Source organism: Streptomyces neyagawaensis (genome assembly GCF_023516595.1).
Classification (GTDB): domain Bacteria; phylum Actinomycetota; class Actinomycetes; order Streptomycetales; family Streptomycetaceae; genus Streptomyces; species Streptomyces neyagawaensis.
In genome coordinates, this window is record NZ_JAMGBG010000067.1 from 57,672 (window position 1) to 152,138 (window position 94,467).

General features: G+C 71.9%; 85 protein-coding genes and 4 pseudogenes (1 of these 89 cut by a window edge). 48 read left to right on the forward strand and 41 right to left on the reverse strand.

Going from position 1 to position 94,467, the window contains the following annotated elements:
* On the forward strand, window positions 1-13 hold the 3' end of the coding sequence (locus M8J73_RS26520; RefSeq protein WP_055538962.1) for a response regulator. Its footprint begins 653 nt before the window's first position; 13 of the gene's 666 nt are visible here — the last part of the coding sequence; its start codon lies beyond the left edge, outside the window; it ends in the stop codon at window positions 11-13.
* Window positions 14-452: 439 nt separating this feature from the next.
* Here the strand turns inward: M8J73_RS26520 and M8J73_RS26530 are convergent.
* The 5 genes and pseudogenes from M8J73_RS26530 to M8J73_RS26550 all read right to left on the reverse strand — a co-directional run.
* Window positions 453-667 (reverse strand): annotated as a pseudogene (locus M8J73_RS26530) (ATP-binding protein); the annotation flags it as partial.
* Window positions 668-705: 38 nt separating this feature from the next.
* A complete protein-coding gene (locus M8J73_RS26535) occupies window positions 706-1,077 on the reverse strand; it encodes a hypothetical protein (protein WP_079054857.1) in 372 nt (123 codons plus the stop codon).
* Between the two features lie 1,047 nt (window positions 1,078-2,124).
* Window positions 2,125-2,274 (reverse strand): DUF5994 family protein, encoded by a 150-nt coding sequence (locus M8J73_RS45780; RefSeq protein ID WP_435026407.1) that lies wholly within the window; start codon window positions 2,272-2,274, stop codon window positions 2,125-2,127.
* 120 nt (window positions 2,275-2,394) lie between these two features.
* Complete coding sequence (locus tag M8J73_RS26545) at window positions 2,395-2,799, reverse strand: DUF5994 family protein (protein WP_055538961.1); 405 nt, start codon at window positions 2,797-2,799, stop codon at window positions 2,395-2,397.
* 44 nt (window positions 2,800-2,843) lie between these two features.
* Window positions 2,844-3,851 carry an acyl-CoA desaturase gene (locus M8J73_RS26550; RefSeq protein WP_055538960.1) on the reverse strand — a complete coding sequence of 336 codons (1,008 nt, stop codon included), beginning with the start codon at window positions 3,849-3,851 and terminating at the stop codon, window positions 2,844-2,846.
* A 366-nt stretch (window positions 3,852-4,217) separates the two neighbouring features.
* On the opposite strand from M8J73_RS26550, the gene M8J73_RS26555 reads away from it, so the two are divergent.
* Entirely contained in the window at window positions 4,218-4,562 is a 345-nt protein-coding gene (locus M8J73_RS26555) for a hypothetical protein (protein ID WP_055538959.1), read from the forward strand.
* A 116-nt stretch (window positions 4,563-4,678) separates the two neighbouring features.
* Here the strand turns inward: M8J73_RS26555 and M8J73_RS26560 are convergent, their stop codons facing one another.
* From M8J73_RS26560 to M8J73_RS26570, 3 genes are all read right to left on the reverse strand, one after another.
* Window positions 4,679-4,822, reverse strand: coding sequence for a hypothetical protein (locus M8J73_RS26560; RefSeq protein ID WP_157873142.1), 144 nt, complete (start codon window positions 4,820-4,822; stop codon window positions 4,679-4,681).
* Entirely contained in the window at window positions 4,819-5,379 is a 561-nt protein-coding gene (locus tag M8J73_RS26565; RefSeq protein ID WP_055538958.1) for a DUF5994 family protein, read from the reverse strand. The genes M8J73_RS26560 and M8J73_RS26565 overlap by 4 nt, the downstream gene beginning before the upstream one ends.
* 275 nt (window positions 5,380-5,654) lie before the next feature.
* Complete coding sequence (locus M8J73_RS26570) at window positions 5,655-6,248, reverse strand: DUF5994 family protein (RefSeq protein WP_240501299.1); 594 nt, start codon at window positions 6,246-6,248, stop codon at window positions 5,655-5,657.
* Between the two features lie 178 nt (window positions 6,249-6,426).
* On the opposite strand from M8J73_RS26570, the gene M8J73_RS26575 reads away from it, so the two are divergent.
* The 4 genes from M8J73_RS26575 to M8J73_RS26590 all read left to right on the forward strand — a co-directional run bounded on the left by M8J73_RS26575 (window position 6,427) and on the right by M8J73_RS26590 (window position 10,081).
* On the forward strand, window positions 6,427-6,696 hold the full coding sequence (locus tag M8J73_RS26575) for a hypothetical protein (RefSeq protein ID WP_055538957.1): 270 nt from the start codon (window positions 6,427-6,429) through the stop codon (window positions 6,694-6,696).
* Between the two features lie 261 nt (window positions 6,697-6,957).
* Window positions 6,958-7,230 carry a hypothetical protein gene (locus M8J73_RS26580; RefSeq protein ID WP_055538968.1) on the forward strand — a complete coding sequence of 91 codons (273 nt, stop codon included), beginning with the start codon at window positions 6,958-6,960 and terminating at the stop codon, window positions 7,228-7,230.
* Window positions 7,231-7,312: 82 nt separating this feature from the next.
* Window positions 7,313-7,645 carry a PRC-barrel domain-containing protein gene (locus M8J73_RS26585; RefSeq protein WP_079054859.1) on the forward strand — a complete coding sequence of 111 codons (333 nt, stop codon included), beginning with the start codon at window positions 7,313-7,315 and terminating at the stop codon, window positions 7,643-7,645.
* 513 nt (window positions 7,646-8,158) lie between these two features.
* Window positions 8,159-10,081, forward strand: a complete 1,923-nt coding sequence (locus tag M8J73_RS26590; RefSeq protein ID WP_249829149.1) for an RICIN domain-containing protein — start codon at window positions 8,159-8,161, stop codon at window positions 10,079-10,081.
* Between the two features lie 512 nt (window positions 10,082-10,593).
* Here M8J73_RS26590 and M8J73_RS26595 read toward each other — a convergent pair.
* Window positions 10,594-11,745 carry a PQQ-dependent sugar dehydrogenase gene (locus M8J73_RS26595; protein ID WP_206188012.1) on the reverse strand — a complete coding sequence of 384 codons (1,152 nt, stop codon included), beginning with the start codon at window positions 11,743-11,745 and terminating at the stop codon, window positions 10,594-10,596.
* A gap of 775 nt (window positions 11,746-12,520) precedes the next feature.
* On the opposite strand from M8J73_RS26595, the gene M8J73_RS26600 reads away from it, so the two are divergent.
* On the forward strand, window positions 12,521-14,041 hold the full coding sequence (locus M8J73_RS26600; RefSeq protein WP_249829150.1) for an NCS1 family nucleobase:cation symporter-1: 1,521 nt from the start codon (window positions 12,521-12,523) through the stop codon (window positions 14,039-14,041).
* Between the two features lie 435 nt (window positions 14,042-14,476).
* On the opposite strand, the gene M8J73_RS26605 is transcribed toward M8J73_RS26600, so the two are convergent.
* Complete coding sequence (locus tag M8J73_RS26605; RefSeq protein WP_240501614.1) at window positions 14,477-14,779, reverse strand: NUDIX domain-containing protein; 303 nt, start codon at window positions 14,777-14,779, stop codon at window positions 14,477-14,479.
* A gap of 270 nt (window positions 14,780-15,049) precedes the next feature.
* Here M8J73_RS26605 and M8J73_RS26610 point away from each other — a divergent pair, with 270 nt between their 5' ends.
* Window positions 15,050-15,457 (forward strand): DUF6083 domain-containing protein, encoded by a 408-nt coding sequence (locus tag M8J73_RS26610; RefSeq protein ID WP_240501613.1) that lies wholly within the window; start codon window positions 15,050-15,052, stop codon window positions 15,455-15,457.
* A gap of 121 nt (window positions 15,458-15,578) precedes the next feature.
* Window positions 15,579-15,761: pseudogene (locus M8J73_RS26615) on the forward strand (helix-turn-helix domain-containing protein); the annotation flags it as partial.
* A 53-nt stretch (window positions 15,762-15,814) separates the two neighbouring features.
* Here the strand turns inward: M8J73_RS26615 and M8J73_RS26620 are convergent.
* Both M8J73_RS26620 and M8J73_RS26625 read right to left on the reverse strand, forming a co-directional pair.
* On the reverse strand, window positions 15,815-17,338 hold the full coding sequence (locus tag M8J73_RS26620; protein ID WP_249829151.1) for an SPFH domain-containing protein: 1,524 nt from the start codon (window positions 17,336-17,338) through the stop codon (window positions 15,815-15,817).
* 86 nt (window positions 17,339-17,424) lie between these two features.
* The gene (locus tag M8J73_RS26625) at window positions 17,425-17,946 is read right to left on the reverse strand and encodes an NfeD C-terminal domain-containing protein (RefSeq protein WP_055538545.1); all 522 of its coding nucleotides are present in this window, start codon (window positions 17,944-17,946) and stop codon (window positions 17,425-17,427) included.
* 283 nt (window positions 17,947-18,229) lie between these two features.
* Between M8J73_RS26625 and M8J73_RS26630 the strand changes: the two genes are divergently transcribed.
* A complete protein-coding gene (locus M8J73_RS26630; protein ID WP_055538544.1) occupies window positions 18,230-18,856 on the forward strand; it encodes a DUF998 domain-containing protein in 627 nt (208 codons plus the stop codon).
* Window positions 18,857-19,535: 679 nt separating this feature from the next.
* Here the strand turns inward: M8J73_RS26630 and M8J73_RS26635 are convergent.
* The gene (locus M8J73_RS26635) at window positions 19,536-22,217 is read right to left on the reverse strand and encodes a SpoIIE family protein phosphatase (RefSeq protein ID WP_240501219.1); all 2,682 of its coding nucleotides are present in this window, start codon (window positions 22,215-22,217) and stop codon (window positions 19,536-19,538) included.
* A gap of 249 nt (window positions 22,218-22,466) precedes the next feature.
* On the opposite strand from M8J73_RS26635, the gene M8J73_RS26640 reads away from it, so the two are divergent.
* Both M8J73_RS26640 and M8J73_RS26645 read left to right on the forward strand, forming a co-directional pair.
* The gene (locus M8J73_RS26640) at window positions 22,467-23,633 is read left to right on the forward strand and encodes a 4-hydroxybenzoate 3-monooxygenase (protein ID WP_055538541.1); all 1,167 of its coding nucleotides are present in this window, start codon (window positions 22,467-22,469) and stop codon (window positions 23,631-23,633) included.
* 157 nt (window positions 23,634-23,790) lie between these two features.
* A complete protein-coding gene (locus tag M8J73_RS26645) occupies window positions 23,791-25,488 on the forward strand; it encodes a methyltransferase (protein WP_055538540.1) in 1,698 nt (565 codons plus the stop codon).
* 36 nt (window positions 25,489-25,524) lie between these two features.
* Here the strand turns inward: M8J73_RS26645 and M8J73_RS26650 are convergent, their stop codons facing one another.
* Together M8J73_RS26650 and M8J73_RS26655 are read right to left on the reverse strand one after the other, a co-directional pair.
* Window positions 25,525-26,463, reverse strand: a complete 939-nt coding sequence (locus M8J73_RS26650) for a hypothetical protein (protein ID WP_055538539.1) — start codon at window positions 26,461-26,463, stop codon at window positions 25,525-25,527.
* A 135-nt stretch (window positions 26,464-26,598) separates the two neighbouring features.
* The gene (locus M8J73_RS26655; protein ID WP_055538538.1) at window positions 26,599-27,021 is read right to left on the reverse strand and encodes a DUF1707 SHOCT-like domain-containing protein; all 423 of its coding nucleotides are present in this window, start codon (window positions 27,019-27,021) and stop codon (window positions 26,599-26,601) included.
* Between the two features lie 84 nt (window positions 27,022-27,105).
* Between M8J73_RS26655 and M8J73_RS26660 the strand changes: the two genes are divergently transcribed.
* Both M8J73_RS26660 and M8J73_RS26665 read left to right on the forward strand, forming a co-directional pair.
* On the forward strand, window positions 27,106-27,717 hold the full coding sequence (locus tag M8J73_RS26660; RefSeq protein WP_249829152.1) for a TetR/AcrR family transcriptional regulator: 612 nt from the start codon (window positions 27,106-27,108) through the stop codon (window positions 27,715-27,717).
* Window positions 27,718-27,846: 129 nt separating this feature from the next.
* Window positions 27,847-30,501, forward strand: a complete 2,655-nt coding sequence (locus tag M8J73_RS26665) for an RICIN domain-containing protein (RefSeq protein ID WP_055539814.1) — start codon at window positions 27,847-27,849, stop codon at window positions 30,499-30,501.
* Between the two features lie 85 nt (window positions 30,502-30,586).
* Here M8J73_RS26665 and M8J73_RS26670 read toward each other — a convergent pair whose 3' ends face one another.
* On the reverse strand, window positions 30,587-31,870 hold the full coding sequence (locus M8J73_RS26670; protein ID WP_055539815.1) for a DUF418 domain-containing protein: 1,284 nt from the start codon (window positions 31,868-31,870) through the stop codon (window positions 30,587-30,589).
* Window positions 31,871-32,004: 134 nt separating this feature from the next.
* Window positions 32,005-32,382 (reverse strand): ArsR/SmtB family transcription factor, encoded by a 378-nt coding sequence (locus tag M8J73_RS26675; protein ID WP_249829153.1) that lies wholly within the window; start codon window positions 32,380-32,382, stop codon window positions 32,005-32,007.
* Between the two features lie 168 nt (window positions 32,383-32,550).
* Here M8J73_RS26675 and M8J73_RS45295 point away from each other — a divergent pair, with 168 nt between their 5' ends.
* Window positions 32,551-35,664: an FG-GAP-like repeat-containing protein gene (locus M8J73_RS45295; protein WP_055542654.1), complete on the forward strand. Its 3,114-nt coding sequence runs from the start codon at window positions 32,551-32,553 to the stop codon at window positions 35,662-35,664.
* A gap of 321 nt (window positions 35,665-35,985) precedes the next feature.
* On the opposite strand, the gene M8J73_RS26685 is transcribed toward M8J73_RS45295, so the two are convergent.
* Complete coding sequence (locus M8J73_RS26685; RefSeq protein ID WP_055542653.1) at window positions 35,986-36,420, reverse strand: MarR family winged helix-turn-helix transcriptional regulator; 435 nt, start codon at window positions 36,418-36,420, stop codon at window positions 35,986-35,988.
* Window positions 36,421-36,623: 203 nt separating this feature from the next.
* Between M8J73_RS26685 and M8J73_RS26690 the strand changes: the two genes are divergently transcribed.
* From M8J73_RS26690 to M8J73_RS26700, 3 genes are all read left to right on the forward strand, one after another.
* On the forward strand, window positions 36,624-37,793 hold the full coding sequence (locus M8J73_RS26690; protein ID WP_055542652.1) for a PP2C family protein-serine/threonine phosphatase: 1,170 nt from the start codon (window positions 36,624-36,626) through the stop codon (window positions 37,791-37,793).
* Between the two features lie 164 nt (window positions 37,794-37,957).
* Window positions 37,958-38,101 (forward strand): hypothetical protein, encoded by a 144-nt coding sequence (locus M8J73_RS26695; RefSeq protein WP_157873365.1) that lies wholly within the window; start codon window positions 37,958-37,960, stop codon window positions 38,099-38,101.
* A gap of 70 nt (window positions 38,102-38,171) precedes the next feature.
* Complete coding sequence (locus tag M8J73_RS26700; protein WP_055542651.1) at window positions 38,172-38,615, forward strand: anti-sigma regulatory factor; 444 nt, start codon at window positions 38,172-38,174, stop codon at window positions 38,613-38,615.
* A 571-nt stretch (window positions 38,616-39,186) separates the two neighbouring features.
* Here M8J73_RS26700 and M8J73_RS26705 read toward each other — a convergent pair.
* The 6 genes and pseudogenes from M8J73_RS26705 to M8J73_RS26730 all read right to left on the reverse strand — a co-directional run.
* A pseudogene (locus M8J73_RS26705) lies at window positions 39,187-39,666 on the reverse strand (MarR family winged helix-turn-helix transcriptional regulator); the annotation flags it as partial.
* 326 nt (window positions 39,667-39,992) lie between these two features.
* Window positions 39,993-41,048, reverse strand: coding sequence for a hypothetical protein (locus M8J73_RS26710; protein WP_249829154.1), 1,056 nt, complete (start codon window positions 41,046-41,048; stop codon window positions 39,993-39,995).
* A gap of 197 nt (window positions 41,049-41,245) precedes the next feature.
* Window positions 41,246-41,920, reverse strand: a complete 675-nt coding sequence (locus tag M8J73_RS26715) for a lytic polysaccharide monooxygenase auxiliary activity family 9 protein (protein WP_055537955.1) — start codon at window positions 41,918-41,920, stop codon at window positions 41,246-41,248.
* 289 nt (window positions 41,921-42,209) lie between these two features.
* Complete coding sequence (locus tag M8J73_RS26720) at window positions 42,210-43,322, reverse strand: CU044_5270 family protein (protein WP_055537956.1); 1,113 nt, start codon at window positions 43,320-43,322, stop codon at window positions 42,210-42,212.
* On the reverse strand, window positions 43,319-44,023 hold the full coding sequence (locus M8J73_RS26725) for an RNA polymerase sigma factor (RefSeq protein ID WP_055537957.1): 705 nt from the start codon (window positions 44,021-44,023) through the stop codon (window positions 43,319-43,321). Before M8J73_RS26725 ends, M8J73_RS26720 begins: the two co-directional genes overlap by 4 nt.
* Before the next feature lie 229 nt (window positions 44,024-44,252).
* A complete protein-coding gene (locus M8J73_RS26730; RefSeq protein WP_055537958.1) occupies window positions 44,253-44,969 on the reverse strand; it encodes a polysaccharide deacetylase family protein in 717 nt (238 codons plus the stop codon).
* A 244-nt stretch (window positions 44,970-45,213) separates the two neighbouring features.
* Here M8J73_RS26730 and M8J73_RS26735 point away from each other — a divergent pair, with 244 nt between their 5' ends.
* From M8J73_RS26735 to M8J73_RS26765, 7 genes are all read left to right on the forward strand, one after another.
* Complete coding sequence (locus M8J73_RS26735; RefSeq protein ID WP_249829155.1) at window positions 45,214-45,912, forward strand: DUF4232 domain-containing protein; 699 nt, start codon at window positions 45,214-45,216, stop codon at window positions 45,910-45,912.
* 848 nt (window positions 45,913-46,760) lie between these two features.
* On the forward strand, window positions 46,761-47,114 hold the full coding sequence (locus M8J73_RS45300; protein ID WP_308408364.1) for a hypothetical protein: 354 nt from the start codon (window positions 46,761-46,763) through the stop codon (window positions 47,112-47,114).
* Between the two features lie 1,030 nt (window positions 47,115-48,144).
* Window positions 48,145-48,483 carry a MerR family transcriptional regulator gene (locus M8J73_RS26745; protein ID WP_055543232.1) on the forward strand — a complete coding sequence of 113 codons (339 nt, stop codon included), beginning with the start codon at window positions 48,145-48,147 and terminating at the stop codon, window positions 48,481-48,483.
* 231 nt (window positions 48,484-48,714) lie between these two features.
* Window positions 48,715-48,918: a cold-shock protein gene (locus M8J73_RS26750; RefSeq protein WP_007383480.1), complete on the forward strand. Its 204-nt coding sequence runs from the start codon at window positions 48,715-48,717 to the stop codon at window positions 48,916-48,918.
* Window positions 48,919-49,063: 145 nt separating this feature from the next.
* Entirely contained in the window at window positions 49,064-50,803 is a 1,740-nt protein-coding gene (locus M8J73_RS26755) for a DEAD/DEAH box helicase (protein ID WP_055543231.1), read from the forward strand.
* 42 nt (window positions 50,804-50,845) lie between these two features.
* Window positions 50,846-51,142: an SCO5918 family protein gene (locus M8J73_RS26760; protein ID WP_249829156.1), complete on the forward strand. Its 297-nt coding sequence runs from the start codon at window positions 50,846-50,848 to the stop codon at window positions 51,140-51,142.
* A 125-nt stretch (window positions 51,143-51,267) separates the two neighbouring features.
* The gene (locus M8J73_RS26765; RefSeq protein WP_249829157.1) at window positions 51,268-52,314 is read left to right on the forward strand and encodes a hypothetical protein; all 1,047 of its coding nucleotides are present in this window, start codon (window positions 51,268-51,270) and stop codon (window positions 52,312-52,314) included.
* A gap of 163 nt (window positions 52,315-52,477) precedes the next feature.
* On the opposite strand, the gene M8J73_RS26770 is transcribed toward M8J73_RS26765, so the two are convergent.
* Together M8J73_RS26770 and M8J73_RS26775 are read right to left on the reverse strand one after the other, a co-directional pair.
* The gene (locus M8J73_RS26770) at window positions 52,478-53,707 is read right to left on the reverse strand and encodes an NAD(P)/FAD-dependent oxidoreductase (RefSeq protein ID WP_055540705.1); all 1,230 of its coding nucleotides are present in this window, start codon (window positions 53,705-53,707) and stop codon (window positions 52,478-52,480) included.
* A 150-nt stretch (window positions 53,708-53,857) separates the two neighbouring features.
* Window positions 53,858-54,802, reverse strand: a complete 945-nt coding sequence (locus M8J73_RS26775) for an RNA polymerase sigma-70 factor (RefSeq protein WP_055540706.1) — start codon at window positions 54,800-54,802, stop codon at window positions 53,858-53,860.
* Between the two features lie 110 nt (window positions 54,803-54,912).
* Here M8J73_RS26775 and M8J73_RS26780 point away from each other — a divergent pair, with 110 nt between their 5' ends.
* Window positions 54,913-55,860 carry an amidohydrolase family protein gene (locus M8J73_RS26780; protein WP_249829158.1) on the forward strand — a complete coding sequence of 316 codons (948 nt, stop codon included), beginning with the start codon at window positions 54,913-54,915 and terminating at the stop codon, window positions 55,858-55,860.
* 58 nt (window positions 55,861-55,918) lie between these two features.
* On the opposite strand, the gene M8J73_RS26785 is transcribed toward M8J73_RS26780, so the two are convergent.
* From M8J73_RS26785 to M8J73_RS26795, 3 genes are all read right to left on the reverse strand, one after another.
* On the reverse strand, window positions 55,919-56,566 hold the full coding sequence (locus tag M8J73_RS26785; RefSeq protein ID WP_249829159.1) for a hypothetical protein: 648 nt from the start codon (window positions 56,564-56,566) through the stop codon (window positions 55,919-55,921).
* A gap of 153 nt (window positions 56,567-56,719) precedes the next feature.
* Window positions 56,720-58,522 (reverse strand): ABC transporter permease subunit, encoded by a 1,803-nt coding sequence (locus tag M8J73_RS26790; RefSeq protein ID WP_249829160.1) that lies wholly within the window; start codon window positions 58,520-58,522, stop codon window positions 56,720-56,722.
* A 6-nt stretch (window positions 58,523-58,528) separates the two neighbouring features.
* Window positions 58,529-60,049: an ABC transporter substrate-binding protein gene (locus tag M8J73_RS26795; protein ID WP_249829161.1), complete on the reverse strand. Its 1,521-nt coding sequence runs from the start codon at window positions 60,047-60,049 to the stop codon at window positions 58,529-58,531.
* A gap of 165 nt (window positions 60,050-60,214) precedes the next feature.
* Between M8J73_RS26795 and M8J73_RS26800 the strand changes: the two are divergent.
* From M8J73_RS26800 to M8J73_RS26840, 9 genes and pseudogenes are all read left to right on the forward strand, one after another.
* Window positions 60,215-60,343, forward strand: a pseudogene (locus M8J73_RS26800) (MarR family winged helix-turn-helix transcriptional regulator); the annotation flags it as partial.
* 163 nt (window positions 60,344-60,506) lie between these two features.
* Window positions 60,507-62,318 (forward strand): hypothetical protein, encoded by a 1,812-nt coding sequence (locus tag M8J73_RS26805; RefSeq protein ID WP_055542942.1) that lies wholly within the window; start codon window positions 60,507-60,509, stop codon window positions 62,316-62,318.
* A gap of 4 nt (window positions 62,319-62,322) precedes the next feature.
* Window positions 62,323-63,450 carry a serine/threonine-protein kinase gene (locus tag M8J73_RS26810; RefSeq protein ID WP_055542943.1) on the forward strand — a complete coding sequence of 376 codons (1,128 nt, stop codon included), beginning with the start codon at window positions 62,323-62,325 and terminating at the stop codon, window positions 63,448-63,450.
* Window positions 63,451-63,736: 286 nt separating this feature from the next.
* A complete protein-coding gene (locus M8J73_RS26815) occupies window positions 63,737-64,240 on the forward strand; it encodes an RNA polymerase sigma factor (RefSeq protein WP_206187840.1) in 504 nt (167 codons plus the stop codon).
* Window positions 64,237-65,064 (forward strand): zf-HC2 domain-containing protein, encoded by an 828-nt coding sequence (locus M8J73_RS26820; RefSeq protein WP_055538881.1) that lies wholly within the window; start codon window positions 64,237-64,239, stop codon window positions 65,062-65,064. Before M8J73_RS26815 ends, M8J73_RS26820 begins: the two co-directional genes overlap by 4 nt.
* Window positions 65,061-65,891: an ABC transporter ATP-binding protein gene (locus M8J73_RS26825; protein WP_055538882.1), complete on the forward strand. Its 831-nt coding sequence runs from the start codon at window positions 65,061-65,063 to the stop codon at window positions 65,889-65,891. Before M8J73_RS26820 ends, M8J73_RS26825 begins: the two co-directional genes overlap by 4 nt.
* Complete coding sequence (locus M8J73_RS26830) at window positions 65,888-67,267, forward strand: hypothetical protein (protein WP_055538883.1); 1,380 nt, start codon at window positions 65,888-65,890, stop codon at window positions 67,265-67,267. The genes M8J73_RS26825 and M8J73_RS26830 overlap by 4 nt, the downstream gene beginning before the upstream one ends.
* Window positions 67,264-67,836 (forward strand): hypothetical protein, encoded by a 573-nt coding sequence (locus M8J73_RS26835; RefSeq protein WP_055538884.1) that lies wholly within the window; start codon window positions 67,264-67,266, stop codon window positions 67,834-67,836. The genes M8J73_RS26830 and M8J73_RS26835 overlap by 4 nt, the downstream gene beginning before the upstream one ends.
* 111 nt (window positions 67,837-67,947) lie before the next feature.
* On the forward strand, window positions 67,948-68,562 hold the full coding sequence (locus M8J73_RS26840; protein WP_055538885.1) for a tellurite resistance TerB family protein: 615 nt from the start codon (window positions 67,948-67,950) through the stop codon (window positions 68,560-68,562).
* Window positions 68,563-68,645: 83 nt separating this feature from the next.
* Here the strand turns inward: M8J73_RS26840 and M8J73_RS26845 are convergent, their stop codons facing one another.
* The 7 genes from M8J73_RS26845 to M8J73_RS26875 all read right to left on the reverse strand — a co-directional run bounded on the left by M8J73_RS26845 (window position 68,646) and on the right by M8J73_RS26875 (window position 75,414).
* On the reverse strand, window positions 68,646-70,013 hold the full coding sequence (locus tag M8J73_RS26845) for a tryptophanase (protein WP_055538886.1): 1,368 nt from the start codon (window positions 70,011-70,013) through the stop codon (window positions 68,646-68,648).
* A gap of 30 nt (window positions 70,014-70,043) precedes the next feature.
* Window positions 70,044-71,216, reverse strand: coding sequence for a tryptophan dimethylallyltransferase family protein (locus M8J73_RS26850; RefSeq protein ID WP_063799213.1), 1,173 nt, complete (start codon window positions 71,214-71,216; stop codon window positions 70,044-70,046).
* Between the two features lie 289 nt (window positions 71,217-71,505).
* Window positions 71,506-72,849 carry a cytochrome P450 gene (locus tag M8J73_RS26855; protein WP_249829162.1) on the reverse strand — a complete coding sequence of 448 codons (1,344 nt, stop codon included), beginning with the start codon at window positions 72,847-72,849 and terminating at the stop codon, window positions 71,506-71,508.
* A gap of 16 nt (window positions 72,850-72,865) precedes the next feature.
* A complete protein-coding gene (locus M8J73_RS26860) occupies window positions 72,866-73,459 on the reverse strand; it encodes a GTP-binding protein (RefSeq protein WP_249829163.1) in 594 nt (197 codons plus the stop codon).
* Window positions 73,434-73,811 carry a DUF742 domain-containing protein gene (locus M8J73_RS26865; protein WP_055540071.1) on the reverse strand — a complete coding sequence of 126 codons (378 nt, stop codon included), beginning with the start codon at window positions 73,809-73,811 and terminating at the stop codon, window positions 73,434-73,436. Before M8J73_RS26865 ends, M8J73_RS26860 begins: the two co-directional genes overlap by 26 nt.
* Window positions 73,808-74,209 carry a roadblock/LC7 domain-containing protein gene (locus M8J73_RS26870; protein ID WP_055540070.1) on the reverse strand — a complete coding sequence of 134 codons (402 nt, stop codon included), beginning with the start codon at window positions 74,207-74,209 and terminating at the stop codon, window positions 73,808-73,810. The genes M8J73_RS26865 and M8J73_RS26870 overlap by 4 nt, the downstream gene beginning before the upstream one ends.
* Window positions 74,206-75,414, reverse strand: coding sequence for a sensor histidine kinase (locus M8J73_RS26875; RefSeq protein ID WP_055540069.1), 1,209 nt, complete (start codon window positions 75,412-75,414; stop codon window positions 74,206-74,208). Before M8J73_RS26875 ends, M8J73_RS26870 begins: the two co-directional genes overlap by 4 nt.
* 474 nt (window positions 75,415-75,888) lie before the next feature.
* On the opposite strand from M8J73_RS26875, the gene M8J73_RS26880 reads away from it, so the two are divergent.
* Window positions 75,889-76,545: a maleylpyruvate isomerase N-terminal domain-containing protein gene (locus M8J73_RS26880; protein ID WP_055540068.1), complete on the forward strand. Its 657-nt coding sequence runs from the start codon at window positions 75,889-75,891 to the stop codon at window positions 76,543-76,545.
* A 16-nt stretch (window positions 76,546-76,561) separates the two neighbouring features.
* Here the strand turns inward: M8J73_RS26880 and M8J73_RS26885 are convergent, their stop codons facing one another.
* Both M8J73_RS26885 and M8J73_RS26890 read right to left on the reverse strand, forming a co-directional pair.
* A complete protein-coding gene (locus tag M8J73_RS26885) occupies window positions 76,562-77,077 on the reverse strand; it encodes a hypothetical protein (protein ID WP_055540067.1) in 516 nt (171 codons plus the stop codon).
* Between the two features lie 188 nt (window positions 77,078-77,265).
* Window positions 77,266-79,311 (reverse strand): RICIN domain-containing protein, encoded by a 2,046-nt coding sequence (locus tag M8J73_RS26890; protein ID WP_055540066.1) that lies wholly within the window; start codon window positions 79,309-79,311, stop codon window positions 77,266-77,268.
* A gap of 362 nt (window positions 79,312-79,673) precedes the next feature.
* Here M8J73_RS26890 and M8J73_RS26895 point away from each other — a divergent pair, with 362 nt between their 5' ends.
* Both M8J73_RS26895 and M8J73_RS26900 read left to right on the forward strand, forming a co-directional pair.
* Window positions 79,674-80,663 carry a LacI family DNA-binding transcriptional regulator gene (locus tag M8J73_RS26895; RefSeq protein ID WP_055540065.1) on the forward strand — a complete coding sequence of 330 codons (990 nt, stop codon included), beginning with the start codon at window positions 79,674-79,676 and terminating at the stop codon, window positions 80,661-80,663.
* Window positions 80,664-81,103: 440 nt separating this feature from the next.
* Window positions 81,104-81,475, forward strand: a complete 372-nt coding sequence (locus tag M8J73_RS26900; protein WP_249829164.1) for a DUF2637 domain-containing protein — start codon at window positions 81,104-81,106, stop codon at window positions 81,473-81,475.
* Between the two features lie 92 nt (window positions 81,476-81,567).
* On the opposite strand, the gene M8J73_RS26905 is transcribed toward M8J73_RS26900, so the two are convergent.
* Together M8J73_RS26905 and M8J73_RS26910 are read right to left on the reverse strand one after the other, a co-directional pair.
* Window positions 81,568-83,961, reverse strand: a complete 2,394-nt coding sequence (locus M8J73_RS26905) for an ATP-binding cassette domain-containing protein (RefSeq protein WP_055540063.1) — start codon at window positions 83,959-83,961, stop codon at window positions 81,568-81,570.
* A gap of 177 nt (window positions 83,962-84,138) precedes the next feature.
* Window positions 84,139-84,549, reverse strand: a complete 411-nt coding sequence (locus tag M8J73_RS26910; protein ID WP_055540062.1) for a VOC family protein — start codon at window positions 84,547-84,549, stop codon at window positions 84,139-84,141.
* 195 nt (window positions 84,550-84,744) lie between these two features.
* On the opposite strand from M8J73_RS26910, the gene M8J73_RS26915 reads away from it, so the two are divergent.
* Entirely contained in the window at window positions 84,745-85,161 is a 417-nt protein-coding gene (locus tag M8J73_RS26915; RefSeq protein WP_055540061.1) for a VOC family protein, read from the forward strand.
* Between the two features lie 60 nt (window positions 85,162-85,221).
* Here the strand turns inward: M8J73_RS26915 and M8J73_RS26920 are convergent, their stop codons facing one another.
* Window positions 85,222-85,695: a carboxymuconolactone decarboxylase family protein gene (locus M8J73_RS26920; protein ID WP_055540072.1), complete on the reverse strand. Its 474-nt coding sequence runs from the start codon at window positions 85,693-85,695 to the stop codon at window positions 85,222-85,224.
* A gap of 195 nt (window positions 85,696-85,890) precedes the next feature.
* Between M8J73_RS26920 and M8J73_RS26925 the strand changes: the two genes are divergently transcribed.
* From M8J73_RS26925 to M8J73_RS26965, 9 genes are all read left to right on the forward strand, one after another.
* Complete coding sequence (locus tag M8J73_RS26925; protein WP_249829165.1) at window positions 85,891-87,177, forward strand: sensor histidine kinase; 1,287 nt, start codon at window positions 85,891-85,893, stop codon at window positions 87,175-87,177.
* Window positions 87,174-88,019 (forward strand): response regulator, encoded by an 846-nt coding sequence (locus tag M8J73_RS26930; RefSeq protein WP_249829166.1) that lies wholly within the window; start codon window positions 87,174-87,176, stop codon window positions 88,017-88,019. Before M8J73_RS26925 ends, M8J73_RS26930 begins: the two co-directional genes overlap by 4 nt.
* A gap of 132 nt (window positions 88,020-88,151) precedes the next feature.
* Window positions 88,152-89,408: a serine hydrolase domain-containing protein gene (locus tag M8J73_RS26935; protein ID WP_249829167.1), complete on the forward strand. Its 1,257-nt coding sequence runs from the start codon at window positions 88,152-88,154 to the stop codon at window positions 89,406-89,408.
* A 132-nt stretch (window positions 89,409-89,540) separates the two neighbouring features.
* Window positions 89,541-90,083, forward strand: a complete 543-nt coding sequence (locus M8J73_RS26940) for an MOSC domain-containing protein (protein WP_206188041.1) — start codon at window positions 89,541-89,543, stop codon at window positions 90,081-90,083.
* Between the two features lie 113 nt (window positions 90,084-90,196).
* Window positions 90,197-91,300, forward strand: a complete 1,104-nt coding sequence (locus tag M8J73_RS26945; protein WP_240501724.1) for a Rieske 2Fe-2S domain-containing protein — start codon at window positions 90,197-90,199, stop codon at window positions 91,298-91,300.
* A gap of 32 nt (window positions 91,301-91,332) precedes the next feature.
* Window positions 91,333-92,055 carry a VOC family protein gene (locus tag M8J73_RS26950; RefSeq protein WP_055542509.1) on the forward strand — a complete coding sequence of 241 codons (723 nt, stop codon included), beginning with the start codon at window positions 91,333-91,335 and terminating at the stop codon, window positions 92,053-92,055.
* 195 nt (window positions 92,056-92,250) lie between these two features.
* Complete coding sequence (locus M8J73_RS26955; protein WP_055542508.1) at window positions 92,251-92,655, forward strand: hypothetical protein; 405 nt, start codon at window positions 92,251-92,253, stop codon at window positions 92,653-92,655.
* 58 nt (window positions 92,656-92,713) lie between these two features.
* Entirely contained in the window at window positions 92,714-93,583 is an 870-nt protein-coding gene (locus tag M8J73_RS26960; protein ID WP_079055228.1) for an endonuclease/exonuclease/phosphatase family protein, read from the forward strand.
* Window positions 93,584-93,781: 198 nt separating this feature from the next.
* Window positions 93,782-94,467, forward strand: a 686-nt coding sequence (locus M8J73_RS26965; protein ID WP_249829168.1) for an alpha/beta fold hydrolase, incomplete at its 3' end; no start/stop codon positions are given.

Genomic DNA, 94,467 nt, shown 5'->3' on the forward strand with positions numbered 1-94,467 from the left:
CGGCCTGTTGTGATCGCGCGCAAGGCGTCGAGGACATGTGCCTGCTCGTCGGCCGGGTGCCGGTTGACGACCGTGCCTATGACCGCGCCTGGCAGGTACAGGAGGTCCGCGAACAAACCGAGAGCGAGTGCCGGCCGTTCCGAGGAAGCCGCGACCATCGGCCTTGCGGCGCGAAGCAGGCTTCACCCACGTTCTGTGCGCCCGCGACGCCGTTCCCGACTGGAATCCCACCGAGCCCGGCCGAGCACAGGGCCCGTTCGTGCACGCGCTCTGCGACCTCGCCGAGGAGAGGGCATCCGCCCCCCGTCGCTTCCCAAGCTGTGAGCGCGAGTTCGATTCTCGTCACCCGCTCCAACACGAACCCCCAGGTCATCGACCCGGGGGTTGCTTGTTGTCCGGGCCGGTGGGCGGGGCGCGATCACGACCGCACCATAAGGGCGTGGCCTGCTGCCCGCGGGCCAGGCATCGGCCATCACGAAGGACACGAAAGTCCCACCGCGCCGACTGGGCCCGGAGTGCCAGGACTCGGCGATGGAGTCGACGAGGAGCAGCCCGCGCCGTGCGCGTCGGCGGCATCGGGGTGCCGCAGCCTGACGTTCACCGGACATCCGGGGTTGTGCACTCCAACCCGGAGCGTTGCCCCCTCACGGCACCACTCCACCCGGACTGGCAGCCATTCTCAACCTGTCTCCACCTGGATCAGAGTCATCCGGTGCCGGTATCCGCCTTGTGCAGTATCTGGGCCAACAGCAGGGCGCCTCCGGTCGCCGCCCCTACCGCTCCCGCGGCCAGGAAACCGCGAGAGGAACGCCAGGACAGCACCGACCACCGCGACTGCGCGGAAAGCAACGATCCTGTACTCAGCCACGACCCGGCCGAGATCAGCGACAGGGAGGAACCGATCGAGCCGACCGACAGGGCGCTACCGATCGAGCCCACTGACAAGGCCGAACCGACGGATCCCACAGACAGCACCGATCCCACTGAGCCGATCGACAGCACAGAGTCCTGCGACCACAAGGACAGCACTGAACCAGATGAGGCACGTCGGACTGACCGTGCGGACAGTTTTGTCATGAGGCCATCCTGCCCGCTGGTCGCTCTGTCCTGGGAGGTTGTGGACGGATGACGCGGGTCTCGGGTGAGGGCCTTCCGTCATCCGGCTCGCTGCGTGGCGGGGCAGATCCCCTTGGGCCCCCGGACCGGCCCGGATCTACGACCACGCCAGACTTCCATGAGCGCCTACTGCGGCAAAGCTGGGCCTCCCTGGGCCGTCCGAGGCTGCTCGGCAGTGGCCAGGAACGACCAACGACGCCCACCAGGCGCACGAGCCCACCGCTCCTGACCAGCAAGAACCCAGCTCATCGAGACCCCCGACAAGACACAGGGCAAGAAGAAGTGGCCGATGCCCTCAACTGTCAGTAGCGGTCGCACCAAGCCTATGTGTCGAACAGTGTTGGGCAGCTTCGTCAGCGAAAGCGCAGAGCTGATCGATTACTCTCGGTAGCTGTTGGGGGTATCGCGGTCCTTGCTGGGTGGCCCGTCGATCCACTGCTGCCGGAGCCCGTTCGAGGCAAGGAATTGGGCTGCGTGGTCAGCACCGAGCTCGGCGTCGAGCAGCAAGAGCGTGGGGGAGCGCCCTCCGCGTGATCTATGGGGGCTACTGCCCGTCAGCTACGACGACCCAGTGCTCGTTGATCTTTCCGTCGACCACGCGGAAGAGGTCCGCGACGACGTAGTCGGAGCTGAAGACCCACACCAGGTCCCCGTCGGCGAGGGTGTTGCCGAACCGGGTCCCGCCGCCTCCGGTGCTGCTGGGCGAGGGAGGTCCTGCGTGTTCTGCTGGAAGAACCGCTTCAGCGGGGCCGTTCCTTTCGGGGCGATCGGTCGACGACGCCTTCGCCGCGTCTCGGACCGGTCGTACGCCCGCGCCCGTCGCCTGCGTCTGGCGGAATCCGCCACGCGGATCAGGTCGAGCGGCTTCGAGTCTGTGCGGCCCGGGTGACCCTGTCCGCGCGTACCGATTCGGCCATCGCGGCGCGTGCCGCCTCGGGCGTCGCGTGCGGCGGGACCCCGAGGAGGGAGAAGTGGTCCGCCCCGTCCCGGGTGACGAGGACGGTGTCGTCACCGACCGGGAGGAGTCGGGCCGGATGACGCGGTCGCAGCCGACCGCGTCGGTGGTTCCTCCCAGGCGCTCGCGTCCAGGCCGAGCCGTGTGACCGGGCCCAGCAGCTCGGTCAGCGCGGTGATCAGGGCGGGAAGCTCGGCCGGGATGTCACGGGAGGGCGGTTGTCGTCTCCAGCCGTACGACGGCCGTACCGGGCTTCACGGCCCGGTGGACGGTGTCCGGCCGGAGCCGGGTCACCCGCGGGGAGTCGTGGCCGGTACTCATGGTCAGCCTCCCGCAGGGGTGCCCGCCGCGGCCGCCATGAGCGGTTCCGCTGCCTCCTCGGTCGTGTCCGGGGGCACGACCAGCAGGTCCCAGCGCCCCCGGCCGGGGGCGAGCAGGACGACGGTGGGCGGGGCGGACGCGGCCAGGGTCCTGCACAGTCGTACGACCTGGTTGGACACGAACATCCGCCCGGCCGTCACGGGCCAGGCCGCCCCGTTGACGGTGACACTGGTGACGTGACCCCACTCCCGTGGCAACCCGGCGAGCAGAAGCGGGAGTTCGACCAGGAGGTCGTAGGAACGCGGCCACCACGCTCCGTCGACGGCCCGGGGGACGCCTCCGTGGGGTGCCAGGCGCAGGCGCAGGACGGGTTGAGGGGGAAGCGGGGGTTGCAGTGCGGTGGTCATGGGCGGGGCTCCTGTCGACTGCCGTGCGCGGATGGGTGGTGACGTCAGGCGCGACGGGCCGCGACACGCTCCGGCGTGGGCCAGCGCACGTCGTACACCCAGCCAAGGCGTTCGAGGAGGCGGATGACGGCGGCCGACGGGTCGATCTGACCGCGGTCGACGCCGTGCCGGGCGCTGGTGGGGTCGGCGTGGTGGAGGTTGTGCCAGCTCTCGCCGAAGGAGAGCAGGGCGAGCGGCCACAGGTTGGTGGCCCGGTCGTGGCGCCGGGTGCGGAAGGGACGCTCACCGATCACGTGGCAGAGGGAGTTGACGCTCCAGGTGACGTGGTGGAGCAGCGCGATACGGGCAAGTCCCGCCCACAGCAGGGCTGTCACGCCGTACGTCCAGGTGCCACCGATCGCCCAGCCCGCCGCGAAGGGCAGGGCCAGGGTGAGGACGCACAGGAGCGGGAAGGCGCGGGCGACGGCACGGATGTCGCGGTCGGCGAGGAGGTCGGGGGCGTAACGCTCGGCGGGGGTGCGGTCGTTGCGGAACAGCCAGCCGATATGGGCGTGCAGCAGTCCGCGCAACTGGCCGCGCAGGTGTGTGCCGTAGCGGTACGGCGAGTGCGGGTCGCCGGGACGGTCGGTGAAGGCGTGGTGGCGGCGGTGGGTGGCGACCCAGCCGATGACGTCGCCCTGGAAGCTCAGCGAACCGGCCACGGCGAGCGCGATGCGCACGGGACGGACGGCCCGGTAGCCGCCGTGGGTGAGTCCGCGGTGGAAGCCGACCGTGACGCCGAGGCCCGTGACCGTGTAGAGGACGGCGGCGAGCACGACGTCGGCGGGGTGGATCAGGCGGCCCCACAGCAGCCAGCAGGCCAGGCCGAGGGCCACGAACGGCAGGATGACGATCACCGCGGTCACGGCCACGTACAGGCGCTCCCCGCCGTCGCGCGCGGGCATCGGGCCATCCGGCGGGAAGGGGGAGGTGCCGTCGTAGGTCCGCTGCGGCGTGACGGTGTCCGGCGGGGGTGCCGGGACAGATGGGACATGAGTGGGAGTCGGTGACATGGGACGGGGCTCCTGCCCTCGGTGAGGCCGCTCTGGCGGAGGTACCGCCGGGATCACGGGCTGCCCCTGGGATGAGTGGCGTGTTGGAGACGCCCTGTCGGATCGGCACGACCCACCCTCGTGCTCCCCACCGTACTCCTCGGGCGGGACGACGCCCGGACACCGCTGGTCAGCTCCCTCCGGCGAGCACGTTCGGGCCGGCGACGCGTTGACACCCACCATCCCCGGACGTTGACTGGCAGCACGGCACAGGGCCGGGAAGGGCAGGGGCGACCGGGTCTCCGGAAGCCCGCGGCAGGCCGTCCAGGAGGCGAACGGCGCCTTCGGGCGGTGACCTCACCCCCCATGGAAGCGGTACACACGACGATGTACGACCAGACACGCGCCCAGCAACCCGCGGACCGGCCCTCGGGCCTCGCCGGACGCCCTGCCACGGGCCCGGAGCCGCTGCTCTCGCCGGACGGACGGGAAGAGATCACGCGCCGCCTCGGACATGCCGTCAACACCTTCCCGGACAGCCCGCGCGAGGCGCTGGAGGAGGCGGAGGCGGCGTTCGACGAAGCCACCGCCCAGTTGATGAACGCCCTCGCGGAGCGGCGGCGTGCCCTGCGTGCGGGCTGGGCGGACCTGGACCACGAGACGCAGTCCACCGAACTGCGGTTCGCGCTGCGGGAGTACCGGGAGATCACCGGACGGCTGCTGCGCGCATAGGCGACCCACGGGGGCGGCGGCGGGGGCTCCCCGCGCGAACCGTCCCCTTCTTGGGCGTGCGATTCGGTGCCCTGGTCCGCGACACCGCGGGACGGTGAATCCACAATCCACGGTTCTCACCTTCCCATCGGCTGGTGCGGCATCGCCGCGGTCATGGCGGCGTCATCACGGTCATGGCGGCCGTGACGACCCGTCACGGCGCGCGTGACGACCGCCATGGCGCCTGTCACCACGGTCATGGCGCCTGTCACGACGGTCATGGTCGGGTCCGCGGCTGTACGGCCCGATCGCCGAGCTCATGTCCCCCTTCGGACTCCCAGACCGCCTCCCCGGCCCGGTCGGTCTCCGCCACCGCCCGCAGGCGTGCCTCCACCTCCATCAACCGGCTCGCGGTCGACGTGCCCAGGGGGTCACTCGCGGCGGCCATCAGCCGGGCGGCCGATGCGGAGGGCGTCTGCGGGGGGATCACCAGGAGGTTCCAGCGGCCCACGTGGTAGGAGAGCAACAGCAGTTCGTGCGGGTCCTGCTCGGACCGGAACCAGCCCACTTTCACCACGTGCCCCGCCACGCGCACCTTGCGTGGTACGACCGGCCAGTGGACAGGGTTCACCGTCACCCGGGTGATCCGCCCCCACACAGGGTCCAGTACGGCCGTCAGAGAGAGCAGTTCCGCCCCGAGATCGCGGGAACGGGGCCACCACGCCCCGTCCAGCAAGGCCGGTGCGGGACCGACGGGAGCCAACGACAGACGGAGCGAGGCCGAGGAGAAACGGTCAGCGGCTTCGGCTTTCGGCGGGTGGGACATGGTCACGGTCATGACGCGAACCCTGCCCCGGGCCGGCCACGACCGGCCCGGTGTATTCGATCGCCGAAAACGACACGAGCCTGAAAGCCGGTGTGCGAAATATCCTCGGTGCCTCCGAGCGTACTCCTCGCACAGGCCGCACGGACCACCGCTCGGACGGAGGCCCGGCCCCGTACGGGAGACCCGGTCCTGGAGGCCACTTCCCGAATTCCCGAACCCCCGAATGACTGTCCCTGGGGCCACGAACCCCCGAATGACTGTCGCTGGGGCCACGAACCCGGTGAAGATCACCCTGCGGGCGACTGGTGGGGCCCGCCCGGCTCTTCATCGCCGGGTCGTTCATCCGGGGACTGTTCACCGGGGCCCTTCACCGCGCCCCCGTGGGCTTGTGCGGTGCTCGGGTCCGCTCGTCCGGTACCCGTGTCGATGAGGATCTGCTCGGCCCGCCTCCCGCTGCCGGGGCGGACGGCCTCGGCCATGGCAGCGCGCGCGGCGTCGGGCGTCGCGTGCGGCGGGACCACGAGGAGGGAGAAGAGATCCTGCTCGCCCCGGGTGATGAGAACCGTGTCGTCGCCGACCGGGAAGGAGTCGATGCGGACGACGCGGTCGTCGACGGTCATCCGCGTCGGCAGTTCGTCCCACGCCCCGGTGTCGAGACCGACGCGTGTGATGGGACCGAGGTGCTCGGTCAGTGCGCCGATCAGGCTGGGGAGTTCGGCGGCGATGTCGCGGGAACGAGGCCACCACACCCCGTCGAGCACGCCCTGCCGGTCATGTGTCGTCTCCAGCCGCACGAGGGCCGTCCCGGGCCGCACGGCCCGGTGCACGGCGTCCGGCAGGAGTCTCGTCATCCGGGGGGAGTCGGAGCCGGAGTCGACCATGGCACTCGCCTGCCTACCTGGACCGAGGAGACCGGGTGGCTTCCTCGTTCTCACGGTACTCCGTGCCCCGACAGCGGGCCGGGAGGTCGCCGATCGCCCACGGGAGCTGCGGCGACTGCCGGAGTAAGGTGGTGAACCCGGCCCGTCGCGTACGGGCACGTCGAACTGCGAGGTCGCCATGCGGTCCATGGAAACCCCCTCGACCAGTCACGCCGAGGTCCGTGTCGTCGCCCCCTCGCCCGAAGTCGCCCGTCGGGTCGCGGAGGTCCTCCGTCGTTGCTTCGACTCCACCGAGCAGCGCAGCTACCCCGCGGGCCCCGACGGAGGAACCCGCCTCGACCTCACCGTGGACACCGCCCACGCGGCGGAACCCGCCCGATCATGGCTGGAGACCAGCCGGTCCACGGGGCACAGCGGGTCCACGGGACACAGCCACCGGGGGCAGTAGGGGGAGCCCCTCTGCGGGTCCCGCCGAGTCGGACGGCGCCTGGTGGCCCCCGTTCAGCGACCTGCCGAGCGCACCCGCCACCCTGGCCGATCATCCGTCCGGAACCGTCGTCAACAGCCGCGCTCAGCCGCACATGCGTTGCCGGATCCGCCCGTCGCGCTGCCCTGCAAAACCGCTGGCCGCGGGCCGGTACCGGCGTACGGCCCGGAGTAGAGTGAACACGGAGAGCCGGTTCGGGAGCCCAAACGAGTGGCGGCGACCATGGCAACACTGCAGCAGCGGAAAACCCACCGCGAAGCGATCATGAAGACCCTCTACGAAGACCTGGAAGGAAGTGGCCTTCCAGACGTCTCCGGGGCCAGGCTGCGTGACGAGTTGGAGATCCCGGAGCACGATCTGGCCGCGGCCTGCACCTATCTGGTGGGTGAGGGACTGGTCACGGTCCGCTGGGCCCACGGAGAGGTGCCCGCGACGGTCGTGCTGACGCATCAGGGGATACGGCTCATGGAGGCCGACGAGGAGAAGCGCGGCTGACCCCGCGAGGGCGCCTTGGGACACGGAGGCCGGGGGTATGCGCGTACACCACCCGGCGGAGCGTGCGGACAGGGAGCAGGCCGTGATCCGTCCAGCCGACATCCGCGAGTGGCGCAACCAGGACGTGGTCGACGAGAAGCAGCGCAGGATCGGCATGCTCGAGGCGGTCTATGTCGACACCGCCACCGACGAACCTGCCATGGCCACCGTCCGGACCGGACTGCCCACCCGCCACCGGCTGGTCTTCGTCCCGCTCGACGGCGCGGTCCTCGGACCGGGCTACGTCCGGGTCTCCTACACCAAGGGGCGGGTACGGAGAGAGCGGAGAACCACGGTCGACAGCGTTACGATCCGGGCTGTCGCCATCCGCCCCCGGACCGCGAACGAGCAGGTCAGACCCCCTGCCTCCCCCTGAGCCTCATGGCTTCCGAAGCTGAGAGCGCGAGTTCGATCCTCGTCACCCGCTCCATGATCAAGGCCCAGGTCAGAGACCCGGGCCTTTCGCTGTGTGGGGTGATCAGCGGTCGCGTCACTGCCAGAGTGGGTCATCCCCAGGGGTGTGGAAGGGCGGCGCGGGAATGCCGTGGGCGTCTTAGGGGCCGGCGTCGAGGTAACGCAGACCACCGGTGCCGCACGGACAGTGGGTACTAACGGACAGTGGGTACTACCGGTGGCTGCAGTGGTACTACCGGTGGCTGCCGCAAGGTCGGCGAGGCGCTCGGAGCGCCTTGCCGGGTCGGATCGCGGCCTTGCCGGGTCGGATCGTGCTGCTGTTCCCACCTTCCCCGACCAGCCATCAGGCGTTCGCCACCGCCCGTGTTGGGCCTGCCGTGCTCCGCAGCGAACGGGGGGCGGGGGCGGGGCGGGCAAGGCGAAAAAATCTGCCGATCTTCGCGGCAACCTTTTCGGCCTCTCGGACCACTAAGCGTTGTCCGGCCAAGCGGTCCGGTCAGATGCAACGGCTGAAAGCGAGAGCACAGGCATGTCCCTGGAACGAGAGCACAGACATGTCCCAGGCCAACCCACGTCACCGGTGGCGTCCCGCGTCGGCGGCCACCGTGCCGACGGCCGCGCGCGCGGTGATCGCCCGAAGCATCGTGGCCGTCGGTTGCTCGCGCGCCGGGGGCTCTGGGCGGGTCTCGCCACGGTGGTCGTGGCCGGCTCGGCCGTTGTGGTCAACCAGGCTTCGGCGGAGCAGAAAACCCTGAATCTGAAGAAGTGGTACGTGCTGGTCAACCGCAACAGCGGCAAAGTGCTGGACAACCACGCCTCCGCCACGAAGGACGGCGCGAAGGTGGAGCAGTGGAGCCGTAAAGGCGGGGCCAACCAGCAGTGGCGGTTCATCGCATCGGGTGACGGGTACTACCGGCTGCAGAACCGCGACTCCGGCAAGGTGCTGGACGACTTCGGCTGGTCGAAGGCCGCCGGCTCCGCCATCGTGCAGTGGAAGGACCTGAACGGCACCAACCAGCAGTTCAAACTGGCCAAGTCGTCGGACGGCTACGTGCGTCTGGTCAATCGCTTCAGTGGCATGGTGGTGGGTGTCGAGAACGCCACCAAGGCCAACGGGGGCGACATCGTCCAGAAGCGCGACCGGGGCCGCGCCAACCAGCAGTGGAAGCTCGTCGCGGCCGGTAGCGTCAGTGGCACCGAGAACCCGGGGAACTCCGGCAGCACGCCCACGCCCGGCGGCACCGCTCCGGCGAGCCCGGCTCCGAGCGGCAGCGCTCCGGCGTCGCCGCCGGCTTCTCCGACCGCCACCAAGGGCAGCTCGACGACACGTTTCATGGGCAGCGACAAGGTGTTCATCGGCGGCTCGATGACTGACGCCTCAGCGAACGCCGCGCCGTTCGACGTGCGCTACGCCTACATACACAGCCAGCCCGCGCCTTCGTCGGCCGCCTATACGGCGTCGCGTTGCAAGGATGAGTGGTCGGGCTGGTGGGGCTGCTGGGGCGGCAGCAGCACGGCGCCCGGAAACCAGGTGACCTGGCAGGACAGCGTGGCGGCCAAGGCGACCTACCAGGGCAAGTCGCGACCGCAGAAGTACCTGTGGACCTGGTACTCGTTGCGCGACCTCGGGGACATGGCAGGCGAGGGTGACGGCCCGGGCGAGGTCAAGGCCATCGACAGGCTTGACCTGCTCACCAAGTACCTGAACGACTACCGGTTCTTCCTCCAGAAGATCGGCAAGTCCCACGACATGATCGACCTGGAGCCCGACTTCTGGGGCTTCGCCCGGTCGCTCGGCAATCTGCACGACGTTCCCGCCAAGGTCTCGGCCGCGAATCCGAAGGATTGCGGATCGCAGGAGAACAGCGCCTCCGGACTCGCCCAGTGCCTGATTCACATGGCGCACAAGTACGCGCCGAACGCCGCCGTGGGGCTGCACCTTTCCTGCTTCGACTGGGAGAGCAACATCCAGAAGTGCGTCAAGGACTACGCGGACCTCGGGGCACGGAAGGCCGACTTCCTGGTCACCGACGTGTCGGACCGCGACGCGGGCTGGTACGCACAGCCGGCCCACGGCAGCCGTGACACCTTCTGGACCGACAAGAAGGCCGCCGCCTCTCTGAAGTTCTGGAAGACGATGGCCGAGTCCGTGGGCAAGCCGGTGGTCCTGTGGCAGATCCCCGTGGGCAACATGGCGGGGAACAACACTCCCGGCCACTTCAAGGACGACAAGGTGGACTGGCTCTTCGGCCACATGGACCAGGTGGCGAACGCCCACATCGCCGGCCTGCTGTTCGGTGCGGGGTGGACTGAGCAGACGACGCCCGAGACCGACGGCGGAAACCTGATCCGCAAGACGATCGCGTATCACAACTCGGGGCGTACAGCACTCAAGTAGGCGAAGCTGACGAATGCGCCCCCTCTCTTCGATGGGGGCGCATTTCGTCGTCTTCGTCGGCCGCGTCCACGTCGGCACCAACGGCCGCGGCCTCCAGCACGGCACCCCGCCCTGACACAGGCGCCCCAGCGGGGCCGCAGCCACCACAGCCTGCGGCCCCCCTGACTGAGAGCCCTCGCGAAGGCGTGGACCGCGTCACCTCAGCGGCCCGTCTGTTCAGGACGCCCGGGTCGGCGCTGTCCACCTTCGTCAGCAACTGACGCTGCACGTGGGTAAGTTCGCGGGCGGGGCACGGTTCCCCAGGGGGCTGGGGGCTGCACTCCGGCCGTCCGTAGCCAAGCAGGGCAGGCCGCCCGCGGTACTGCGGGCGGCCTGCTCTGCTCTGCTTGAGTGGGGTCTACTGACTGATCTTCAGGTCTCCTCGTGACGGGAGTGCTGCTCGACGCGCCGGTCTCGGCGATCCCGGAGGTGACCCAGCCGACCTGGGCGATTCTGGCTACTCGGCGGCCTCTTCATCCGACCTGTCGTTCCGCCGGGTCGATGCGGGAGACGCTGCCACGCAGGTCGAGTACGTACAGCTCGCCATTGCCTCCCTGCACGAACGAGACGACCCGGCCGCCGTCGACTCCGAGGTTGCTCACGCCGGTCACCTCGCCGTTCTCCATCCGCAGAGCACGGACGGTGCCGTCGCAGTAGTCGCTGAACACGTACTGACCCTTGAGGTCCGGGATCGCCTCGCCTCGGTAGACGTATCCGCCGGTCACCGAGCAGCCAGGCCCGCTGCGGTCGTACTCGTAGATCGGCGGTACGTGGTTCGCGGGCTCCGTGCCGCCCCGGAAGGGATGGTTGCCCTCCATCTGGGACCAGCCGTAGTTCTCGCCACCCTTGCTGGTCGCCGGGGCCCAGTCGATCTCCTCCCAGGCACTCTGGCCGACGTCCCCGATCAGCAGATCGCCCGTGCCCGCGTCGAAGGAGAACCGCCACGGATTGCGCAACCCGTACGCCCAGATCTCGTCCTTCGCGTTCGGGTCGTCCACGAACGGGTTGCCCGGCGGGATCGCGTAGGGCTTGCCGCCGCTCGGGTCGATCCGCAGCAGCTTGCCCAGCAGCGTGCCGAGGTTCTGCCCGTTGCCGTGCGGGTCGCCGGCCGAGCCGCCGTCGCCGAGCGCGATGTAGAGATAGCCGTCGGGGCCGAACGCGATGTCGCCGCCGTTGTGGTTCGCGTAGGGCTGTGTCTGGGTGAGGACGGTGCGCCGGGTGTTCGGCTGGATCTTGCCGTCCCGCACCGCGAACTCGTCCACTGTGCTGGTGCCTTGGAGGTTCGTGAACGAGATGTAGAAGTGCGCGAACTCCTTGTCGAACGTGATGCCCAGCAGGCCGCGTTCGCCGTTGGTGGTGGTCTCGCCGGATATGTCGATGACGGGGTCGCCGAGCCCTTCATCGTCCAAGACCCTTACCTTGCCCGCGCGTTCGGCTATCCAGACCGTGCCACCGGGGCCGGCGTTGCCGGCGGATGGATTCCGGGCCGTTGCCACTTGCTTGAGCACGACCTTCGCTGCCTGACGTGGGGCACTGAGCTCGTCGGCAGACGCCGTGGTCAAAGCGAGGGAAGCGACGAGGCAGAGGGCGCCGATGATCGCCGAGCTTCTGGTGCGAACTTTCACCGTGATCCTCCTAGAGGCGGCGAACGGGGGAGAGCACCCGGCTGCCAGGTGCTGCCAGGGGCAGAAACAGGCGGGTGTCGTCCACGCCGGCACGCACACCTGGGGGGTGGGGGGATGGTGCGCTACTGGCCACAGCTGAGGCTACCGGGACAGGAGTTGTTGAAATAGACCACACTCCGCCACCCATTTACGTCCTCCGCTCCGCTTCCCGTCGCGGCCTGAGCCCCCCGTTCCCCGGCGCACAGACACTCAACGGCTACGGCTACGGCTACGGCTACGGCTACGGCTACGGCTACGGCTACGGCTACGGCTACGGCGCCAAGGCTGGGCAGGCAGTTCCGAGGGAGGCGCGACAGTCGACACACTCGTTTGCCGCCGCTGAGCACCAGAACGGGGAACACCGGCACTCCCTGGCTCATCCTTGCCGACCCTTTCGGATGCCCTCGATGCCGCGCAGCCGGTGGCTCGGCCCGAACCGGCGAGCCGCCTGTGCCTCCTATGCCGCCTGCGCCACCTGTGCCGCCTGGTCGAGGACGGGCAGCCCGTCATTCCGGGGCGTCGCGTCCGGCAGAAGGATGTGCCCGTACGCGGTGTCCCACCGCACCCGCCGCATCGGGATCAACCGGCGACTCGATCCTGGAAATGGAAGAGATTTTCCGTTGACGGGTCTGGTACGCGCCGGACACGCGGGTGCAACAACCGGGCCGTTAGCTGCCGCATCAACCGTCCGGCGCAGCGCCAGTAGGGGACGGGGCACAGCACGAAGGAGCAGGACATGACGGCCACGGACAGCGCGGACGCGGACAGAACCGCCGCCCCGCCCGGGTACTCCCCCCGTCTCTACAACGCGGACCTCGCCCCCGCCACCGAACGCAAGTGGGGCGCCTTCAGCATCTTCAACGTCTGGACCTCGGACGTGCACAGTCTGTACGGCTACTTCCTGGCCGCCAGCCTGTTCCTCGTCGCGGGCAACACCTTCAAGTTCCTCATCGGCATCGGTGTGGGCTCGCTGATCATCTACTGGCTGATGACCCTCATCGGCAAGGCGGGCGTCAAGACCGGTGTCCCCTATCCGGTCCTCGCCCGCGCCTCGTTCGGCACCTTCGGCGCCAATGTCCCGGCTCTCGTACGGGCCGTGGTCGCCACCTTCTGGTACGGCGCCCAGACCAGCGCCGCCGCCGGCGCCATCGTGGCCTTCCTCGTCCGCTACGACGGACCCAAGCATCTGCACGAGACCAGTCGGCTCTTCGACCACAGCGGCCTTGAAGTGCTGTGCTACCTCGGTGTGTGGGCCGCCCAGCTGCTCATCATCAGCAAGGGGATGGAAACGGTCCGCCGTTTCCAGGACTTCGCCGGCCCGGCGGTCTGGGTGATGATGCTGATCCTCGCGATCGCGCTGTCCGTGAAGGCCGGGACGCTGTCCTTCTCCGTCGACATGCCGAGCGGCGACCTTGCCGCGCTCGCCAAGAGCGCCACCGGGCTCGACGTCAGCCCCGGCTCATTCGCCGCGATCGCGGCGATAGCCGCCACCTGGGTCACCTACTTCGCCGCCCTGTTCCTCAACTTCGGTGACTTCGCCCGCTTCACCCCGGACACGAAGGCCCTCAAGAAGGGCAACATCTGGGGCCTGCCCGTCAACCTGATCCTCTTCTCCCTCGTCGCCGCGATCACCACGGCCGCCGCCAGCAAGGTATACGGCGAGGTCATCCTCGAACCGGCCGAGATCTCCGCCAAGTTCGACAGCGCGTTCCTCGTCCTGCTCGCCGCCTTGACCTTCGCCGTGGCGACCCTCGGCATCAACGTCGTCGCCAACTTCGTCAGTCCCGCCTTCGACTTCGCCAATGTGGCCCCGAAGCACGTGACCTTCCGCAGGGGCGGCCTCATCGCCGCCGTCATCGCGCTCCTGCTCTACCCGCTCCACCCCTGGGACAACGCCCCCAGCTTCGTCAACGCCATCGGCTCGACGATGGGCCCCATCTTCGGTGTGATCGTCGTCGACTACTACCTCATCCGGAAGACACAGCTGAACGTGCCCGCTCTGTACGAGGAGGACGGGGAGTTCCGCTTCCAGGGGGGCTGGAACGTACGGGCGTTCGCCGCCGGTGTGGTGGGCGCCGTCTTCTCCAGCATCCTCCCCGTCTACGGACCGTCCGGATACGGGGCGGCGCTGGGTCCGTACTCCTGGTTCATCGGAGTCGTCGTGGCCGGGGTTCTCTACTTCGCGTTCAGCAGGGGCAAGAGCCCCCACACCGCGAGGACGGCGGCAACGGAAGCGCCGGAGACGACAGAGGTATAGGAGTCACCTTCTTCCAGCAACCCGAGTAGGGCGCCCGACCTGGACTGATGCCGGTCAGGCGCCTTTCTCGTCGTGCAGCGGGCGGCGCTGTCGGCATGCCGACATGGACGTCCACCTTCAAGGAGGCCATCGACCGAGGGGGCTGACGTGAGCCGAGGGCTCGGCCAGAGCGTCGCCATGCTCGTAGGACCGCTCCCCGCCCCGGCACGAACTCGCGAGAATGCTGAATGAGTGTGCAGCCACTCCATGCAGTTACCTGTGGTTCGCGGGCGACTGAAGCTCACATCGCGCCGGCTTCGGGACGAAGCAGTCATCGGGTCTCGGCGTGCTCCCGTAGATAGTCGGCGAGTTCGGGCGGATGGAGTTCGAGCGCTCTCACGGCTGACGCGTCCAAAGCGACTCGCACAGGTGAGAAGTCACCCAGATCGGGATCGTCTAGCTCAGGGCCGCTACGGCGGTTGAGATCCATGTCCAGCACTTCAGCGCGAAAGAAGTGCTGTAGACGGTGACCTTGTCGCCCGGCTCGGTCAAGGTCAGGACCTCGCTCGCCGGGCCGATCGTGGCACCGATCTCTTCCATCACCTCACGGCGTAGAGCCGCTTCAAGGTCAGCGTCCTCAGCTTCGACGCCCCCACCGACGGTCGTGTAGTAGGTAGTGCCGCCCGGCCATCCCCGGCGCAGGAACACCAACTGACCGCCGTCGACCAGAACCGCACGTACGTTGTGACGGACCTTCATATGTCTGACGGTAGTGCGCCCACTCCCGCGAGAAGGCCGGAAGTGACGTCGCTCCGTTCTGTGGTTCTTCCTCGCGGTCCGCGCGACGTCTGGGGTCGCTGAACGAGCCCGTCGCCGTGCCCGGACGGCCACTCGTGCGCCTGATCGCCAAATGAGGCCAAATCGCGACCTACTAGGACCCGGTCGGATTCGCTCACACTCAAACACATGGGGGCGATACGGGATGGTGACCAGTCCATATGCCTTCGCTGTGAGGAGGCCGACGGCACCGTGCGCGAGCGCGGGCGGATCGACCTCATGGCGAGGTACTGCGAGAGGTGCTGGAACATCCTCGCCAACGAGATGGCCGAGTCCGACGGAGCCACAGCCGCCCCGCGGCCCGAGCCGGACCCCGATGACGTGGCATGGATCGAGCCACCGGTTTGCAGGGAATGCGGCGCTTCGCTCCGTGTGTACCCCACCACCTACGACCGATGGGTCAGCCTCGCCATGGTGGAGATGCCCGCCAAGGACGTCCCGGCGGCCTTCAGGTGGCGTTTGATGAGGCTTCCGCCCCTCTCCTCCCCCATCCCCGTCGACATCGTGGCCGTACGGGTCCGTGGCATCGATCCGCTGCCGAGCGAACCCGTGGTGCCGGCGCACAGGATGATGTGCGTCCCCGAGTGGGGTGAGCCGTAGATACACGGCGGCGGGGAGGGGTGGGGCGGGGCCGTGTTCGGTGCGGGCGGTTCATTGGGGGCCGCAGGTGCGCGGGGTCCGAACGCCTTCGGGGCGCAGCCGATCAGGGTGGTGGGTGCCCGCCGGCTGCACCGCGGCCGAGGCGGCCCGACGGCTGGCGCTCAGCGTGCGGGCCCTGACCTACCGGCTGGAGCGCATCCACCAGCTGACCGGCGCCAACCCGGCCGACCCGATGCACCGGTACACGCTCCAGACCGCGGTCATCGGGGCACAACTGCTGCACTGGCCCGCCCGGGAGACCTGAGCGGGCCCAGCGGGATACGGCGTCATCTCAACCGGTGGCCTCAACCGGTGGCCTCAACCGGTGATCTCGACCTTCCCGTTGACTCGCGCCGGCTCCTCCCCGTTCGCCGACGCCCGCTGCGTGACGCCCTTCAGCAGCTCGGCGAGGTCAACGCCCGTGGTGGCGCCGAGGAGTTCCATGCCCTGGGCGACGTTGTCCGCGACCGCGCGCGGGATGCGGCCGGCGCCGTCGGTGGAGATGACGGTCATCTTCTCGATGGCGCCGATCGGCTCGGACGCCTTGGCCACGACCTGCGGCAGCACCTCGACGAGCATCTGCAGGATGGCCGCGTCACCGTACTGTCCGAACGCGTCCGCCTTCTTCCGCATCGCCTCCGCCTCGGCGGCACCCTTCGCGCCGATCGCCGAAGCGTCGGCCTCGCCCTCCAGCCGTACCGCCTCCGCGATCGCCGCACGCCGGGACCGCTCCGCCTCACCCTGCTTCAGACCCTCGAAGGCCTCCGCCTCGGCCAGCGCGCTACGGCGCTGCTTCTCGCCCTCACCGGTCAGCCGGGCCCGCTCGGCCTCCGCCTGCGCGGCCGCGATGCCCGCCGCCTTCTCCGCCTCGGCCTGCTTGACCCGCGCCACCCGCCTGGCCTCGGCCTCCTGCTCCGCGGCGTAGCGCTGGGCGTCGGCGGGCTTGCGGACCTGGGTGTCGAGCTGACGGTCGGTCAGCGCGGCCTGCCGCTCGGCGACCTTCTCCTGCTCGGTGAGGATCTCCTGCTGCCGGGCCGCCTCGGCCAGCGGCCCGGCCGCCGCCGCTCGGGCCGCGGCCTCGTCGGTCTCGGCCTTGATCTCGGCCTGCTTCAGCGCGAACGTCCGCTGCGCGACCGCGATCTCCTCCTCGGCCTTCAGCCGCGCCTGCTCGGCGGCCCGCCGGGCGACGGCCTCCGCGATGTCGGCCTCCTGCCTCGCCCGCGCCGCCTCCGGCCGGCCGAGGTCCTCCAGGTAGGAACCCTCGGTGGTGATGTCCTGGATCTGGAAGGCGTCCAGCACCAGACCCTGCCCGGACAGACTGGCCTCCGCCTCCTCCGCCACCTGGCCCGCGAAGGCGGCCCGGTCACGGATGACGTCCTCCACGGACATCCGCCCGACGATCGCCCGCAGCGCACCCGACAGCACTTCCTGGGTGAAGCCGACGATGCCGTCCTGCTGCATCAGGAACCGCTGGGCCGCGGCCCGGATGGAGTCCTCGCTGCCGCCGACCTTGACGATGGCGACACCGTCGAGGTTCGCCTTCACACCGCGCAGGGTGACCGCGCCGCGCACCGCCACCGGGATGTGCCGGGAAGACAGATCGAGGGTGAACTTCTGCTGCACGAACGGCACAACGAACACACCGCCGCCGACCACGACCTTCTGCCCGCTGTTGTCGGTGAACACCCGCCCGGTCTCCGGATCGGTGGCCTTCTTCCCCCGCCGCCCGGTGACGATGAACGCCTCGCTCGGCCCGGCCACCTTGTAGCGGGTGACCACCACGAGTGCCAGGAGGACGAGGAGGACCAGGACCCCCACCACGGCTACGACGACAGAACTCATCACAGTGCCCCCGAATCACGTACGAGAAGGAGAAGAGGAGAAAGAGGGAGGAAAGCGGAGGAAACGAAAGGGAAGGGGAGGAGAGCTCAGTGGCCGACCGGGCGGACCACTACCGACGTGGCGGAGGGCGCCCCCTCCACCCGGACCTCGGCGCCCTGGGCCACCGGTACCGCGCTGCGCGCGGCGAACTTCACCGGCTGTCCGGCGAGCCGCACCAGTACCTCGCCGTAGCCGTCCGCGGGGATGGCCGTGACCACGTGGCCCGAGGCTCCCACCATGTCGTCCCCCGTCGGGGCGAGAGCCGTCCGGTCGCGGATCAGGACACGGCTGAAGCGATACGTCAGCCAGCCCGTGCCCGCTCCGGCCACGGCACCCGCGGTCGTGGCGGCCATGGGACCGGCGCCCGCCGCACCCATGGCGATGGCCCCCGCGAAGCCGGTCATCGCCAGGAAACCGGCCACGACCGGCAACGACAGCCCCCCGTCGAGAACGCCGTCCACCGCGCCGTCGAAAACGCCGTCGAGAACGCCTTCGAGAACGCCGTCGAAGACCAGCGACAGGGTGAGCAGCACGACCCCCGTGATGCCGAGTCCGAGAAACCAGGCCATGCGTGCCGTCCCCCCGCTCACCCGTCGCCGATCTCCGGCTTGACGGGATCCTGACATGCGGGGCACGCGGTTTCATTGCCGTGTTCCGGCAGTCTTTACGCGTCTTCGATGCCGAGTCGCAGCATCTGAAGCCGAGCAGCCAGGACGGCGGCGGGGGCGGGAGCGGCGGAGGGCGGCGTCCGGTCGGCGGACTGACCGCCGTCTTCGCCGGTCCGTGTTGTGGAGCCGCCCCGGTGGGCGCGGCGGCGCCGCGTGGGGTGCCGGAGCGGCCTACGGTGAGCCGGTGCGACTTGTGCCCCGGTGGACCCTGCTCCCGTCGGTGAGCGCACCCGTCCTGCTGATCGGCGGCTGGACGATCGCGGCACTCCTGGAGGGGCCCGCATACGACCCTGCCCGGCAGACGATCAGCGTTCTGGCCGCCTACGGGGCACCGGGATTCTGGGTGATGACCGGGGCGCTGCTCGCCCTGGGGCTGTGCCATCTGCTGACCGCCTGGGGGCTGCGGGCGGCCGCGCTCGCCGGACGGGTGGCGTTGGGCGGCGGTGGAGTGGCGGCGTTCGTGGTGGCTCTGCTCCCGGCGCCCAGCAGTGGGGGCTCCCTGCGTCACGGTTCGGCCGCCGTGGTCGGCTTCGCGCTCCTGGCGGTCTGGCCCGTTCTGGCCGCCGATCGCAGCGGAGCGGCACCGTGGGGGCTGCGTCCCCTGCCCTCGCTCGCGGCGACCGCCGTGATAGGCGCCGGAGCGGTCTGGTTCGTGATCGAGACGAACGATCAGGGGGCCGCCGGTGTCGCCGAACGTTTCGTGACGTCCTTTCAGTCGCTGTGGCCGTTCATGGTCGTGGTCTCCTGCCTTTGTCATCCCGGCTCGCGACCGGACCGGGACGACCCTGGGGCGCCCGGGTCACGCCGGTGACGGCCGCCCTGGTCGGGCGTCCCGTCAGCGGTCCGGGAGCGGCCCCCTTGGGAGGCCCAGGTCATGAGGGTGCGGGCGTCGTACCTGGTCGTCTGCCGTAAGGCCTGGGTGTACGCGTCCCTTGCCAGAGCGTGGACGAGTCGGGTCTCGCCGCTGTCGCGGAGGGAGGCCATCTCCGGGGTTCCGCGCTGCGGGTGGCCGACGCGCTCCCAGAAGAGGAGCGCCGCGCCGAAGGCATGGGCTGCCGCCCGGGCGTCCCCCGTCTCGGACAGCGCGATGGCGAGGAGGTCCAGGGCTGGCAGCCACGTCTCTGTACGGCGGACGCCGGACTGCGGACGGCGGACGGCGGACGGCGGACGGCGGACGGCGGACTGCGGACGGCGGACGGCGGACGGCGGACGGCGGACGGCGGACTGCGGACGGCGGACGGCGGACGGCGGACGGCGGACGGCGGACGGCGGACCACGGGACGCCGCGACGCGGCGGGGTCGAGGCGATCGCCGCCCTACAGGATTGCGGCAGCGGGCGCCGGGTGCCGAGGAGCACGCCGTGCTCGGCCTGCGGGCCGATGCGCACGGCAGCCACCGCTGGGCCCCGGCGCCGCTAGCCGGGCGCCGGCCGTACCTCGTGCAAGGCCTGCGAGCCAATGCACGCGGCAGCCGGGGCGGGGCACAGTCTCTCAGTGGTCCGGCAGGGTTTGTTCTGCCCAGATCACCTTGCCCTGTGGGGTGTATCTCGTTCCCCAGCGTTCTGTCAGTTGCGACACCAGGAACAGGCCGCGGCCGCCCTCGTCGGTCGTCGCCGCGTACCGCAGGTGGGGCGAGGTGCTGCTGCCGTCGGCGACCTCGCAGATCAGGGTGCGGTCGTGGATCAGTCGCAGACGGATCGGCTCGCAGCCGTAGCGGACCGCGTTGGTGACGAGTTCGCTCAGCACCAGTTCCGTGCTGAAGCCGAGTTCCTCCAGCCCCCATTCCTCGAGCTGGGCCGTCGCCGCGGCGCGCACCCCGGCGACGGCGGCCGGGTCCGGTGGTACGTCCCACTCGGCGATCCGGTCCGCCGGCAGCGCGTGCGTGCGGGCGATGAGCAGCGCCACGTCGTCGGCGGGGCGCTCGGGCAGCAGGGAGTCCAGCACCGCCCGGCAGCTGTCCTCCGGCACCCGGTCGGGGTGGCCCGCCAGGGCCTTGCGCAGCAGCTCCATGCCCTCGTCGAGGTCGCGGCTGCGGTCTTCGACGAGGCCGTCGGTGTAGAGGACGAGCTGGGAGCCCTCGGCGATCTCCAGCTCCGCGGTCTGGAAGGGCATGCCGCCCAGGCCCAGCGGCGGACCCGCCGGCAGGTCGGGGAAGGTGACGTCGCCGTCGGGGTGGACCAGCGCGGGGGCCAGGTGCCCGGCGCGGGCCAGGGTGCAGCGGCGCGTCGTCGGGTCGTAGATCGCGTAGAGACAGGTCGCGCCCACGACGGCGGCGGGGCTCTCCGTGCACGCCTCGTCCTGGTCGATGCGCCCGACCAGGTCGTCGAGGTGGCTCAGCAGTTCGTCGGGCGGCAGGTCGAGCGTGGAGAAGTTGTGGACGGCGGTCCGCAGCCGCCCCATGGTCGCGGCGGCGTGCAGGCCGTGGCCGACGACGTCACCGACGACCATCGCCACGCGGCTGCCCGGCAGCGGGATCACGTCGAACCAGTCGCCGCTCACACCCGACTGGGCCGGGAGGTACCGGTAACCGACGTCGACGGCGCTCTGCTCGGGCAGGCCCCGCGGCAGCAGGCTGCGCTGGAGGGTGACCGCCAGGGCGTGCTCGCGCGTGTAGCGGCGGGCGTTGTCGATGCTGACGGCGGCGCGGGCCACCAGCTCCTCCGCGAGGGAGAGCTCCTCCTGGTCGAAGGGGTCGTGCTCCTTGGAGCGCCAGAAGTTGACCATGCCGAGAACGACACCACGGGCCTGGATGGGGGCCGCGATGAGCGAGTGGATGCCGTAGTCCACGATCTGCTCGGTGCGCTCGGGGTCCTGCAGATGCCAGCCCGTCGCGGTCGACAGGTCGGCGACGAGTTCGGAGCGGCCGGAGTCGTAGCCGCGTGCCTGGGGGGTGGAGGGCAGGAAGTCGATCAGCCGTCCCTTCTCGTAGAGGGGCTGGTCGTCGCGGATGCCGTGCACGGCGACGCGGCGCATGCCCTTCGCGGTGGCCGCCGGTTCCTCGCCGTGCAGGACGGCGTCGGCCAGGTCCACGGTGACGAAGTCGGCGAAGCGGGGCACGGCGATCCGGGCGAGTTCGTCGGCGGTCTGGATCACGTCCAGGGAGGTGCCGATGCCCAGCCCGGCGTCGTAGAGCAGCTTCAGCCGCTCGCCGGTGATCTCCGCCCGGCCGGAGACGGCGCGCAGCTCGGTGGAGTCGCGCAGCGTCACCACGGTGCCGCGGTGGCCTCCGCCGCGGTCGGTGGGCCGCTGGTTGACCACCAGCAGCCGCGGTCCGGCGAGGTGCACCTCGTCGGTGGCCTCGCGGCCGGAGCCGAGCAGCGACGCCATCTCGGGTTCGAGGGTCGGCAGGTCGGCGACCTGCCTGCCCTCCGCGTCCGGGGGCAGCTCCAGCAGCCGCCTGGCCTCGTCGTTGACGAGCAGCAGCCGGCCCTCGTCGCTGACGATGAGCACCCCTTCGCGTACGGAGTGCAGCACCGTGTCGTGGTGCTCGTACATGCGGGACATCTCGTTGGGCGCCAGGCTGTGGGTCTGCCGGCGCAGCCGCCTGCCGACGAGGGCGGTGGCGGCCGTGGCGACTCCGAGGGCGCCGGCCCCGGCGGTCAGGATGATCGGTATCTGCCGGTCCACCAGGCTGGTCACGTTCTTGACCTTCAGCCCGGCGGAGGCGAGGGCCACCACCTTGCCGCGTTCGTCCTTGATGGGCACGGTCGCCTGGACCTCGTCACCGAGGGGGCCGTGCACGCTCTCGGTATAGACCTTGCCCGCCAGTGACGGTGCGATCTCTCCCACGAACCGTTTCCCGATGCGGTCCGGCATGGGGTGGGTGTAGCGGATGCCCTTGGTGTCCATCACGACGACGAAGTCGACGCCCGCGGACTTGCGGCCCGCCTCGGTGAGCGGCTGAAGGATCTTCGCGGGGTCGGGGGCCTGGAGCGCGGTCAGCACGCCCGGGGAGTGCGCGAACGTCTGCGCCACGGCTATGGATCTGCGTTTGGCCTCGGCGTTGGTGTGCCGCTGTGACTGCATGACGAGCGCGAAGACGGCGAATGCCACGAGGAGCACCACCAACGCCACCTGGAGGAGGAAGATCTGCCCCGCGACACTCCGCGTGTTTCTCCGCACCAGAGACCAAGGTGACGATATATGGCCGACTCGGACAAAACGGTCTTTCATCCGGCCTTTGTAACATCCCTCACCCATATAGTCACGGGCCTGCCCACGGAGCGGACTGTACCGAGCGGCGATCGATCACCCCTCAAGCCACTTCGATCACTTCAGTCACTTTCGCCACAGGCCAGCAGTCTTCCCTCAGATGTCACTGCCGAAGCCCTCCTCCTTCAGGTGATTTTCGTTCAGTAGGGCACTTCATGACATCTACTATCCCGTCTCGTGACAGACAGGAAGATCCGGAGAACGACCGATGTGCTCATCCTCGGCGCCGGACCGGCCGGGCTCGTGCTCGGCAATCTCCTCCAGGACAGCGGCATCGACTGTGTCGTCCTGGAACGAGCCGAGCCCGCGCACCTCCGGACACGGGCACGCGCCGGGTTCCTGGCCGCCGGCACCGTACAGATCCTGGAGCGGCACGGGCTGGCCGAAGGGCTGCACCGGCAGGGGCAGGTCCACAGCACCTGCGAGTTCCGCACCATGGACGGCCGGTTCCGGTTGGACTACAGCCGGCTCGGGCGGGGCGAGCGGCACACCGTCTATCCCCAACAGCTGCTGGTCACCGACCTGTTGGAGCGGTTCACGGCCTCCGGCGGGCGCGTCGAGTTCGCCACCGAGGCCATGACCGTCCTCGACGCCGACACCGGCCGCCCCTCGGTGACCGTGCGCGAGGCGGACGGGCGGCCCGCGACCTGGCGGGCACGGTACGTGGCCGGGTGCGACGGACGGCACGGCGCCGCACGGCGGTCGCTGCCGGCAGGCTCGGTACGCCGCCACCACCACGACCACGGCGTGACCTGGCTCGGCCTGCTCGCCGAGGCGCCGCCCAGCCTGGACGCCGTCGGCTACGCGGTGCACGAGCGGGGCTTCGCCGGGCACATGGCCCGCACGAGCGAGATCACCCGCTACTACCTGCAGTGCGAGCGCGGCACCCCGGCCGACGCCTGGTCCGAGGACCGGATCTGGGAGGAGCTGGAGCTGCGGATGCGGGCGACGGATTACGGGCCGCTGCACCGGGGCCGCGTCGCGCAGCGGGCCGTCGTCGACCTGGAGTCCGATGTGCTCGAACCGCTGCGTCACGGGTCGCTGTTCCTGGTGGGCGACGCCGCCGGACTCATCAGTCCGTCCGCGGCGAAGGGCGCCAACCTCGCCGTCCTGGAGGCGTCGCTCCTCGCCCGCGCCCTCGCCGACGACCTCCTCCACGGCGATGCCGAGGGGCTCGACGCGTACTCCGCGCGGTGCCTGCCGTACATCTGGCGGGCGCAGGAGTTCTCCCACTGGATGATCGGGCTGCTGCACGGCCCGTCCGGCTCGGACGGCGCCTCCCTGTTCCACAACTCCCTGCGGCGCTCCCGCCTCACCTCGCTGCGCACCTCGCGCAGCCACCAGGACTGGTTCGCCGAGCACTACGTCGGCGTGTGAGGACGACACCTCCCACCGCCTCTTCCGGTCCGTCCGACGGTCCCGTCCGACGACCCGGTCCGACGGCTCGGCCCTCCGCTTTCGCTTCCGCCTCCCCTTCCGTTGCCGTTTCCGCTTCCGCCTCCCCATCCGCGCATCTGAATGAGGATTCCCGTACATGATCACGACGTTGTCGGGCGACACGTCCCGCCTGCTCGCGACGGTCGACTTCGTCAAGGAGCAGGACACCGCCACCCTGCTGCCGCTCCTGCTGCCCGGGCTCGACGGCCCGGAGCTGCGGGCTCTGGTGGAGCACTGCCGCTTCTCCCATGCCGCGCTGCTCGTCTTCCCGTCGGACGAGGCGGAGTTGGAGGCCATGCTCACCGACTGCGGACTCGTCGGGGTCGCGCCGCGGCAACCGAGCGTGGTCGTCCGTGAGCGGCTGGCCGTGCGGCACCGGCGGCGGGCGGCCGAGCTGGACGTCGGCATCGTGCGCCGGGCCGTGGTCGGCGCGGACGGCGCGCACCGCATGGTCGAGGTGTTCGCGCTGACCGTGCCGCCCGGCTCGGACCTGGACGCCGTCGCCGCGCACGAGCGGGAGCGGCAGCACGAGACCCACGTCGGCTTCGACATCGTGGCCCCCGACCCACTGGTGCTGCGCGGCCTGTGCGCGACCTTCGCGCGCTACGGGGCCACCCCGGACGGCGGCGGCTACAACCCGCACGAGGACGGCACCGTCTTCTACTTCGGCGCGCCCGCCGAGGCGAAGGGCGGCTACGGGCGCGTGGAGCTGTATGTGCCCGGCGACCACCGCGACCTGCTCGCCGCGCACCTCGACGAGCATCGCGCCCGGCAGCCCGCTGAAACGCTCCTGCGCCTGCTGACCGGGGCCTGGACGACCCAGGCACTGAGTACGTTCGCCCAGCTCCGGGTGCCCGACGCCATGGACGTCGACCGCGCGGTAGGGGTGGAGGAACTGGCGCGGGAGGTCGGCGCCCGGCCGGGGAACCTGACCACGCTGCTGCGCTATCTCGCGATGCTGGGCGCGGTGGCGGAGGACCGCGACGGCTTCCGGCTCACCGAGACGGGCGCGCTGCTGCGCGACGGTGCCACGGGATCGATGCGGGCGCTGGCGCTGATGTACGGCGGCCCCTTCTACGACTCCTTCGCCGGACTCGGGCACACCGTGCGCACGGGGCGGGTCGCCTTCGAGCGCGTCTTCGGCGAGAACCACTTCGACCATTTCGCCCGCGACCCCCGGCTCGCGGAACTCTTCGACCAGTCGATGGCCGCCGGGGCCGCCATGTTCGACCCGGTCCCCGCGCATCCGGTGCTCACCGCCGCGGCCGAGGCGTCCGGCGGGGCCACGGTGGTCGATGTCGCGGGCGGCAACGGGGAGTTGCTCGGCCGGATCCTCACCGCGCACCCCCGGCTCCAGGGGGTGCTGCTGGAGCGTCCGCACGCCGTCGAGGCCGCCCGCGCCCGGCTCGACGAGGCGGGTCTCGGCGCGCGGTGCGCCTTCCTGGCCGGCGACTTCGCGGACCTGCCCGCGGGCGGTGACGTGTATGTGCTGTCCCGCGTCCTGCACGACTGGGACGACGAGCGCTGCCGCGAGATCCTGCGCCACTGCGCCCGTGCGATGCCCGACCACGCCGATCTGCTCGTCGTCGAACGGGTCCTGCCCTCCGACGGCTCGGTGTCGCTGGCCACGGCCTGGGACCTCCACATGATGTGCAACGTCGGCGGACGGGAACGGCGCGCCGAGCACTACGCCAGGCTGTTCGCCGACGCGGGCCTCACCCTCGTGAACCGCTCCCCACTGCCCCTGGACGGCCATGTGCTGCACGTCCGGAAGGCCGACCCGACCACGGAGTGACCCGCCCTCACCCGGTGGGGTGGTGTCGTCCCGCCCTCACCCGATGAAGTCGTTCCAGTGGCGCCTGAGGTGATCGGCGGCCCTGCTCTCCAGGCGCCGCTCGACGCCCGCGGTGAACGCGGCGGCGAAGCCGGGGGTGTGCGCGGCGAAGTGGCTGTACGCCGCCGTTCCGAAGACGGCGCAGGCGGCCGCGGCCTCGTCGGGGGCGTACGCCTGCGACGCGGGCCGCTTCGCCGGGTCCAGGTGCGCGTGGCGGGCCCGCGCCTGGCGGACCACCTGTTCACCGCGTTCCGTGAGCACCGGCAGCCGGAGTGCCTGGGGTCTCTCGCTGTCCGGCAGGGCGAGTCCCCAGGCCACGACGATCATCGCGATCGACGTCCACCCCGCCACCAGTGCGTACCGCCAGTCCAGGAACGCGTACGTCTCCAGCGCGGCGAGCGGCAGGGTGAGCGCGGCGACCGTCCGGGCCCAGAAGACGCAGGGCAGTTGGAAGTCGATGTACACCCCCCGGCCCCTCAAGTACCCCTCGGTCATGAGGCGGTCGGCGGTGGGATGCAGAAGGCCGTGCGGGTCCGCGCCGGCGGGGTTCTGGCGGGAGGAGGCGAGACTCCGGAGCGCCGCCTCCTCCTCGGACGCGCCGGGCCGGCACTCATCACTGTTCCCGAGCGCCAGGGTCGGGGTGCCGTCGTACTCCGTGTCCGGCTTCAGGACTCCGCGCGCCACCATGCCGATGATCACCGTGGAGAACGCGCGATGGATGCTGCCGTCCCCCTCGGCGAGGACGGCGACGGCGGCGACCCCCAGCCGGAGGTCCTCATCCGGTACGGCGTCGGCGGGCTCCGGCCGCGTGGCCCGGTGGCGGGCCAGGGCCTCCGTGACCGCGCGGGTGTAGATGCGCTGGTCGAGCGACAAGGCCCCCAGCGCGAGGAGCGCGTACCCGGCGGCGGAACCGGCCCATGCCAACCAGACGATCATCACGACAGTGTCGAGGACATGACGAGGCGGGGACAAGGGATCCGCAGGGTCTCGTCGGAGTCGCGCAAAGAGTCAACCCCGTTGCTCCGCCGCCGGGTTGAGGTTCCCGTGCCCCGCGTCGGCGCGGGCGCCGTCTCAGTCGTCCGCGTCCTCCGCCTCGCGCGGCAGGACGGCGACAGCGACCAGTACGGCCGCCCACACCCCGAGCGGCGCGACCGGCCAGTAGTACGTCAGCTGTCCCTCCTGCGCACACCGCGCGCCCCAGATCGCGGACATGATCAACGCGCCGCCGAGCCAGTAGCGCCATTCCGCCAGCCAGTCCTTGAGGTCCTTGCGGTCCCGCTCCGCGCGACTGGGGGCCGGTTCGGGCAGGTCGGCCACCAGCGGGGCGAGTTCGTCGGCCGTGCGCGCCCGCAGGGCCTGCTCCGCGCGGGACGCGTGCTCGTACGGGGCGAGCCGCCCCTCCGCCAACGCCGCCGCCAGCACGGCGAGCACCTCGTCGCGGTCCCGGTCCGAGACCCGCACGGCCGGCACGGCACCCTCACGTCGGTCGTCCACGCCTGTCCCCCTTCGACATCGCTCCGCGTTCCCTCGGATGACGCTTTAGAATACGACTGTATCTCAAAGAGGGGAGCACGGCCGATGCCCAGGACGGTCGACAGGGAGGAACAGCGCCGGCACATCGGTACGGCTCTGCTCCGGCTGGTCTCCGAGCGCGGTCTCGACGAGGTCAGCGTGCGCACCGTGGCCGCCGCCGCGGGCCGCTCGGCCGGTGCCGTGCAGAAGTACTTCCGCACCAAGGAGGAGATGCTCGCCTTCGCCGCCGAACTGGCCGGGGAGCGCGTCGAGCGACGGATGGCCGGAGTCGACGCCTCGCTGCCCCCGCGCCAGGCGCTGCGCGCGCTGATCCTGACCACGCTGCCCGTGGACGCCGAGCGGCGCGCCGAGGCCGCCGCGCAGCTCGCCTTCGCCGTCCACGCCGCCCACCACCCCCGGCTGGCCGCGATCCGGCGGCAGGTCGACGCGGACATCCGTCAGGCGCTGACCGCGTGGCTGGAATCGGCGGGGCACGGGGCCCACGCGAGCGCCGTCGCCGACGCCGTGATCGCGCTGTCCGACGGCCTCGCCCTGCGCATGCTGTACGCCCCGCAGGAGCACGAGCACCTGCTCACCGTCCTGGACCACGCCCTGGACGCCCTGCTCCCGGACCCACCGGCCCCGGCCCCGGCCCCGGCCCCACCGACCATGGGATGAACTCGAAAAAAGTTTGTGGATCATGGCAACCCTTTGCGAGGGCTGTGACCACAAGGGAGCGGATCCGGTCAGTTCCGGTGCCCGGATCCGCCTTCTCTCGTGAACGGCTCGCAAGGAGAACGCCTCCCCATGAAGAACCCCACGCACGGCGGGCGCCGCGGGCGCCACCGCCGTCGCTGGACCGCCACCGCCGTACTGCTCGGCGCGCCCCTCGCCGTCGTGCCGTACCTCCTGTTCACCCAGGAGGACTCGCAGGCGGCGACGATCGACGGCGACGCCTTCTACAAGCTCGTGTCCGTGCGCAGCGGCAAGGTGCTCGACGTCAACGGCTTCTCCACCGCCGACGGCACCCGTATCCAGCAGTGGACCGACCAGAACACCGCCAACCAGCAGTGGCGGCTGAAGCCCGCCGACGGCGGCTACTACGAACTGGTGAACCGCAACAGCGGCAAGGTGCTGGGTGTCGCCGGCAACTCGACCGCGCAGGCCGCCGCCACCGAGCAGCAGACCGACAGCTCCGCGACGTCCCAGGAGTGGCGGATCGACGACGTGAGCGGGTCGTCCGACACCGTCACCCTCACCTCCCGCAGGAGCGGCCAGGTCCTGGATGTCTCCGGGGGTTCCACGGCCCAGGGCGCGGCCGTCATCCAGTATCCGAGCCGGGGCAGCACCAACCAGCAGTGGAAGCTGGTGAAGGTGGGCGGGACCGGGGCGTCCGCGACCGACGCCACGCAGACCACGGCCAAGACCGGACCGTACGTGTGGAAGAACGCCCAGGTGGTGGGCGGCGGTTACGTCACCGGACTGGTGTTCAACCAGAAGGAGAAGGGCCTGCTGTACGCGCGCACCGACATGGGTGGCGCCTACCGCTGGGACACCGGGGCCGAGCAGTGGATCCCGCTGACCGACTGGATCGGTGAGAAGGACTGGAACCTGCTGGGCATCGACTCGCTGGCCACCGACCCCGTCGACCCCGAGCGGCTCTACCTCGCGGCGGGCACCTACACCAACGAGTGGGCCGGCAACGGCGAGATGCTGCGCTCCACCGACCGGGGCCGGACCTTCAAGCGCACCGCCCTGCCCTTCAAGCTGGGCGCCAACGAGCCCGGCCGCGGCGCGGGCGAACGGCTCGTGATCAACCCCTCGGACAACGGCACCCTGCTGCTGGGCACCCGCAAGAACGGCCTGTGGCGCAGCACCGACCACGGCGCGACCTGGAACCAGGTCTCCTCGTTCCCGGTCAAGGACGGGGCGGGCAGCGGCGCCGGCATCTCCTTCGTGACGTACGGCCCGGCCGGCAGCAACACGGTCTATGTCGGCGTCAACGACAAGTCCACGTCCTTGTACCGTTCGACCGACGGCGGCAGCAGCTGGCAGGCCGTTTCCGGGCAGCCCACCGGACAGATGCCGCAGCACGGTGTGGTCTCCGGTGACGGATCGCTGTACCTGTCCTACAGCAACAGCATCGGCCCCATGGACGCGACGGCGGGCTCGGTGTGGAAGTACACGCCGTCCGGCGGCACGTGGAAGAACATCTCCCCCTCCCAGGGCGGTTACGGGTTCTCCGGTCTGGCCGTCGACCCGCAGAAGCCCTCCACGGTGATGGTCACCACCCTGGACCGCTGGTGGCCCGAGGACGAGATCTACCGCACCACCGACGGCGGCACGACCTGGAAGGCCCTGGCCGACAAGTCGCAGCGGGACGCCTCCGGCGCTCCTTACGTCGGCACCCACACCGGGCACTGGATGACCGCGCTGGCCATCGATCCCTTCAACTCCGGGCACGTGCTGTACGGCACCGGCAACGGCATCTGGCGCAGCAAGGACGCGAACGCCTCCGACAGCGGAGGCACCAGCCACTGGGTCTCCGGGGCCCGGGGGCTGGAGGAGACCTCGCTGCTGGACGCGATCGCCCCGCCCGGCGGCGCCACCGTCATCACCTCCATGGGCGACCAGGGCGGCTTCCGCCACGACTCCCTGACCGAGGTGCCCTCCGGGCGGCTGAAGAGCCCGCTGATGAACAACAGCACCGACATCGACTTCGCCCAGTCCAAGCCCTCGGTGATGGTCCGCGTCGGCACGGGCGACACGGGCGACGGTGGCTACTCCACCGACGGCGGCAGCACCTGGACCGCTTTCAAGGCAGAACCGGTCGCCGGCGCGAGCAGCGGCCGCATCGCGCTCGCCGCGGACGGCTCCACCATCGTGTGGACCGAGGCCGGCCAGGCCCCCTACCGCTCGACCGACATGGGAGCGAGCTGGTCGAAGGTCAGCGGGCTGGGCACCGACGCCGTGGTCGTCGCCGACCGCTCCTCGGCCGACACCTTCTACTCCCTGTCCGGCGGCAAGCTCTTCGCCAGCACCGACGGCGGCGCGACCTTCACCGCCCGCGCCACGGGCCTGCCCTCCGGCAAGCTCGCCGCCGTCCCCGGCATCAGCGGGGACCTGTGGATCTCCGGCGGCGACAGGGGGCTGCTGCACTCCACCGACGGCGGCCGCACCTTCACCACGCTCAGCACGGTGAAGTCCGCCTCCGCCCTCGGCTTCGGCAAGGCCGCCCCGGGCACCAGCTACCAGGCCCTCTACCTGCTCGGCACCGTCAACGACGTCACCGGAGTCTTCCGCTCCACCGACAAGGGCGCCACCTGGCTCCGCGTCAACGACGACGCCCACCAGTGGGGCGGCATCGGCAGCCTCGGCGTCATCACCGGCGACCCCGACACCTACGGCCGTGTCTACATCGGCACCAACGGACGCGGTCTGCAGTACGGCGACCCGTCCTGATCCCACCCCGTCCCCCACGCCCGAGCGGGGCCGCGGCCACCACGGTCCGCGGCCCCGCCCCGGGCCCGGGGGACGCGCCCGCGGGTCAACGGACCCGGTTCGCCAGCCGGGTGGCGTTGTTGAGCAGGTGCTCCAGCGGGCCGCGGCGGAAGAAGCGGGACCAGGTCGCCGCGAACAGGGTGGCACCGAGGACGAACGCGAGCAGCAGTCCGGCCGAGGCGGACTGCGGAGGGGTGGCCGACTCGCCGGGCAGGGCGAGGATCACCAGGATGTGGCCCACGTAGAGGGTCAGGGACATGGTGCCGACGGCGATGACCGGCGCCGCCGGTCGGCGCAGCACCGGCATCCGGTCCAGTGCCACCGTCAGGCACAGCAGCACCGTGATCGCGATGCCCAGGCTGCCGATGAGGTCGAACGTGGACCCGGTGTGCGGCTCGGCCGCCAGCAGCCCCCAGGCGTCGGGGCCCCACAGCCCGCTGCCGACCGGCATGTCGAAGGAGACCGCCGCTCCGCCGGAGTCCTTCATGGCCGCGAACTCCTCCGGGGAGGGCATCCCGGACGTGATCTTCCGATCGCCGCCGGTCACCCGGAGCACCAGCCAGGAGACGCCGTAGCCGAACGCGATCAGCGCGGGACCGACCACGGCCAGCCGCCGCCGCACCGTGCCGGAGGACAGGTCCAGCCGGCCCAGCGCCATACCGGTGACGACGAACGTCATCCAGGTGATCGCCGGGTAGAGGCCGGTGAGGAAGAAGTCGAGCACGCCCACCCCGGAGAGCCGGGCGATCGGGTCGTACCCGTCGACGGTGGTCACCATCGACTCGGTGAGCAGCGCGCGCAGGGCGTACGCGAGCTGTGGTGTGACGAACGCGAGGGCGACCGCGATGAGCGCGAGGGTCCTGGCCCGCAGCCGCAGCAGGGGCAGGGCCAGCAGGAAGTACACGGCGTAGAAGTTGAGGATGCCGGCGCCGCCGAAGTTGGTCATCGCCAGCGCGGTGCCCACCACCAGCAGGATCACCGCCCGTATGACGATGCGGGCCCTCGCCTGGCGGCCCGCCAGGCCGGTCTTGGGCTCCAGACGGCCCGCGATCAACGTCAGCGAGAACCCGGCGAGGGTGGCGAACAGGGCCGACGCCCGGCCGCTCGCCAGCCCCAGGAACCAGTCGCCGACCCCGCCGTCCGGGTCGGGGAAGGGGCCGACGTGCACGGCGAACATGCCGAACACGGCGAGGGCGCGGGCGAGGTCCACCCCGACCAGTCGCGCCGGCGGCGCGGCACCTGCCGGGGCCGCGGCGGGCTCCGACGCGGTGGCGCCGGCTTCGGGTAAGTGTCGTAGGGGCGCCTTCGCGGCGTTGTCGATCTCGGTCACCGGAACAACGTTGCCGAGGCGCGGGAGACGCCAACCATCCGATGGCTCACGGGAGTTGCCCCGCCGACCGGCCCCGGCCACCCCGCCGGTCGGCGGGGTCCCGGCCCGCTGGACCGGGCGCGGGGGACGCGGCCTCAGACCGTCGGCGCGGCCTTGGTCAGCAGGCGTCCCATCGCGGCGAGCACCGACGGCTCGACCCGGTAGTACACCCAGGTGCCGCGCCGCTCGGAGGTGAGCAGGCCGGCCTCCTTGAGCTTCTTCAGGTGGTGGGAGACGGTCGGCTGGGAGACGCCCACGTCGGAGATGTCGCACACGCACGCCTCGCCGCCCTCGTGGGAGGCCACCGCGGAGAACAGCCGCAGGCGCACCGGGTCGCCGAGGGCCTTGAACATCCGCGCGGCCGTCTCGGCCTCCTCCGCGGTGAACGGGCGCTCGGTGAGCGGCGGGCAGCACGGCACTACAGCCTCGCCGGGAGCGGGTTCCAGCAACGGCAGCACCTTGGTGTTCGACATGCATCCGGGCCGACGACGGCGGAGGCTGCTGCCAGGCCCCCGCCACCCTCCGGATCGGCGCCGCCCCGAGCACCGCGTCCGGCGGCCGCTGAACGCCCCGGCCGCCCGCCGGGATAGGATCCGGCCATTTGTGCGAGGGCATGGGCCCTCGCGGGGGAGGGAACCTACGTGGGCAGACACGCCCCGGGACGGGGCGGACCGGCCGCCGCCGTCACCTCGTTGGCGGTCCTCGTGGCCGCGTCCGCCGTCGCCCTGACGACGGGTGGCGGCTCCGCGCAAGCGACCGACGGTGACACCACCGCGATCACGCTGGTCGACCCGAGCACCACCACACCGCGCACCGACCGCCCGTACGTGGCCGGGGACAGCGGCTTCCTGCACCGGCAGACCGGCAGGGCGGGGATGCTGTGGACGGACTACGCGACGGGCCGGACCGTCACCGTCGAGAGGGGCGACGGCAGCGTCTACGTGCCCGTCTCGACCTGCTCCGTGACCGCCGAGTGCCGGCCCGCGTGGTTCGGGTCGGACAGCGACGTGGTCGCGCTCGGGCCGGCCTCGATGACGTCCGCGTCGACCGTCACCCTCTGGGACCCGGCCACCCGCACCACCCGGAGCCTGAGCTGGAACGGCTCCACCACCGACGGCTACTACCGGGGCATGGCCGGGGACACGGTCGTCACCGGCCGCGCCCTGATCGACGTCGTCGACGGCACCAAGCGGGTCCGCAAGGTGACCGGCGAGCCGACGAACCTCCAGGACAAGGAGGTCGTCGCCGCCGACTCCGAGGGCGTGCTGTGGACGCGCGGCGGCGCCGTCGACTACATCGACGTCGAGTCGGCCGTGAACGCCCACGCGTTCACCGACACGACCGCCGCCGATTTCCACGTCATGAGCGAGGACCACGTCGGCTGGTACGACAAGGACACCGCCGTACTGCATCTGAAGTCCCGCGCCGACCTCTCCGCCGCCGAGCGGGTCGTCACGCTGCCCTCCCACCCGGGCGCGCTCGACGGCGCTCCGGTCCTGGTCGGCCACTGGCTGCTGCTGCCGCTGGCCTCCGACGCGCTCGGCTCCCGGCTGGTCGCCGTCGACGTGGACGACCCCTCGGTGCAGCGGACCGTGCTGGCGAGCGCCGGCGCGTACACGCTGGCGGCCGGTGACAGGAGCGCGCTCGTCAGCGGCGGCACCGACGCCAACGACTGGTGGGTGCAGCGGGTGAGCCTGACCGAGGACGGCTCGCCGAAGGTGACGAAGGTCCGGCAGGCCCCGGCGCTGGAGAACACCAAGACGGGCATCGCGCTCAGCCGCGGCAGCCTGCGCGTCGTCGAGGACGACCCGGCCGCCGTCGCGGACACCACGTCCGTGCGCACCCTCACCACCGACAACTCCGCCACGCTGACGGCGTCCGAGGCCACCGCGAGCGGTTCCGTCCGCTCCGCCCTCTGCCCGTACGAGGGCGTCACCTGCTCGGCGCTGTGGGGGAACCTCGACGCCCGCGACGTGTTCCTCGACGCGGGCGGCGGCACCGACGAGGGCGAGTCCATCGGCGACGACCGGCTGGTGGAGATCGGCGGCCACTACCTGGACTTCGGCGGGCAGGGCGGCCGGATCGTCGACGTCTCCGACGACTACGCCGTGTTCGACTCCGGCGGCGCCGCCCCGCAGCAGTACGTCGGCGAGTTCGGCCAGGGCGAGAAGCTGAAGCGGTCCGTGCGCGCCGCGGCCCTGAACGGCTCCACCCTCTGGAGCGCCACCACCACCGCCGGGAAGCTCACCTCGTACAGCATCCCGCTGGAGAAGACGCTCACCACGGTGACCGTGCCGGGCCTGGCCTGCGTGCCGAGCGAACTCCAGGCGGCGGGCCGCTGGGTGTACTGGGCCTGCGGGACGGAATCCGCGGGCGTGTACGACACCGGCGCCGGGACGTCGAAGGCGGTCACCCCCGGTGACGTGCTCCTCGGTGACGGCTTCACCGTCCGCCACGACCACGGCGCCGGGACGCTGGTCCTCACCGAGGCGGCCACCGGCACCACCCGCACGATCGCCGCCGACCTGCCCGACCTGGGCCTGAGCGCGGACCGCCGCTACCGATGGACGGTCGACGAGTACACCGGGCTGGTCGCCTGGTTCGACGACTACGAGCGCACCCACGTCACCACCACGGGCATCGCCCCGTCCCAGGTGACGGCCTTCGAGACGTCGGCCGGCAGCTATGTCGGCCCCGGTATGCCCTTCGAGGGCCAGTGGGTGCTGTCCCGTCCGGTCACCTCCTGGTCGCTCACCTTCACCTCGGTGCAGAGCGGCGCGAACGGCAAGGCCACCCGCACCCTCACCGGCGGCGCGACCCCGGGCCGGGTGACGGCCACCTGGGACGGCAGGACCGCGAACGGGGCCCATTTCCCCAACGGCCACTTCACCTGGACCCTGCGGGCGACCGGCGTCGGCACGGCCGCGGCGGTCACGGTGAACGCCGGCGAGGGCTTCCTCCAGCGCGGGGCCGCCGTGCGCCGCGACTTCGTCAGCCCCGAGGGCCCCGACGGGCGCGGCGACCTGCTCACCCTCAACTCCTCGGGCGGGCTGACCTTCCACAGCGGCACCGGCACGGGCGGGCTCGGCGACAAGTACACGGGCACCGGCTGGCCGACGACCGTCAAGGCCGTCCCCTTCGGCGACCTGAGCGGCGACCGCTGCAACGACGTCCTCGTGCGCTACAGCAGCGGCGCGCTGCGGCTGTACAAGCCGGGCTGCGGGGCGGCCGTCAAGCCGTCGACGTCGTACACGACCCTCGCGACCAGCGGCTGGACGCAGTACGACGTCCTGACGTCGCCCGGCGACGCGAGCGGCGACGGCCGCCCGGACCTGATCGCGAGGAACTCCTCCACCGGCGCCGTCTACCTCATGAAGGGCACCGGCGACGGCAAGCTCGCCTCCCGCGTGAAGCTCTACGACAACTGGAAGGGCTACAAGAAGATCGTCGGCGTCGGCGACCTCACCGGCGACGGCCGGGCGGACCTCCTGGCCCAGGACGCCTCGAACGACCTGTACCGCTACGACGGCAAGGGCGACGGCACGTTCGCGGCCCGCGTCAAGGTGCTGTCGAACTGGGGCGGCTCGTACGACGCGATCGTCGGTGTCGGCGACCTCACGGACGACGGCCGCCCGGATCTGGTCGCCCGCGACACCAGCGGCAACCTGTGGCGCAACAGCGGCGACGGCAAGGGCTCCTTCGGGCCCCGGACCCGGATCGCGACCGGCTGGAGCGGATACAAGTCCCTCTCCTAGGCGGAGCGGGCGGACGAACGGCCGGGGCCGGCGGTGACGGAGCGTTCTCCGTCCACCGCCGGCCCCGGCCGTTCGTCCCCCTTTCGGGAGACATGACCCACAGGCACTGAAGAACACGTCCTTCACGGGGTATCCGTACGCGTGCAGGCGATGACGGGGACCAACTGTTGTCGTTTGACAATAATAGCCGTGAGACAACAAAGTAACCGTGTCGGATGGGCACGGGGAAGGACATGGGATGCTCCGGTGGACGGAGACCTCTCCGTGCGCGGGTCGCCGTCGCGGTCGCACGGCGGTGCCGCCGACGCCGCCCGGGACCGCTCAGGCGGTCCGGCTGCTGGAGTCCGGGGCCTCGTCGTGGATCTGCGTGGCCGCGGTGGCGCAGAAGGACTCCAGCCCCTCCAACAGGGCGGTCCGCTTGGCCGCGGGCATGTCCGCCAGCACCTTCCGCAGCTCCCGCTCCCTGCGGGTGCGCAGGTCGGCGAGGAAGGCACGGCCCCGGCCGCTGAGGTGCAGCCGCACCTCGCGCCTGTCCTCCGCGCTCACCACCCGCTCGATGAACCCCGCCGCGTGCAGCCGGTCGCACAGCCGGCTCGTGGACGGCGGCGTCGACGCCAGCGTCTCCGCCAGGGTGCGCAGGTTGATGCCGTCCTGGTGCTCGAGTATGTGCAGGACACGCAGTTGGGACGCTGAGGTGGGCGCGGTGGAGGCACGGCCCCACACGACTTCCAGCAGCTCGACGGCCGTCGTGGTCACACGCGCGACCTCGTCAGGCTCTGGGCGGCGGCGGAAGGCAGTCACGGTCACACTCTCGCAGGCGCTGGGCTGACTGTCAGCGTACTAGGGACCTCGGCGCGCAGACGGCGTGGATGCCCCGAGCGCCCGGCGCGACCCGTCCGGACCCGGCCTCACAGCGCAGGCACGCATCCCCGCGGAGAAAGATTGGTGTATAGCCCGTCATGAAGAGATTCCTGGCCGCCGAGCGCGCGCTGCGCACCGCGGCTCCCCACGCGTTGCTCGACGCCACGCGTTCCGTACTGGTCGAGCAGTACGGGGCGGAGGAGATCGAGCTGTTCATGGCCGACTACAGCCTCACCGTGCTCCAGCCCGTGTCGGTCCTGCCGCACACCCTGGAGCCGGTGTCGGTGCACAACACCACGGTCGGCCGGGCCTTCGGTTCGCAGAAGCCGTACCACGAGGAGCGGCCCGGCGGGCGGACGCGCCTCCACCTGCCGGTCAGCGTGCGCGGCGACCGGCTCGGCGTCCTGTCCGTCACCCTGCCCGACGCCGCCGCGCGGGAATGGGAGTCAGAACTCGCCGACATCGCCGACGTCCTCGGACACGAGGTGCTCGTCGCCGAACGGGACACCGACCTCTATCTCCAGACACGCCGCAAGGACCGGCTCACCCTGGCCGCCGAGATGCAGTGGCAGCTGCTGCCCGGCCGCTCCTGCTCCCGCCCCGAGTACGACCTGGGCGCCCAGCTGGAGCCCGCCTACGCCATCTTCGGCGACAACTTCGACTGGTCCGCCACCGCCGACCGGCTGACGCTGTACGTCACCAACGGCATGGGCGAGGGCATAGAGGCCTCGCTGCTGACGAACCTGGCCATCAACGCCCTGCGCAACGCCCGCCGGGCCGGCATCTCCATCGCCGACCAGGCCGCCCTGGCCGACCAGGCCGTCTACGCCCACTACCGGGGCCGCTGCTATCTCTCCGTCCTGATGTTCGACTTCGACCTGGTCACGGGCCACGCCAGCGTCGTGGACGCGGGCTCGCCCCAGCTGCTGCGGCTGCGCAACGGCACGGTGGAGCACGTCACGTTCGACGCCCAGCTTCCCCTCGGCATGTTCGAGGAGACCGACTACGTGGCCCAGGACTTCCACGTCGAGCCCGGCGACCGGCTCGTCTTCGTCAGCGACGGCGTCCACGGGGTGGCCTCGCCGAAGGGGGAGACGTACGGGGACGCGGCCCTCGCGCGGGCCATCCACTCCACGCGGCTGCTGCCCGCGGCCGAGGTGCCGCGCGCGATCCTGCGGGAGCTGACCGGGCACCGCGGCGAGGCCCTGGCGGACGACGACGCGCTCGTCGTCTGCCTGGACTGGCGTGGGAGGCCTCCGGCCGCATGACCGACGGGCGGGGCGGGGAAGAACAGGGCCGAGGGAACAACCTCCCCGTGGGACACGTGCGTTGTCCGGCCGTCGACCCCCGCGCTACTGTTGCTATGCGGCAATAATTGCCTGATGGCTTGCCTTCCGGTCGGCCGCGGGGCTCGCGGCAGGGAGAAACGCACGTGACGGAAAGCGAAACGACCGCCGCGGTGACGCGGGAGCCGAACGGTTTCCGGGCACCGGTCACGCTGCCGCGTCGGCGGCTGCCGGTGATCGCGCACGCGCTCGCCGCCTCCCGCGCCGTCGCCGGAGCGAGCCCGCGATGACCGGCTCCCCCGCCGGATCCACCGCCGTCCCGTCGGCGGTCCCGCCCGTCCGCCGGGAAGGGGGTGCGTGATGCGTGCCCCGAACGAGTCGACCACGCGTCTTCCCATCGCCTCGGACGCCGATCTGGCCTGGGTGCGTCAGCAGGTGCGCCACTCCGCCGCCGACGTCGGGTTCGGGCTGGTCCAGCAGACGAAGCTGGTGACGGCGGCCAGCGAACTCGCCCGCAACACGCTCGTCCACGGGGGCGGGGGGCACGCGGAGATCACCACGCTGGACGACCGCGGCCGACGCGGGCTGCGGCTCTCCTTCGTCGACACCGGCCAGGGCATCCGCGACATCGACCTGGCCATGAGCGACGGGTACACCACCGGCTGCGGACTGGGCATGGGCCTCGGCGGCGCCAGACGCCTCGTCGAGGACTTCACGGTGGACAGCCACCCCGACACCGGCACGACGGTCACGGTGACCGAGTGGCTCCCTGACGTACCCGCGCCGCGGTCGGGGTCGGCGTAGGGCCGGGGAAGGGATTCGGCTCGGCTGTGGGGACGGGTACGGCTGGTGAGCCGGACGCGGCCGGGAGGCGGGGAACGCCTGGGGAGCCGGGGGCAGCCGAAGGCCAGGAAACCGGAGGCGGTTGGGTAGCCGGGGCAGCCGGACGACCAGGAAGCCGGGGGCGGCCGGAAGCCGGAGGCAGCCGGACGGTTGCTGGTGGACCCGTAAGCCGGGATGCCGGACAACCGGGGACACCTGTGGCTCCGAGTCGGGGTGCTGGAAGAGCCGGAGTGGCCCGAAGGGTCAGAGCGGTCGGCCCGCCAGCGCGACGCCGTCAGCTCCAGGGGTCATCGGCGTCCCGGCCGACGCCGTGCGAGCCGCTGCCGTGGTCGTCGACCCCACGCGAACCCACGTCGCCAGGTCCACCCGTACCTGGGCCCGTGCCGTCCGGGCCAACCCCGCCCGGTCCGCCCCCGCCTGGGGCAGCCCCCTCCGAGTCCGCACCCTCGGCTCCACCCTCGCCTGGGCCCACACCGTCCGGGCCGCGCCCCTCCCGAACCGCGCCGCCCGAGTCGGCCCCGCTCGAACCCCCGCCGCCCGCGGCGTCCTCCCGGGCCGTGAGGAACGCTCGCATTCCTCGGCCCAGGGCTTCCCGTTCCCGGGGGTGCATGGCCGCCAGGACCGTGGCGAGGGCTTGGGAGCGGTTCGACGCCACCTCTTCCAGGACCTGGCGGCCGTGTCCCGTGAGATTCAGCCGCACCTCGCGCCGCCTGTGCGGATGCAGCCCGCGCTCCACGAGGCCCGCCGCCTCCAGGCGGTCGCAGAGACGGCTGGCGGTCGGCAGCCCTATCTCCATCCGCTCGGCGAGAGCGGTGAGGTTGAGCCCCGGTCCTGACTCCAGGATCCGCAGCGCCCGCAACTGATGGGGCGACAGACGCAGACTCGCCCCCTGACCTGCGGCGGCCCACAGATGCGCCAGGCTGTCCACGGCATCGGCAATCCGCAGCGCGAGGGGCAGAGCATCGCCCGCTCCCCTCGCCCCGTCGTCCCCGAAGCCGCTGAGACGAGTCACGAACCCATCGCTTTCAGCAATCGCCTGACCATACGGATACCACCCTCATGAGAACGCGGTACCCGAACAGCCGCCGGGCAAGCCAGCGGATCCGGGGCGGAGCGACAGCCACACGGCGCGAGGAGGGCGAGCCAGGGCCTGTCGTTTGGATCACGCCTGGGCCGCAGGGCTTGGCATGCACATCTGCCGCGTTGTCGTCGGTTGCCAACTCCCCCATCGCGTCGACGCCCTCCTCCGCCTTGCAGCTGCACGCGCCAAGCCCCGCTCACCGGCAGCGTCAAGGCGCCGCATCCCGAAGCCGGCATGATCCAAACGACAGGCCCCAGCTAGTCGCCACCCCCACCACCACCGCCGTCGCCGCCGCCGTCCCCTCCGCCCCCGCCGCCGTCTCCGCCGTCCGAGCCCCAGCCGTCTCCGCCGCCGGACTCGTTGTCGTCGCCGCCCGTACCGAGGTTGCTGAACCAGGGGCGGTCCCAGTCCACGTCCAGGGCGAGGGGCTCACGGTCGTCCGCCGGGCGCCGGGTCGGGCGGAACCGGGCGAGGCCCGTCGTGTCACCGAGGCCGAAGGCGACGGCGAACGCCTGCGCCATCACGGCGTCCAGCGGGTCCCGGCTCTCGTAGCGCACCGGGGACAGCGGCAGCAGCACCGTGTCCGGCGCCGGCACCGGTCGGCGCGGAGGGCGCGACAGCAGGGCGACGCGCCGCCCGTCGCACAGCAGCCACGAGCTCATCGCGTTCTCGCGCCGCAGCTCCCACCGCCGCCCGGCCAGCCGCACCGCCACCGAACTCCTCGACTTGCGCAGCCTCTTCTCCAGCGCGGGCGCGGCCGTGACCTCACCGACCGTCAGCCGCAGGCCCTTTGACGCGTCGGCCCCGTCGGGCCGGTAGCCGTACGGGGCGCGGATCCGTACGACGGGAGCGTGCGGCCCCCAGACGTCCACGCGCACGAGGCGCCGGTCCACGGCGACGACGACGGGACCGGCGGGCCCCGGCGCGACCCGCCGCGCGATCCACAGCGGTACGCCCTCGGCCCGAGCCCGCTCCCCCAGGGCGGCCACCTGACCGGGCCCACCGCACTGACGCAGCGCCACCTCCCCCAGCGACCGGGCGAACTCGGCGGCCTGCCGCACCCGGACGGGCGCGGTGGTGCCGGTGACGCGGGTCACCGGGACGACGCCCGGCCCCTCCGCGAGCCGCGCCAGTGGGCGTTCGCTGCCGCCGCCCCCGAGCCAGTACCCACGGTGGTACGCCTCCGCCATGGCACCGAGGTTCAGCTCGGTCAGCGGTGTGGTCCTGCCTCCCCTCCGCAGCAGGTCCTCGGTCAACTCCACGGTCCGCGCCAGCGGATTCCACGACCGCTCGCTGTACAGAACCTCGCTCACGCATCCCCCGTACTGATTCGTTCGGCCCGGCACGGCCAGCCTCACACATCGGGGCGAGCGCCCCGTCACAGTCCGGTCCGGACGACGTCACGAGAGCCCGCCCCGCCCCGGGGGACCGCCGGACGACACCCCCGCCGGACCCGGTGGCCCCGGTGAGTACGGCGGGGGCGGGTCCGGCGGGCGGTGGTTCGCCGAGGTCAGCGGAAGTTCACGTCACTGCACAGGAAGTACGTCTGGTCCATGTGCGAGGCCTGCCAGATCGTGTAGACGATGTGGCGGCCCGTGTACCCGGAGGTGCTGACCGGGATCGAGTAGTTCTGGCTCTGTCCGTACCGGCCGGTGCGGGCGACCAGCTGGAGGTCGCTCCACTTCAGGGGCTGGGTGGTGGGGTTGTAGCCCTGCCGGGTGACGTAGACCAGGAAGTAGTCCGCGCCGTGGCTGGCCTGGTCGTACAGCTTCACCGTGAAGTTGGCGGAGATGTCCGTCGTCTTCCACGCGCCCACGGCGTCCAGGGCGTTGTACCGGCCGCCCTCGGTGCGACCGCCGCTGCACAGCTGGCCGTCGGGGACATGGGCCTGGAAGTTTCCGGCGGAACCGTTGCGGTAGAGGCCGTTCCAGTTCCACATGGCTTGGGGCTCGGCCCGCCAGGCCTGCCAGCACATGGGGTCCTGCTGGGCCATGGCCGGGTTCAGATGGTCGTTGCCCCAGCGCTGCCAGCAGCCGTAGTTGCGGGACGCCGGGTCGATGACCGAGCCGTGGGCGGAAGCGGTGCCGCTGCCGGGGACCAGGCAGAGCAGTAGGGCGGCGAGCACGCTCAGGAGGAGCGCCGGGCGCGAGCGCACCTTCTTTTTAGCATGATCATGACAAGTCATAGTCATGGGTTTCCTCTTCCGGATGTGGGGGTGCCTTCGGGTGGTGCTGTTTCGAGTGACGCTGTGGGGATGGGGGCTCCGACGGAGCGTGGGAGCGCTCCCAGTGCACAGGCTGCGCCTCCGACCCCGGCGCGACAACCGGTGGATTGCGCCACTTCTCGCACACGTGGCGCGATCGCTGCGGCAGGGGAGGGCCGAAGGGGCCCGCCGGGACACCCGGCGGGCCCCGATGAGGTCCCATGCGTTTGACGCGTTTGACGCGTTCGATGCGATGCGGTCCGCTACCGCGTCAGCCGGCCTGGGACGGCGTCTCCTTGATCCCGTCGACGATGGCGCGCTTCACGATGGCGCTGGTGGCGACGACCGTGCCGGGCTTGATGAGACCGTCCTCCCCGCTCGTCCCCTTCACCTGGACCGTGCGGTCGCCGAGGAAGACGTGGGTCTTCTTGTCGAAGATCCACTCCTCGCGCTGACCGCTGGTCTCGTCGAGGCGGGCCACCGCCACGCCGTGCCGACCCGCCGCGTCCACCGCGTCGTCGACCATGACGACCCCAGGGATCTTCGCGGCCGTCTTGAACAGGGCCGAGTACAGCTCCCCCGGCGGGTAGCTCTGGCGGAGCAGATCACCGATGGTGGTGAACGCCTGCTGGTCGGGGGTGTTGCCCTGCCCCTCGGTCTCCTTGTAGATCTTGGCCAGCAGCTTGTCGGGGTCCGTGGTCAGCTTCGCCAGGTAGTCGTACGACGGGGAGTTCAGGTCCGCCCGCGGCGTGTTGCCCTGCTCGTCGGGGAGGCTCAGGGTCTCGCCCTCGGGGCTGTCGTTCACGGCGGGGTCGATCAGCCAGCCCTTGGTGCCGTCGGGGGACTTCCACACCTGGCGGGTGTGCAGCGCGTGGCTGGCCAGGCTGCTCTTGTCGTTGACGGTCCGCACGAACGTCTCGGCGACCTTGGACTCGATGTAGACGTACTGGCCGGGTCCGGCCACCGGGTGCTTGCCGTCCGCCGCCGCCAGCGCGATCTCGTCGAGCAGCTGCGGCACGCCCTCGGAGCTCGCCACGCCGACGGTCGTGGTGAGGGCCGGTCCCGTGGCGAGGCCGCCCTGCCGGGCCTCGCCGCCGGAGGTCACCACGACGGCGCCGATCGCCACGGCCACCGTGGCGGCCAGCGCGGGCAGGGTGATCGCCGGACGCGGGAGCCCGAACCGGCGGGTCCTCGCCGGGGTCGTCCGCCTCGCCCCCCGGTCGTTGCCCGTCTGCTCGGCCTGACGCGTCTCGTGAATCTGGGCCATCATGCGCTCCTTGTGGAACTGGTGACGGCCCGGCGGCAGGTCGCGCGTCGTCCGGTCGAAGAGCTGGGCGCCCTCTTCCCACGCGGCAGCGTTCTGCCGGGACGTGTTCGCGTTCATCGGTTTCCTTCCTGTGCGGGCCGGATCGCGTGTGCGTGATCGCCTCTTGTCTGTCGGCCAGGCCGGCCGCCTTCCCGTTTCACGAGACTTTCTCGAAGATTTCCCGCGAGCGCCGCCGATGGGCGGTCACCGGCCAACTGGCCTGCCCCGATTGCCCGTTGCTGCTCCTCCTCGCTCGCCTCGGCGAGCTTGCGCAGCTTTCTTCGGGCCCTGGAGAGGCGGGAGGCGACCGTGCCGACGGGGATGCCGAGCGCCTCCGCCGCGGCCTCGTAGTCCAGGCCCTCCCCCAGGCAGAGCGCGATGACCTCCCGCTCGGGGCGGCGCAGCTTCGCGAGGGCGGTGAGTGCCGTCGCGAGGCGCTGCCGGCCGTCGATCCGGTCGGCCACCTCCTCGGCGTGGTCGGGGACGGAGAGTTCGGCCGCCGCCGCGGCCTGGGCCGCCGCCCGGTAACGCCGGCTGCTCCGGTACTGGTTGCGTGCGGTGTTGGTGGCGATGCCCAGCAGCCAGGGCCGCAGCGAACCGCCTTCCTCGTCCACCTTGTCGCGCAGCCGCCACGCCTCCATGAACGTCGCGGCCATCACGTCCTCGGCCGTGGACCAGTCGGCGGTCAGCCGGAAGGCATGGTTGTAGACCGCGCGGGCGTAGGCGTCGAAGAGCTCGGCGAACGCGCTCGGATCCCCGGCCCGTACCCGGGTACGCATATGAGTGCTCACCTCAAGGAGCTGTCCGGCACCCCACACCGACTTCCCGTGACCCGCGTCACACTCGACCGCGCCTCGCGCTCCTCCGTCTCGGTCTGGCGTGCGTCGGACTCGACGCCGCGCGCGCAGCATCGCACAGGGGCGGAACGCCCGCTGCCGGCGCGGGCACACCGGCGGCACCTTCGGGCCGCGTCACCCGACAACGCGGCCCGAGGGATCGGAACTTCGGTCAGGGGCGGTAGGCGGCGCGGTTGTGGTACGCGACCTTGCCGACGGACAGCTTGGTCGGGGCGAACAGCTGGTCGACGGTGACGAAGTGGAAGCCGCGCGCCTTGAGGGCCGCGATGATGCCGGGGACGGCGTCGACCGTCGTCCGGTGGATGTCGTGCATGAGGACGATGTCGCCGGGCCGGGTCTCCGCGTTGACGGTCCTGATCAGCCGGGCGGTGTCGCGGTACTTCCAGTCGAGGGTGTCGACACTCCAGTGCACCAGCGGCCGGCCGGCGGCGCTGCGGACGGTCGCGTTGTGGGCGCCGTAGGGAGCGCGGACGGTGGTGGGCTTCTTGCCGGTGGCCTGCTTGATCGCCGCGTCGGCGCGAGAGAACTGCGACCTGACCTTCGCCGCGCTCAGCTTCGTCAGATTGGCGTGGTCCCAGCTGTGGTTGCCTATCTGGTGACCGGCGAGCGAGGCGTTGCGCACCGTCGCCGGGTACTTCTGGGCGTTCTTGCCGACGATGTAGAAGGTGGCTCTGACGTCCCGCTCCTTCAGTATGTTCAGCAGGCGCTGGGTGTCGGTGACGGGGCCGTCGTCGAAGGTGAGCGCGACGCACTTCACCTTGCGGCAGTCGACGTCCTGGGGGGCGGCGGAGGCGGTCGTGGCAGTGCCGGCCAGCGTGGTGCCGCACACGGCGGCGATGACGGCCGAGGTGACGAGGCGTCGGTGCATCGGGTCCTCCAAGGGCAGCGAGTTGCCCTGTAGGACCAGCCCGACGGGGGCCTGGATGTACGGGTGTGCGATTACGGCTGAATGTGGTGTGTGCCGGGCCAAAGGGGGCGCGATTTCCGGCCATCGGCGCTGTCACACTGTCACAAACCTGTTCGAGGAAGGCCCTCGCTCGGCACGCGGGGGCGGAAACATGTCCCCCATGGGGCACCATCGCCGGAACGTTCCGACTCTCGGGGGGCTTCCGATGGTTCACGCAGTTCGCGCACGCCGCACCACCGCCGTACTCGCCGCGCTCTCGCTGGGGGTCCTGGCCCTGACCGCGTGCAAGGGGGACGCCGAGCAGGACGCGGCCGCCCCGAGCGCGACGGCGAGCCCGTCGGCGCCGGGCAAGGACAAGGGCAAGGACACGGGTGGGGGCAAGGACGCCGACAAGCCCGCCACGGACGCCCCCGGCGGCAGCGGTGGCAGTGGCGGCAGCGGGGGCTCCTCCGGGAGCGGCGGCACCTCCGGGGCGTCGGAGCCCGCCACGGACGACCAGGACGGCGGTGTCGGCATGTGCGAGACGACCGACCTGAGCTACCAGGTCACCGTCGCCTCCAAGCCGGTCAACCACGCGCTGCTGACCGCCACGAACAACAGCGGCGACCCCTGTGTGCTGCCGGCCGGCGAACTGGTCATCACGATCCCGGCGCTCGACGGCGCCGCCGAGCACATGGGCCCCACTGGCGAGGACTGGATCCTGAACGCCGGCGAGAAGGCGTACGCCGGGATCCTGTTCTCCCGCGCGGACACGCCGGGCGGCAAGAGCGCCGACAAGGTGGAGATCGCCCTCACCGCCGCGGAGAGCCCCACCACCGTCCCGATCAACGACGGCCCCGTCACGGTCAACGACAGCCAGGTGACCAGCTTCTTCGGCACAGCCGAGGACGCGCTGACGTACTGACCCCGCCGCCCCCGCCCGTCGCCTGACGGTCACAGCGGCGGGCCAGGGGGAGGGCAGGGGACGAAGGGCTGGGCCGAAAAGGGCCGGGGCTTGAGAGCCGTCGGACGAGCTGGGGACGCCGGGCGGGCGGGAGCCTGTGGAGGGCTGAGGTCCGTGAAGGACTGGATGCGCCAGGTCGGCGGACGAGCTGCGCGGAAGCCTGTGGCGAGCGGAGCCACAGGGGCAGCGGGAGCCGGTGGGGAGTCGCAACCTGTGGACAGACCGGAACCAGTGGGCCTGGCACGCCCTCGAAGCGAGCCGTCGACGAGCCGAGAAGCCGGCCGGGCGGCAGCCTGCGGCTGGCCAGGAGGCGCAAGGCAGGCCGAGGCAGCCGGCGAGGCGCGGGCTTGAGGGGCGGGCCGGGCACCGGAGACTCCCGGTGGGCGGGGCCCGTGGCGGGGGCCCATGACGGGGGCCCGGCTGCGACCTGCGGGGGCGGGCCGGAGCCCTTGGACGAACCGGAGACGTCCGGCGGGCCGCAGCCCATGATGGGGGCCCCATGGCGGGGGCCCCCATGGCGGCAGCACGTGGCGGGGGCCCGGCTGCCACCTGACGGGGCGGGCCGGAGCCGCCGGACGAACCGGAGACGTCCGACGGGCCGCAGCCCGTGGCCGCAGCCCGGCTGTGACCTGCTGGGGGCGGGCCGGAGCCGTCGGACGAACCGGAGATGTCTGGGGGCGGCAGCCCGTGGCGGGGCGGGTCGCTGCCTGCACTGCGGGCGGGCGGGGTGTGTGCTCAGTCGGGTGAGGGGCTCAGGGGTACCGTGGATGTACTGGCCAGGGGGGCGGTAGTGGAGGGCGGTGGCGTCCATGCGTACCTGGGACGGCCTCGTCGATGACGTCGACAGCACCCCAGACGTCCGGTGGGCCCCGCACGTGGGTGCCGGGCTCGCCGAGGTGCGGGTGGTCGCGGCGGACCCCGCCACGGCCCAGCGGGTCGCCCGTGTCCTGCGCCGGGTGTTCCACTGCGACGAACCCCGCAGCTACCCCACGGGCCCCGACGGACGCAGCACGCTGCTCCATCTGACCGTCGACACCCACCTCGCCATTGGCTCCCCGCACGCGGCCGGACCATGGCTGTACAGCAGCCGCTCCCAGGGCGAACGCACCCACCCCGACGAGCCCTGCTGCACGCACGCCGCGCCACCCGTGCCCGGCGCGTAGCCGCCGGGCAGAGCTGGACCGGCGTACAGCCGTCGGCGGCACTCGACCGGCGCGGAGCCGACCCGGCGGGGTGGTGGACCGACGGGTGCTGGCCCGGCGCGGAGCCGTTGCCGACGCGGAGCCGACCCGGCGGGGTGGTGGACCGACGGGTGCTGGCCCGGCGCGGAGCCGTTGCCGACACGGAGCCGACCCGGCGGGGTTCCGGACCGGCCCGGAGCCGAACCGACGGGCGCTCGACCGGCGCGGGACCCCCGGATGCCGGACCGGCGCGGGACCGCCCCGCCAGATGCCGGACCGGCGCGGAGCCGACCCGGCGGGGTGGTGGACCGACGGGTGCTGGCCCGGCGCGGAGCCGTTGCCGACGCGGAGCCGACCCGGCGGGGTTCCGGACCGGCCCGGAGCCGACCCGGCGGGCGCTCGACCGGCGCGGGACCGCCCCGCCAGATGCCGGACCGGCGCGGAGCCGACCCGGCGGGGTGGTGGACCGACGGGTGCTGGCCCGGCGCGGAGCCGTTGCCGACGCGGAGCCGACCCGGCGGGGTTCCGGACCGGCCCGGAGCCGACCCGGCGGGCGCTCGACCGGCGCGGGACCGCCCCGCCAGATGCTGGACCGGCGCGGAGCCGTCGACGGCGCTGGACCTGCGCGGGACCACCTCGCCGGATGCCGGACCGGCGCGGAGCCGTTGCCGACACGGAGCCACCCGGGCGGATGCTGGACCGGCGCGGAGCCATCGGCGGCGCCGGACCGGCGCCGAGCCGCCCCGGCGGGTGCTGGAGCGGCGTGCTGGACGGCGTGTACTGGTCCGTCCGTGGTGTCGTGTGTCTCGGGTGGGGGGCGGGGGTGACGGGTCGCACCGCGGTGAAAGTCTGTCGCCGCGAGCACACATCTGCGGGGCCGCCGGAGCTAGGGTTGGCACGAGGCAGCCGGTGGAGGATCCCGGTGCCGGATCGCGCGCGGAGCAACGGGTGCCGCGCCGTCGCTCCGGGCCCGCGTCAGGGCCCCTCCCCGCGTCCCCGAAACGAAGGTGCCATGCCCGCTGAGAACGCCCGCGCCGCCGGGAATCTCGACGACGACGACTACCCCGCCTACACCATGGGGCGGGCCGCCGACGTTCTCGGCATCACCCCCGCCTTCCTCCGCGCCCTCGGCGAGGCCGAGCTGATCACCCCGCTGCGTTCGGAGGGTGGCCACCGCCGCTACTCCCGCCGCCAATTGCGCGTCGCCGCCCGCGCCCGCGAACTCGTCGACCAGGGCACCCCCATCGAGGCCGCCTGCCGCATCATCTCCCTGGAGGACCAGCTCGACGCGGCCCTCCGTCTCAACCAGGACATGCGCCGGAGGATGGGCGACCACGGCGCGGATACCTAGTCCCGCCGTTACAGAATTAGGGGCCACGGCGGGTCGAGAATTCCCGCGCGCCGCCGAAAACGCACGGGGGGCGGCGGTCCTGCCTGTGTTAGCGTGATAGCAGTTGCAGTTTTGGTTGCCAGAGATTTGTTTCTTTGCAGAGCTTTCCGGATCTTTCCGGAGGGGTGATCATCGCGGCGACTCGGATCCGTAAAGTGCGGATCCGGCACTGCCCCCCAAGGGAGATTCAATATGGCATCTGGCACCGTGAAGTGGTTCAACGCGGAAAAGGGCTTCGGCTTCATCGAGCAGGACGGCGGCGGCGCTGACGTGTTCGCCCACTACTCGAACATCGCCACCAGCGGCTTCCGCGAGCTTCAGGAAGGCCAGAAGGTTACCTTCGACGTCACGCAGGGCCAGAAGGGCCCCCAGGCCGAGAACATCGTTCCCGCCTGACGCTGACGCGACCTGAACGACTGAGGCCCGCACTCTTGGGGTGCGGGCCTTTTCGTATTTTCTTCGGCTCATTCTTGCGAATCCTCGCGCGGCCCCTGCCGTCGGACGGAATTCCTCGATACGCCGCATCGAGGAGGGTTCCTTCATGAACCGCACCCGTCGGGGTCATGGTGGCTCCGGCCGCCTCCGCACGGAGACCGACACCAACCGATCCGCCGGCGGCAGCCGCGGCGGCCGCTTCCGCGCGCAGGACGCGGGCCGGAAGCAGTCCCGCCCCGCCGGTACGCGCAGGAGCGGCGCGGGAGCGCGCTCCGCCGCCCGACCGCAGGAGTTCACCCTGCCGGTCACCCTCACCGAGCCGCTGCCCGCGGTCGACTCCTTCACCGAACTCGACCTGCCCGCACGGCTGCTGACCGCGCTCGGCGCCGAAGGCGTCACCACGCCGTTCCCGATCCAGGCGGCCACCCTGCCGAACGCGCTGGCCGGCCGGGACGTGCTCGGCCGGGGCCGAACCGGCTCGGGCAAGACGCTCGCCTTCGGTCTGGCCGTCCTGGCCCGGCTGAACGGACAGCGGGCCCAGCCCCGGCAGCCGCTCGCCCTGGTCCTCGTCCCCACCCGGGAACTGGCCCAGCAGGTCACCGACGCGCTCACCCCCTACGCCCGCGCGCTGCGGCTGCGGCTCGCCACCGTGGTGGGCGGTATGTCCATCGGCCGCCAGGCGAGCGCGCTGCGGGGCGGCGCCGAGGTCGTCATCGCCACGCCCGGCCGCCTCAAGGACCTCATAGAACGCGGCGACTGCCAACTCGACCAGGTCACGGTCACCGTCCTCGACGAGGCCGACCAGATGGCCGACATGGGCTTCATGCCGCAGGTCACCGCGCTGCTCGACCAGGTCGACGCCGACGGCCAGCGGCTGCTGTTCTCGGCCACCCTGGACCGCAACATCGACCTGCTGGTACGCCGCTACCTGCACGATCCCGTGGTCCACTCGGTCGACCCGTCCGCGGGCGCCGTCAGCACCATGGAGCACCATCTGCTCCACGTGCAGGACGACGACAAGCACGCCACCGCCACGGAGATCGCCGCGCGCGACGGGCGGGTGATCATGTTCCTGGACACCAAGCGGGCCGCCGACCGGCTGGCCAAGCATCTGCTCTCCGTCGGCGTGCGCGCCTCGGCGCTGCACGGCGGCAAGTCCCAGCCGCAGCGCAACCGGACGCTCGCCGGGTTCAAGGACGGCCAGGTCACGGTGCTGGTGGCCACGAACGTCGCCGCCCGCGGCATCCATGTCGACGACCTCGACCTCGTCGTGAACGTCGACCCGCCCGGCGACCACAAGGACTATCTGCACCGCGGCGGCCGTACCGCGCGCGCCGGCGAGTCCGGCACCGTCGTCACCCTCGTCCTACCGCACCAGCGCCGTGAGATGGACCGGCTGATGGCCGACGCCGGCATCACGCCGAACTCCGCGCGGGTCCGCCCCGGCGAGCCCGAACTGCACCGCATCACCGGCGCCCGCACCCCGTCCGGCGTGCCCGTCACCCTCACCCTCACCGTCCCGGCACCGGCCGCCGCGCCGAGCAGCCGTAGGAGCAACCCCGGCCGCACCGGCACACGGCGGACCGGCGGACGCGGCAGAACCGACCGCACGGCGACCAGCCCCGCCACCGGCAAGGGCACCCGCCCCGACACGGGCACCGGCCCCGGCACCGGCGGGGGCAAGGGAACCGGCCGGAGCGGCGGCGGCCGCGACGGAACCGGTCGCAGCGGCAGCGGCCGAGAAGCAAGTGGTCGCAGCGGCAGCGGCCGCGACGGAACGAGTCGGAGCCGTGGCGGCCGGGGCGCCGAGCGCGGTCGACGGCCCGCGTCCGGGAGCGACGTGTAGCGGCCCTTCCGGTGTCGCACCCCCCTATCCCTGGAGGCATCCATGCGCTGTGTCATCGCCCGATTCCCCTTCGACCTGACCAAGAGCGAGGTCGAGCAGTCGTTGAGCGGCATCGCCCCCGAACCGGTGGTCGGCGTGGCCGTGACCATCAACCGCCGTGTCTACCCGGTGATGCAGGTCGGGGAAGTGATCACCCGGCAGAACCGGCGCGACTTCACCACCGGTGAGATGCGCCGGGCACTGACCCGGCTCGGCTTCGCCTGCCAGGACGCCGCTCCCCCCGCCCCCGCCGCCCCGGCCTGGAGCGCGCTCACGGACGAGAGCGCGACAGGCTGGTGACCCGCCCCGCCGGCACCGCCGGCGGACGACGGCCCGCTCGCTGACCGGCCCCGCGCGCCGAAAACCCCTGGCCCCGTGACCGCCGATCGCCCCATACTCCTGCGGGCGAACAGGGGGAGGGGCCCGTGGAGGTGTTCACGTGCGCGCGGTGCGACGCCGTGCTGACGGCGCCGCTGTCGCGGGTCGCGTGGATCGCGTACGCCCGTCACACCTACGGCAACGGGATCACCCTGCCCGTGCTGATGCGAGCGGGAACGTACGCCGTCGACCCGGAGCAGTCCGGGCCGCCGTGGCGGCGGTGGAACGAGATCGACCCTGCCGAGGCGGAGGCCCGCGGGGTGTTCGCGCCCGTGTACGGCCTGTCCTTCGGGGCGCCCGGCGCGATCGTCATGGCACCGGGCGACGCCCACGGCACCGTACTGATCCCCGAGCGCACCGGCGGGTTCTGCTGCGGTCTCGACGGCCGTGACGGGCCCAACCTGGCCTGCGCCCGGTGTGGGCAGGAGGTCGGGACCCGTATCGACGACTGCTCCCTGTGGCAGGCGACCTGGCTCGCGCCGAACGCCGTCCGCCGTGTCGCCGACGGGCCGCCCCGCCCGGTCATGACCTGGTCGGCCGTCGTGGAGCGGGAGCGCGGCACCCCGCCGGTCGACGCGTACGGCGCCTGGAACCCCCGCTGGGAGCTGGCGGTCTCCGTGACACTGGCCCATCTGGTGGCGGCCTCGGGCGGTGCGCCGGTCGGCGTCCCCGACGGTCCGCTCGCCGCGGCGTTCCGCCGGTCCCTCGACACCCTGCTCCCGCCGGGCCCGCCCGCCCTGCGCGCCGCCCTGGCCGGGCCCGGGCTGCCCGTCCCCGACCCGGTGCCGGACCTCGCGATCGTCCCGCGCCATCCGCAGACCGGGGAGCCGTGGGTGCCGCCGCCCGGCGTCGCGGCCGTGCCGCTCGACGCGGAGGTGTGGCTGGGGCTCGCCTTCCACGACGACCGCCTTCCCGTGCCCGCGCGCGGGCGGCTGCCCGACGGGGTCGAACGCGACGACCCCCTGCCGCCACGCCCCTCGCGGTCGGTGTGGCTCGTGGACCAGGTGTTCCTCCACGCCCTGTCCCGCCTGCCCGCCGTCCGCGCACCCTGGCTGCGTGCCTTGTACGACAGGGAATCGGCTCGGTACCTCTGACGCGGACCGTGTCGTGGCGGGAGGGCAGGGTCCGGGGCGCGGAGCGGGTCGCGTCCGGGCGGCGGAGCGGGGCCCTCTCGTCGAGGGCGCCGCTCCGCCCGCCGGACTGGTCTGCCGTGGGGGTCGGGGCGCGCCTTCCGAGGGGCCGTCACCGCCGTACGGCTCAGGCCGCCGCCTCGGCGGTCCGCTCCGTCTGTCGCGCCGCGTCGTCCCGGACGGTTCGGGTCGGCTGCTGCACCGCCCGGCGGCGGCGGACCGGCATGCTGCCGACCGTCGGGTGGGCGACGCCCCAGGCCGCGCCCTTGCAGATGATCTCCTTGTAGAGGGCGGCGAGGCGGCCGGTGAGGGCCTTGGGGAGCGTCTGGTCGTCGGCGGTGACGAACTGGATCAGGCCCTCCTTGCGGCCGAGCGAGATGCACTGCTGGAAGTAGCGGAGCGGGATCTTCGGCGGCTCGACGCCGGTCAGGCGGGCCGCGATGGCCTCGGCGGCCTGCCACGCGGTGGGGACGCCCGAGGCGCACGACATCCGCAGCGGCTTGTCGCCGGGGCCCATCGCCAGGGCCGCGTCGCCGATGGCGTACACCTCGGGGTGCGACACCGAGCGCATGGTCGAGTCGACCACGATCTGGCCCGTGTCCGACACCTCCAGCGAGGTGGCCTCCGCGATCGGGTGGACGGCGAAGCCGGTCGCCCACACGGTGACCGCGGCCGGGACGGACGCGCCGTCGGTCACGACGCGGTCGGCCTCGACGGCGGTGACGGCGGCGTGCTCGTGCACGGTGATGCCGAGCCTGCCGAAGACCTTCCGCAGATGGGCCCGGCCCTTGTCGGAGAGCCAGTCGCCGAAGCCGCCGCGGGCCACGAGGGCGACGTCCAGGTCGGGGCGGCTCTCGGCGATCTCGGTCACCGCCTCCAGACCGGTGAGTCCACCGCCGACGACGACCACCGGCTGTCCGGCGTCCAGCCCGGCCAACCGCTCGCGCAGCCGGAGCGCCCCGGCGCGGCCGGAGATGTCGTGGGCGTGCTCGGCGGTGCCGGGGACGCCCTGCGGGTTCCAGCCGCTGCCGAGGGCGTAGACGAGGGTGTCGTACTCCAGTTCCTGCGTTCCGGCGCCGTGCGCGTCGACCACGGAGACCGTCCTGCGGTCCGCGTCGACACCGGCGACCTTGCCGAGCTTCAGCTCCACGCCGGTGCCGGCGAAGATCTCGTCGAACGGGCGGGGCTTGAGGTCCTGGCCGGCCGCCAGCTGGTGCAGGCGGACGCGTTCGACGAAGTCGGGCTCGGCGTTGACGAGGGTGATGGCGACGTCGTCGCGGTGCAGCCGCTTGGCGAGGCGCCCGGCGGCGATGGCTCCGGTGTAGCCGGCTCCGAGAACGATGATGCGGTGCTGCATGTCCTGCTCCTGTCTGCGCGGGTCCGACGCTCTGCCTTGCTCGGTCACGCCCCTTGAACCGGGCAGCCCGCGGATTCCTGACAGGAAGTGAATGTGAACCAGGTCACACCTCAGTGGGGAGGGGTGACCTGGCTCGCGAAGGCGTGGAACTCAGAAGGCGTGGAACAGGGGTTCCCCGTGGTCGGTGGCCGCCCAGACCTCCGTCGCGCGTTCCAGCTTGTCGGGGTTGACCTGGCTGCGGAACGCGACGATGCCTTCCGCGTCGATCTCCAGGCAGGTGATCCCGACGACCCGGCCGTCCACGACCGCGAGGATCGCGGGGCCGCCATTGGCCGTCGTGACGTGGATCGCGGCGGAGCCGCCGATGACGGCCCGCTTGGCCGGGGTCGGCTTGAACAGGCCCCGCATGAACTTCGCGACCGCGAGGGCGCCCTCGAACGCCCTGGAGCGGGCCGGGACCTTCCCGCCGCCGTCGCCGACCGCGATGGCGTCCGCGGTGAGCAGCTTCACCAGCGGCTCGGTCCTCCCGCTGGTGGCGGCCGCGAGGAACTCCTCGACGATCCGCCGGGCCGCCGCCTCGTCGATCTCCGTACGCGCCTTGCCCGCCGCGACGTGCTTCTTCGCGCGGTGGAAGATCTGCTGGCTGGCGGCCTCACTGAGGTCGAGGATCTCGGCGATCTCCCGGTGCGGGTAGTCGAACGCCTCCTTCAGCACGTACACCGCCCGCTCGTTGGGGGTGAGGCGCTCCAGCAGGGTGAGGACCGCGTACGAGACGGACTCGCGCTGTTCGGCGGTGTCGGCGGGGCCGAGCATCGGGTCCCCGGAGAGCAGCGGCTCGGGCAGCCACTGGCCGACGTAGGTCTCCCGGCGGGCGCGGGCCGAGGTGAGCTGGTTGAGGCACAGGTTGGTGAGCACCTTCGTCAGCCAGGCCTCGGGCACCTCGATCCGGTCGGCGTCGGTCCCCTGCCAGCGCAGGAACGTCTCCTGCACGGCGTCCTCGGCCTCGCTCGCCGAGCCGAGGAGCCGATAGGCGATCGCCTCCAGACGGGGCCTCGCCGCCTCGAACCGGTCCACGTCGTCCATCGTCAACGCCATGTCCCGGATCCTAGGCGGTGTCCTCCGCCGCGCGCGCGTGACGGACGCCTCAGGGCCCGTTCACGCGCGGGAGTGGACCGGACGTCCCGTCAGGACCGAGGGTGGGCGGCATGGGTGATCACCGCAGCGTGTCCGCCGACGCCGCCGCCGGGGCCGTCGAGCCCTCCGGGCGCGTGCCGGCGGGTACGGAGGCCAAGGAGATCCGGGAGTTCTGGGGGCGGCTCGGGCTTCCGGGACTGGTCGACGTCCACACGCACTTCATGCCCGAGCGTGTGCTGCGCAAGGTGTGGGAGTACTTCGACGGGGTCGGGCCGCTGACCGGCGGACTGGAGTGGCCGATCACCTACCGCGAGGAGGAGGCGGAACGGACCGCCCGGCTGCGGCGGTTCGGCGTACGGGCCTTCACGGCGATGCTCTACCCGCACAAGCCCGGCATGGCCCGCTGGCTGAACGGCTGGGCGGTCGACTTCGCCCGCCGCACCCCGGACTGCCTGCACACCGCCACCCTCTACCCCGAGCCGGACGCCGAGGCGTACGTCCGGGAGGCCGTGACGGCGGGCGCGCGGGTCTTCAAGGCGCATGTGCAGGTGGGAGCGTACGACCCGGCCGACGAACTCCTCGACCCCGTATGGGGACTGCTCGCCGAGGCCGGGGTCCCCGTGGTGATCCACTGCGGTTCGGGGCCCGCGCCCGGGAAGCACACCGGCCCCGGACCGATCACGCGGGTGCTGGCCCGGCATCCCCGACTGCGGCTGATCGTCGCGCACATGGGGATGCCCGAGTACGAGGAGTTCCTGGACCTCGCCGAACGGTACGGGGAGGTGCGGCTGGACACGACCATGGCGTTCACCGACTTCTCCGAGGTCCTCGCCCCGTTCCCCCGCCGCGCCCTGCCCCGGCTGGCCGCCCTCGGCGACCGCGTCCTGCTCGGCTCCGACTTCCCCAACATCCCCTACCCGTACCTCCACCAGCTCCAGGCCCTGGAACGGCTGGGGCTGGGAGAGGAGTGGCTGCGCGCGGTGTGCCACGACAACGGGGCGGAGCTTTTCGGACTGTGAACGCCGGTCAGGCGCGGTGGTTCGCGGTGGTTCCCGGGTCAGGTGCGGCGATTCCGGGTCAGGCGCGGCGGCGCCGCGCTCCCATCGCGTACGCGAGGCCGTACGCGGCGGCCGCGGCGAGGACGAGGCCGAGGGGCGAGAACCAGTCGACACCGCCGTCCGCCTCGCTGGTCCACCATGCCTTCGCCGGGAAGAACGGCTCGTAACTCAGCAGGTCCCAGGCGGCGGTGGGCGTCGACTCGACCGCGTAGACCAGGGGCAGGGAGTTGGTGTAGCCGAAGAACGCGCCGAGCGCGGCGATGAGGGCCCCGCCGATCCGGGCGCCGTTGCCGCGGCCGCCCACCAGCCCGACGAGGAGCCCAACGATCGCCCCGTTGAGCAGGGCGTGCCCGAGGTAGAGGGCGTTGGCCGTGGTGAGCGTCTGGTCCTTGTAGGTGGCGACGTTGAGGAGGGTGTACAGCAGCGCCACGAGGAACGAGGCGAGCAGCCCGAGGAGGACGGCGCCCACGGGGTGGCCGCCGGCGCCGGGGGGCCGCCGCACCAAGGGCTGCGGCGCGAACGGCGGCGCCGGGTGCGCCCCGTGGACCGGGTGCGCCCCGTGGACCGGCTGCGGCCCGTACCCGGGCGGCGGTCCCGGCGGCTGCTGCGGCGGGACGGGCTGCCCGTACGGCTGGTAGGGGTGCTGCGGCGGCGGTGGCTGGTTCATGGTGGTCCCCCCGTGTGAACTGGCTGGAACCGCAAGCTATCAACGGGATCGGTGGGGACCGGTCGGAGCGGCGGGCGGACCTTGTGAAGGACCGCGCGCGAGGCCGGTCAATGACCACCCGCAGGCCCGGTACAGCACCGCCCGGAGGCCCGGTCAGGGACCGCTCGCGGGGCCGGGTGACGTTCCTCGGGCGGGGCGGCGGGAGGGTGTCCGGCGGCCCGTCGCCGTGCCGGCGACCGTGAGGACCGCGAAGAGGGCCAGGGCGGCGGCGGGGGCGAGGACGGTCCAGGGGGCCAGTTCGGCGTAGGGCTGGTTCTCGGAGAGGAGGCGGCCCCACTCCGGGGTGGGCGGCTGTTCGCCGAGGCCGAGGAAGCCGAGGGAGGCCAGGACCAGGACCGTGGTCGGCAGGCGCAGGAGCGCGTTGCGCAGCAGGGCGGGCAGGACCGCGGGGAGCAGGTGGTGGCGCAGGAGGTAGCCGGGTCCGGCGCCGAAGGAGACGGACGCGAGCAGGTGGCCGCTGGCCCGTTCCTGTTCGAGGAGGGCGGAGGTCTGGGCGGCGTACGGGGTCCAGCCCACGAGGCACACGGCGCAGGCCGCGCCCCACACGGAGGGGCCGGTCACCGCGGTCACGAGGAGGCCCGCGAGGACGGCCGGCAGTGTCGACACCACCTCGGTGAGGCCCGCGCCCGCCTGGGTCGCCGTGCCGATCAGGAGTCCGAGGAGGGCGCTGACGGCGGTGACCGCGAGGGCGACGGAGGCCGTGCGCAGCGCGCCGTGGCCGAGGCGGGCCAGCAGGTCCCGGCCGAGCGGGTCGGTGCCCAGAGGGTGGTCGGGGGACGGCGGCAGCAGCCGGGCCGCGGTGTCCACGTGGAGGGGGTCGCGCAGCAGGCCGGCCACGACGAGGGTGAGCAGGGCGAGGGCGCAGCAGCCGATGATCCAGGGCAGGGAACGGGGCCGGGGCAGCGCGGGCGGATGCAGGGCGGGCAGGGCGCCGTCGCGCAGGGCCGGGCCGAGCAGGGCGCGGCGCAGCGCCTGGATCAGCAGGCCCGCGCCGACGCCGAGGAGGACGAGGGCGAGGGTCGCCGTCTGGAGGGGCGGCAGGTCCTGGGCGATGGCGGCCTCCAGGGCGAGCCGGCCGAGGCCCGGGATGTTGAAGATCTTCTCGACCGCGACGGCGCCGCCGACCAGGGCGACCACGGTCGGCAGGAGCTGCGGGAGCACCCCGGACAGGGCGCGGCGCAGCGCCGTGCGGGCGATCCGGCCGGGCGGCAGGCCGTAGGCGCGCCAGGTGCGGGCCCAGGACTCGTGGAACGCGGCGGGCAGCGACTGGTCGAGCAGTCCGCCGATCATCGCGCCGGAGGGCACGCCGAGGGCGAACGCGGGCAGCACCATCGACGCCGGACCCGTCCAGCCCTGGGAGGGGAACCAGCCGAGCCACACCCCGCACACCGTCGCCAGCAGGGAGGCGAGGAGGAACTTGGGCAGCGCGGCGAGGACGGCCGCGCCGACGCCCGCCCGGCCCCGGAGCAGTCGCTGCCGCGACCCGAGGTACAGGGTGCGGGCGCTGACCAGCGCGGCCACCGCGACGGTGACGGCCAGCGCGCCCAGCATCAGGGTGAGGGAGACCGCGAAGGCGGTCGTGACCTGCGGCAGGACGGGTTCGCCCGACACCCACGAGGTGCCGGCGTCACCGCGCGCCAGCCCCTCCAGCCACCGGCCGAGATGGACGAACGGCCCCTCGTCGAGGCCGAGTCGCTCCCGTACGGCGGCCAACTGGGCCGGGGTCGGGTCCTGTTCGGCTGAGCGGGCGCGCAGGACGGTGAGCGCCGGGTCGGTGCCGGACAGCCAGGGCAGGAAGGCGACGGCCGTGAGCAGGGCGGTGGCGGCGACGGCCCGGCCGGCCCCCGCCCGCCACCGGGTCGGCAGGCCCCGGGCGCCGTCCGCAGTGACGCTCATCGGCGGCTACTTCAGCCGGGTGTCGACGTCGACGAGGGACCGCTCGCGGGGGTCGAGGAGGACGCCCTCGACGTCGTCGGCGATGCCCTGTACGACCTTCTCGTGGACCAGCGGGACGACGGCGTCGGTGCGCAGGATCTCCGCCTCGGCCCGCATGATCTTCTTGTGCCGCTCGGCGGTGTCGCCCTCTTCGGCGGCCGCCCGGATCGCCCGGTCGACCTTCGCGTCCTTCAGGCCGGCGATGTTGTAGACGCCGTCGCCGGTGTAGTCGCTGGCGAGGTAGGCGACCGCGTCGCCGGTGTCGAGGAGCGTGACGCGGGAGAAGACGAGCGCGTCGTACTTGCCGGCGAGGAGGTCGGCCTCCATCTGTGTGTACTCGCGGACGTCCTGCTTCACGGTGAACCCGGCCTTCTCCAGCTGCTGTTGGAGGACGGTCGCGGCCTCGGGGAGTTCGGCGCGGTTGGTGTAGGTGGCGAGCCGCAGGGTCCGGCCCTTCGTCTCCTTCCTCACCTGAGCGGCGGTCGCGGCCTTCGCCCGGCCGGTCACCTCCACGCGGTCGCCGGCCGCCCAGGGGACGGCGGGTCCGAACAGGCCCTCGGCCTTGTCGGCGTAGCCGCCGAAGACGGAGTCGACGAGGACGCCGCCGTCCACGGCCTCGCGGGCGGCGGCGCGCAGGGAGGCGTCGGCGAACAGGCCGCTCGCGGTGTTGAGGACCAGGCTGTCGGTGCGCACGGACGGCACCTCGTGGCGGGTGGCCTCGTCGAGGAGCTTCGCCTGGGCGGTGGGGATCCACTCGGCGATGTCGACGTCGCCGCCGCGCAGGGCGCCCGCGCGGGCGGTGCCGTCGGCTATCCAGCTGACGTCGATGCCGGGCGCCTCGGCCTTGCCGCCCCAGTAGCCGTCGTAACGGTCGAGCGTGGCCTTGGTCTTGCCGGTGAGCCCGGTGATCTCGAACGGGCCGGTGCCGGTGCCGATCGGGGTGACGGTGCCGTCCTTCGCGTACGCCTTCGGGGAGAGGACGGCGAGGGCGGGGCTGGCGAGCCGCAGTGGGAGGACCGGGTCGGGGGTCTTCGTGGTGAGGGTGACGGTGTCGGCGTCGTCGGCCTTCGCGGTCAGGGTGACGTCGCTGAGGACGCGGGGCTTGGTCTCCGCCTCGTTCGCGTGGTCGAGGGCGCCCACCACGGCGTCGGCGGTGACCTCGGTGCCGTCCTGGAAGGTGGCCTCGCGCAGCTCGAAGGTCCAGGTCGTGTCGTTCGTCCGCTTCCAGGACGTCGCGAGGGCGGGCGCGGCGGCGCCGTCCTTGTTCAGCGCGGTGAGGCCCTCGGCGACGGAGAGCTTGCTGAGGACGGTGGCGTCGTTGCTGTACGGCGACAGGGCCTGCACCGGCGGCACGGCGAGGGCGATCCGCAGCCGTCCGCCCGAGCCCGCCCCGCCCGCCCCCGGGCCGCCGTCGCCGGACGCGAAGCAGCCGGCCAGCAGGGGGCTGAGGGCGAGCGCCGCGATGAGGCCGCGGGACGTGGTGCGCATGGAGGGTCCTGTCGTGCGAGGGGTGGGGCGCGCCCCGGCGCACGGGGGCCGTTCACCAGGGCCGGACCAGCCTATAAGGCAAGCCTTACCGAACTCCCCACGGGTGGGTGAATTCTCAACCACCGAGATCACGGGCCTCCGCTACGGGGCGGGTGAGCGGGGGCCGTGGACGAGCAGACGGAGATCTCGACGGCGCAGCAGGCCGCCGACGACCACCTGGTCCTCGCCTTCCGGCGGCCGCGGGGGGCGGCGAACCGGCTGGAGTGCATCCTCGGGCGGGCCCTGGAGCGGGAGCAGGTCGACGACCTGGAGTCAGAGCGTTCCCGGCCCGCCATGGCGTCCTCGGCGGCGGGGAGCGGGCGGGTCCGGCCTCCCACCGAGGCGGTCTTGCGCTGCCCGGTGTCGTGCCAGAAAGTACCTGCCAGGGCACGCACAGCCGGACAAAAGGGGGAGCGCCGTGGGCGAACTGTCCGAGGACGACGTCAGCCTCAATGACCTTGGACAGGGGCTGCGGGACATACGCGCCCGCCTGGAGCGGCGTGAGACGGAACTGAGCGAGCTGAAAGGCCAGTACGGCGCCCTGTCGGGGCACCTGAACACCCTGCGTGGCACCACGAGCGAACTGGCCACCACCGTGAACTCGGTGAACGACGCGACCGTCCAGCTGCGAACCGAGCTGGACGGCACCAAGTCCGATGTCGGCAGGCTCCAGGCGGACTTCACGGACTTCCGCTCCCAGTACGAGCGTGACCAGGCCGTTCTCAGAGCCCAGTTCGAACTCGACCGCATCACCGAGGAGTGGCGCCAGAAGTTCGGCAACCGCAACAGGATCCGTTCCCTCGCCGGAGGCCTCGTCCGGCAGCTCACGCCGAAGCTGGTGAGGCGGCAGGTGCTGCGCACGGAGAATCTCCGCAGCCAGGTGGAGGCCCACCTCTTCCACGACCCCGACTTCTGGCTCGCCCACGCCACCCTGGCGGTCGCCGCCCGGCTCGACGGCGACGAGGAACTCGAACTCAGCTCGATGGGCCAGGCCCAGCTCCTCGCGCCCGGCAAGGCCGACCTCTTCTTCGCGCTCGCCGCCGCCCGGGCCGGCGACCACGAGCGGGCCGGCACCTGGATGGACGGCTATCTGCAGAGAGCCGTGAACCCCGATCGGCTCGGCCGGGACTTCCTCGTCGTCCTCGACGCGGTCGCCAGCCGTGAACTCGGTGACCACGCCCACCGGTACGCCCGCCAGGTGATGGTGCGTTGGGCCGCCGAGGCCTCGGCCGGATCGGCCGCGGCCAGAGCGAGCGTGCACCGATGGAAGCCGCAGCTGACCAAGCTGCTCCTCGCGCCCGGCGACCACTACGCGCCCCTGGACCAGGTATGCGGCGCGCGCTGGCAGGATCTCCAGGAGGGCTGGCGTCTGGCCACGGTCGCCACCGCCACCCTCGACCATCTCCGCAAGGAGTTCCCGCCGCCGCCGGACGGGCCCGCCCCCGCGTCGTCACACCCGTACGCGGAGGCCGCGATCGACCGTCTCATCGACCACCTGGAGCCTGACGAGGCCGCTCTCCACACGAAGATCGAGTGGCTGCGACGGTTCGTCGACCACCGCGGTGACGAAGCGGCCGCACGGGAGGAGCAGGAGCTGCGCCGCCAGGTGGACGCCGAGGTCATGGACTTCGGCACCCTGCTCGACAACGCGGTGTTCAAGCCCAGCCAGGTCGCACTCGGCGACGACGCGCGCCGTCTCGCCCTGATGGAGGTGCTGCCCAATCTCCGCGTCGCCGCCGAGGAGATCACGGCCGCCTCGCGGAGACACCGACAGCCCCACATCCGCGTCGCGATCGAGCACTGGCACACCGATCTGCCCACCGATCCGTCGCAGCCCGTCGACGCGCGCGCCCTCGCCGACGACCTGGATGCCGACCTGCTCGCCCGCACCGAAGAGGCGGCCAGGAAGGTGGACCGTGATCCGGTGCGCCTGTTCGGGGGAACCGCCGGCGGAGCGGCCGTCGCCCTTGTCACGCCGTGGCTGCTCGCGGAGGCACTGATCTGGCCCGTCGTGTTCATCGGAGTGGCCATCATGGGCTGGGGACTGATGGACCTGAGTCGCGTCCCCGCCCAGCGCAGACGCATCCATGAGGACGGCGTCCTGCGGCGCCGGAGAGCACAGCAGACGCTGAGTCAGGTACTCGGCCAGCGCATCAGATTCTTCTCCGACTGGAACGCACACCTCGCGCGGCTGGAAGAGCTGCGTGTCTGGGACCCGATGGGCAAGTGAACACATGGTGGAACCCGGCCGTGTCCTGGACCGGCGCTACAGGCTCGACGCACGGCTCGGACGCGGTGCCCAGGGATCCGTCTGGCTCGGCCGCGACCTGCGTCTCGACTGTCCGGTGGCCGTGAAGGTCGCGACCCCGCGCGCCGCGGGAGAACCCTCGGCCGAGCTGCATCGCCATATCGCCCGCTTCCGCCGCGAGGCCCAGGCGATGGCCCGGATCCGCAACCGGCCGCATGTCGCCGTCATCTACGACCACGGGGAGGACGGCGACATCCTGTACTCGGTCATGGAGTACATCGACGGGACACCGCTGTCCGCCCTCACCGGTCAAGGACGCCACGTCACCCTGGAACAGACCGTGCGCTGGACCCGGCACATCTGCGACGGCCTCGCCGACGCCCACGACGCCGACGTGATCCACCGGGACATCAAGCCCAGCAACATCGTCATCGACGCGAACGGGTCGGCGAAGGTCGTCGACTTCGGTCTCGCCCAGCTGCTCAACGCCTCGTCCACACGTGGCCCCGGCTGGGGCACGCTGCACTACGCGGCCCCCGAACGGCTCGACGGACAGCCCGGCACCGTCCGCAGCGACCTGTACTCGCTCGGCTGCGTCGTGTACGAGATGATCACCGGCTGGTCTCCCTTCGGGCACCACCGGGACGCGGCCGCCATCATGTGGCACCACGTCAGCAAGGTCCCCGACCCGCCCGACGACCTGCGTCCGGGTGTTCCCCGACCGCTCGGCCGCCTGGTGATGAGCCTGCTGGAGAAGGCGCCCGGCAACCGGCCGCCGGATGCCAGAGCCGTGGCGAGGGCACTCCAGCAGATCGAGTACTCCTCCGACGACGACACCACCGATCCACATGTGGACACGCGGCACGTCGCCGAGATCCAGCAACTGGAACGCTTCATCCAGCGGCACGCGCAGGGGTCTCGGGCCGCGGATCCCGAGGTACTCGACGCCCGCGCCCGGCACGCCGAACTCACCGGCAGGTCCGGGGACTCCCGAGGGGCTGCCGCCCTCTACCAACGGCTGGCACAGGACTGCGCGAGCCTCGCGCCGCCGGACGAGGACCGGGCCTACGAGGCCTACCGCGAGGCATCCCGGTGGAAGCAGGTCCCGAGGTGAGAGGCACCCCGCACCTGATCGCGCGGAACAGGCGGCACGCCCGGACCCCGGCGGCCGACGCCACGACCTCCACCACCTGCCCGACACCCCGGCCTGACGACCGCCCCTAGTCGGTCTCGGCCCGCCCCTCCAACCGCCGCCCCCCTCCTCAGAGCCCGGCCAGCCACGTGTGACGGGGATCACTCCACTTGGAAAACCCGGCGCCGGAGGCCCGCGTCTAGGGGGTGTGAGAGCAGTAAGGAAAGGGCGGGGTGGCGAGCCGGACGAGGAGCGTCTCGTGCGGCTCGTGGCCCGGGGTGATCGCACGGCGTTCGAGGAGCTGTACCGGCGGACCGCGCCGTGGCTCGCGGTTCGGCTGCGGCGGCGCTGTGCGGACGAGCAGATCGTCGCCGAGGTCATGCAGGAGACGTATCTGGCGGTGTGGCGCGCGGCGGGCGCGTTCGCCGGGGCGGCGGTCGGCGGCACGGCCGTCGGCTGGCTGTGGACGATCGCGGCGCGCCGCCTCGTCGACGCGTTCCGGCGGCGGGCCCACCACGCGCAGCCGCCGCCGACCGCCGCCCTCCCCCAGGCGGCGCCCGCCGCCGAGGAGGAGGCGCTCGCGGCCACCGTCGGCGGTGACGTGGGGGACGCGCTGCGGCGCCTCGCGCCGGAGCTCCGGCAGGTACTGCAGGCGATGGTGCTCGACGGGCTGTCGGTCCGGGAGACCGCCGTCCTGCTCGGACTGCCCGAGGGCACCGTCAAGACCCGGGCCCGCCGGGCCCGGCTCGCGATGCGGAAGGCACTGGCTTGAGCGTGGAACACGCGTCGACGCGGATCATCGAGGCCTACGCGCGCGGCGCCACCGGCCTCCCGGACGACGAGGTGTGGGCCGTGGAGGCCCATCTGGAGGTGTGCCCGGTCTGCCGGGACCGGCTGTCGGCCGCCGTCACCACCGGGGTGCCCGCCGTGGCGTCCCTGGTCGACACCGTGTGGTCCGGCCTGGAACCGCAGGTGGCGGTCGCCACCACGCCGCCCCGCCGACGCCGGCCGGCGTGGCTGTCGCGGTGGGCGACCCCCGCGATGGTGCCGTGGCTCGCCATGGCCGCCGCCGTGACGCTCGCCGCCCTACTGCTCGACCTGCTCGGCGGCAGCCCCCGCCCGGGATCCGGTGAGGTGTCCCCGGTGCTGGTGCTCGCCCCGGTGCTGCCCGTGCTCGGCGTCGCCGCCTCCTGGGCCCGGGGCCTCGACCCCGCGTACGAGCTGACGGCCTCGGTCCCCCGGGCCGGGCTCCAGCTGGTGCTGCGGCGGACCGTGGCCGTGCTCGCGGTGGTGGTGCCCGCGCTGCTGGTGGGCGGCTGGGCGACCGGGGTGACGGTCGCGCTGTGGCTGCTGCCCTGCCTGGCGTTCACCTCGGCGACGCTGGCGCTCGGCGGCGTGATCGGCGTGACCCGCGCCGCCGTCTCGCTGGTGGTGGTGTGGGCCGCCGTGATCGTCGCGCCCACCCTCGCCGAGGGCCGTACCACGGTCGCCCTACGGACGGACGGACTGCCCGTGTGGGGCTTGATCCTCGCTCTCGGACTCGGAGTCGTGATCGCCCGCAGGGGCGCGTACTCCGTGCTGGGAGCCCATCGATGACCATCGGAAAGGACCATCGCATGTCCACGGTGAGCGCGGCCGACATCGCGCCGACGGCCTACGCCTGGGAGATCCGGGCCGACGGGCTGAAGGTGAAGGTCGGCAAGAAACGCATGGCCGTCGACGGGCTCGACCTGTCGCTGGGCACCGGCGTCCACGGCCTCCTCGGGCCGAACGGGGCGGGCAAGACCACCCTCATCCGGGCGCTGGCGACCGTGCTGCGCCCCACCGGGGGAACCCTGGAGCTGCTCGGCGAGTCCGTCGGCGGCCGGGGCGAGCACCGCGCGCTGCGCCGCCGGATCGGCTATCTGCCGCAGGAGTTCGGCTACTACAAGCGGTTCACCGTCCGCGAGTTCGTCGAGTACATGGCGTGGCTGAAGGAGGTGCCCAAGGCGGACATCCCCGCGGCCGTGCAGCGCGCCGTGGAGCGGGTGGGGCTCGCGGACCGCGCCGACGAGCGGATGAAGACCCTGTCGGGTGGCATGGTGCGCCGGGCCGGTATCGCCCAGGCCATCGTCAACGACCCGACCGTCCTGCTGCTGGACGAGCCGACGGCAGGCCTGGACCCGGCGCAGCGGGTGCGTTTCCGGCAGCTGCTGCAAGAGCTGGGCACGGACACCTGTGTCGTCGTCTCCACGCATCTGGTGGAGGACGTCGCGGCCGCCTGCACGGACGTGGTGCTGTTCGCGGAGGGCCGGCTGGTCTTCCAGGGCACCCCCGACGAGCTGGCCGCAGCGGGCGGCCCCGAGCATGTGGGCGACAGTCCGCTGGAGCGCGGCTACGCGGCGCTGCTCCAGGGCTCCGCCGGGGAGAGGGGCGCCTGGTGAACGGCCGTGTCCTGCGTATCGAGCTGAGGCGGTCCGTGGCCCCGTGGGCCGGCGCCGTGATCCTGGTGACCGCCCTGGGGTTCCTGTACCTGCTGAGCGGGCCCTGGTGGAAGGGCACCGCGCTGTGGACGGCCCAGTGGACGTCCATGGCCATGTGGACGCGCACCCTGCTGATCTTCCTGTGGCCGCTCGCCGTGGCGCTCGGGGCGCTCCAGGGGTTGCGCGACCACCGTTCGAACGTCTCCGAGCTGCTGGCGAGCACCCCGCGGCCCGCCCGGCACCGCGCGGCCATGACGGCGGGCGCGACCACGCTCACCGTGACCCTGGCCTTCGGTCTCTTCGTCCTCCAGGGCGCGGTCCAGGTCCTCGCCCACGCCCGGTACCACCACCTGGGCTGGCTGCCGATCTCGCTGGTCGGGGGGTTCTCCCTGGTGGCGGGGGCCGTCCTCGGCATGGGGATCGCACGCGCACTGCCGTCCCCGCTCACCCCGCCCGCGCTGGCCGTGGCCTCCTTCCTGTTCACCGGTTTCGTACGGCAGTGGTCGGACACCGCGGTGCCGACGTCCACCCTGCCGAACCGGCTGGTGCTGTTGTCGCCGACGGTGGCGGACGTACGGGAGATCCTGCTCACCCTGTCCACCTCGGTGCACCTCGGCCAGACGGTGTGGCTGCTCGGCATGGCCGCGACGGGCTTCGCGCTGCTGCTCGCCGTGACCCCGCGCACCCGGCTGCTCGCCCTGGCCCCCGTGGTGGCGGGCGCGGCGATCGCCCTGCTCGTGCTGCCGTCCGACCCGCGCCGGACGTACGTCGTCGACAAGACCGCCGCCGCGCAGGTGTGCGACGGGCCGGTGTGTGTGGCCCGCGTCCACGAGGCACGTCTGGACGGGCTCGCGGGCCCCGGCCGCAAGGCGCTCGGCCTGCTGCGCGACGCCCTCGGCGACCAGGCGCCCACGACCATCCGGGAGATCACCACCCCACGAGGACTCATCGAGCGGCCCCAACGGTCCCGTACGGCCGTGCTCGTCGACTTCGACGACGACGCCTTCGCCCGCGTCGAGAGCGAGGACCTGACCCGGGCCCTGGTCGCCCAGGGCATGGCGCCGACGTGCTGGGCACGCAGCCAGCAGGAGAGCGGCACACTGGGCGAGACCGCCGCGCAGAGCGTGGTGGCGGGCTGGGCCCTCGGGAAGCTGGAGCCGATCCGCGGCACCATGCACCCCGCGGAGGAGCAGCTCGCCACGGCCCGCCCGGTGTTCCGGGAGCTGGAGGGGCTGCGCTGGTCCGAGCAGGTCGCGCGGATCAGGGCGGCGCACACTGCGGCGGTCTCCTGCGAGGGCGACCCGCTGACGGTACTGGAGGGCGGTGCGTCCCGATGAGGTGGCTGACGCTGTACGCGCGGTCCCGCCAGGTGCCCGCCTCCCTCGCCGCGGTGCTGGTCGGCGCGGTCGCGGTGTGGGCGCTCGCCGGGAACGGCGACGGACGGAGCGCTCCCCTGCTGCCGGTGTTCGCGCTCGCCGCCGGGGTGACGGCGGCCTCCGTCGGGCTAGGCGGTCAGGACGTGGCGCTGGACCGTACGGCCGCGATCCGCTGGAGGGTCCGCCGCACGGCGCACGTGCTGCTGATCGGCACGGTCGTCTGCGCGGTGCCGCTGGTCCTGGGGGCGCTCGGCGAGGACCTGGCGACCGCCGGGTTCCTCGCCCGCGACGCGGCGGGGCTGACGGGGCTGGTCGCCGCCGGGGCGGCGGGGTTCGGGGCGCGGTACGCGTGGACTCCGCCGATCGCCTGGTTGTCCGTCTCGATGGTCACCCCGTCCCCGGAGGGCCTGCCCGAGGAGGTGGCCGGCTGGCTGCTGCTGCCGCCGGGCACCCCCGCCGCCACCTGGACGGCGCTGGCCCTCGCGGCCCTCGGCACCACGGTGTACGCGCTCGCGGGCCCGAAGCGGTGACCGGCACCGGAGGGGCGGCGGAACTTCACGGGGTGCGGCAGCCGTTGGCAGGGTGACGCGTGGAACGTGCGCGGACGCTGGACGACATGGGCTGAAGCCGAGGTGGCACGGATGGCGATGTGGGATCGGATCAAGGACCAGGCCAAGGGGTTGCAGCAGCAGGCACAGTCACGGGGTCTCGGCGGACCGGGTCAGGGACACGGCCCGGGACACGGCCAGGGGCACGGCCACGCCCCGGGCCAGCCGTACGGGCAGGGGCACGGACGGCCGGGCGGGTCCAGCGGTTCGAAGGCCCAGCTGGTCAGCGCCCTCAAGTCCCAGCTGTCGTCGCTGAAGACGGAGCTCAAGAGCGGCGCCTACCGTGACGCGAGCATGGCCATGTGTGCGCTGGTCGCCGCCGCCGACGGCACGGTGGACCCGGCCGAGCGGCAGCACGTGGAGTCGCTGATCCTGAACAACGACGTGCTGCAGAACTTCCCCGCGGACCAACTGCGGCAGCGGTTCAACAAGCATGTGGACCAGCTGTCGTTCAACTTCCAGCAGGGCAAGGCGGCCGTTCTCCAGGAGATCGCCAAGGCGGCGAAGAAGCCTCAGGAGGCCCGTGCGGTCGTCCAGACCGGCTTCGTCGTCGCGGGCGCCGACGGGTACATCGCGCCGGCCGAGGAGCAGGTCCTGCGCGAGGCGTGCGGGGTGCTCGGGCTGCCGACGCAGGAGTTCGGCCTCTGATGTGACGGGGCCCCGGACAGGGAGCGACCCCAGGCCCGTCGGCCTGGGGTCGCTTCGTGTCGCGGGTGTCCGGGGACCGGCCGTCAGCCGGTCACCGGCCGCAGCTTCGCGCGGAAGTGCCGCAGGATCGGCGACTGCTCCACGATCCGGAAGCCGTGCACCGAACCGGCGTCCTTGGCGATCTTCTCCAGGGTCCGGCCGACGTGGTCGTAGTGGCTGCGCGTGTACACCCGGCGCGGCAGCGCCAGCCGCACCAGCTCGTACGGCGCGCTCTTGATCGGGTTGCCGTCCTCGTCCTCCTCGCCGAGGTAGAGCGACCCGAGCTCCGCCGAACGGATCCCGCCTTCGAGGTAGAGGCGGCAGGCGAGGGCGTGGCCCGGGTAGTTGTGGGGCGGTATGTGCGGCAGCAGCCGCCCGGCGTTGAGGTAGAGGGCGTGCAGGCCGGGCGGTTCGAGGATGTCGACGCCCGCCGCGCGGACCCGCCCGGCGAGATGCGTGGCGACCTCGGCCCGCTCGGCGAGATAGCTGGGCTCGGTCACCTCCAGCAGGCCGACGGCCATCATGTCGAGGTCGCGGCCGGCGAGTCCGCCGTAGGTGGCGAAGCCCTCGGTGGCGATGAGGAGCCGTTCGCACTTCTCGGCGAGTACGGGGTCGTTCAGTCCGATGAAGCCGCCGATGTGGACGATGGCGTCCTTCTTGGCGCTCATCACACAGCCGTCGGCGAGGCGGAACGCCTCCTCGGCGACCTGGCGCGGGGTGTGGCCGGCGTAGGCGGCCTCGTGGCGGGTCACCAGCCAGGCGTTCTCGGCGAACCGGGCGGCGTCCAGGATCATGGGCACGCCGTGGCGGCGGCAGAGCGCGGCGGTGGCCTTGAGGTTCTCCATGGAGACGGGCTGTCCGCCGCCACCGTTGTTGGTGATCGTCATGACGACCACGCGCACCCGGGAGGCGTCCGGGCCCTCCAGCCAGGTCCGCAGCGCGTCGAGGTCGATGTTGCCCTTGAACGGCTGCTCGCTGTCGAGGTCCTTGGCCTCCGGGCACGGCAGGTCATGAGCCTGACACCCGGAGAGTTCGACGTTGGCGCGGGTGGTGTCGAAGTGGGTGTTGGCCAGCACGATGCCGCCCGGTTCGAGGAGCGTCGAGAACAGGATGCGTTCGGCGGCGCGCCCCTGGTGGGCGGGGAGGATGTGCGGGAAGCCGGTCAGCTCCGTCACCGTCTTGTGGAAGCGGTAGAAGGAGCGCGAGCCGGCGTAGGACTCGTCGCCCTCCATGCCGGCGGCGAGCTGGGCGGCGGAGATGGCGCCGGTGCCCGAGTCGCTGAGCAGGTCGATGGTCACCTCGTCGGCCCGCAGGTCGAAGAGGTTGTAGTCCACCCGTTTCAGCGCCTCCTCGCGTTGCTCACGGGTGGTGAGGGCGAGCGGCTCGACGACTTTGATGCGGTAGGGCTCCACTGTGGTCTGTGCTCCTGTTGCTCTGTGGACTCAACTGATGGCTGATGTGCCGGGGACCGGCTCGCGTGCCGTGCCGGAGGGCGCCCGCTGGAGGGGCGGCGGGGAGGCCGGCGGCAGGACCTCGTACGCCTCCGAGGAGAGGTACGTCGTCACGCGCGGCGGTCTGCCCCGTTCGTGGGCCAGCGCCACGTACGCGATGAGCCCCCGCCCGTCCCGCGGTGCGCGCGGGGTGACGGCGGTCAGCGCCCGTTCGAGTACGGCGGGGTCGATGTCGTGACGGGCGAGGACGGCCGCGGACCGGTCGAGCGCCACCCCGTCGTGCGGGACGTACCCCCGGATCGGGACGTGCAGGGTGAAGCCGGTGGGCCCGCCCGTCGTCCGGGTGAAGGAGTGGCAGGTCAGCACGGGCCGCCGGTCGAACCGCGCCTCGGGGCCCGGTGTCCCGTCGTCGTAGCCCCCCGTCTGCCGGAGGAAACCTTCCAGCACCTCGGCGTCGGGGCCGGAACCCATCCGGGACAGCCCGCCCGCGTCGGGCACCCTCAGCTCGCGATGGGTGACGTACACCTTCACGCGGGGCGCCTGCCAGTCGCCGAGGTCGAGGGCGAGGAACGGGTAGCCGTCGCCGGGCGGCAGCGTGTCGAAGGCGCCCCGGTGGCCGAGCCGGTCCAGCGCCTCCCGTACGGTCTCGGCGGCCCGGTCCGCGCCGCGCGCCGCCGGGTTCAGATAGACCTTGACCTTGGGGACGCCGCCGGGCCGCAGTTCCAGCGCGATCCACAGGGCCAGCGGGCCCTCGGGGTCGTCGGGGAGGAACAGGTCCTCCAGCAGGTCCAGTTGGCCGGTGGAGAATCCCCAGCGGTCGGCCATCGAGCGGACGACCGCCAGCCCGGCCCGGCCGTTGTCCCGCAGGCTCTCGGCCCCGCTGCCCGGTTCCAGCAGCACCCGCAGGGCCGGGGGCCCGTCCGGGACGAACGACAGCGAGAACTCCACCGGTGTGGAGTCGTCGGAGAGGAACGTCCGGGCGGGGGGCGGCAGGTCCAGGGACCGTTCGGCCACCTGGGCCAACGCGTCGGTCAGCACCCGCGCATAGGTCTCGGCGTCGGCCTCGTCGATGCCCGACACCTGGCACAACCGCAGCAACTGGCCCGTCACGAGACCGCCGAGCGTCTTCGTCGCCCGCGCCTCGGCGGCGCCGGGCCCGCTCACGACAGTCCCCCCGGGGTCCGGGGGGACACAGAAAGATACCCGCCGACCTCGGCGGGTATCTCGTCGCGCAGTAACTGACGGGTGGTCACGCCCCCGGGGGAGGCTTCGTTCCCCAGAGGGCCGCGCCGTCGGGAGCGGTGGTGTGCGGCGGAAGGTCGAGCAGCGGCGTCGTCGGAAACGTGGTCCACGACACCTCCCTTGTTTCGTTAGTCACCACGAATGCCGCCGCGTTACTACCCCTTAGGTTGAATCTTCATGCAGTGTCTGGACGTTGCGCCTGTTGCGTGCATCACCCCTTCAACCAGGACAGGAAGGAACTCCAGACACCCGACCGCTCCGCCCTGCGCCCGGCCGGCGCCTGGTGGTCGGGCCGTGCGGTCTCCTGCGCACGCGGCGGGGTGGGCCGGTGCACGACCTGCGGGGTGAAGCGGCACGGCAGCACGGCGAGCGCCCGGTGGAACGGGCCCGGCCGCCAGGTCAGGCTGTCCTCGGGCACCGCCAGCTCGATGTCGTGCAGCCGGTTCAGCAGGTTCTCGATGGCCGTCATGGTGACCAGCCGCGCGAGGTCCTTGGACGGGCAGGCGTGCGGGCCCGCGCTCCACGCGAGGTGGGCACGCCGGCCGCCGGTCTGCCGGGCCGCCGCCAGCGCCGGGTCGGTGTTGGCGGCGGTGATGCTGACCAGCACCAGGTCGCCGGCGCGCATCTTCGTCCCGGCGAAATCCAGGTCGGAGGCCGGGTAGTGCGGCGCGTAGTTCGCCATGGGCGGGTTCTCCCACAGCGTGTCGTCGATGGCCTCCTCGATGAGGCCACCGTCGGCGTACCGGTCGTGGGTGAGCAGCCGGTGCAGGGTGTTGCCGATGAGGTTGCGCAGCGGTTCGGCGCCCGCGCCGAGCAGCAGGATCAGCTGGTGGACGAGTTCCTCGTCGCTCAGCCGGGCCTCGTGCCGCATCAGGTGCGAGGTGACGTCGTCGGCGGGCCTGGCCCGCTTCAGCGCCACCAGCTCGCCGACGGCCTGGCCCAGCACCATGTTGGCCTTCTCGGCGTTGACGCCCTCGAAGACACCGGAGATGCCGAAGACGACGCGGTCGCCGACGTCCGCCGGGCAGCCGAACAACTCGTTGAAGACGAGCAGCGGCAGCTGCTTGACGTAGTCGTTCATCAGGTCGACCGAGCCGCGCGCGGCGACCTGGGCTATCAGGTAGTCGGAGGCGCGCTTGGTCATCTCCGTCAGCTGCCGGGAGTCCACGCGGGCCAGGGTGTCGGTGATCGCCTGACGCAGCCGGGCGTGCTCGGCGCCGTCGGTGAACATGGCGTTGGGCCGGTAGCCCAGCATCGGCACGACGGGGTTGTCGGGGCCGATGTTGCCCTCGGCGACGTCCCGCCAGCGCCGGGCGTCCTTGCGGAAGTTGCCCGAGTCCTGGAGCAGGTGGAGCGCCGTCGCGTGGTCGGTGACGAGGGTCGCGTCCACACCGGGCGCGATCTCGACCGGCGCGGTCGCCCCGAAGTGCCGCAGGTACGCGTAGTACGCCTGGGGGTCGGCGGCGTACTCGGGGGTGTACAGCGGCACGGGCAGTCCGCTGCCGTGGGCGGGGCACCCGGGCGGCGGAACGGGGGAGTGGGGTTCGGGGGTCATGTCTTTCGTCTTGCTCCTAACGGGCGCGGTCCATCAAGTAGCGGACGAGCGTGATCAGTGCTTCGGCGGACGATCGCTCGTCGCGCGCGTCGCAGGTGACGACCGGGGTGTCGTCGAGCAGATCGAGCGCTTCGCGCAGCGCCCTCTCGTCCCGCAGGGGTGAACCGTCGAAGTGGTTGACGGCGATCGCGTAGTCGAGCCCGTACTGCTCGATCAGGTCGATCACCGCGAAGGAGTCCGCCAGCCGCTCGGGGTCGACCAGCACCAGCGCGCCGAGGGCGCCGCGTGCCATGTCCTCCCACATCTGCACGAAGCGCTGCTGTCCGGGCGTACCGAACAGGTACAGCACGACGCGTTCGCTGACGGTCAGCCGGCCGAAGTCCATGGCGACCGTGGTGGTGGTCTTGCTCTGGACCCCCTTGAGGTCGTCGATGGCCTCGCCCGCGCGGGTCATCGTCTCCTCGGTGGACAGCGGCGAGATCTCGGAGATCGACCCGATGAACGTGGTCTTGCCCACCGCGAAGTGCCCGACCACCAGGATCTTCACGGCGGTCTGGGTCTCCCCGCCACGGACGTACGCCTGCTCATCCAAACTTGGCCCGGAGACCATTCAGCACCTCCTCGAGAATCTGCAGGTTGGCCACGGGGGCCCGTTGCACGGGCGGGCGGCTGATGAGGTAGCCGCCCTCGGAGAGCGCGGCGAGCAGGATCTTCACCACGCCCACCGGGAGCCGCATGTGCCCCGCGATCTCGGCTACGGAGAGGTAGCCGCCGACGCACATCCGCAGCACCTCCTGCTCCTCCGGGGAGAGGCGGGCGGGCCGCTGCTGGTGGTCGGCCGCGGCCGTGACCAGCGTGATCAGCGAGAACTGACCCTCGCCGGGCAGATGACGGCCGCCCGTGATGACGTACGGCCGCACTAATTCGGCGGCTTCGTGCTCCTGCTTGTCGGTATCGCTCATGGCCGTACCACGCTGCTCTCGCGAGGCGGAGCAGTCAGAACCTTGCCCAACTGCCCGACAAGCTGCTGCATCCGGAAGGTGATGTCCGCCATGTCGACGTCCGAGGACGCGGACACGGCGAGGTAGGCGCCGGCGCCGGCGGAGATCAGGAAGATCCAGCCGCCGTCGAACTCGACCAGGGTCTGCTGCCAGCGCAGATCGGATCCGTCACAGAAGAAGGCCAGCGACCGGCTCAACGACTGCAGACCGCTCATGGCGGCGGCGGCCTTGTCCGCGTCGTCCTTGCTCACGTCCTTGGAGCGGGCCCGCTGGAGCCCGTCGGCGGAGATGAGCACGGCGTGCAGCGCCCCGGGGATCTCCAGGGCGCTGTCCAGCATCCAGGAAAGATCGTTGTTCATGAGACCTCGTGCCCTTCACTGCTCGCGTCACCGGTGCCGCCCGGCCGCTCGCCGCCCGGCTGCGTGGCGCGGCCCTTGTCCGTGCCCTGCTTGAAGGCGGCCATGATCGCCGCCGTGTCCTCGCTGCGCCGCCGCGGGGCGGGCGCGTCCGACGGGCCGCTGTTGGAGACGAGCTCCATGGGCCGCTTGCGCCGGCGCCGGGGCAGGCCGTCGTCCGTGGTCGGCAGGGGCAGGGAGGGCTCGGGGCCGGTCTCGCGCGCCACGGCGACCGTGTCGACGACCGGCGGCCGCTCCCGGGTCTCCTGGACGACCACGACGGGCTCCTGCGGCTCCTGCGGGGCCGGCATGTCGGTGAGCAGCTCGTCGGGCAGCAGCACGACGGCCCGCACACCGCCGTACGGCGACGTGGAGTCCACGGAGACCGTGAAGCCGAACCGCTCGCAGAGCACACCGATCACGGCGAAGCCGAACTGCGGCGGGTTGCCGAGCCCGGACACACCGGAGGCGCGCTCGCTCGTCAGGAGCTTCTCGGCCCTGGCCTTCTCCTCCTCGTTCATACCGACACCGGCGTCGTCGACGACGATGCAGACGCCCTTGGGGACGGTACGGACGTTGATCTCCACCACCGTGTCGGGGCTGGAGTAGCTGGTCGCGTTGTCGAGCAGCTCGGCGAGCGCGAGCGCCACCGGCTCCACCGCGCGGCTGGTGAGCCCGAAGTCCACCTTCGACAGGATCTGCACACGCTGGAAGTGGCGGATCCTGCCCTGGGCGCTGCGGACCACGTCGTAGACCGAGGCCACGTCGCGGTGGCGGCCGAGCCAGCCCTCGCAGAGCACGGCGATGGACTGGGCGCGGCGACCGAACTGCGCGTTCATGTGGTCGATCTCCAGGAGGTCCTGGAGCATGACGGAGTCGCCGTACTTGCGCTGCAGACCCGAGATGATGCGCTGCTGTTCGGCGGCGAGACCCTGGAGCGTCCTCATCGCGGACTTCAGGGCCGTACGCGTTTCCGCCTCGGCCTCCTGCTGCGCCTCTCGGACGGACTGGGAGTAATGAGTCTCCAACTCACCGTAGTGGTTCTTGAGCCCTGCGATCTCCTGTCGTAATCCGCGGGCCGCACGTCGCTGGCGAACAACGAGGGCGGCTGCGAGAAGGGTTAGGACAAGAAGAACCCAAAGCACCGGATTCTGTATGTATGGCGTCATGAGACCCTCTTCAGGCGGCTGAAGGCCAGCTACTGAAATCCCGTCAATGCGCGCAGACCGGAGGTCGCCCATCCAGGGTCGCCGCCCAGGCTGCCCCCTTGGCGAGAGGTGCCGCTTTTGCACCTATCCGTCCGTTCAGCAAGTGCGGTGATCGTATCACCGCATTGAGTCATGGCGAGACGTCAAGATGCGGAATCCTTATGAAACTTGAGCGACAGCCGACAGTTACTGGCCCTGCGCTTTTCGTAGTTGATGAACCACCGCGCGCGACCATACTGCCGGAACCGCGTTTCACCGGCGTCACGGGGTTCCCGTCCCCCGTCTCGCGCTGAATTGCCGCGCGTCAACTCGACGCGGTGCGACGCGCGGAACGTCCCGTTCGGCACCTCTCACGGAGGAGGCAGGGCACTAACCGGAAGCGGAAGCGGAAGGCGGAGCCGACGGGCCGACCGGTGTGTCCCGTACCGTGCCCGGGTGGACCTCTTCTCCCGTTCCTGGGCGGCGCTGCGCACGGCGGTCGCCGCGTTGCCCGACGAGGACTTCACCCGGCCCTCCGGGTGTGCCGGCTGGCTCGTCCGGGACCTCGTCTGCCATCTGGTCGTCGACGCGCAGGACGTACTGATCACCCTGGTGACGCCGGCCGACGCGGAGCCGACCGCCGACGCGGTGACCTACTGGACCGTGACGCACGAACCACCGTCCGGCGACGACCCGTTGGACGCGCTGATCGTCCGCCTCGCCGCCGCGTACGAGGAGCCGGCCCTGCTCAAGTTCCACCTCGACGACGTCGGCTCCGCGGCGGGCCGCGCCGCCGCGCTCACCGATCCCGGCCTCCGGGTGAGCACGCAGGACAAGGTGCTCACCGCCGGCGACTACCTCACCGCGTACGTCCTGGAGTGGACCCTGCACCACCTGGACCTGACGGCCCACCTGCCGGACGTTCCGGGGCCGCCCCAGGAGGGCCTGACCCGGTCCCGGGCTCTGCTGGAGGGCATCGCGGGGACGGCGTTCCCCGCGTCGTTCTCCGACGAGGACGTGCTGCTCGTGGGAACGGGGCGGCGGCGCCCCACGGAGACGGAGCGGGCCGCGCTCGGGGAGCGCGCGGAGCTGCTGCCGTTCGTGATCGGCTGACGCGCCCGTCGGTCGGTCAGACGTAACTCCAGCGCCAGGCGTTCGACTTGTACACGCATGTGATCCGGTCGCCGCCCTCGGTGGTGGTGACGGCGCCGTGGTCGCTGTTGCGGCAGAACTGCCCGGCCGAGTAGCAGTTGCCGGAGTTCGAGACGATCGTGCACGTGCCGGTGGTGTCCTCGTCCGCGCCGCCGGAGCCGGAGTCCGTGCCGGAGCCGCCGCCCGTACCCGTGTCGGCGGCCTTCGCCGTCTTGGTGACGGTGACCGTGGGGCGCGGCTTCGACTTTGCCTTGACGGTCTCGGTGACGGTCGGCGCGGGCTCGGGTATCGCCGTGACTGTCGCGGTGACGGTCGTCGCGGGCTTGACCTTGGCCTCGACCGGCTGCTGCCCGTCCTCCCCGGTGGACCCGGCGACCGCGCCCGCCACGAAGAGCGCCGCCCCGCCGATCCACACGAGCACGCGCTTGCGGAGGGGCCGGGTGTCGGGCCGCCGCGGAGGCGGCGGTATGGGAGTGGTGTACGGATTCGTCATCTCGCCCCCCGAATGTCGCAGGTGCAGCGACCGTAGTGCCCCACGGGGCGACATGTGAGGGGATGTGCGGAAGAGGTGTCCATCCTGTGACCACGGCCCGCGCCGCATGGTGCGGCGCCCCGGCCCATGGGGAAACCCCAGGTCTGCGACCTGGGGTTTCCTCGTGTGTCACCGGGTGGGCCGGGCCGTCAGCCCGGCAGGTCGCTCAGCCACCAGCGCTGGTTGAGGCCCGAGTTGGGCCACCAGACGCCCACGGACGCGCCGTCGCTCGTGGACTGGCCGTTGACGTCGGCGAGTTGGCCGGTCGCCGCGTTGAGCAGGGTCCAGGAGCCGTCACCGGTGCTGGACAGGATCCACTGCGCGGCCGCGTCCCGTGTGCCCTCGTCGGCCTCGACCGTCAGGGAGCCACCGCGGATCGCCAGACGCGTGCCGGCGGCCCCGTTGGTGATCGCGTACCGCGTGCGGTTGCTCGTCGCCCCACTGCCGATCCGGTCGACGGTCCACTGCTGGGCCTTCGTGGTGGGGTCGACGTTCTTGATGACGAGGCCCTTGCCGTCGCCCGCGACCGCGAGGTTCTTTCCGCTCTGCACGCCGGTCAGGGTGTACGTCTCGTCGTCGCGCAGCTCCGCGCGGTCCTTCGCCACCCCGGAGACGCCGTTGACCAGGAAGGAGGTCACGGACTGGGCGGGCACGGTGATCGTGGCCTTCTTGCCCTTGACCCGGACCGCCTTCTTCTTCACCAGCTTGCCGGCGGCGTCCGTCACCACGGGGGTGACCGTCGCGCCGGAGGCGACCTTGCCGAACCTCGACAGGTCCAGCGTCACCGCGCGGGACTCGGTGGTGCTGTTGACGTGGACGACCGTCGCCTTCTCGCCCTTCTTCGCGACCGCCGCCGTGCTGGAGGTGTCGTTCGTCTTGATCAGACGGTCGCCCGGCTTGATGTAGTGCGTGAAGTTGCGGGCGGTGTCGAACTTGGTGTTCGTGTAGATCGGGCAGGTCTTCAGGGTGTCCGTGGACTTGCAGGCGAAGGAGAGCTGGATGGAACCCCAGTTGCCGCCCTTCGCGGACTCACCGCCGGGCTTCATGTTGTCGTAGTCCTCGACCGGCTGCCAGAAGACCCACGCCTTCGGCTCCAGTTCGCGCAGGTCGTCGACCATGCGCTGGGCGAGGCCCAGACCGGGGCGCATGTCGGTGAAGCTCTGCCCGTCGCCCCAGTCGCCCTCGACCTCGCTCATCCACAGCGGCTTGTCGGCGGCCTTGGCGAGGTCGCGGACGGTGGTGCGCTGGCTGGTGCCGTAGGTGTGGACGTTCATCTGGCCGACGAGGTCGCGGACCTCCTGCGGGTAGGAGTTCCAGTTCGTGGCGAACTTGCCGGGGTTGGTCTCGTCCATCGCGGATATCTCCGCCCCGGTACGGGACTTGTCCAGGACCGGGCCGAGGGCGCGCAGCACCTTCTGCTGGAGTTCGGGGCCCATGTGGGCGCCCTCCTGGCGGCCGCCGGTGGGCTGCCCGTCCTCACCGAGCTTGGTTCCCCAGTAGTCGGTGTTCGGCTCGTTGAACGGGTCGAGGGTGTCGACCTTGATGCCGTGCGCCTTCTCCAGCCGCTCGGTGGCGCCGACCAGGTACTTGGCGAAGTCCTCGACCGACTCCTCCTTCAGCTGGTCCTTCGAGGAGTCGAAGCCGCCGGAGACATAGCCGCTGACCGTCATGAACCACGGCGGGGAGTTGCTGAACGCCTCCCAGCGCGTGATGTCCTTCTTGATGCGGTCCACCCACCAGCGCTGGGTGGCGTCGGCCTTCTTGTTCCAGTCGGCCGGGTCGTCGGCGTTCCACCAGTCGACGTCCTCGCGGGTGGTGCCCGCCGGGGCCTTCCACCAGCCCTCGACGGCGCCGCCGGCCCGCAGGTAGTCCTTGACGTCGGGGGCGTTGCCGCCGCCGATGTTGTAGCGGGCGATGTTGAGGTTGAGGCCGCTCTCCCCGAACAGGAGCTTCGCGAGCTTCTCGCGGATCTGCGGGGGATAGTCGCCGGTGGCGTTGGCGAACCACACCAGGCTGGTGCCCCAGCCCTCGAAGCTGTCGCCCTTGTACGAGGGGTCCGGCCGGACGGTGACCGACGCGGCGGCCGGTTCGGCGTGCGCCAACGGCAGTGAGGTGGTGGCCATGACGGTCCCGGTCGCCAGGGCGGTCACGCCGATGGCCCCGAGGAGCCGTCTCGTGCGGGTGCGGTGTGCCATCTCGAGTAACTCCAACTCTTCCACGTGGCGCGCGTCCCGGCGCGACACGAGAGATCGGGGCCCGCTGGTGCGGTTCAGGGCTGTTCCGGTGCGGTTCGCGGTGCTCTCGTATGGTTGGTGACAGGTCATGTTTACGTAAACATTCCTCGGCGCGATGTCTACACTGTCCGAATCTCGGCGGTCAAGGGAGTCGCTGCGGACCGGCGGTGTCGCCGAGCGGCGCGCGGACGGGGAGCCTGGGGGACAAGGTGGACACAGCTGACCGGGAGAGCGCGGCGGTACCGGGCCGCGGGAGCGGTACGGGGGCGGGGCCCGCGCCCCGCGCCCGGGGGCGGGGCGCCCGGCCCCGGCAGGGCCCCTCCATGAGCGACGTCGCCCGGCTCGCGGGCGTCTCCGCGCAGACGGTGTCCCGCGTGTCCAACGGGTTCGCCGGCGTCACCGAGGAGACCCGCCGCCAGGTGCTCGACGCGATGCGGGAGCTGGACTACCGGCCGAACAGCGCCGCCCGCGCCCTGCGCCGCGGGGAGTTCCGCACCCTCGGCGTGATCACCTTCTCGCTGTCCACGCTCGGCAACATCCGCACCCTCGACGCGATCGCCACCTCCGCCGCCCGCGCGGGGTACGCCGTCACCCTGCTCCCGGTCGCCGTGCCCACGCAGGACGAGGTGAACGGCGCCTTCTCCCGGCTCGGGGAACTCGCCGTGGACGCGGTGATCGTCATCATGGAGACCCATCTGCTCGACGCGGCGACCGTCTCGCTGCCGCCCGGCATCCCGGTCGTGGTGGCCGACTCCGACGCCGGCGACCGGTACACCGTCGTCGACACCGACCAGGCGGGCGGGGCACGGGACGCCGTACGGCATCTGCTGGACCTCGGGCACACGACCGTGTGGCACCTGGCGGGACCGGAGGACTCCTTCGCGGCCCAGCGCCGGGCGAACGCCTGGCGCGACACCCTCACCGAGGCGGGGCTGGTGCCGCCGCCCCCGGTGCGCGGCGACTGGTCGGCGGAGTCCGGCTACCGGGCGGGGCTCCTGCTCGCCGAACGGCCGGACTGCACGGCGGTGTTCGCGGCGAACGACCAGATGGCGCTGGGGCTGCTGCGGGCCCTGCACGAGCGGGGCCGGACGGTGCCGGACGAGGTGAGCGTCGTCGGGTTCGACGACATCCCCGAGTCGGGGTCGTTCCTGCCACCGCTGACCACCATCCACCAGGACTTCGCCGAGGTGGGGCGCCTGTGCGTCGAAGGTGTGCTCACCAGCATGCGGCGACCCACCCCCGAGCCCGGCACCACGCTCGTCCCGACCCGGCTCGTGTCCCGCCGCAGCACGGCCCCGCCGCCGGGCCACTGAGGGAAAGTCCCCCCACACTTTCCGATTTCCCGTGGCCAACAGTTTTATCGACCAAGTATCCAGAATTCAACGACGTAGAATAATCCCAGCAGATTTTTGTTCCCCTGAATGCCGGATTCCTCACTCCGGACGCCACTCGTTGAGCATGCGTGACTTGGCAGGATACGTACGGCGGTATTGAGACACAGCACATCTGGCTCCCCGACCCGAGGACTCCGTCCGACGACTGGGCGCACGACCAGCATTCGACCCAGATGTCGATGTCGGCGTCCGTCCCGGTGTCGGTACCGGCGTCGAGGCCCGTGCAGGTAAAGGTGCCGCCCCCGCGCCGACCCGTCAGCAGACGGAGACCACGGCCGGGGGCGCACATCTTTTCCGCCAACCCGAGAAGCATCACCGTCTTTTTTCTGGTTTTCACCATCACGGTGTGCGCGGCGACGATGCTCTCCTGGTCGATCTCCTATTCGTACAACCAGTTGCACGGCATCGCTCTGCTGGTGGTCTCGGAAAGACTGGCGCGATGGTGGCCGCTGACGGTGTACGGGCCGTGGCTGGTCGCGGGGCTCTCCATCCTGCGGGCGTCGGTGCAGCACCGGGCCGCCAGGCGGTCCTGGGCCGTGATGCTGCTGGCGTCGGGCACGGCGGTGGCGCTGTGCATCGGACAGACTCCGGGGTCGGTGCTCGCGATGGTCGTGGTGGGGGTCCCTCCGATCACCGCGCTGGTCTGCTTCCGGGAACTGGTCGGCCAGTTCTCCTCCCGGCACGGGCCACGACACGCCGCCGACACCGTCGGCGGGCCCAAGCAGCCGTGACCCAGCCGTGAAGCAGCCAGGACGGAAAACCCCAGGTCGTGGACCTGGGGTTTCGTCGTGCTCCGGTGTCCCCGGTGCCGTGACCGGTCGGGTCAGGCGCCCACGTACGCGGCGAGGTGTTCGCCGGTGAGGGTGGAGCGCGCGGCGACCAGGTCGGCGGGGGTGCCCTCGAAGACGACGCGGCCGCCGTCGTGTCCGGCGCCGGGGCCGAGGTCGATGATCCAGTCGGCGTGGGCCATGACCGCCTGGTGGTGCTCGATGACGATCACGGACTTCCCGGAGTCGACGAGCCGGTCCAGCAGGCCGAGCAGCTGCTCGACGTCGGCGAGATGCAGACCGGTGGTCGGCTCGTCGAGGACGTAGACGCCACCCTTGTCGGCCATGTGGACGGCCAGCTTCAGGCGCTGCCGCTCACCGCCGGAGAGCGTGGTGAGCGGCTGGCCGAGGGTGAGGTAGCCGAGGCCGACGTCCGCCATCCTGCGCAGGATCCGATGGGCGGCCGGGGTGTGGGCCTCGCCGCCGCCGAAGAACTCCTCGGCCTCGCTCACCGGCATCGCGAGCACCTCGCTGATGTCGCGGCCGCCGAAGCGGTACTCCAGCACCGACGCGTCGAACCGCTTGCCCTCGCAGTCCTCGCACGGGGTGGCGACGCTCTGCATGATCGCGAGGTCGGTGTAGATGACGCCGGCGCCATTGCACGTGGGGCAGGCACCCTCGGAGTTGGCGCTGAACAGGGCGGGCTTGACGCCGTTGGCCTTGGCGAACGCCTTGCGGATCGGGTCGAGGAGTCCGGTGTAGGTGGCCGGGTTGCTGCGGCGCGAGCCGCGGATCGGGGTCTGGTCGACGGAGACCACGCCCTCGGGCGCCGGGATGGAGCCGTGGATCAGTGAACTCTTGCCGGATCCGGCGACCCCGGTGACGACGCAGAGCACCCCGAGCGGAACGTCCACGTCGACGTCCTGGAGGTTGTTCGCCGTCGCCCCGCGGATCTCCAGGTGGCCGGTGGCCTCGCGGACGGTGTCCTTCAGCTTCGCCCGGTCGTCGAGATGGCGGCCGGTGACGGTGCCGCTGCCCCGCAGCCCCTCGACGGTGCCCTCGAAGCAGACGGTGCCGCCCGCCGTGCCGGCGCCGGGCCCGAGGTCGACGACATGGTCGGCGATGGCGATGGTCTCCGGCTTGTGCTCCACGACGAGCACCGTGTTGCCCTTGTCCCGCAGCCGCAGCAGCAGCTTGTTCATGCGCTCGATGTCGTGGGGGTGCAGGCCGACGGTGGGCTCGTCGAAGACGTAGGTGACGTCGGTGAGAGAGGAGCCGAGGTGGCGGATCATCTTGGTCCGCTGGGCCTCGCCACCGGAGAGCGTGCCCGAGGCCCGGTCGAGGGAGAGGTAGCCGAGGCCGATCTCGACGAACGAGTCGAGGGTGTGGCGGAGCTTGGCGAGCAGCGGCGCCACCGACGGCTCGTCCAGGGCACGGACCCACTCGGCGAGGTCGCGGATCTCCATCGCGCACGCGTCGGCGATGTTGAGCTTCCCGATCCGCGAGGACCGGGCCAGTTCGCTGAGGCGGGTGCCGTCGCACTCGGGACAGCGGGCGAAGGTCACCGCCCGGTCCACGAAGGCCCGGATGTGCGGCTGCATCGACTCGCGGTCCTTCGACAGGAACGACTTCTGCAGCTTCGGGATCAGCCCCTCGTAGGTGAGGTTGACGCCGTTGATCTTCACCTTGGTCGGCTCGCGGTACAGGAAGTCGTACCGCTCCTTCTTCGTGTACTCGCGGATCGGCTTCTCCTTGTCGAAGAAGCCGGACTCCGTGATGACCCGGACGACCCAGCCGTCCCCGGTGTAGGTGGGGATGGTGAACGGGTCCTCGGAGAGCGACTTGGAGTCGTCGAACAGCTGGGTGAGGTCGATGTCGGAGACCGAGCCCCGGCCCTCGCAGTGCGTGCACATGCCGCCGGTGCGGCTGAAGGTGACCTTCTCGGTCTTGGTCTTGTCCGCGCCCCGGTCGATCGTCATGCCGCCGCTCGCCGAGACGGAGGCGACGTTGAAGGAGTACGCGGCGGGCGGGCCGATGTGCGGGTCGCCGAGCCGGCTGAAGAGGATCCGCAGCATCGCGCTGGCGTCGGTGGCGGTGCCGACGGTGGAGCGGGGGTCGGAGCCCATCCGCTGCTGGTCGACGGTGATGGCCGTCGTCAGGCCGTCGAGCACGTCGACCTCGGGGCGGGCCAGATTGGGCATGAAGCCCTGGAGGAAGGCGCTGTACGTCTCGTTGATCAGCCGCTGCGACTCGGCGGCGATCGTGTCGAAGACCAGTGAGCTCTTGCCCGAGCCGGAGACACCGGTGAACACCGTCAGCCGGCGCTTCGGGATCTCGATGCTGACGTCCTTGAGGTTGTTCTCACGGGCCCCGTGCACACGGATCAGATCGTGGCTGTCCGCCGTGTGCGGCTCGGGCGACTGCGGGTCCGTCCTCTTGACCGTGCTCATCGTGTCTCCATCTGTTGCGCGACGCGGTGCGGATCGGGTGTGTCGTGGGAGGGCGTGGCAGCCGGCCGGTGGGGCGACCGACGGGGGGCGGTGACCGGCCGACGAGCCGGCCGTGGAGGGCAACCGGCTCGATCCAACCAGTTCACCGGCGGTGCGTCCGGTGGTTTTACGGACGGCTCAGCGGACCTCGTTGATCCGGATCAGGTTGCCCGAGGGGTCACGGAAGGCGCAGTCGCGGACGCCGTACGGCTGCTCCGTCGGCTTCTGGACGACCTCGGCGCCGCTCGCCCGCACCCGGTCGAAGGTGTCGTCGAGGTCGGGGGTGGCCAGGGTGAGACGGGCGTAGCTGCCCTTCGCCATCAGCTCGGTGATCGCGCGGCGCTCGTCGTCGGTGAGGGAGGGGTCGGCGGCCGGCGGCTCCAGGACGATCGACGTGCCGGGCTGGCCGACCGGACCGACGGTGATCCACCGCATGGCCTCGTAGCCGACGTCGTTGCGCACCTCGAAGCCGAGGGTGTCCCGGTAGAAGGCCAGCGAGGCCTCCGGGTCGGTGTGCGGGAGGAAGGTCCAGTGAATGGTGATGTCCATGGCCGTAACGCTAGGCGCGGCCCCGGCGGCAGCGCTTCTCCAATCCTGACCGGTTGGGCCGAGCGCGGGTCGCCGCCGGGACGACCCACGGCAGGGGGCCGGCGCTGAGGGACGGCGCCCGGCGTCCGGGTGCCGTTGTCAGTGGCCGGGTCTAGTCTCCGGACAACCGACCGTTCGCTCCTTTCAGGAGGTTCCATGGCCTCGCGACTCAACCCGTATCTCCACTTCGGCGGCGACGCCCGGCAGGCGCTGGAGTTCTACCAGGAGGTGTTCGGCGGGGAGCTGGTGCTCAACACCTACGGCTCGTTCGGGCAGGCCGAGGGCGGCCCCCAGGCCGACATGATCATGCACGGCATGCTGGAGACGCCGAGCGGCTTCACCCTGATGGGCGCGGACTCACCGACCGGCGCGGACAGCGCCCCCGTCTTCACCTACTCCGTGAGTCTGAGCGGCGACGACGACACCGAGCTGCGCGGCTACTGGGAGAAGCTCTCCGCGGGCGGCCAGGTGAGCGTTCCCCTCGACAAGCAGATGTGGGGCGACGTCTTCGGCATGTGCACGGACCGCTTCGGCGTCCCCTGGATGGTCAACATCAGCGAGCCGCGGGGCTGAGGGGGCGGAGCCCCGGGCTCGACGTGCGGCGCCCGTCGGCGTGGGGCGCCGGTCGGGGGCTCAGCCGAACATGCCCGGCTGGTAGTCGCCCGCGGGCTGCTGGACGATCACATTGACGCGGTTGTACGCGTTGATCAGGGCGATCAGACCCACCAGGGCGGCGAGCTGCTCCTCGTCGTAGTGCTTGGCGGCGTTCTCCCACACCTCGTCGGGGACGCCGCCCGCCGCGTCGGCGATCCGGGTGCCCTGCTCCGCCAGCTCCAGGGCGGCACGCTCGGCGTCGGTGAACACCGTCGCCTCGCGCCAGGTCGCCACGAGGTGGAGACGCTGCACGCTCTCCCCCGCGTGCGCGGCGTCCTTGGTGTGCATGTCGGTGCAGAAACCGCAGCCGTTGATCTGACTGGCCCGGATCTTCACCAGCTCCTGGGTCGCGTGCGGCAGCGTCGAGTCCAGCAGGGCCTTGCCCGCCGAGTTGAGGTGCTTGAGGACCTTGCCGGCCAGCGGGTTGGCGAAGAGGTTCAGTCGAGCTTCCATGGTGCGCTCCTCGGTCGTCGTGGCGTTCACACCTCATCGACGGGGCGGCCCGGCGAGACGTGACACGACGCGGCGTGACGCCCGTCACAGCGGCCGGGACGGAAGGTCACACGGACGGCAAGTGCCGTACGGCGAGCGCCGGTTACCGTGAAGCCCGCCTCCGTCAGGGGACGGAGCGGGCGGGCCGGGGGGAACATGCGCGGGGAAGCACGGGGGGCCGTCCAGCGGAGTGCGCGGCGGTGGTGGGAGCGCGGGAGGGCACTGGCCTCGGCCAGGCCCCTGGTCCTGGACATCGGGCTCGCCCTGCTGGTCCAGGCGGCGATGACGATGCCGTTCGTGGTGCCGCGCCCGCCCGAGCTGGAGCCGGCGAGCTGGCCGGCGTACGGGCTGACCACGCTCACCGTGCTCCCGCTGGTGTGGCGGCGGCGCGCTCCCTTCGCCGTCCTGCTGACCGTCCTCGCGACGAGCGCCCTGTACCGGCTGGCCCTGGACGGCCCCGGCCAGCCGCTGCCGTACACCGGGCTGGTGATCGTCCACACGGTCGCCGCGCAGTCGTCGCCGCGCAAACGGCTGGCCACCGGGCTTCTGCTGCTGGTCGCCGTCCCGGTCGGGGTGTGGCTCAACTCCCGCTCGCTGCGCGAACTCACCTTCTCCTTCTTCGTGTTCGCGGCGGCCTATGTCTTCGGCAGGCTGACCGACGCCCGCCGGCGCGACCGGCATGTCGAGGCCGAGCGGGCCGCGGCGCGCGAACGCGCCCGCATCGCCCGCGAGATGCACGACATCCTCTCCCACGCCGTGAGCTTGATGATCGTCCAGGCGGAGGCCGGCCCCGTGGCGGTGCGGACGGCACCGGAGCGCGCCGAGGCCGCGTTCGACGCCATCTCCGCGACCGGGCGCGACGCCATGGTCCAACTCCGGCAGATGCTGGGCGTGTTGCGCGAGGGCGACGAGCCGGGCGGGGCGGCCCCGCGCGAGCCGCAGCCCGGCCTGGACGAGCTACCGGCCCTCCTCGACCGGGTCCGGGCCGGCGGACTCCGCGTCGAGTACGGCACGCGGGGGCGGGCGCGGCCCCTGCCGGAGGCGACGGCGGCGACCGTCTTCCGGATCGTCCAGGAGGCCCTCACGAACACGGTCCGGCACGCGGCGGCCCGTACGGTGACCGTACGACTCACCTACGGGGAACAGGACTTGGACATCGAAGTGACGGACGACGGCCGGGGCCCGCAGGCCGCCCCCGGCGGCGGGCAGGGACGGGGGCACGGCCGCGCGGAGACCGGGTCCGGTGGTGGGCTGGGACGGGGGCAGAACCGCGTGGTGGCCCGGGCCGGTGGTGGGCATGGGCTCGTCGGCATCCGGGAGCGGGCGGCGGCGCACGGCGGTACGGCGGAGGCCGGGCCGGGGCCGGACGGCCGGGGGTTCCGGGTGCGGGTCCGGATGCCCGTGGCCCCGGCGGCGGAGCCTGTGGCGGGGGTCCCCCGATGACGATCCGGGTGGTCGTGGCCGACGACCAGGAGCTGGTGCGCAGCGGGTTCGCGATGATCCTGGACGCCCAGCCGGACATCGAGGTGGTCGCCGAGGCCGGGGACGGCGCCGAGGCGGTCGAGGCGGTACGCCGACACGCCCCCGACGTGGCGCTGCTCGACATCCGCATGCCCCGCCTGGACGGCATCGAGGCGTGCCGGGCGATCAGCGGACTCGACGGGGACGGCCCGACGGCCGCGGCCCGCCCGGACGGCCCGGAGAGCCCGGACGGCCTGGACGGCCTGGACGGCTCGGACGGCCCGGCGGGAGCGGCCCGCCCGGCCCGCCCTTCCACCGCGGCCCGCCCGCACGGCCCGCGCCCCCGCTGCCGGACGGTGATGCTGACGACCTTCGACTCCGACGAGTACGTGTACGAGGCGCTGCACGCGGGCGCGAGCGGGTTCCTGTTGAAGGACGTCCGCCGGGACGACCTGGCGCACGCCGTGCGGGTGGTGGCGCGGGGCGACTCGCTGCTCGCGCCGTCCGTGGCCCGGCGGCTGGTGGAGCAGTACACCCGGCCCGCCGCATCCCGGTCCCGGCGCCCCGACCCCCGGCTGGACGCGCTGACCGGCCGGGAGCGGCAGACCCTGCTGCTGCTCGCGCGCGGTCTTTCCAACGCGGAGATCGCCGCCGAGCTGGTCGTCAGCGACCACACGGTCAAGACGCACGTCGGCAACGTCCTCGCCAAGCTGGGGCTGCGGGACCGTATCCAGGCGGTCATCTGCGCGTACGAGACGGGCCTCGTCACGGCGGGCGACACGGCGCCCGGACTCTTCGGGACTCCCCCGCTCGGGGGAGCGTAGGGGCGGGGCTCCTCCCCCGTGTCGGCGAGGAACCCGCCCCGCGAAGACCGCCTGCGCGGGCGATCCCCGGGAAACCGCTGGTCAGCAGGATGGAGTCGTCATGAACCACGGCTCACACCCACGGAGTTGACCATGAGGAACCCGCGCAGGACCGCCCTCCGCGCCGTCCTGGCCACGGCACTCGTCCTCGGCGTCACGGCGGGCCCGTCGGCCCTGCCCGCCCTCGCCTCCACCACGGGCCCGGCACGGCCCACGCCTACGCTCACCCCCACCGCCGCCCCCGCCCCCGCACTCACCGGGCCCTCTTCCGACCCGTCCCTCTCCCGCCGCCTCTCCGCCGCCCTCGCCGGGCTTCCCTCCGCCGACGCGACGGCCGCGCTCGTGCGGGTCGGCGGGCGCGAAGGGGTCTGGCGGGGGAGTTCCGGCGTGCACGACCTGGTCAGTGGCCGGCCGGCGGATCCGGGCGCCCGGTTCCGCGCCGGTTCCGTGACCAAGGTCTTCACCGCGGCGGTCGTCCTGCAACTGACCGGAGAGGGCCGGATCGACCTGGACGGCAGCGCCCGCTCGTATCTGCCGGAGCTGATCCCGGCGTCGTACGAAGGCGTGACCGTACGGCAGTTGCTGAACCACACGCACGGCATCCCGGCCCCCGACTTCCCCGGCACCACCGTGGAGGAGTGGTACGCGGACCGCTTCCGGATCCACGACCCTCGGGACCTGGTCCGGTCGGCGACGGCGAAGCCGCGGGAGTTCGAGCCGGGGCGGCGCCAGCACTACCTCAACATCGGCTACACGATCGCCGGTCTGCTGATCGAGCGGGTCACGGGCGACACGTACGAGCACCAGGTCGGCGTGCGCGTGCTGAAGCCGCTCGGGCTGCGGGACACCACCTTCCCGGGGACGGACCCGCGGATCGCGGGCCGCCACAACCACGGCTACCAGACCATGCGCCTGGACGACGGGACGACCGGGCTGCGGGACGTGTCCGTGTGGGGGGCCACGGACGGTTGGGCGGCCGGTGACATCATCTCGACCACGGCGGATCTGGAGCGGTTCACCCACGCGCTGTTCCGGGGCCGGGTCGTCCCCGACGGCCCGCTCCTGGACGAGATGTTCACCCTGCCGAAGGTGACGGACCTCAAGACCGGCGAGGACGCCGCGTACTCCGTCGGCCTGTCCATGAAGGTGCTGGGCGGCCGGGAGGTGTGGGGCAAGACGGGTGGCCGCTGGGGCTACAACGCCGCCATCGCCTCCACGCGCGACGGCGCCCGCACCCTCGTCTACAGCGTCAACTCCACCGACGCGAAGGGGCAGGACATGAACAAGGTGGCCGAGAAGATCATGGTGGCGGCGTACGGCATGCCCGAAGGCACCGTGTCCGCCCGCTGACCCTTCCTCCGCCGGCCCCGCTACTCGCGGGTTAGGGTCATCGGCCTCGGGGCATGATCCACCAGGCCGGCCGGGGCGCGGGACGCGCTCCGCGGGGGGCGTGATCCGGGGGACACAGGGGGAGGGTCGACGATGAGCGCGACGGTGACGGCGGTCAGCAGCAACGCCGAGTACTCGTTCACCAAGCCGAACCGGGACGGAATCACCCTGCTCGCCGGGCTCGGGGTGGAGGGGGACGTCCACGCGGGGGTGACGGTCAAGCACCGCTCGCGGGTCGCGCAGGACCCCACCCAGCCGAACCTCCGTCAGGTGCACCTCATCCACGAGGAGTTGTTCGCCGAGGTCGCGGCGGAAGGCTTCGACGTGGCGCCCGGTGAACTCGGCGAGAACATCACCACGCGCGGGATCGACCTGCTCGGCCTGCCGGTCGGCACCCTGCTGAGGGTGGGCGACGAGGCGGTGCTGGAGGTGACCGGTCTTCGCAACCCGTGCCTCCAGATCGACGCCTTCCGCAAGGGCCTGCTGAAGCAGGTCGTCAGCCGGGACGAGTCCGGCGGGCTCGTGCGCAAGGCCGGAATCATGAGCGTCGTACGGCAGGGCGGCGTGGTACGCCCGGGCGACCCGATCGGGGTGGAGCTGCCGAGCGGCCCGCACCGCCCGCTGGACCGGGTCTGAACACCCGCTCCACCGCCTCACCCCTCCAGCGCCGCACCGACGCCTTTACGCCAACTCCGTTTTCGTACACGCGGGTTGACCCACAGTGAGCGGTGTCCGGCTACCCTTTCCCCATGCGACTTTGGCGGCGCCATGACAAGCACGCGGAGCTGCCGCGCGATCCGCGAGCCGACGAGTACCCGATGCCGGCCGTCCCGTACGGCTGGTACGCGGTGCTGCGGAGCCGGGAGCTGCCGCCGGGGAAGGTCGTCAGCCTGCACTACTTCGGGCGGGCGCTGATCGCGTTCCGCGGGCCGGACGGACGGGCCGCCGTACGGGACGCCTACTGCCCGCACTACGGCGCGCACCTCGGCGTCGGCGGGAAGGTCGTGGACGGCACGGTGGAGTGCCCCTTCCACGGCTGGCGGTTCGGCGCGGACGGGCGATGCGTGGAGGCGCCGTTCGCGGCGCGCACCCCGAAGGTCTCCCTCGGCGGCTTCCCGGTGCGCGAGCACAGCGGCCTCGTCCTCGTGTACGTCGGGCCGGGCGAGCCCGCGTGGGAGGTGCCGGAGATCCCGGAGGCGGTGTCGCGGGAGTTCACCCGGCCGATCGACGACACCTGCCGGGCGCGGATCCATATCCAGGAGATGCGCGAGAACATCGTCGACGAGTCCCACTTCCACTTCATCCACGGGCAGAGCGAGCCACCGGTGCAGCGGTGGCGGGCGGACGGCCCGTTCGCCGAGGCGCGCGGGTCGTTCAGCCGACGGGTGCTCGGCCGGGACATCGACAACACCTTCGACGCGTTCATGTACGGGCCGGGCGTGATGGTGGTCCGCACCCACGGCCCCGTGCTGTCGGTCACCGCCGTCGCGCTCACCACGCCCGTCGACGACCGCACGAGCGAGCTGCGGATGCTGTACCACCTGCGCGGACCGGCCCGCTCCCCCCTGCTCTCCGCCCTCCTCTCCCCCCTGCTCAAGTTCGTCTTCCGCAGGGAGGCGCTGGGCGAGGTCCGCGAGGAGGTCCGCATCTGGGACCACAAGATCCACCAGCCGCGTCCGGTGCTGCTCCCGCACGAGAAGGGCATCAGGGCGATACGCCGCTGGTACGCCCAGTTCTATCCGCCGCAGGCGCCCGACGAGGCCGCTCGGGGGCTGCCGGCCGCCGAATATTGGGCTGCGGGTGACGACCGGTCAGCTCTAGGCTCCGCCCGGGGGGCCGACAAGGTGCCCTGACGACGATCGGCCAGTTGATCGGAGACACGGGGATGACCTGTCAGCTGTACGCGCTCAGCTTCGACGCGAGCCGCCCACGGGACCTCGCCGCGTTCTGGGTCGGCGTCCTCGGACGGCGGCTCTCCGACGACCCGCGGGACGGCGTCGCGGTCCTGCCCGCCGACGAGCACGGGTTCCGTCTCGGCTTCGTCCCCGGCGACGAGCCCAAGACCGTCGCGAACCGGATCCACTTCGATCTGACGAGCACCTCGCCGGAGAACATGCGGGAGACGGTGGACCGGGCGCTCCGGCTCGGCGGGCGGCACATCGACGTCGGTCAGCGCCCCGAGGAGGGGCACGTGGTGCTCGCCGACCCCGACGGCAACGAGTTCTGCGTCATCCCGCCCGGCAACGCCTTCCTCGCCGGCTGCGGCTTCCTCGGCGCGCTGGCCTGCGACGGTTCGCAGGCGGTCGGGTACTTCTGGAGCGCGGCGCTCCAGTGGCCGCTGGTCTGGGACCAGGACGAGGAGACCGCGATCCAGTCACCGCACGGCGGCCCCAAGATCACCTGGGGCGGCCCGCCGGTCGCCCCCAAACACGGCAGGAACCGCCTCCACTTCGACCTCGCCCCGCCCCCGGGCGGCGATCAGCGGGCGGAGGTCGACCACCTCCTCTCCCTCGGCGCGAAGCTCCTCGACCCGGCGCCCCGCGAGGACGGCCGCATCACGATGCTCGACCCCGACGACAACGAGTTCTGCGTCCTGACGCCCCGCTAGAAAGCGGCGCCTGCCGTGCGGCCTCGGGCGACGACATCGCTTTCGCAACAGGCCCAAAGCCGTGTCCGTGAACGGCGGTTCCCGGCCCGCGACGAGCCGCCCGGACCCCTCCGTGTCACATTTCCCGGCCCTGCTGCGTCGGATCGGTGGAACACCACCGGCGCTCCGTCGTGAGGCGGAAGAGGGGAACGAGGCATGGCCGTTGACACGGCACCGGCGTACCGCGGGCTGACGTTCGTGCGGATCGCGGTCGCACTGCAGACCCTGACGCTCTTCTTCCAGGCGGCCACCGCCGGACTGCTGCTGACCTCCGCCCACGGCGAGCTGCTGCACGACGTGGGGGCCCGCGTAATGTACGGGGCCTGCATGCTCCACGTGCTGGCCGCGGTCCTCGCGTGGCGGCCGGGCGGCGCCTCCCCCCGGCCCGTCCTGTACGCCTCGGGTTTCCTCCTCCTCGCCTCCCTCCAGGTGGTCCTCGGCATCGCCCATCTGCCGGCGCTGCACGTCCCCCTCGGCATCCTGATGTTCACCGGGAGCGTGCTGGTGCTGCTGGGCACACGGCGGGGCGGGGTGCCGGGCAGCCCCGGTACCGGAAAGTGATCGCTTAACCTCGAACGTGGACGTCTGATGCGTGGGGTTCCGCGGTGAGGAGGCGAGGGTGCTCGGAAGGGGCACGCGTGTGCTCGCGGGCGGTCTGGGCGTGGCCTGCGTCGTGCTCATCGGCCCCAGTGCGCCGGGCGGGGGCCTGTTCGGCGCCTCGGCGCCCGTGAAGGCCGTCCGGGACGTCGTCCCCGACCGGGTCGTGACGTGGAACATCTGCAACCCGTGCGACACGAGTGACGTCGACCGGGCGGCGGAGATCGCCCGCTTCGCACCGCAGGTCATCGGTGTGCAGGAGGCGTGCGTACGGGACGTCGAGCGGATCCGGGACTATCTGGAGCATCTGCACGGGCTGGTCTACCACGTCGAGTACGGGCCGGTGCTGCGCAGCTGGAACCGCTGCGGCGGGGTGCCGTGGAAGCCCGGTGGCTTCGGGCAGGCGATCCTTTCGGCGGCGCCGATGACCGACCGCGTCAAGAAGCTCTATCCCGAGGGGGGCTCCGAGGAGCGCGGGTACCTGGCGGTCACCACCGCCGTGGACGGCAGGCCGGTCCGGGTGTTCAACACCCATCTCGCCCAGCGGAGCCAGGAGGCGGTCCGGGAGGGCCAGGTCGGGGTGCTGGCGAAGGCCGTCGCCCGGTACGACCGCGCGATCGTCATCGGCGACCTCAACGCCGTCCCGGACGCCCCCGAACTCGCCCCCCTGTGGGCGCTGGCCACGGACGCGGACCCCGGGTGCCGTCCTCCGGCCACCGGGGACTGCGAGGTGACCACCGACTGGCGGCTCAAGTTCGACTATGTGTTCCTGCGCGGCGTCGCCCCGTTGGAGCAGGGGGTGCACCGCACCCCGGTCTCGGACCACGACCTGGTGCACGCCGACGTCGACACGGCCGGGGCGGCCGCCGGGGACACCCGACCCGAGGGGTGAGCCCCGGGGCTGCGTGCCCCGGAGTACGAAGACGGCTCCGGTCACGGTGACTACCGCCGGGTAGTGGAGAGATCCCGTGGAATCTCGGCCCCAGTGGCACCGCGCTCGCCTTTTTGCCCTCTGAGCAGCTAGACATTGCCCCGACTCACCTTGACCAGTGGGTACTTGAGGGCAGGACCAGCACAGGGGGAAGGACACATGACGACATCCCATGGCGCACCGAGACGTTTCGGTCGTCTGAGAATGGCGGGGGCCGCGCTGGCGGCTCTCCTCGTCGCCGGCACGGGGACGGCGACCCAGGCGACGGCCTCGCCGAAGGCACCGGACACCCTGCCGACCCCGCCCGTGCCGTCCCTGGCGTGGACGGACTGCCAGGGCGGCTACGAGTGCGCGAACGCGGACGTGCCGCTCGACCACCGGAACCCGACCGGCCAGAAGATCACCCTCGCGGTGGTGCGCAAGAAGGCCGCGGACCCGGCCAAGCGCAAGGGCACGCTGTTCATGCAGCCGGGCGGGCCCGGCAACTCCGGTGTGGACTTCGTCCGCAACAACTACGACGACCTCCCGGCCGCCCTCCGCGAGTCGTTCGACGTGTTCGGCTACGACGTCCGCGGCGTAGGCCGCAGTTCGGCGCTCACCTGCTTCGACGACACCCGCTACTCGAAGGCCGTCACCGACGCCAAGGGCGTGCCCGGGCCGGACGCGTTCGGGCCGGCGCTGACCGAGGCCGCCGCGTTCAACCAGGCCTGTCTCGACAACGCGGGCTCGCTGCTGCCGTACGTCGGCACCGAGTACGTCGCCCGTGACATCGATCTGCTGCGCCGAGCCCTCGGAGAGGAGCAACTGACGTACTACGGGCGGTCGTTCGGCTCGTACATCGGCAC

Bases quoted from the DNA above. Each gene is read 5' to 3' on its own strand.
- M8J73_RS26895 (WP_055540065.1), top strand. From the start codon at position 79,674: ATGAGCGACGTCGCCCGGCTCGCGGGCGTCTCCGCGCAGACGGTGTCC.
- M8J73_RS26775 (WP_055540706.1), bottom strand. From the start codon at position 54,802: ATGGCGTTGACGATGGACGACGTGGACCGGTTCGAGGCGGCGAGGCCC.
- M8J73_RS26785 (WP_249829159.1), bottom strand. From the start codon at position 56,566: ATGAACCAGCCACCGCCGCCGCAGCACCCCTACCAGCCGTACGGGCAG.
- M8J73_RS26920 (WP_055540072.1), bottom strand. From the start codon at position 85,695: ATGGAAGCTCGACTGAACCTCTTCGCCAACCCGCTGGCCGGCAAGGTC.
- M8J73_RS26790 (WP_249829160.1), bottom strand. From the start codon at position 58,522: ATGAGCGTCACTGCGGACGGCGCCCGGGGCCTGCCGACCCGGTGGCGG.
- M8J73_RS26565 (WP_055538958.1), bottom strand. From the start codon at position 5,379: ATGACCGTGACCATGTCCCACCCGCCGAAAGCCGAAGCCGCTGACCGT.
- M8J73_RS26650 (WP_055538539.1), bottom strand. From the start codon at position 26,463: ATGATCGTCTGGTTGGCATGGGCCGGTTCCGCCGCCGGGTACGCGCTC.
- M8J73_RS26755 (WP_055543231.1), top strand. From the start codon at position 49,064: ATGAACCGCACCCGTCGGGGTCATGGTGGCTCCGGCCGCCTCCGCACG.
- M8J73_RS26900 (WP_249829164.1), top strand. From the start codon at position 81,104: ATGCTCTCCTGGTCGATCTCCTATTCGTACAACCAGTTGCACGGCATC.
- M8J73_RS26535 (WP_079054857.1), bottom strand. From the start codon at position 1,077: ATGACAAAACTGTCCGCACGGTCAGTCCGACGTGCCTCATCTGGTTCA.
- M8J73_RS26760 (WP_249829156.1), top strand. From the start codon at position 50,846: ATGCGCTGTGTCATCGCCCGATTCCCCTTCGACCTGACCAAGAGCGAG.
- M8J73_RS26635 (WP_240501219.1), bottom strand. From the start codon at position 22,217: ATGAAAGACCGTTTTGTCCGAGTCGGCCATATATCGTCACCTTGGTCT.
- M8J73_RS26555 (WP_055538959.1), top strand. From the start codon at position 4,218: ATGTACGACCAGACACGCGCCCAGCAACCCGCGGACCGGCCCTCGGGC.
- M8J73_RS26855 (WP_249829162.1), bottom strand. From the start codon at position 72,849: ATGACCCCCGAACCCCACTCCCCCGTTCCGCCGCCCGGGTGCCCCGCC.
- M8J73_RS26810 (WP_055542943.1), top strand. From the start codon at position 62,323: ATGGTGGAACCCGGCCGTGTCCTGGACCGGCGCTACAGGCTCGACGCA.
- M8J73_RS26605 (WP_240501614.1), bottom strand. From the start codon at position 14,779: ATGAAGGTCCGTCACAACGTACGTGCGGTTCTGGTCGACGGCGGTCAG.
- M8J73_RS26770 (WP_055540705.1), bottom strand. From the start codon at position 53,707: ATGCAGCACCGCATCATCGTTCTCGGAGCCGGCTACACCGGAGCCATC.
- M8J73_RS26735 (WP_249829155.1), top strand. From the start codon at position 45,214: ATGGTTCACGCAGTTCGCGCACGCCGCACCACCGCCGTACTCGCCGCG.
- M8J73_RS26620 (WP_249829151.1), bottom strand. From the start codon at position 17,338: ATGAGTTCTGTCGTCGTAGCCGTGGTGGGGGTCCTGGTCCTCCTCGTC.
- M8J73_RS26660 (WP_249829152.1), top strand. From the start codon at position 27,106: ATGCCCAGGACGGTCGACAGGGAGGAACAGCGCCGGCACATCGGTACG.
- M8J73_RS26665 (WP_055539814.1), top strand. From the start codon at position 27,847: ATGAAGAACCCCACGCACGGCGGGCGCCGCGGGCGCCACCGCCGTCGC.
- M8J73_RS26945 (WP_240501724.1), top strand. From the start codon at position 90,197: ATGCGACTTTGGCGGCGCCATGACAAGCACGCGGAGCTGCCGCGCGAT.
- M8J73_RS26885 (WP_055540067.1), bottom strand. From the start codon at position 77,077: ATGACGAATCCGTACACCACTCCCATACCGCCGCCTCCGCGGCGGCCC.
- M8J73_RS26905 (WP_055540063.1), bottom strand. From the start codon at position 83,961: ATGAGCACGGTCAAGAGGACGGACCCGCAGTCGCCCGAGCCGCACACG.
- M8J73_RS26560 (WP_157873142.1), bottom strand. From the start codon at position 4,822: ATGACCGTCGTGACAGGCGCCATGACCGTGGTGACAGGCGCCATGGCG.
- M8J73_RS26580 (WP_055538968.1), top strand. From the start codon at position 6,958: ATGGCAACACTGCAGCAGCGGAAAACCCACCGCGAAGCGATCATGAAG.
- M8J73_RS26690 (WP_055542652.1), top strand. From the start codon at position 36,624: ATGAAGAGATTCCTGGCCGCCGAGCGCGCGCTGCGCACCGCGGCTCCC.
- M8J73_RS26925 (WP_249829165.1), top strand. From the start codon at position 85,891: ATGCGCGGGGAAGCACGGGGGGCCGTCCAGCGGAGTGCGCGGCGGTGG.
- M8J73_RS26835 (WP_055538884.1), top strand. From the start codon at position 67,264: ATGAGGTGGCTGACGCTGTACGCGCGGTCCCGCCAGGTGCCCGCCTCC.
- M8J73_RS26825 (WP_055538882.1), top strand. From the start codon at position 65,061: ATGACCATCGGAAAGGACCATCGCATGTCCACGGTGAGCGCGGCCGAC.
- M8J73_RS26550 (WP_055538960.1), bottom strand. From the start codon at position 3,851: ATGTCACCGACTCCCACTCATGTCCCATCTGTCCCGGCACCCCCGCCG.
- M8J73_RS26600 (WP_249829150.1), top strand. From the start codon at position 12,521: ATGACGGCCACGGACAGCGCGGACGCGGACAGAACCGCCGCCCCGCCC.
- M8J73_RS26840 (WP_055538885.1), top strand. From the start codon at position 67,948: ATGGCGATGTGGGATCGGATCAAGGACCAGGCCAAGGGGTTGCAGCAG.
- M8J73_RS26745 (WP_055543232.1), top strand. From the start codon at position 48,145: ATGCCCGCTGAGAACGCCCGCGCCGCCGGGAATCTCGACGACGACGAC.
- M8J73_RS26890 (WP_055540066.1), bottom strand. From the start codon at position 79,311: ATGGCACACCGCACCCGCACGAGACGGCTCCTCGGGGCCATCGGCGTG.
- M8J73_RS26940 (WP_206188041.1), top strand. From the start codon at position 89,541: ATGAGCGCGACGGTGACGGCGGTCAGCAGCAACGCCGAGTACTCGTTC.
- M8J73_RS26625 (WP_055538545.1), bottom strand. From the start codon at position 17,946: ATGGCCTGGTTTCTCGGACTCGGCATCACGGGGGTCGTGCTGCTCACC.
- M8J73_RS26915 (WP_055540061.1), top strand. From the start codon at position 84,745: ATGGCCTCGCGACTCAACCCGTATCTCCACTTCGGCGGCGACGCCCGG.
- M8J73_RS26950 (WP_055542509.1), top strand. From the start codon at position 91,333: ATGACCTGTCAGCTGTACGCGCTCAGCTTCGACGCGAGCCGCCCACGG.
- M8J73_RS26575 (WP_055538957.1), top strand. From the start codon at position 6,427: ATGCGGTCCATGGAAACCCCCTCGACCAGTCACGCCGAGGTCCGTGTC.
- M8J73_RS26545 (WP_055538961.1), bottom strand. From the start codon at position 2,799: ATGACCACCGCACTGCAACCCCCGCTTCCCCCTCAACCCGTCCTGCGC.
- M8J73_RS26870 (WP_055540070.1), bottom strand. From the start codon at position 74,209: ATGAACAACGATCTTTCCTGGATGCTGGACAGCGCCCTGGAGATCCCC.
- M8J73_RS26780 (WP_249829158.1), top strand. From the start codon at position 54,913: ATGGGTGATCACCGCAGCGTGTCCGCCGACGCCGCCGCCGGGGCCGTC.
- M8J73_RS26725 (WP_055537957.1), bottom strand. From the start codon at position 44,023: ATGCGTACCCGGGTACGGGCCGGGGATCCGAGCGCGTTCGCCGAGCTC.
- M8J73_RS26715 (WP_055537955.1), bottom strand. From the start codon at position 41,920: ATGACTTGTCATGATCATGCTAAAAAGAAGGTGCGCTCGCGCCCGGCG.
- M8J73_RS26795 (WP_249829161.1), bottom strand. From the start codon at position 60,049: ATGCGCACCACGTCCCGCGGCCTCATCGCGGCGCTCGCCCTCAGCCCC.
- M8J73_RS26860 (WP_249829163.1), bottom strand. From the start codon at position 73,459: ATGGTCTCCGGGCCAAGTTTGGATGAGCAGGCGTACGTCCGTGGCGGG.
- M8J73_RS26875 (WP_055540069.1), bottom strand. From the start codon at position 75,414: ATGACGCCATACATACAGAATCCGGTGCTTTGGGTTCTTCTTGTCCTA.
- M8J73_RS26645 (WP_055538540.1), top strand. From the start codon at position 23,791: ATGATCACGACGTTGTCGGGCGACACGTCCCGCCTGCTCGCGACGGTC.
- M8J73_RS26955 (WP_055542508.1), top strand. From the start codon at position 92,251: ATGGCCGTTGACACGGCACCGGCGTACCGCGGGCTGACGTTCGTGCGG.
- M8J73_RS26750 (WP_007383480.1), top strand. From the start codon at position 48,715: ATGGCATCTGGCACCGTGAAGTGGTTCAACGCGGAAAAGGGCTTCGGC.
- M8J73_RS26935 (WP_249829167.1), top strand. From the start codon at position 88,152: ATGAGGAACCCGCGCAGGACCGCCCTCCGCGCCGTCCTGGCCACGGCA.
- M8J73_RS26910 (WP_055540062.1), bottom strand. From the start codon at position 84,549: ATGGACATCACCATTCACTGGACCTTCCTCCCGCACACCGACCCGGAG.
- M8J73_RS26865 (WP_055540071.1), bottom strand. From the start codon at position 73,811: ATGAGCGATACCGACAAGCAGGAGCACGAAGCCGCCGAATTAGTGCGG.
- M8J73_RS26930 (WP_249829166.1), top strand. From the start codon at position 87,174: ATGACGATCCGGGTGGTCGTGGCCGACGACCAGGAGCTGGTGCGCAGC.
- M8J73_RS26570 (WP_240501299.1), bottom strand. From the start codon at position 6,248: ATGGTCGACTCCGGCTCCGACTCCCCCCGGATGACGAGACTCCTGCCG.
- M8J73_RS26700 (WP_055542651.1), top strand. From the start codon at position 38,172: ATGCGTGCCCCGAACGAGTCGACCACGCGTCTTCCCATCGCCTCGGAC.
- M8J73_RS26675 (WP_249829153.1), bottom strand. From the start codon at position 32,382: ATGTCGAACACCAAGGTGCTGCCGTTGCTGGAACCCGCTCCCGGCGAG.
- M8J73_RS26720 (WP_055537956.1), bottom strand. From the start codon at position 43,322: ATGAACGCGAACACGTCCCGGCAGAACGCTGCCGCGTGGGAAGAGGGC.
- M8J73_RS26730 (WP_055537958.1), bottom strand. From the start codon at position 44,969: ATGCACCGACGCCTCGTCACCTCGGCCGTCATCGCCGCCGTGTGCGGC.
- M8J73_RS45300 (WP_308408364.1), top strand. From the start codon at position 46,761: ATGCGTACCTGGGACGGCCTCGTCGATGACGTCGACAGCACCCCAGAC.